This window comes from Streptomyces sp. NPDC037013 (assembly GCF_055607265.1).
In genome coordinates, this window is record NZ_JBVJRV010000001.1 from 330,214 (window position 1) to 445,054 (window position 114,841).

Below are 114,841 nucleotides of genomic sequence, written 5' to 3' on the forward strand. Positions count from 1 at the left end.
CCCGCGGGTTGGGGCCCGCCTGCCCGAACTGGTTGAGCATGTAGCCGAGGCCCCAGGGCCAGTCGTCGGCGAACGGGGTGCTCGTCCGCAGCACCAGGTCCGGCTCGCCGGCCCCGCCCTGCCGGGTGCGCAGCCGCTCGACGGCGGCGCGGGAGAGGAGCCGGCCGCAGGCAAGCTCCCCGTACACCGCGGCGAGTCCGCGTGCCGTGGCGTGGCCGTTGGCCGCGGGGATCTCCGCGCAGCGGAAGGCCGCGCCGTTCACGTCGCCGAGCGGCACGTAGTGCAGGGCCAGCGTGACCGGCGCCATCGGGTGGTCGGACATCCCGCCGACCGGAGGCTTCGGGGCGTCGCCGAACGTGCCGCGCGCCGACACCGGGTCCGCGGCGCGCAGCGGCGGCGCCAGGTCCGCGCACCGGCCGTGCTCGCTCTCCGGCGTGCCGATGTGCACGTCGGCGCCGAGCGGTCCGGTCACCTCGGCCCGCAGGAACTCCCCGAGCGAGACCCCACTGACGCGGCGCACCACCTCGCCGACGAGGAAGCCGAACGTCACCGCGTGGTAGCCCTGGGCGGTGCCGGGCCGCCACCACGGACGCGTCGCCGCCAGCGCCCCGGTCACCTTCTCCCAGTCGTAGGCCGCGCCCGGCGCCATGGGCTCGCCCGGCGCGATCAGCCCGGCGCGGTGGCTGAGCAGCCAGCGCACCGGCAGGTCCGCCTTGCCCTCCCGGGCGAATTCGGGCCAGTACCGCGCGACCGGCGCGTCCAGGTCCAACTCGCCCCGGTCCACGAGCAGATGGGCGCAGAGTGCGGTCATGCCCTTGGTCGTGGAGTAGACGTTGACCAGCGTGTCCCGTTCCCAGGGGCGGGTGCCGGAGCGGTCCGCCGCGCCGCCCCACAGGTCGACGACGGTCTCGCCGCCCACCATGACCGCGACCGCGGCCCCGAGCTCGTCCCGCTCGGCGAAGCCCCGCTCGAACTCCTCGCGCACGCCCTCGAATCCGGGGGCGCAGATGCCGTGGACACGTACGGTCATGACTCTCCTCGGTGGGCCGGGACGGGCGGACGCAGGGTGCCGCGGGCGCCATGCATCCGCATGGTTGCCCTCGGCACCTACCCCCTGGGCGCCGCGTTCATGAGAGGCCGTCACAGCCAGTCGTGGTACCGGCGGATGTACCGGACCTTCACCACCTGCATCAGCACGCAGTACGCGATGAGCGTCCCGGCGAGCCAGGGGAGGTAGCCCAGCGGCAGCGGCTCCATCGACAGCGCCGGGGCCAGCGGCGAGAACGGCAGCCAGAGCCCGAAGGCCATGACCGCGCCCGTCATCGCGAGGACCGGCCAGGAGGCGCGGGACCCGACGAACGGGACCTTCCGCGTGCGGATCATGTGGACGATGAGCGTCTGCGACAGCAGGCCCTCCACGAACCAGCCCGTCTGGAACAGGGTCTGCCGCTCCGGTGAGTCGGCGCGGAAGACGTACCAGAGGACCAGGAAGGTCGTGATGTCGAAGAGCGAGCTGACCGGGCCGACCCGGACCATGAACCGGCCGATGCCCCGCGCGTCCCAGGCCCGCGGTTTCCTCAGGTACTCCTCGTCCATGCGGTCCCAGGGGATCGCCAGCTGGCTGATGTCGTAGCAGAGGTTCTGCACCAGGAGGTGGATGGCGAGCATCGGCTGGAAGGGGATGAAGGCCGATGCGACCAGGACCGAGAAGACGTTGCCGAAGTTCGACGACGCCGTCATCTTGATGTACTTGATCGTGTTGCCGAAGGTCCGGCGCCCCATCAGCACACCCTGTTCGAGGACCATCAGGTCCTTCTTCAGCAGGATGATGTCCGCGGACTCCTTGGCGATGTCCACGGCCGTGTCGACGGAGACGCCGACGTCCGCCTCGCGCAGCGCGGCCGCGTCGTTGATGCCGTCCCCGAGGAAGCCGACCGTGTGCCCGCCGGCCTTGAGGGCCCGCACGATCCGCGCCTTCTGGACCGGGTTGACCTTTGCGAACACCGTGGTCGTACGCGCCAGTCGGGTGAGCTCGGCGTCGTCGACCAGGTCTATGGTGGCACCGGTGATCAGCTCACCGGTGTCCAGGCCGACGTCGGCGCAGACGCGCGCGGCGACGAGTTCGTTGTCGCCGGTGACGACCTTGACCGCGACGCCGTTCTCGGCGAGCGCCCGCAGGGCGTCGGCCGCGTCCTTCTTCGGCGGATCGAGGAAGGCGAGGAAGCCGACGAGCGTCAACTCGCTCTCGTCCGCCACGGAGTACGTCTCGCGCTCCGCCTCGCCGGGCGCCACGGGGAAGGTGCGGGTCGCCACCGCGAGGACCCGCAGCCCCTCCCTGTTGTGGCGCTCGGTGAGACGCGTGACGCGGTCGCGCAGCTCTTCGGTGAGCTCCACGCGCTCACCGCGGTCCATCAGGCGGGCGCACCGGTCGAGGACCTCCTCGACCGCTCCCTTGGTGACGAGCGTGTACTCGGGGGCGGGGCCGGTGAGTTCGTTGCGGCGCAGGACGACGGACATCCTGCGGCGGGCGAAGTCGAAGGGGATCTCGTCGACCAGCGTGAAGAGGTGATCGACGACAACCTCCTCGGCCTCGTCCACCCGGTCGATGACGGCCTGGTCCAGGAGGTTGCGCAGACCCGTCTGGAAGTGGGAGTTGAGGTACGCGTACTCCAGGACCTCGCGGTCCTCCTCGCCGCTCGTGCCGAGATAGCGGTCGAGCACGACACGGTCCTCGGTGAGCGTGCCCGTCTTGTCGGTGCACAGCACGTCCATCGCGCCGAGGTTCTGGATGGCGTTGAGCCGCTTGACGACGACCTGACGCCGCGACATGGCGACCGCGCCGCGCGCCAGGTTGGCGGAGACCACCATCGGCAGCATCTCGGGGGTCAGCCCGACCGCCACGGAGAGGGAGAAGAGCAGGGCCTGGTCCCAGTCCCCCTTGGTGAAGCCGTTGACCGCGAAGACGACCGGGACCATCACCAGCATGAAGCGGATCAGCAGGAAGCTGACCCGGCGCACCCCGAGGTCGAAGGCGGTCTGCGGGCGCTCACCGGTGAGGGCGCCCGACATCGAGCCGAAGTAGGTGTGCGAGCCGGTCGCCACGACCACGCCGGTCGCGGTGCCCGAGGTCACCGACGTGCCCATCAGGCAGAGGTTGTCGGCCTCGACGGGGTCCTTGGTGCCGGGCCCGCCCAGGTCGGGGGAGCGGGTGTCGGCCTTGGCGACCGGCAATGACTCGCCGGACAGCGCCGCCTGGGCGACCATCAGATCCTTGGCGGTGAGCAGCCGCAGGTCGGCCGGGACCAGGTCGCCGGCCGCGAGCTCGACCAGGTCGCCGGGGACGACCTGCTCCATCGGGATCTCCTCGGTGCCCGCGGTCTCGCTCCAGCGCCGCCGGACCGCGCAGGACGTGGTGACGAGGGCCTTGAGCGCCTCGGCGGACCTGGCCGAGCGGAACTCCTGCCAGAACCGGAGCACCGCGCTGATCAGCACCATCGAGGTGAGGATGCAGACGCCGGGATCGGCCGGGTCCTGCCAGTACATGACGGCGGCGAGCACGACGAGGACGCCGATGAAGGGGTTGCGGAACGACTTGGCGAGCTGCACGGTCCAGTGCGGCGCGCGCTCGTGGGCGACGGTGTTCTCGCCGTACCGCTCGACGCGTTCGAGGACCTGGTCCTGACGGAGTCCGCGGGTGGAGGTGTCGAGGTCGCGCAGGACGTCGCGGGCCGGCCGTGCGCTGAACCCGGCGAGCCGGGCGCCGACTTCACGGGTGCGGGCGTCCAGTTCGGCGGCGCCGCGGGTGCGCGGGGTGGGGCGGGGGGTGGGGTTCTCGCCTGGCGGGGCCAGGCGTACGCGGGGAATCAGCTTGTTCATGGCAGACCTCCCTCCGTGCGGGGCATGACGAAGCAGACCCGTGCACGAGGACGTAGATGTGAGGTGAAGGTGCTGTGAAATCAACCCCGGACCTGCCGACGGCAGAAACGCCGCGGCAGGGCAGGGGGCACCGCCGCGGCATCGGGGGTCACTGCCGGGATGCCGGTACGGCGGAGAAGGGGGAGAAGAGGGGAGAGGCGGCGGAGAGCGGCCTCAGAGAAGCGCACCGCTGACGCAAGGACTTCCTTCGGGACTCATCCCGAACACCTCCTTGCGATCGCGGGACATGAGGAACGCGCCACGGACCGGCGCACGGCCAAGTCAGGCACGTCCGTTGCGCTATGTCAAATATGGGACGTTGGTCCCGGAATATCCGGGCCTTGTGTCCTGCCCTCCAGGGGTTGGACTTCTCTTCACACGCCGGTCACCGGGCCTTCCCTATCGCTTGCTCCCCTTGGCACACTGCACCCGCTCGCGTCCCCCACACCTCACGAGGTCGGATCACACATGCCTGAACTCAATCGGCGCCGCTTCATGCAGCTGGCCGGCGGAACCGCGGCCTTCGCCGCGCTCAACCAGAGCATCGCCCGTGCCGCCTCGCTGCCCGCCAGGCGCGCCACCGGCACCATCAAGGACGTCGAGCACGTCGTCGTGCTGATGCAGGAGAACCGTTCCTTCGACCACTACTTCGGCACCCTGAAGGGCGTACGCGGCTTCGGCGACCCGCGCCCGGTGACGCTGCCGAACGGCAAGCCGGTCTGGCACCAGCCGAACGGCACCAAGGAGGTCCTGCCCTTCCACCCGGACGCCGAGAACCTCGGGATGCAGTTCATCGCGGGCCTCGACCACGACTGGGCGGGCGGCCACAAGGCGTTCAACAACGGCAGGTACGACCAGTGGATCCCCGCCAAGTCCGAGCGGACGATGGCCTATCTGGAACGGGACGACATCCCGTTCCACTACGCGCTCGCCGACGCCTTCACGGTCTGCGACGACTACCACTGCTCGTTCATGGGGGCCACCGACCCCAACCGCTACTACATGCTCACGGGCCACGTCGGCAACGACGGCAAGGGCGGCGGCCCGGTCCTCGGCAACCAGGAGGCGGGGTACGACTGGACGACGTACGCCGAGCGCCTGGAGCGGGCGGGCGTCTCCTGGAAGGTGTACCAGGACATCGGCGACGGCCTGGACGCGGCCGGGCACTGGGGCTGGATCAACGACGCCTACCGCGGCAACTACGGCGACAACTCGCTGCTCTACTTCAACAAGTACCGCAACGCCAAGCCGGGCGACCCGCTGTACGACAAGGCCCGCACCGGCACCAACGCCAAGGCGGGCGACGGCTACTTCGACCTCCTGCGGTCCGACGTGAAGGCCGGCCGGCTGCCGCAGGTCTCCTACATCGCCTGCCCGGAGGCGTTCACGGAGCACCCCAACTGGCCCGTGAATTACGGCGCCTGGTACATAGCGCAGGTCCTGGACGCCCTGACCTCCAACCCCGAGGTGTGGGCGAAGACAGCGTTGTTCATCACGTACGACGAGAACGACGGATACTTCGACCACGTCGTACCGCCGTACGTGCCCAAGGACGCCAACCAGGGCAAGTCTACCGTCGACACCACGCTGGACTACTTCCCGGGCAACGCCTCCTATGCGGCCGGGCACTACGGCCTCGGCCAGCGCGTCCCGATGATCGTCGTCTCGCCGTGGAGCACCGGCGGCTACGTCAACTCCGAGGTCTTCGACCACACGTCGATCATCCGGTTCATGGAGACGCGCTTCGGCGTCAGGGAGCCCAACATCTCCCCGTGGCGCCGCGCGATCTGCGGCGACCTCACCTCCGCCTTCGACTTCGGCGGCAAGGACACCGACCCGGCCGCACTCCCCGACACCGCCGCCTACGAGCCGCCGGACCGCGAGCGTCACCCCGACTACGTGCCCAAGGCGCCCGCCAATCCGGCGCTGCCCAAGCAGGAGCCGGGCTCCCGGCCCGCCCGCGCGCTGCCGTACGTGCCGCTGGTGGACGGTGCCGCGGACCCGGCCACCGGGAAGATCACGCTCACGTTCGGCGGCGGCCCCAAGGCGGGCGTCTGCTTCCACGTGCGGTCCGGCAACCGCACCGACGGCCCCTGGACGTATACGGCGGAGGCGGGCAAGACGGTCTCCGACACCTGGAACTCCGCGTACTCCAACGGCGCGCACGACCTCTCGGTGTTCGGCCCCAACGGCTTCCTGCGCACCTTCAAGGGGCCGGGCAAGAAGGCCGGCCCCGAGGTCGTCGCCCGCCACGACGGCACGACCGGCAACATCAGGCTGACCCTGAAGAACGCGGGCAGCACCGACGTGAACCTCACGGTGACCAACGCCTACGGCGGCGCGAGCCAGACGTTCAAGGTCAAGGCCGGTACGTCCGTGCAGCACACCGTCGACCTGCGGGGCACCAGGCGCTGGTACGACCTGACGGTGAAGTCCGACGCGGACGCCGGATTCCTGCGGCGCCTGGCGGGCCACGTGGAGACCGGCGCGGCGGGCGTCAGCGACCCGGCCCTCATCACCGGCTGACCCACGGGCCGACCCACCGGCCGACCTCAACGCGCCTCGCCCCGTGCCGCCTTGGGTACGGGGCGGGGCGCGTGGCCCGCCGGAAAAGCGGAGGCCCCCGACCGGGGCCGATGGATAGCATCCGGGTGCATGGCAGCCACCCATCGCCGCGCAGGCGTCCCCGAGAAGCCCGTCCTCGACGGGCTCGAAGAGAAATGGTCTCGGCGATGGGACGAGTCGGGCGTATACGCCTTCGACCGTTCGAGGACGCGCGAGGAAATCTTCTCCATCGACACCCCGCCGCCCACGGTCAGCGGCTCCCTCCACGTCGGCCACGTCTTCTCGTACACGCACACGGACGCCGTCGCCCGCTACCAGCGGATGCGCGGCAAGGAAGTCTTCTATCCCATGGGATGGGACGACAACGGCCTGCCGACCGAGCGGCGCGTCCAGAACCACTTCGGCGTCCGCTGCGACCCGAGCCTGCCCCACGACCCGGACTTCGTCCCGCCCGCGACACCGGGGAAGCGGCAGATCCCCGTCTCCCGGCGGAACTTCATCGAGCTGTGCGAGCGGCTCACCGCCGAGGACGAGAAGGCCTTCGAGGAGCTGTGGCGGCGGCTCGGCCTCTCCGTCGACTGGTCCCGCACCTACCGGACCATCGGCGCGGAGGCCCGGGCCGCCTCGCAGCTCGCGTTCCTCAACGACCTCGCGCGCGGGGAGGCGTACGTCGCCGAGGCGCCCACGCTCTGGGACGTCACGTTCCGCACGGCGGTCGCCCAGGCCGAACTCGAGGACCGGGAGCGGCCCGCGGCCCACCACCGGCTCGCCTTCCGCGGCACGGGCGGCCGGACCGTCCTGATCGAGACCACCCGCCCCGAGCTGCTGCCCGCCTGCGTCGCCCTCGTCGCCCACCCCGACGACGAGCGCTACCAGGAGCTGTTCGGCACGACGGTCCGCACACCGCTCTTCGACGTCGAGGTCCCCGTCCTCGCGCACCCGCTCGCGGCGCCCGACAAGGGCACCGGCATCGCGATGGTCTGCACGTTCGGCGACACCACCGACGTCACCTGGTGGCGCGAACTGCGGCTCGCCACCCGCCCGGTGATCGGCTGGGACGGCCGCTTCCTCGCCGAGCCGCCCCGCGGCGTGGAGACACCGGCCGCCGTCGCGGCCTACGCCGGGCTCGCCGGCGCCACCGCGCACACCGCGCGCGAACGCGTCGTCGGGATGCTGCGGGACAGCGGCGACCTCAAGGGCGAGCCGCGCGCCGTCACCCACGCCGTCAAGTTCTTCGAGAAGGGCGACAAGCCCCTGGAGATCGTCACGACCCGCCAGTGGTACGTCCGCAACGGCGGCCGGGACACCGCCCTGCGCGAGCGGCTCCTCGCCCGCGGCGCGGAACTGGCCTGGTACCCGCCGCACATGCGGGCCCGTTACGACAACTGGGTCGGCGGCCTCAACGGCGACTGGCTGATCAGCCGCCAGCGCTTCTTCGGGGTCCCCATCCCCGTCTGGTACCCGCTGGACGCCGCCGGCCGGCCCGACCACGACCACCCGATCGTCCCCGACCGCTCCGCCCTGCCCGTCGACCCGAGCGCGGAGACCCCGCCCGGCTACGACGCGGCGCAGCGCGGCGAGCCGCACGGCTTCGCCGGCGACCCCGACGTCATGGACACCTGGGCGACGTCCTCGCTCACCCCGCAGATCGCGGGCGGGTGGCTGACGGACCCGGACCTCTTCGCACGGGTCTTCCCGATGGACCTGCGCCCCCAGGCCCACGAGATCATCCGCACCTGGCTCTTCTCCACGGTCGCGCGTGCCCACGCCGAGCACGACGCGCTGCCCTGGCGGCACGCGGCGATCTCCGGCTGGATCCTCGACCCCGACCGCAAGAAGATGGCGAAGTCCAAGGGGAATGTGGTCACCCCCGACGACCTGCTGGTCCGGCACGGCTCGGACGCGGTCCGTTACTGGGCGGCGAGCGGCCGCCCCGGCACGGACACGGCGTTCGACGTCGCCCAGATGAAGATCGGCCGCCGCCTCGCGACGAAGCTCCTGAACGTCGGCAGATTCGTCCTGAGCCTCGGCGAGATCGACGCGGACGGCACGGGTGACGCGGGTGATACGGGTGACGGGTGCGGTGCGGGCCGCGAGGTCGCCCTCGTCACCGAGCCGCTCGACCGGGCGCTGTTCGCGGCCCTCGCCGCCACCGTGGACGAGGCGACCGCCGCCTTCGACGCCTTCGACTACGCCCGTGCCCTGGACCGCACGGAGCAGCTCTTCTGGCACTTCTGCGACGACTACGTCGAGCTGGTCAAGGCCCGCGCCTACGGAGACCACGGCGACCCGGCCGCGACCCGGTCGGCGCGTGCGGCGCTGCGCACGGCGCTCGACGTCCTGCTGCGGCTCTTCGCGCCGGTCCTGCCGTTCGTCACGGAGGAGGTCTGGTCGTGGTGGCGCGAGGGCTCCGTGCACCGCGCGGCGTGGCCGGAGCCGACGGCGCTGCGGGAACGGCAGGGCGACGCCGAGGTCCTCGCCGGAGCGTCGGAGGCCATAGCCGCGGTCCGCAGGGCCAAGTCGCGGGCGCGGCTCTCGATGCGGGCGGATGTCGCGAGGGCGACGGTCACCGCGCCCCGGGCGGTCCTCGACCGCTTCGCGGCGGCGGAGGGCGACGTGCGGGCGGCGGGCAGGATCGCCGCGGTCGAACTGCGGGAGGGCGGGGGCCCGTTGCGGGTGGAGGTCGCGCTGTAGGGGCGGGGCGCGCCCCTGAGGGGCCTCGGGGGCGCGCGGGGTCGGTGGTGCCGCGCCCGCGGAAGTGCCGGGTGAGTCGGACGTCACACCTGTGCACGGGGCTGGCGGACGGCCCGTGCGCCGGGGGTAGGGTCACCCGGGTGACAACGCATTCGAACACTCCTGCAGGCTGGTATCCGGACCCCCAGGGCACGCCCCAGCTCCTTCGCTGGTGGGACGGGTCCCAGTGGACCCAGCACACCAGCCCCGCCGGACAGGACCAGGCCGCGCAGGGCCAGGCCCAGCAGGTCCCGCAGCAGGCGCAGCCCGCGCAGCAGCACGCGCACGCCCCGGCCGCCCAGCAGCAGGGCCAGTTCGGCCAGCCGCAGGCCGCCCCGCAGGGCCAGTTCGGCCAGCCGCAGGCCCAGCAGGGCCAGTTCGGGCAGGCCCAGGCCCAGCAGGGTCAGTTCGGGCAGCCGCAGGCGCACCCGCAGGCCCCGACGGTCGATCCGGCCAAGGTGCAGCGTCAGGTGCAGAAGCAGGCCGGCGTCGCGCCGTCCGCCCAGGGCGGCGGCACGCTGTTCACCGAGCCGGTCCTGGTCGTGAACCAGAAGGCCAAGCTCATCGAGCTGACGAACGAGTACAGCGTGATGGACCAGGCGGGCAACACGCTCGGCTCGGTCGTCCAGGTCGGCCAGAGCACGCTGAAGAAGGTCGCGCGCTTCGTCGCCAGCGTCGACCAGTTCATGACGCACAAGCTGGAGATCCGTGACGCGTACGGCCAGCCGCAGCTGACGCTGACCCGCCCCCGCAAGATCATGAAGTCCCGGGTCATCGTCGAGCGCCCGGACGGCCAGCAGGTCGGCGAGATCGTCCAGCAGAACATGATCGGCAAGATCAACTTCGCGATGACGGCCAACGGCCAGCAGGTCGGCGCGATCAAGGCGGAGAACTGGCGCGCCTGGAACTTCTCCATCGTCGACCACGCCGACAACGAGGTCGCCCGGATCACGAAGACGTGGGAGGGCCTCGCCAAGACGATGTTCACCACGGCGGACAACTACGTCCTGCAGATCCACTACCAGCTGCCCGAGCCGCTCCTGAGCCTCGTCGTGGCGACGGCGCTGACCGTCGACACGGCCCTCAAGCAGGACGCCCGCGGCTTCGGGTGACCGAGGCCCCGTACGGCGACGGCGTCGGCCGCATCCCTGTGGGGGGTGCGGCCGACGCCGTCGTGCGGGTATGCGGAGCCGGTCCCGGCCCGTCCCGCTACTGAGGCGAGGCGGTCCTGACCCATTCGTCGACGGTGATGACATCCGCCCACTGCGGGAACAGCCGGTCGACGAGGACCCGGTGCACCTCGGGGTCGGGGTCCAGGCAGGCGTCCGAGAGCACGGTGAGGCCGAGGTCCAGGTCGTTCGCCTGGCACACGGTGGACAGCACCACGGCGCTGGTGGCGATGCCGGCGAGGACGAGGCGGTGGATGCCCCGCGCCCTGAGGACCACGTCGAGGTCGCTGCCGGAGAAGGCACTCGCCCGCCGCTTGGTGACCACCACGTCCCCGGGCCGAGGGGCGACCGCGGGGTGGATCTCGGTGCCGGGGGCGCCCTCGACGTAGAGCCCGGCACCGGCGATGGCGGCGAGCGGCCTGTTGTACGTGCCGACCTCGGGGAAGCCCGGCCGGAACGCGATGACCACGTAGATCACCGGGATCCCCGCCGCCCGGGCCCCGTCGATCGCGCCGCGCACGCGTGACAGGTAGGCGGCGTCGCCGTCGACGGCGTCCACGATGGCCTGCTGGACGTCCATCACGAGGAGGGCGGTGCTCATGTCGTCTCCAGGGGTGCGGTCGGGCCGGGGCGGGAACGGGGCGGCAACCCGCGTTCCGCACCGGCGAGTTCACGGTGATCGTGCACCCGCCCACTCTGCCCCGGCCGCGCGCTTTTGACGACGGAATTCAGGGCCGCGACAGATGCAGCGAGTGCGGTTCCACCGGCTGACCGGGGATCGACGCGAGGAACTCCGGCCCGGCCCCGCTCGCGGGAACGCGCGGCGAGCGGGTGAGCACCACGACGCCGTACGCCGCCACCGCCGCGCCCGCCACCGCCAGCAGGATCCCGCCGGCCCCGCCCTGGAGCCGCTCGCCGAGCAGCGCGACGCCGATCACCGAGGCCGCCACGGGGTTGGCGAGCGTCACCACGGCGAGGGGCGCGCCGAGCCCGCCGCGGTACGCGGTCTGCGAGAGCAGCAGGCCACCGGCGGCGAACGCCGCGACCAGCAGCGCCACGATCACCACCTGCGGGCTGAGCAGCGGCCCCGAGCGGTCGGTGACGGCCACCGTCACGGTCTGCGTGAGGGCCGAAGCCACCCCGGAGGCGAAGCCGGACGCGGTCGCGTGCCGCAGCCCGGGCCGGGTGCCGGGACGGGAGAGGACCCCGATGACCGCCATGGTCGCGGCCGCCACGGTCAGCGCCTCCGGCACCGTCAGGGTGTCGTCGGGGGCCGGCCCGGACGCGGTCAGGAGCAGCGCGCCGAGACCGATGAGCGTGAGCCCCGTGCCGCGCCACTCCAGGCGCGTCACGCGGCGCCCCGCGAGCCGGGCGCCGAGGGGCACGGCGGCGACCAGGGTGAGCGCGCCGAGCGGCTGGACGAGGGTGAGCGGGCCGTACTTCAGCGCCGCCACGTGCAGCAGGGCCGCGGAGGCGTTGAGTCCGACCGAGGACCACCAGGTGCCGCTGCCGAGCATCCGCAGGACGCCGCTCTCGCCCTCGGCGACGCGGGAGGCGAGCCGTTCCTGGGCGACCGCGGCGGCGGCGTACGCGGCGGCGGAGACGAGCGAGAGGGCGACGGCGAGCAGCGTGGCGTTCATCGGCCTGCCCCCGAGGCGATGAGTTCCGGAGCCGGCGCGGATTCCGGGGCAGGCGTCAGGACCGGGGCGGCCACCGGGGCCGAGCGGCGCACGACGAGAGAGCGGGCCGGGCGCGGCATCCTGATCACCGCGAGGGCGAGGCCGAGCAGCGCGGTCGCCACGATCGCGTCGAGCCAGTAGTGGTTGGCGGTGCCGACCACCACGAGCAGGGTCAGCAGCGGATGCAGCAGCCAGAGCCAGCGCCACCGCGTCGAGGTGGCGACGATCATCCCGACGGCGACCATCAGCGCCCACCCGAAGTGCAGCGAGGGCATCGCCGCGAACTGGTTCGCCATGGTGTCGGTCGCGGGCTTGGCGGCGTACACCGAGGGCCCGTACACCTGGGCGGTGTCCACGAGGTGCGCGGCGCCCAGCATCCGCGGCGGCGCCAGCGGGAAGCCGAGATGCAGCACGAGCGCGGCGGCGGTCAGCGCGGCGAGCACCCGTCGCGTCCAGACGTACTGCCGGGGCCTGCGCAGATAGAGCCAGACCAGGACGAGCAGCGTCGCCGGGAAGTGCACGGTCGCGTAGTAGGTGTTCGCGACATGGATCAGCGACTCGCTGCTGAGCAGGGCGTGCTGTACGGCGCCCTCGCCGGGCAGGTGAAGGGTGCGCTCGGTGTCCCACACGCGGTGGGCGTTGCGGAAGGCCTCGCCGGTGTGACCGTTGGCGAGCTGCCTGCCGAACTTGTAGACGAGAAAGAGTCCTGCGACGAGGAGGAGCTCGCGGACGAGGGGCGGTCGGGCAGACGTGTCCGGCTTCCGGACGGCGGTCGCGCCCGGCTCCCGGACCTCTATGTCCGGCTCCCGTTCGGCAGGCTCGGTTCGGGATTCCATCCCCCGGCCCCTTTACGTGACGACTGGGTGGTGCGGTGCTTGAGCGGGAACGCCCCACTCATCGATACGCCAGTGTACCGATACGGAGGCGTACCGGTACACTGGCGTATCGAAAGGTGCCGATCGGCCGCCGTACCGAGGAGAAGAGCCATGACGTCGACGTCGAACCGCTCGAAGATCACGCCCGAGCGTGAGCAGGAGTTCTACGACGCCGTCCTCGACCAGCTCCGCGAGTGCGGGTACGACGCCCTGACCATGGAGGGCGTGGCCGCGCGCACCCGGTGCAGCAAGTCCACGCTCTACCGGCAGTGGAAGACCAAGCCCCAGTTCGTGGCCGCCGCGCTGCGCGCCAACCGCTGTGTGCGGTTCGCCGGCATCGACACCGGCAGTCTCGCCGGGGACCTGCGGGAGGCGGCCCGGGCCGCCGGCGAGCAGTCGGGCCGGGACACGATGCTGGTCCAGGCGCTCAGCCACGCGGTCCTGCAGGACGAGGAGCTCCAGCGGGCGCTGCGCGAGACGCTGGTCGAGCCGGAGCTGCGGGCCATCGACGCGATCATCCGGCGCGGCGTGGAGCGCGGCGAGATCGCCGAGGGGCACCCCGCGGTGGAGTTCCTCTCGGTGCAGCTCTTCGGCGTGCTGCGGGCCCGGCCCATCCTGGAGGGGGCGTACGCCGACGAGGAGTATCTGTCCCGCTTCGTCGACGCCTGTGTGCTTCCCGCACTGGGCCTCACCTGATCGTGGGCCCGGGTCGCTGGATGACGGGACCCGGGCCTGCCCGCGCCGCACCGTGGGGACGGGGGCGGCGCGCACCCCCGGGCCGGACGGGGTTCCTCCTGAGCGGCGAGGAACCCCGCCCGGCCCGCTGCATCACCGGCTCACACCGGTGCCCCGGACGTTCTGGCCGGCCGCTAGACGTTCTTGCCGGCTCCGCCGCCGACGGGGCCTGCCTCGATCCCCTCGCCGATCTTGTCCATGACGGACTGCGGCGGGGCCGCGTCGTTGACGTCGATGCCCATGCGGACGACGACGATCTTCGACTTGTCGGCGGGCGAGGGGAAGGCCAGCGACTCGACGTAGCCGTCGTCGCTCTTCTTCGTGACGGCCTTCCAGCGGACGCGGTAGCCCTTCTGGCCCGCCACGGTGACGGCCTCGGAGGCCAGCACCTTGTGCGAGGTGATCTTCCCGTAGGTCTTGCCGCCATACCCCGACTTGGCGTTCCGCCCGATGTCCGCCTTGGCCGCCGCCTCGGGCGTCTTGGCGTCGATGTCCAGCTGCTCGGCCGACTGCGAGTACGCGCTGCCCCGGGTGCACTGTTCGTCGGCGTTCCCCGGGCAGGGGATCGGCTGGGTCTGCACGCCGGCGCCGTACCGCGTGGTGCCGCCCAGCCAGCCGTCCGGCACGGGGATCTTGATGCCGTTCACCCGGTCGCTCACGAATCCCGCGTCCTGCCCGGGTTCCCGCGGGCCGTCGGACGCGTCCGGGGACCGCGGCGCCTTGGGCGACCGGGGTGAACCCGGCTCCCGCGGGGCGCCGTCCGACGGCTCCTTGGCCGCGGTGCCGCCGCCGTCCCCGTCGTCGTCGGAGGTGAGGGCGTACACGCCCCCGGCTATGCCGGCGAGGACGACGACCACCACGCCGGTGGCTATCGCGATGCGCAGCCGCCGCCGCGGGGCGGGAGGCTGTCCGGGGTAGACCGGGAAGGCCGGCTGAGTCGGGTACGCGGCGGTGCCGGCGGCGGCCCGCACCTGGTCCGTCCACGCGTTCCCGTCCCACCAGCGCTCGGTGGGAGGACCGCCGGCCGTCTGGCCCGGGTCGGGGTACCAGCCTGGGGGAGTCATCTGGGTCATGGCGGTCAGCGTATGAGCCCCGCGTGAAAGCAGGATGAGAGGGGTCCTCCCCGCCCCGTCCCGGCCGCGCGGCTATGTGCCCCCGCGCCCATGGCCGTTGACGACGAGCCGCACCGGCCCCTCGTCCGCCGGCACCGGCCGCGGCCACGGAACTCCCCGGCGTCCGGGCGTGATCGACCCCAGCACGCTCGGGTGCCGCGCCCCCGTGCTCGCCGGGACCGTCCCGGGCAGGCCGTGCAGCGTCAGGAAGCCGAGCACGGCGAAGGCATACGCCTCCTTCGCCGCGGAGGGCAGCCCCAGCTCGCCGGAGCCGCGCACCGGGATCCCGCTGCCCAACTCCGCCCGCAGCGCGGCCATCAGCGCCGGATTGCGCGTGCCGCCGCCGGAGACGATGACCTCCGTGGCGCCCGCGGTGCGGACGGCGTCGGCGACGGTACGGGCGGTCAGGCAGGTGAGGGTGGCGACGACGTCCTCGGCCGGCAGCTCCTCGTACCCCTTCAACGCCGCCCGCAGGTAGGGCAGGTGGAAGAGTTCCTTGCCGGTCGTCTTCGGGGCCGGGAGCGCGTAGTACGGCTCGGCGAGGAGCCGGGCGAGCAGCCCCTCGTGGACCGTGCCGCGCGCGGCCAGCTCGCCGTCCAGGTCGTAGGCGAGGCGGCCGCCCGTCGCCTCGCGCACCGCGGCGTCGACGAGGGCGTTGGCGGGGCCGGTGTCGTAGGCGGTGCCGTCGGCGGCGGTGATGTTGGCGATGCCGCCGAGGTTGAGCGCCGCGGGGGCGCCCGGCCGGCCGCGCAGCCACATCCGGTCCACCAGGCTGACCAGGGGCGCGCCCTGTCCGCCCGCCGCGATGTCACGGGGGCGGAAGTCGGCGACCACCGGCAGCCCCGTCGCCTCGGCGATCCAGGCGGGCTGGCCGATCTGCAGGGTGCCGTGCACCTGCCCGTCCGCCACCCAGTGGTAGACCGTCTGCCCGTGCGAGGCGACCAGCTCGGCCTGCCCGTCGCACAGCTCGCGGTCGGCCTCGACCGCGGCGGCGGCGAAGGCCCGGCCGATCCGGGTGTCAAGACGGCAGACGTCGCCGAGGGTCGTGGTGGCGGGCGGCAGCGCGGCGGTGAGATCGGCGCGCAGCCCCTCGTCGTACCCGCGGCTGATCAGTCCGAGCGGGGTGAGCGTCAGACGGTCGCCGTCCAGCGTCAGATCGGCCGCCGCCGCGTCGATCGCGTCGTATGAGGTCCCTGACATGAGCCCGATCACGCGCACGTGTGGCCCCCTTCCCGGTCGGCTCGCCAACGCGCTTGATCATTGCATCCCGCGGGCCGCGGGCGACTCCTCTTCCCCGAAAGCGGCACGGGGTGCAGTCGTCTTTCGGCGGGCCGGGTCCGCCAAACCGTCAGAGGTCAGTCGTACGCGGCAAGCGCGCGGGCCCGCCACAGCCCCGGGTCCCCCCACGCGCTCCGCAGCGCCCGCGCCTTGGTCAGCCACAGCGACAGGTCGAACTCGGCCGTGTACCCGATCGCGCCGTGCAGCTGGAGCGCGGCACGCGCGGCGCCGTAGGCGGCCTCGCCAGCCGTGACCTTGGCCGCGGCGACATCGCCCGGCGCCAGCGTCGTCGCCGCGCCGAAGACCAGCGGACGCGCGAACTCCAGCCGCACCAGGACATCGGCGAGCCGGTGCTTGACGGCCTGGAACGACCCGATCGGCACCCCGAACTGGGTGCGCTGCCTGGCGTACGCGACCGTCCTGTCGAGCAGCGCGAGGCCCACGCCGAGCGTCTGCGCCGCCGTGGCGAGCGCCGCCCAGCCGGCCGCGTGCCGGGCGGCCGCGCCCACCGCCGGCCCCGAGGCCAGCAACTCGCCGCCGGGCAGCGGCGCGGCGAGGCGCCGCGCCGGGTCCAGGGAACGGCGCACGCGCGCGTGCCCGGGAGCGAGGCGCAGCTCGTCGTCGCCCACGGCGAGGATCAGATCCGCCGCGTCCGCGTCCAGGGCGAGCGGTCCCGAGTCGGGCAGCGTGAGGGTGGCGCTCGCGGCGCCCGAGGCGAGCGAGGGCAGCAGACGTTTGGCCGGTTCCCGCTCGCCGTCGTCCGCCAGGTGGGTCAGGAGCGCGGCCGCCGCCACCGTCTCGACGAGCGGACCCGGCACGGCGTGCCGCCCCAACTCCACGAAGGCCACGGCCGTTTCGACGGAGAGCGGGCCCACGCCCTCGTACTCCTCGGGGACCGGCAGCGCGAAGACCCCGGCGTCGGCGAGCCGGGACCACACCGCGCGCCCCGGCGTGTGGTCCCCGGTGCCCCACGCGCGCGTGGCCGCCACCGTGCCGGTGGCCGACAGCATCGCGTCCAGGGAGCGCGCGAACTCCCGCTGCCCGTCGTCGAGGAGGAACCTCATCAGCGGCGTCCCTTCGGCAGGCCGAGCAGCCGCTCGGCGATGATGTCGCGCTGGATCTCGTTGGTGCCCGCGTAGATGGGCCCGGCCAGCGAGAAGACGTACCCCTCGGCCCAGTCGGTGCCGCCCGGCGGCGGCTCTTCGGTCAGCTCGCCGTCCGGGCCGAGCAGATCCAGCGCCGTCTCGTGCAGCGCGATGTCGTACTCGGACCAGAAGACCTTGTTGAGGCTGGACTCGGCGCCGATCGTCTCCCCGGCCAGGAATCGCGAGGCGTTGGCCCACGTGAACAGCGCGTAGGCGCGCGCCCCGATGACGGCGTCGGCGACCCGGTCGCGCAGCGCCGTGTCGGCCGGGTCCGCGTGGGCGCGCCACTGCCGGGTCAGGCGGTCGGCGGAGGCGAGGAAGCGGCCGGGGGAGCGCAGCGTCAGGCCGCGTTCGTTGCCCGTGGTGGACATGGCGATCCGCCAGCCCTGGCCAGGCTCGCCGATCACGTCGGCGTCCGGTACGAAGACGTCGTCCAGGAAGAGTTCGGCGAAGGCGGGCTTGCCGTCCAGACGTCCGACCGGGCGGACCGTCACACCGTCCGCGTCGAGCGGGAACATGAGATAGGTGAGGTCCCGGTGCGGTGCCCTCCTGGTGGCGTGCCCGCCGCCCGTCCCGTCCCCGCCCCCCGCCCCGTCCCCGCCGGTCTCGTCCGGCCCGCTGCGGAACAGGCCGAACGCGCGGTCGGCGAAGGCGGCCCGCGACGACCACGTCTTCTGCCCGCTGAGCAGCCAACCCCCTTCCGTACGGCGGGCGGTGGAGCGCAGGGAAGCCAGGTCCGAGCCCGCCTCCGGCTCCGACCAGGCCTGCGCCCAGATCACCTCGCCGGTCGCCATGGAGGGCAGCACCCGCGCGCGCTGTTCCTCGGTGCCGTGATCGAACAGGGTGGGGGCGAGGAGGTTGATGCCGTTCTGCGAGACGCGGGCCGGCGCCCCCGCCGCGTAGTACTCCTCCTCGAACAGCAGCCAGGTGACGAGGTCGACGCCCTGCCCGCCGTACTCCTCGGGCCAGGAGACCACCGACCAGCGGTCGGCCGCGAGCGTGCGCTCCCACGCGCGGTGGGCGGCGAAGCCCTCCTCGGTCTCCAGCGAGGGGAGCGGCCTTGCCGGCACGTGCGCGGCGAGCCAGTCGCGCGCCCGCAGTCTGAACTCCTCTGCCTCGGCGGTGAAGTCGAGGTCCATGAGCGGCCCACCTCTTCGGCTCTCGATGCTCGCGATGAACTCTTCCCTAACAAGTGTTTGGTAGATTAGCCTGAAGGGAGCCCGGGAGTCGAGTGCCGGGAACCAGAACCGGAGGCCGCCCATGGACGCACCCGCATATGTGCCGGGCCACGACCTGCTCGCGGGCCGCACCGCCGTGATCACGGCGGCCGCCGGGGCGGGCATCGGCGGCGCCACCGCGCGCCGCTTCCTGGAGGAAGGGGCGCGCGTCGTCATCGGCGACGCCCACGCGCGCCGCACCAAGGAGTCGGTGACCGCGCTCGCCGGGGAGTTCGGCGCCGACCGCGTCGACGGCATCCCGTGCGACGTCACCGACACGGCGCAGATCGAGGCGATGTTCGACCTGGCGGAGCGGTCCCACGGCCGCCTCGACATCGTCGTGAACAACGCGGGCCTCGGTGGCACCGCCGAGCTGACCGAGATGTCCGACGAACAGTGGGACAGGGTCGTCGACGTCACGTTGAACGGCACGTTCCGCTCCACCCGTGCCGCGCTGCGCCGCATGCGGGCCGCGGCCCGGGGCGGTGAGCGGGGCGGCGCCCGGGAAGGTGCGCGGGGCGGTGGGCCGTCCGGCGTGATCGTGAACAACGCCTCGGTGCTCGGCTGGCGCGCCCAGGCCGGCCAGGCGCACTACGCCGCGGCGAAAGCGGGCGTCATGGCCCTCACCCGCTGCGCCGCGATCGAAGCGGCCCCCCACGGCATCCGGGTCAACGCCGTCTCGCCGAGCCTCGCCCTCCACCCCCACCTCGCCAAGGTCACCTCGCCCGAGCTCCTCGAAGAGCTCACCGCGCGCGAGGCGTTCGGCCGGCACGCCGAGCCCTGGGAGATAGCCAACGTCATCGTCTTCCTGGCCAGCGCCTACTCCTCGTACATGACGGGGGAGACGGTCTCGGTCAGCAGCCAGCACGCCTAGCGGAGAATGTCCGTGTGTCGAAACCGAACCAGCGCACCGGCAAGCCGACCGGCGCACCGAAGAAGCCCCACGCACCGAAGAAGCCCCAGATGAGCCCGTCGCCCGAGCGCCGCAGCGAACTGCTCGCCATTGCCGCCGACGTCTTCGCCGAGCAGGGGTACAACGCCACCACCGTCCGCAAGATCGCCGACGCCGCGGGCATGCTCGCCGGCAGCCTCTACTACCACTTCGACTCCAAGGAGTCGATGCTCGAAGAGATCCTCCGCACCTTCCTCACCGAGCTGTGGGACGGGTACGACACCGTGCTCCAGGCCCAGCTCGACCCCCGCGGCACGCTCGAAGCCCTCGTCACCGAGTCCTTCCGGGAGATCGACCGGCACCGCGCCGCCGTCGCGATCTACCAGAAGGAGTCCAAGCACCTGGTCGCACAGCAGCGCTTCCAGTACCTGTCGGACTCGCAGCAGCGGTTCGAGAAGGCCTGGCTGACGACGCTGGAGCGAGGCGTCGCGGAAGGGGTCTTCCGCGAGGACCTGGACATCCGGCTCGCCTACCGCTTCGTGCGCGACACCGTCTGGGTCGCCGCGTCCTGGTACCGCCCCGGCGGAGGTCACAGCCCCGAGGAGATCGCCCGCCAGTACCTGTCGATGGTCCTGGACGGCATCTCCGTACGTACGTGAGCGGCACGTCACAGCGCGGCGCCGCACGACCGAGGAGTACGCACTCATGGCCGAGGCCTACATCGTCGAAGCGGTCCGCACCCCCGTCGGCAGGCGCAGGGGAGGGCTCGGCGGGGTCCACCCCGCCGACCTGGGAGCCCACGTCCTGAAGGCGCTCGTCGAGCGCGCCGCCATCGACCCCGGCGCCGTCGAGGACGTCGTCTTCGGCTGCCTGGACACCGTCGGGCCGCAGGCCGGCGACATCGCCCGCACCAGCTGGCTCGCGGCCGGGCTGCCCGAAGAGGTCCCCGGCGTCACCATCGACCGGCAGTGCGGATCCTCCCAGCAGGCCGTGCACTTCGCCGCGCAGGGCGTCCTCTCCGGCACCCAGGACCTCGTCATCGCCGGCGGCACCCAGAACATGTCGATGGTCCCCATCGCCTTCGCCTCCCGGCAGGCCGCCGAGCCCCTCGGCCTCACCCAGGGCCCCTACGCCGGCAGCGAGGGCTGGCGCGCCCGCTACGGCGACCTGCCCGTGAACCAGTTCCACGGCGCTCAGCTGATCGCGGAGAAGTGGGGGATATCCCGCGACGACATGGAGGAGTTCGCGCTGCGCTCGCACCGGCGGGCCGTCCGCGCCATCGACGAGGGCCGCTTCGACCGCGAACTCGTCGCCCACGGCGCCGTCACCGCCGACGAGGGCCCGCGCCGCGACACGACGGCGGAGAAGATGGCCGCCCTCAAGCCCGTCGTCGACGGCGGCACCATCACCGCGGCCTGCTCCTCGCAGGTCTCCGACGGCGCCGCGGCGCTGCTCGTCGCGAGCGAACGGGCCCTCCGCGACCACGGGTTGACGCCCCGCGCCCGCGTCCACCATCTCTCCGTGCGCGGCGAAGACCCCATCCGGATGCTCTCAGCGCCGATCCCGGCCACCGCCCACGCCCTGAAGAAGACCGGCATGAGCATCGGCGACATCGACCTCGTCGAGATCAACGAAGCCTTCGCGCCGGTCGTCCTCGCCTGGCTGAAAGAGACCGGCGCCGACCCGGAGAAGGTCAACGTCAACGGCGGCGCCATCGCGCTCGGCCACCCCCTCGGCGCCACCGGCGTCCGCCTGATGACCACCCTCCTGCACGAACTGGAGCGCACCGGCGGCCGGTTCGGGCTCCAGACCATGTGCGAAGGCGGCGGCCAGGCCAACGTGACGATCATCGAACGCCTCTGACGGCCGCACCGAAGGGCCCCGGCCGTCCGGGATATGGACTCCTCCTCACCCCTTGCGGCAGTACCTGCGCCGACCGCGCTCCATCGCGGCCCGGACCCGGCTAGTCTCGACTTCTGTACGTCGATTGAGCGACCCCGGGAGGTAGCGCGATGACGCAGGTACGGCCCGGAGGAGCCGCCCCGGCCCCGCTGTGGGAGCGCGACGACGAACTCGCGGCGGCGACCAGGGCCGTCGAGGCTCTCTGCGCCGACGCGTCGGCCACCGGCGGTCTCATCGCCTTCAGCGGGGAAGCGGGCATCGGCAAGACGGCGCTCCTGGCCGAAGTGCGCCGCATCGCCGAGGACCGCGCCACGGTCTGGTCCGCGCGCGGCGGCGAGACCGTCACCTCCGTCCCGTTCAACGTCGTGCGCCAGCTCCTGCAGCCCGCCCTCGTCCACTTCACGCCCGACGAGGCCCGCGAGTACTTCGGCGACTGCTACGACATCGCCGGCCCCGCCCTCGGCATAGCCGAGCCCAGCGGCGGCCAGGCGGACCCGCAGGGGGTCTGCGACGGCCTCGTCGAAGCGGTCTCCCGCCTCGCCCGGCAGTACTGGCCGCTCGTCCTCCTCATCGACGACGCGCACTGGGCCGACCAGGAGACACTGCACTGGCTGGCCACCTTCGCCGAGCGCCTGGAGGAACTGCCCGTACTCGTCGTGGTCGCCCGCAGGCCCGGCGAGGCCACCGGCGACAGCGCCCGTCACCTGGCGACGGTCGGCGCCCACGCCCGGTCGTTCACCACCCTGCGCGCCCTCACCCCGGACGCCGCCGCGGGCCTGACCCGCGCCACCCTCGGCGAGCACGCCGACGCCCCGTTCTGCCGCGAGGTCTGGGCAGTCACCGGCGGCAATCCGTACGAATCCGTCGAACTCCTCGCCAAGGTGCAGGACAGCGAACTGGAGCCGGTGGAGAGCTCCGCCGAAGAGCTGCGCGCCCTCAACCGCACCGCCCGCGGCCGCGGCCTCGTCGCCCGCCTCGAAGGACTCGGCACCGACGCCACCCGCTTCGCCTGGGCCGCCGCCATCCTCGGCAGCGCCATCTCCGTCGAACTGGCCGCCCAGCTCGCCGGGATGACCCCCGACAGCGCCGAGCGCTGCGCGGAGCGGCTCTGCACGGCGCGCATCCTGGTCGTGGGCGACGAAGGGCTCGAGTTCGTCCACCCGCTGATCGCAAGCACCGTCTACCGCTCCATCCCCGCCGCCACCCGCACCGCGATGCACGGCCAGGCCGCCTCCGTCGTCACCCTGTCGGGCCGGGGCGCCGCGGCCGCCTCCCGGCACCTCCTCGAAGTCCACCCGGACGACGACCCCGAGCTGGTGGAGCAGTTGCGCGAGGCCGCCGCCGAACACCTCGCCGTCGGCGCGCCCGACGCGGCCCGCCGGTGCCTGGAGCGGGCCCTGCGGGAACCCCCGCTGCCCGAGATCCACGCCCGCGTCCTCTATGAACTGGGCTGTGCCACCCTCCTCACCTCACCCGTCACCACCATCGGCCACCTGCGCGAGGCCCTCTCCATGCCCGGCCTCGACCAGGAGCTGCGCGTCGACGCCGTCTGCCGCCTCTCGCAGGCCCTCGTCCACAACGACCAGCTGGACAAGGGGCTGCGCGTCATCGCCGACGAGGCGGCCCGGCTCGACCAGGGGCCCGCGCGGCTGCGCCTGCAGGCCGTGCACTACATGTGGGAGGGCATCCACGCGGGCGAGGAGGACTCGCCCCGGCGCTCGCGGCGCCTCGCCGAGCTCGCCGGACCCCTCACCGGCAGCGACAACTCCGAGCGCGCCCTGCTGATCCTGCGCGCCTTCGACGCCATGACCCGCGGCGAGAGCGCCGAACTCGTCGTCGAACTCTGCGACCGGGCCCTCGTCAACGGCCGCCTGGCGCCCGGGCTCGGCTGGACCGACCCCGAATGGACCTTCGAGCTCCGCCTCATGCTCGGCGGCTCGTACGCCTTCTCGGACCGGCTCGACCGCGCCGAGAGCCTCTTCACCGAGGCCGTGCGCGCCTACGAGACGGCGGGCTGGAGCGGCGGACACCTCGCCCTGTCGCACGCCTTCCTCGGCTATGTGTACCGCAGGCGCGGCCGGCTGACCGACGCCGAGCGCTCCCTGCGCGAGAGCCTGCGCCTCGCCGACCGCGTCGGCGAGGGCCTGCCGATGCACTGGGAGGCGGCCAGCATGCTCATCGACACGCTCTTGGCGCGCGGCCACGTCGAGGAGGCGGGCGACATCGCCGACCGGTACGGCTTCGCGCCGCCCTCCGCCTCCACGATCTACGTGCCCGACGCCCCGTCCGTCCGCGGCAGACTCCTGCTCGCCCTCGGCCGCACGGAGGAAGGCCTGAACGAACTGGAGGCCACCGCGAAGGCGTTGACGGCACGCGGCCAGTACAACACCGTCCTCGCGCCGTGGGCGTACGACCTCGCCCGCGCCCTGGCCCACGAGGACCCCAAGCGGGCGGCGGACCTGGTCGCGGACGCCCGCATGCAGGCCGAGCGGTTCGGCACGGACACCGCGATCGGCGAGGCCCTGCGGTGCGCGGCGGCCCTGGAGAGCGGAGCGCGCTCCATCGCCCTCCACCGCCAGGCCGTCACCTACCTGGAGGCGTCGCCCTGCGCGTACGAACACGCGGTGGCCCGCGTCGAGTACGGCATCGCCGCCGGTTCCCCGACGGACCTGGAGCGCGGTCTGACGCTCGCGCGTTCCTGCGGCGCGGACGGCCTGGTGGAGCGGGCGCTGGATCACCTGACTCCGGTACGCCGCTGACACCCGCCGGGCCGCAAGGGGTCCTGCCGGATCAGACCGCCTTCAGCCGGCCCAGGACCTCCCCGGCCTCGGCCATCACCCGCTCCACCAGCTCCACGCACGACGGCAGGTCCTCGATCACCCCCGCCACCTGCCCGGACGCCATCACCCCCAGCTCCGGACGCCCGTCCACCATCGCCGACTTGAGCATCATCGGGGTGTTCGCCGCCAGCAGGACCTGGCTCCAGGTCAGCTCCTTGCCCTGCCGCATCGCCAGGCCGTCGCGGACCAGCCGGCCCCAGCTCATCGCGGAGACCTTCCGGAACGCCGCCGCGTGCCGCACCGCGCGCGCCAGCGACGTGATCCGGCCCGACCTCTCCAGGCCCGCCACGAGCTCCGTCCGCAGCATCCGGTGCGGAAGGCCGTCCACCCGCGTGGTGACCGTGACGTCCTTGACGGAGGCGGCCAGATAGCGGGCCTTGACCGCGTCCGGCACCGTCGAGTCCGAGGTGAGCAGGAACCGGGTGCCCATGGCCACGCCCGCCGCGCCATAGGCGAGGGCGGCGACCAGACCGCGCCCGTCGCAGAAGCCGCCGGCCGCGACCACCGGAATGTCCACGGCGTCCACGACCTGCGGGAGCAGCACGGTCGTGGCGACCTCGCCGGTGTGGCCGCCGCCCTCGCCGCCCTGCACGATCACCGCGTCCGCGCCCCACGCGGCGACCTTCTCGGCATGCCGCCGCGCGCCGATGGAGGGGATGACCACCACGCCGGCGTCCTTCAGCTCGGCGATGAGCTCCCTGGAGGGCGCGAGGGCGAAGGAGGCGACCCGCACACCCTCGTCGACGATGATCCGGACCCGCTCCCGCGCGTCGCCCGCGTCGGCCCGCAGATTGACCCCGAACGGCTTGTCCGTACGGGACTTCACCTCACGGACGGCCGAGCGGAGCTGGCCGACGGTCATCGTGGCCGAGGCGAGGATGCCGAGCGCCCCGGCCTCGGCGCTGGCGGTGACCAGCCGGGGGCCCGCCACCCACCCCATCCCGGGCTGGACGATCGGATGCCGGACCCCGACCAGCCGGGTCAGCGGCGTCTCCACGGTGGGCGGTGGGATCACGGGCGCACCTCGCGCTCGCGCAGGCCGCGCGGGTCCACCACGTCGCGGATCAGCCGCAGTTCCTCCGGGGTCGGCTCGCGTGTGGGCGGGACGTCGTCCGGCACGGTGAGCGCGAAGCCGGTGGCCTCGCGCACCCGGTCGGGCGTCACGCCGGGGTGCAGGGAGACCGGGCGCATCGCGCGGTCGGGTGTCCGGAAGTCGAAGACGCCGAGGTCGGAGACGACCCGCCGCAGATCGTGGAAGCGGGTGGCGGACGGGCCCGCGGCGGCCGCGCTGTCGTACCCGACGCCGCTGATCATGTCGACCTTCTCGACGAACACGCGCGTCGAGTGCCGCGGGATCCAGTAACTCACCGGGTTGTTCAGGGTGTTCACCGGGGCGCCGCGCACGCCCAGGAGCTGTCGGGCGGGGCGCGCCCAGTCGCCGATGCAGGAGATGTTCTGGTTGCCGAAGCGGTCGATCTGGCTCGCGCCCATCATCACGTGCCGTCTGCCGCCCATGACCATCGTCAGATGTCTGCGGTACGGCAGCCATCCCTCGGTCACCGCCGACGCCGCGCCGACGGCCGGCACGTCGCCGATGAGCAGCGCCTCGCCGTCGGTGAGCAGCAGGTCGGGGGAGAAGGTCAGCTTGGCGAGACGGGCCGCGACCAGGGGAACCGCGCCCATCGGCGAGGCGAGGATCTCGCCCGCGCCGCGCCATGCCTCGGCGCAGGCGATCACGCAGTACTCGGCGCGGGTGACGGCCCGGTCGGTGGTCGACGTCATCGCTGCTCCTTGTGCAAGGCTTGCACGGCCAGGTGGTAGTCGGGCTCGTCGCCGGCGAGGAAGCGGGCGCGGAAGGCGTCCCAGGCCGCCGGGTCCGCCGCCGCGGTGGCGTACTCCTTCTGGAAGGGCTCGTCGCGGCCGTAGTCGGGCGCGCAGGAGGTGAAGTGGGCTCCCTTGGGCGTCTCGGTGACGCCCGTCACCGCGTGCCGGGAGACGAGCATCGTCTGCGGCGCGGCGTGCGCGGTGAGCTCGCCGGGGTCGACGATGCGCTCGCAGGAGACGTACGCGGTGTCGGCCGCCTCGCAGAAGAGGTCGTCGAAGTACGGATCGGGGCCCAGGTACTGGCCGTTGCCGAAGGGGTCGGCGCGGTTCAGGTGGACGAGGGCCGCGTCCATCCGCAGCGCGGGTACGGCGACGAGCTCCTCACCGTCCTCGTACGGCGAAGTGACCGTGCGCAGATGGGGGTTGACCCGGAGGACGTCGGAGCCGAGCCCCGCGCGGATCGGCAGGAACGGCAGCCGCTGGGCGCCCGCGGTCAGGCCCTGCATGAACATCGCCTCGTCCAGCTCGACGAGTTCGAACGCGCCGCGCTCGCGTGCCGCGCGGTAGTGCGGCTCCAGGGGGATCGAGTCGAGCGTCACGAAGGCCGTGACCAGCTTGCGGATGCGGCCGGCCGCGGCGAGCAGACCGACGTCCGGGCCGCCGTACGAGACGACGGTGAGGTCCGTGACGTCGGATCTCAGCAGGGCGCGCACCAGCGCCATCGGCTTGCGGCGCGAGCCCCAGCCGCCGATGCCGAGCGTCATCCCGCTCCTCAGACGGCCCACGATCTCCTCGGGCGTCATCCTCTTGTCGATCCTGCCGCTCATGCCCTGCCCTCCCCTTCCGTCCCGGCCTCCGCTCGCGTGCCGAAGTCCTCGCGGATGCGGTCGGCCAGGCCGCTGAGGTTCGCCTCGAAGGTGAAGCCCTGCTCGAAGCGGTAGCTGCGGTGCACGTCGACCGGGTCGATGCCGTTGATCGCGGCCTTCGCGAAACGCAGCAGTGTGCCGTCCTTGCGGGCGATCTCCCGGGCCAGCTCCAGGGCGGTGCCGGCCAGTTCCGAGCGCGGGACGACGCGCCACACGGAGCCGTGCGCGTGCAGCTCGGCGGCGGTCACCGTCCGCGAGGTGTAGTACAGGGCGCGCATCAGGTGCTGCGGCACGAGACGGGCCAGGTGGGTGGCGGCACCGAGCGCCCCCCGGTCCAGCTCGGGCAGGCCGAAGGTGGCGTCCTCGCTGGCCACGATCGCGTCCGCGTTCCCCACGAGGCCTATCCCGCCGCCCAGGCAGAAGCCGTGCACCGCGGCGACGACGGGGACCTCGCAGGTGTACACCGCCGAGAACGCCTCGTAGCAACCGCGGTTGGCGCCGATCAGCGCGGTGTGGCCGGGGTCGCGCCGCATCTCCTTGATGTCCACGCCCGCGTTGAACCCGCGGCCCGCCGCGCTCAGCACGACGCAGCGGATCCCGGGGTCGCGCCCGGCGGCGCGCACCGCCTCCGCCAGGTCGTACCAGCCCTGGACGGGAAGGGCGTTGACGGGCGGGTGGTCGACGGTGACGACGGCCACGCCCTTGTCCGGGGTGGAGGTGGAGACAGACATCAGAGGATCCGCTACCTTTCGACCACACGCCTCAACCAAACATTTGTTAGTCGGAAAGGTAGCAGCGATGACTGACAGACGACAGGTGGTCGTCGTGACCGGCGGCACCCGCGGCGTCGGCGCCGGGATCGCCCGGAGCTTCCTTGCCATCGGGGCCCGGGTCGTCATCTGCGCCCGCAGGCCACCCGAGGGGCCGGTCGAGAACGCCGGCGCGACCGCAGAGTTCAGGCCCCTCGACCTCCGCGACGCCGAGGCGGCCCGCGCCTTCTTCGCCGAAGTGGCCGCCGACCATGGCGCGGTGGACGCCCTGGTGAACAACGCGGGCGGCACCCCGTTCGGGCTGCTCGCCGACTCCGCCCCCACCCGCCAGGCCAAGATCGTCGAACTGAACCTGCTCGCCCCGCTGTACGCCTCGCTCGCCGCCCACGCCGTGATGTGCCGTCAGGAGACGGGCGGCAGCATCACGATGATCGGCAGCGTCAGCGGAACCAGGCCTTCGCCCGGCAGCGGCGTGTACGGCGCCGCGAAGGCGGGCCTGGAGAACCTGGCCGGCACGATGGCGGTCGAATGGGCCCCGGACGTGCGCGTCAACACCGTCGTCCTCGGCCTCGCCCGCACCGAGAGCGCCGCCCTCCACTACGGCGACGAGGAGGGCATCGCCCGGGTCGCCCGCACCGTCCCGCTCGGCCGCCTCGCCGACCCCGCCGACGTCGGCGACGCCTGCGTCTTCCTCGCCTCCGACCGCGCCCGCTACATCAGCGGCGCCGCCCTGCGGCTGCACGGCGGCGGCGAGCGCCCCGCCTTCCTTGCCGCGGCCTCCGTCAACCACTGATCGCACCCGAGGAGTTCTGCCATGACGTCAGCTGCCGATTCCGGGCTCTGCGAGGGCCGCGTCGTGATCGTCACCGGCGCGGGGCGCGGTCTCGGCCGGGCCCACGCGCGCGCGTACGCGGCCGAAGGCGCCCGCGTCGTCGTCAACGACCTCGGCGTCGGGCCCGACGGCTCCGGCGGATCCCGCGGACCCGCCCACGACGTCGTCGGGGAGATCCGCGCGGCGGGCGGCGAAGCCGTCGCCCATGGCGGCGACATCGCCACGTCCGAGGGCGCCGCCTCACTGGTGCGGACCGCGATCGACACGTACGGACGCCTCGACATCCTCGTCAACAACGCGGGCTTCCTGCGCGACCGGATGCTGGTCAACCTCGACGAGGACGACTGGGACGCCGTGCTGCGCGTTCACCTCAAGGGCCACTTCCTGCCCCTCAAGCATGCGGGGGCGTACTGGCGCGCCGAGGCGAAGGCCGGCCGCGCCACGCACGCGTGCGTGGTCAACACCAGCTCGGGAGCGGGGCTCCTCGGCAGCGTCGGGCAGGGCAACTACAGCGCGGCCAAGGCGGGCATCCTCGGCCTGACGCTGGTCGCCGCCGCCGAACTGGGCGCCTACGGAGTGCGGGTGAACGCCATCGCGCCCGCCGCCCGCACCCGCATGACCGAGCGGACCTTCGCCGACACCATGGCCGCACCCCAGGACGGCGGCTTCGACGCGATGGCCCCGGAGAACGTCTCTCCGCTGGTGGTCTGGCTCGGCTCCACCGCCTCCGCCGGCGTCACGGGCCGCGTCTTCGAGGCGGAGGCGGGCCGCATCACGGTCATGGAGGGCTGGCGGCCCGGCCCGACCGCGGACAAGGGCGCGCGCTGGACCCCGGCACAGGCCGGCGAGGCCGCGCTCGGACTGCTCGCCGACGCCGAGCCGCCCCAGCCGGTGTACGGGGCGCGCTGAGCGCGGGACCGCGACGGAGCGGCAGGGAAAGCGTTCTCGCCACGCAGCCGTGCTCCAGGTGCGCCCCGAGCCCCGCCGCACCCCCGGCCCGAGGCCCCCCGCACCACTCTGACCAGGCACGTTAGGCTGGAGGCCTTCCCCAGTTCCCGGTCGAGGAGACCTCCCATGCCCGCGCGCACCGTCCTGATCCTCCAGCACGTCGAGGTGGAGAGGCCGGGCCTCATCCTGGACGCGCTGGACGGCAGCGGACTCGACGTCGACGTCCGCAATCTGCTCGACGTGCCGGGGGCCGGCGCGGACGACCTGCCGTCCGTGTCCGAGCTGGCGGGCCTCGTCGTGATGGGCGGCCCCATGAACGCCGACGACCTGTCGGGCCACCCCGCGCTCAAGCTGGAGCGGGACCTCTTGGTCGACGCGGTGCGCGTCGGGCTCCCGACGCTGGGCGTGTGTCTGGGCGCCCAACTCCTCGCCCGCGCCCAAGGGCTGACCGTCCGCGCGGGCGCCGAGCTGGGGCGCGCGGGCGAGATCGGCTGGGCGCCGCTGCGCGACGTGGACCGGGACGACCCCGTCGTCGGCCCGCTGGCCGATGCCCCCGGAGTCCTCCACTGGCACGACGACCGCATCGTGCCCACCGCCGGGACCCGTGTCCTCGCCCGCACCGCCACCACCGAGTGCCAGGCGTTCCGGGCCGGCCCGGCGGCCTGGGGGCTCCAGTTCCACCTGGAGGTGACGCCGGGCCTCCTGGACGAGTGGCTCGCCGAGCCCTCCTTCGCCGAGGAGGCGGCCGGAGCGCTCGGCCCCGGCGCGACCGACCGGCTGCGGGCCGAGGCGCGCGCCGTCGCGCCGGCCCTGCGCCCCCTGGCCGAGCGGAGCCTCGGCCACCTGAGGTCTCTCTGGGGGGCGCGCGCCGGGCTCTAGGCTCCCCCGGTCCCGTCGGCGGCCGCGTCCTCCGCCAGTACGCGCTGGGCCACCGCGAACGCCGCGTTGGCGGCGGGCACCCCGCAGTAGACCGCGGACTGCAGGAGGACCGCGCCGATCTCCTCGGGCGTGAGCCCGATCCGGCGGGCGGCGCGGACGTGCAGGGCCAGCTCGTCGAGGTGGCCGTGGGCGACCAGCGCCGTCATCGTGATCATGCTGCGCTCGCGGCGGGCCAGCGTCGTGTCGGTCCAGATCTCGCCCCACGCGTAGCGGGAGATGAAGTCCTGGAAGCGTGCCGTGAACGGTGTCGTGTTCGCCTGCGCGCGGTCCACGTGCGCGTCCCCGAGCACGGCGCGCCGCACGGCCGTACCGCCGCCCGCGGTGTCGCCACCGAAGTGGGCGCGCAGCGCCGCCGTGACGGCGCCTGGCCGCTCGGCGGGCGCCAGGTGCGCGGCGCCCGCGACTTCCAGGAGCGTGGCGCCCGGCACGGTGTCGGCGATCTCGCGCGCGTGGGCGGGCGGAGTCGCCGGGTCCGCGCGTCCGGCGACGACCAGTGTCGGCGCCTCGACCGACGCCAGTGCCTCCCGTATGTCGTACGCGGCCAGGGCGTCGCAGCACGCGGCGTACGCCTCCGGATCGGCCGCCCGCAGGTCCGCCACCAGGGCGGGCACCGTGAATCCGGGGGTGAACCACCGCCCCGGCGCCGCCTCTGCGACACCGGCCAGGCCCTCGCGGCGCACCAGCGCGGCCCGCTCCCGCCAGGGCCGCGCCCCGTCGAAGTGCGCGGACGTGCAGAGCGCCGCGAGGCTCGCCACCCGGTCGCCGTGGTGGGCCGCGAGGTGCAGGCCCACGGCCCCGCCGAGCGAGACGCCGGCGTACGCGAAGCGGTCGACGCCGAGCGAGTCGGCGAGGGCCAGGACGAGTCCGGCGAGTTCGGCGACGGTCGCGCCGGGGCCGATCAGGTCGGCGGGGGAGCCGCCGTGGCCGGGCAGGTCCCAGCGCACGACCCGGTGCGTGGTGGCGAGTTCGGGCGCGACGGCGTCCCACAGGGCGGTGGAGGTGCCCAGGGACGGGCCGAGGAGGAGTGGGGGAGCGGTGGCCGCCCCCTCCGTGGTGTGGTGCGGCAGCCTGCCGCTCGGTACGGGGGTCAACGTCGCTCCAGGGCACGGTCGGTGAGGGCACCGGCCGAACCGGTGTAGTGGGTGGGGTCGGTGAGCTCGCCGAGGTCGACGTCCTTCAGGGCGGGCTCCTCGGCCAGGACCTCGGCGAGGGTCCGCTGCTCGGCGTGGGCCCGCCGGGCGGCGCCGGTCAGCAGCTCCTTCGCGCGGGCCCGGCCAAGGAGCGGGGTCAGCTCGACCGACAGGCGCTCGGCGACGATCGCCCCGCGGGTGAGGCCGAGGTTCTCGCGCATCCGCTCCGGGTGCACGCGCAGCCCCTCGGCGAGCTCGGCCGCGTCCCGGGCCGCGCCGCCGGCCAGCCGCAGCAGGGCGCGCAGCGGCTCCCACTCGGCATGCCAGGCGCCGGCGGGCCGTTCGTCCTCGGCGGGCAGCGAGCCGTAGAGGGTCGCGGCGAGCGCGGGTGCGCGGCGGGCGGCCGCGGCGATCAACGTCGCGCGCACGGGGTTGGCCTTGTGCGGCATGGCGGACGAGCCGCCACCGGTGCCCTCGGAGACTTCGGCGATCTCGGTGCGGGAGAGGGTGAGCACGTCGGCCGCCGTCTTGCCGAGGGCGCCCGCGGTGAGGGCGAGGACGGCGGCGAGGTCGGCGACCGGTGTACGGAGGGTGTGCCAGGGCAACATCGGCTCGCGCAGCGCGAGTTCGCGGGCGAAGGCCGCGACCAGGGACTCCCGGGACGGATGCGGGGCCGCGCCGGGGCCGGGAGCCGTGCCGGGGCCGGGCTCCCCGTCCACCGACACTCCCGCACGCCGCGCGTCCGCCCCGAACGACGCCAACGTGCCCGCCGCGCCGCCCAGTTGGACCGGCAGTCCGCCGCGTACGTGCGCGATCCTGTCCCGCGCGTCGAGGACCAGCGACCGCCAGCCCGCCGCCTTGAGGCCGAATGTCGTCGGCACCGCGTGCTGCGTGAGCGTACGGCCCGGCATCACCGTCTCCCGGTGCGCCGAGGCGAGCCGTGCCAGTGCCCGTTCCGTGCGGGCCAGGTCGCCGAGGACCAGGTCGAGTGCCCGCGCGGACAGGAGCATCAGCGCCGTGTCCAGGACGTCCTGGCTGGTCGCGCCCCGGTGGACGTAGGGCGCGGCGTCGGCGGGTACGGCCGCCGTCACCTCCGCCACCAGCGGGATCACCGGGTTGCCGCCGTCCCGCGCGCGGAGCGCGATGTCCGCCACGTCGAAGCGGCCGGGGTCGGCGGCCACCCGCGTCACCGCGTCCGCCGCGTCCGGGGGCGCAAGACCCACGGCGGCCTGGGCGCGGGTCAGTGCTGCCTCTACGGCCAGCAGCGCTTCGAGGAAGGCGGTGTCGGAGGTCGCGTCGGCGACGGCGGAGCCCACCTCTCCCGGGGCGAACAGGCCGCTCATCGGGGATCCGGCCCAAAGTCGAGGAAGACCGTCTCACCCTCGCCCTGGAGGCGGATGTCGAACCGGTACGTGCGTGGCCCCTCGCCGAGGGCGACGAGGGTGGCACGCCGCTCGGCGTCGAGCCCGGCGAGCAGCGCGTCTCCGGGCTCGTCCACCAAGTACGCGCGCGTGTACAGATGGTGGAGCAGCCCGCGCGCGAAGACGGCCACGGAGATGTATGAGACGCCTCCCGGAGGCAGCGTCCGCACGGCCCAGTGGCCGTCCGCGTCGGTCGGGACCCGGCCGAATCCCGTGAACGCGACGCCGTCCCGCCCCACGACGTCGCCCGTGACGGGGTCGTGCCGCAGCGACCCGGGGGCGCCCGTGCGCGAACCGTCCGGCGCGGGCTGCCAGGTCTCGATCAGGGCGTCGGGCACGGGCCGTCCGGCGCCGTCGAACACGTACCCGTGCAGGGTGATGGTGTCGGGGTGGCCGACGGGCGCGACCTCGCCGCCGCGCGGGAAGGGCAGCGCGTAACCGTAGAAGGGGCCGACGGTCTGGGAGGGCGTGGGGGCGTGCGCGGGCGCGGACGGCGCCGAGCGCGGCCGCGGGGGAGTGGGTGCGGACGTCATCGGATCTGGTCGCCCTCCTCGAAGAGCGTCGCGGACGGGCCGTCGAGGACGATGTCCCAGCGGTGGCCGAGCGACCACTCGGGGACGGACAGGGCGTGGTCGTAGGCGCAGACGAGGCGCTGCCTGGCCGACTCGTCGGTCACCGAGCGCAGCACCGGGTCGTACGGGAAGAGGGGGTCCTGGGGGAAGTACATCTGGGTCACCAGGCGCTGGCTGAACGCCGTGCCGAAGAGCGAGAAGTGCAGGTGCGCCGGGCGCCAGGCGTTGACGTGGTTGCGCCACGGGTAGGCGCCCGGCTTGACGGTGGTGAAGGAGTAGGCGCCGTCGTCGTCGGTCAGGCAGCGCCCGAAGCCCGTGAAGTTCGGGTCGAGGGGCGCCGGATGCCGGTCCAGCTGGTGGGCGTACCGGCCGGACGCGTTGGCCTGCCACAGCTCGACCAGCTGGCCGCGGACCGGACGTCCCCTGCGGTCGAGCACCCGGCCGCTCACCGTGATGCGCTCGCCGAGCGGCTCGCCCGGGTGCTGCCGCGTCAGGTCGCTGTCCAGGTCGGTCACGTCGGTGACGCCGAACGCGGGCCCGCTCAGCTCCACCGCCTCCGGGTCGCGGAGCGGCACGAGCGGCTGCTTGGGGTGGCGCAGGTGGCTGCTGCGGTAGGGCGGGTAGTCGCGCGCCGGATGGGGGCCACCGGCCGCCGCGGCCTGCGCCTTCTCGATCTCGGCGTCCATCGCCTCCTGGCTGAGTCCGTCGGGCAGGGGTTCGGTGGTGAGGGACATCGCTTCGGGCTCCGTTCTTCGGGCTCCGTACGGAGAAGTGGTGGGCGGCGCGGGTCAGCCCGCGAGCTCCGCCGGCACATGGACCTCGGCCGCGGTCCGCGAGACGAGCTGCGCGACGGTGACGCCGGGCGCCGTCTCGACCAGCTCCAAGCCGTGGTCCGTGACCTCCAGTACGCCGAGGTCGGTGATGATCCGGTCGACGCAAGCCCGGCCGGTCAGGGGCAGCGTGCACTCGTCGAGGATCTTCGCGGTGCCGTCCTTGGCGGTGTGCGTCATGACGACGACGACCGTCCGCGCGCCGTGCACGAGGTCCATCGCCCCGCCGATCCCGGTGATCATCTTGCCGGGGACCGCCCAGTTGGCGAGATCCCCGCGCGCGGAGACCTGCATCGCGCCGAGCACGGCGACGTCGATGTGACCGCCGCGGATCATCCCGAAGGAGAGCGCCGAGTCGAAGAAGGAGGCGCCGGGCAGGACGGTCACGGTCTCCTTGCCCGCGTTGATGAGGTCGGGGTCGACCTCCGCCTCGGTGGGGTAGGGGCCCACGCCGAGGATGCCGTTCTCGGACTCGAGGACCACTTCCACGCCCGGCGGCAGGTGGTTGGGGATCAGCGTGGGCAGGCCGATGCCCAGGTTCACGTACTGCCCGTCGCGCAGTTCGCGCGCGGCGCGGGCGGCCATCTCCTCCCGGGTCCAGGCCATCAGACGCCCACCGTTCCCCGCGTCGCGGGCCCGGAGACCGTGCGCCGCTCGATGCCCTTGTCGGCGGCCTGTTCGCGGGTGAGCGCCACCACCCGCTGGACGAAGATGCCCGGCAGGTGCACGGCGTCCGGGTCGATCATGCCGGGCTCCACCAGCTCCTCCACCTCCGCGACGGTCACCCGCCCGGCCATCGCCGCGAGCGGGTTGAAGTTGCGGGCGGAGCGGGCGAAGACGAGGTTGCCGTGCCGGTCGCCGCGGGCCGCGCGCACCAGGGCGTAGTCGGTGCGGATGCCGCGCTCCAGGACGTACGGGGTGCCGTCGAACTCCCGCACCTCCTTGGGTGGTGAGGCGAGCGCGACCCCGCCCTCGCCGTCGTGGCGCCAGGGCAGCCCGCCCTCGGCGACCTGTGTGCCCACGCCCGCGGGGGTGTAGAAGGCGGGGATGCCGGCGCCGCCCGCCCGCAGCCGCTCGGCGAGCGTGCCCTGCGGGATCATCTCGACCTCCAGTTCGCCGCTCAGATACTGCCGTGCGAACTCCTTGTTGGCGCCGATGTAGGAGCCGGTCACGCGGGCGATGCGGCCCGCCGCGAGAAGCACCGCGAGCCCCGAATCCATCGCCCCGCAGTTGTTGGAGACGATCCGCAGGTCCGCGACCCCGGACCGGTGCAGCGCGCGGATCAGTTCGTTCGGCACGCCGCTCAGACCGAAGCCGCCGACCGCGACCGACGCCCCTTCCCGGACGTCGGCCACCGCCTCGGCGGCCGTGGCCACCACCTTGTCCATCCGTACGCCCCCCTCTCATCCCGACGTGTCCCGCACATTGATCAGGGCACTGACTATTTCGGCGAGGATAGGAGTTCACCAACTGCCTGACAAGACCTGACCTCTCCGCGACGGAGAACGAGTATTGTTCTGTGCACCAACGAAAGTCCTCGGCGAACACGCCACAACGAGATCCGCGCCGACGGCCCGCGTCGGTGAGCCGGAGGAGCGGAGAACCCCATGGTCGCGGCGGACCTGGCCACCCACCCCGGGCACCTGGCCCGGCGCCTCCAGCAGGCACACCACCTGCTGTGGAACGCGATGGTCTCCGAGGAGATCACCTCGCCGCAGTACGCCGTCCTCAACGCCCTCGTCGCCGAACCCGGCCTCGACCAGCGCACCGTGGGCGAGCGGGTCGGCCTCGACCGGTCCACGATCGCCGAGGTCGTCGCCCGGCTGATCCGCCGCGGCCTGCTCCACAAGATCCGCGATCCGCGGGACGGCCGCCGCTTCCTGCTGCGCCTGACCGACGAGGGCCACGGCACCCACCGCCGGCTCACCCTGCGGACCGCCCGGATGAACCAGGTCCTGCTCGCCCCGCTCTCCGCCGAGGAGCGCTCCGTCTTCCTCGACCTGATCCAGCGGGTCGCGGACGCCGCGGAGGACCTGCGCAACCCCGCGGCACCCGCCGCCGCGGCCCTCACCGACTGACGGGGCTCAGGCCTTCGCGTACACGACCCACACCTGCCCCTTGGCGAACGGCAGCGGACTGCCGTCCACCGTCGTGAACGTGGTGCCGTCCGACGCCGAGGGGCGCTTCCACCGTGCCTGGTAGGCGCGCCCGTCCCGCAGCACGCTCGCGGAGCCGGCGCCGACGGTCTCGGTGAACGGCGAGACGCTGCCCGCCCGGTCGTGGAAACGGGACGGCCGCACCTTCACGTACTGCACGACGACCGTCGGGGGCCCCAGCTCCTTGCCGTCGGACGTGCGGGCCCGCTCGCCGTCCATCGTGACGCGCCAGCGCCCCTCGTACTCCACCCAGTCGAAGGTGAAACGGGCCGCGGGGAAGCGGACCGTCCGCCGGGTCTGCGGTGTGCCGCCCTCCGGGCGCGGCCCGAACCGGAAACCGGTGCTCTGCAGGGCGCTCGCGCGCGGGTCCGTCTTCAGTGCATGAGGCCGTACGAAGAGGTTGTGCGGCGCCGCCCTCCCGGCGGCCCGGTAGTAGGCGGCGCCGGGAGCCTTGCCGGGCGGCAGCGCCCGCACGGGGGCGCCGGCGATCAACGGGAGCAGCTTCGACTGCGCCCCGGAGAACGCGAGCGTGGGCCGGTCGAACTGCCGCAGCAGTTCGAGATCCGTCTCGCGGGCGCTGCGCACCGGGCCGACGGCGGCCGGCAGCCGCGACGCGTACACCGCCATCAGACGGCTGAGCCCGGCCTCCACCTGCTCGACGTAGACGACGTCCGCCGCGTCGAGGCCGGTCTGCGGCCGCGCCGGGCCGACATTGTCGATCTTCACCGCGAACACGGCGCCCCGCCCCGGGTCCGACCGCCCGTTCCCGTCGGCCCCGGAGGGTTCGATGGTGCAGCCGGACGCCAGGGCGGCGAGTGCGATCGCCACCACCGCCCCGGCCCGTGCCCGCGTCCGTGTCCGCCGTCTCATAGGGGAGTCCTACCCCGAAGACCCGGTCGCAGCCCGTCAGCCCAGATCGAGCGCGTTCCGCAGGCCCAGCCGGTAGCGGGTGCGGTCGTGGCGCTTGAGGGCCTCGATCGCCGGGACGCGGTACAGCGGCTGCACCGTGCACGGCTTCTGGTCCGAACCCGACCGTTCCAGAAGGGCGTTGACCGCCTGGCGGGCCGCGGCGTTGGCACCCTCCATGGTCGCCAGATCGATGTCCACGGAGACGTAGTCGCCGGCGAGGAAGAGGTTCGGGATCTTCGTGGCGGCCGACGGACGGTTGTGGAACGTGCCCACCGGGTGAATGAGCAGCTGGTCCTCGTTGGTCGGGTTCGGCGTGCCCAGTCCGTCGACTCCTGGGTCGAGGAACCACGAATGGAGCTTGCCGTCGCTCAGGACCGTCCTGCCGGTGTCGTTGAGAGCGGCCTTGAGCTGCGCCCACACCTCCTTGGCGACCTCGTCGCGGGTGCACTGCTTGGCCGTCTTGCCGTACAGGATGCCCGGCTTGTCCCACTCGGAGATGTCGACCGACAGGCAGTCGACCGCGACGCCGTCGCCGTAGTCGGCCGGGAAGTCCCGCTCGGGCCAGTGCGCGGCCTGCGCGATGCCGGTCAGCGACCAGGGCGAGTCGATCAGGTTGAAGTGGCCCTTCACCAGCGGCGGGCGTTCCGTCAGATAGAACTGGATGCCCGTCATCCAGTCCGTCTCCAGCTTGTCGCAGCGCGCCAGCTGGGGGTCGGCCGCCTTGAGCGCGGCGCTCCACGTCCTGCGCGCGTGCTCCACCGGCATGGCCTGCACATAGTGGTCGGCGGTGACCTCACGCCGTACGCCGTCGGCGTCCTCGACGACGGTCCCGGTGATGCGGGCGCCGTCGAACGCCAGCTCGCGCACGGTCCAGCCGATGCGGAACTCCACGCCGAGCGACCTCAGATGGGCCACCCACGGGTCGATCCACGCCTCGTTCGTGGGCGCGTTCAGGATCCGGTCGGGCGGGCCGTCCGCGCCCTGGCCCAGCGCGTTGAGGACGAAGGCCTCGCCGAGCGTGCCGACGGTGCGGGTGCTCGCCTCCTCGGCCTTGGTCGCCACGATGTTGCGGGTGACGCCGATGACGAGGATGCGCTGGTAGTCCTTGGACATCCGCTCGGCGCGGGTGAACTCCCACCAGGGCGTCGACTCCCAGTCGTCCGCGCGGCGTTCGTCGCAGCTCGTCAGGAAGACCAGCGCGCGGTTCACGAAGTACGCGGCCTCGTGGGCGGGCAGGTTGAAGGCGGTGTCGAGCAGCGCGCCGAGCGCCCGGCGGATGTCGTCGAGGGTGAGCCTCTCCGGCTGGTTGCCCGGCCACGGGATCGGCATCCGCAGGTCCTCGCGCCCGGTGCGCGCGAACGACATCTCGCGGGGCGCGACCAGGTTGTCCCACACGCCGTGCGGGTTCCCCGGGAAGGGGATGCGGCGCATCGTGTCCGGGAGGTTGTGGTAGATGCCCGGGATGAAACGGAACCCGTGCTCGCCGGGGAGCGGCTTGCGGTTGCCCTTCGCGCTGCCCGGCACGTCCATGCTGCGGGCCTTGCCGCCGAGCGCCCGGCGCTCGTAGACGGTGACGGCGAACCCCCGCTCGGCCAGTTCGTGGGCGGCGGTCAGTCCGGCCACGCCGCCACCGAGCACGGCCACGGACGGCTTCGCCCGCGACGCCTCCGGTGCGGCCGCGGCGGGCAGCGCCCCGGCCCCCACTCCCAGCGCGGCCGCCCCGCCGACCGCCGCGGCCCCCGCGACGAAACCGCGCCGCGTACTTCCCTCGCCACCGCCGTGCTCCGTGTCCCGCCCCATGTCCCGCCCCATGCCCGGCCCCCATTACCGTCGGTAACTGAAGTGTCAGGCGCAGGAGCATACGGTCGCGGCCGATGGGGCGGAAGGTGCGCGGGGGCCTGATCGCACAATGGCGCGATTCCGGTGCCCGCGGGTGCCGGGGGCGCGTGGGGCGGGCCCGTCGCGCGTGTGCGCGTCCGGTCAGCCCGGGGTGCCGAGCGCGTCCGTCACGGCGTGCCGTACCGGTTCCTCCAGCTGTGCGTACGTGCAGCTCGCCGGGGTCCGGTCGTCGCGCCACCGGCGGAAGGCGGCCGTGTGGCGGAAGCGCCGGCCGCCCTCCATGTGGTCGTACGCCACCTCGCAGACCCGCTCCGGGCGCAGCGGCATCCAGGAGAGGTCCTTCTTGCCCGACCAGCGGCTCGGGGCGCCGGGCATCCGCGAGCTTTCGTGGGCGCTCTCGTCCGTCCAGGCCGCCCACGGGTGTCCGGCCGCCGACTCCATCCGCAGCGGCTCCAGCTCCTCGACGAGCTCGGCCCTGCGCTTCATCGAGAACGCCGCGCACACGCCCACGTGCTGCAGGGCGCCCTCCTCGTCGTAGAGGCCGAGGAGCAGCGAGCCGACCACCGGCCCGCTCTTGTGGAAGCGGTACCCCGCGACCACGCAGTCCGCGGTGCGCTCGTGCTTGATCTTGAACATCAGGCGCTCGTTCTGGCGGTACGCGAGGTCGAGCGGCTTGGCGATGACCCCGTCGAGCCCCGCCCCCTCGAACTGCTCGAACCACACCTGGGCCGTCGCGGGGTCCGTGGTCGCCGGCGCCAGGTGCACGGGCGGGGTGACCCCGGCCAGCGCCTTCACCAAGAGGGCGCGCCGGTCGGCGAGGCCCACGTCGAGCAGGGCCTCGTCGGCGAGCGCGAGCAGGTCGAACGCCACGAACGAGGCGGGCGTCCGCTCCGCCAGCAGGGTCACGCGGGAGGCGGCGGGGTGGATGCGCTCCGTGAGCGCGTCGAAGTCGAGCCGCCCGTCCCTGACGATCACGATCTCGCCGTCCATCACGCAACGCTCCGGCAGCCGCTCCCGCAGGGCGGTCACGAGCTCGGGGAAGTAGCGGGTCAGCGGCTTCCCCGTACGGCTGCCGATCTCGACCTCGGCACCGTCCCGGAAGACGATCGCGCGGAACCCGTCCCACTTCGCCTCGTACTGCATGCCCGCCGGAATCTTCGCCACGGGCTTGGCGAGCATGGGCTTCACGGGCGGCATCACCGGCAGATCCATGATTCAAATCTAGGGTCGGCCCGGGCGGCCCGCCTGTTCGCGCGTACGAGGGGGCGCGTGCCCCGACGGGCGAGGCGGACGTCTTCGCGACCGGCACCGGACGGCGGCGACGGCGGCGACGGCGCGTCAGACTGGCCGCATGAGCGAATGGGGAGTCGCACTCATCGCCGCGGGGTCGGCCGTCGCGGGCAGCATCGTCACCGGGTGGTTCACCCGGGCGACCGGCGTCAGGCAGGCGCAGGCCGCCGAGCGCGCGGGACAGGACCAGGCCGCGGCCGCCCGGCACGCCGGCGAGCGGCAGGCCGACGCCGTACTGGAGACGGTGCGCGCCACCCTGGAGGACCAGCAGAGGGTGCGCGAGCAGGACAATCGGCGCCGCGTCTTCGTCACCTTCCTGCAGGCGGCCGACGTCTGCGAGGAGGACAACGCCCCCGAGAACTACCTGGCGGTCAAACGCGCCTTGGCCGCCGTCATGCTCGAAGCGCCGCAGGCCGTCTGGGCTCCGGCCGCGTCATGGGTGGACAGCCTGGGTCCGGCGATGGCGCAGGGGCGCGGTACGCGGCTCGACCGGCAGAGGGACAGGGCGGAGTTCCTGGCGGCCGCCTCCCGCTCACTGCACGCTTCCGGCTGAGCGGGCGCCCGGAGCCAGGGGCGGGCCAAGGCCAGCGTCCGCCCGGTATGCGGTGAATGTCTGCTGCGCTTAGCGTGGCTCGCATGGGTGCAGCCAACGGCAAGAGCGCGGCCGTGCAGATCGACGCGGGGGAGCGCCAGGTACGGCTCTCCAGCCCCGACCGGGTCGTCTTTCCCGAGCGGGGGTTCACCAAGCTGGACCTGGCCGAGTACTTCGTGGCCGTCGGGCCCGGCATCCTGCGCGCGCTCCGGAACCGCCCCACCACACTGCAGCGGTACCCCGACGGGGCGGCGGGCGAGTTCTTCTACCAGAAGCGCGTGCCGAAGAACCACCCCGACTGGATCCCCACCGCCACCATCTCCTTCCCCAGCGGCCGCACCGCCGACGAGATGTGCCCCACCGAGCTGGCCGCCGTCATCTGGGCCGCCCAGTACAACACCCTCACCTTCCACCCCTGGCCGGTGCGGCGCGACGACCTCGACCACCCCGACGAGCTCCGCATCGACCTCGACCCGCAGCCGGGCACGGACTACGCCGACGCCGTCCGGGCCGCCCACGAACTGCGGGTGGTCCTCGACGAGTTCGGCGGCCTGGTGGGCTGGCCGAAGACGTCCGGCGGGCGCGGCCTGCACGTCTTCGTGCCGATCGAGCCGCGGTGGACCTTCACGCAGGTGCGGCGGGCCGCCATCGCCTGCGGACGGGAGCTGGAGCGGCGCATGCCGGACGCGGTCACCACCGCGTGGTGGAAGGAGGAGCGCGGCGAGCGCATCTTCGTGGACTACAACCAGACCGCGCGGGACCGCACCATCGCCTCCGCCTACTCGGTGCGGGCCCGCCCGCACGCCCCGGTCTCGGCACCGCTGCGCTGGGAGGAGGTCGACGACGCCGTACCGGAGGACTTCGACCTCGCCACCATGCCGGCCCGCTTCGCCGAGGTCGGCGACGTCCACGCCGGGATGGAGGACCGGGCGTACGCGCTGGACGCCCTGCTCGACCTGGCCAACCGCGACGAGAGGGAGCACGGCCTCGGCGACCTGCCCTACCCGCCGGAGTACCCGAAGATGCCGGGCGAGCCGAAGCGGGTCCAGCCGAGCCGGGCGAAGCACGAGGACTGACGGAGGCGGCGCCCCCATCCCGTACGGGTGAGGGCGCCGCGGTGGAGCGGGCGGGGGCCTGGCCTACAGCTCCTTGATCCGGATGTCGCGGTACGACACCACATCCGTCACGCCGTGGACCTGGAGCCCGAGGTAGCCGGAGGCGTACCGGCGCCCGTCCGTGCCCGGGTCGTCACCGCGCGGCGGCACGAACTCCTGGCCGCCGACGTTGTCGAACTCGTTGATCAGGACGCCGTTGCGGTAGACCGAGTAGTGCTGGTCCACCACGCGGATCTCGTAATCGTTCCACGTGCCCTTGGGGGTGACCCCGGCACCGGCGAGGCCCACCCGGTCGAAGCCGTAGACGGACCCGGTCTTGTACATGTCGCCGTCGGGGCGGTCGTTCACCTGGATCTCATGCCCGTACTTGATGGCGACCCACTCCGGACGTGACTCCTCCGGGTGGTCGTGGACCTGCGGGAAGCGCACGAAGACACCGGCGTTGGTGTTGCCGTTGCCCGGCGCGTCGTCCCGCCACTGCAGCTTCAGCGAGAAGTCGCCGTACTTCCGCTGCGGGAACCACAGCATGCCCATGCCCTCGACCGACGTGGAACTGGTGATCGAGCCGTCGCCGTTGAGACCGAACCGGCCGCCCCCCACCTGCTCCCACCGGTCGAGGGAGCCCTTCGTGCCGTCGAAGAGCTTGGTGTAGCCCTCCGTCTGGCCGGGCTTGCCGATGCCGGACTGCTTGGCGGCGCGATTGATCTTGTTGTACTCGCGCCGGTCGATCTCGCCCGCCTTGAGGAGCTTGTCCGTGACGCCCTTGACGTGCTTGAGGAAGAGCGCCTGCGACGTCCACTCCTTCTCGTCCTCGATCAACTCGCCTATGCGGCAACGGTTGTCGGTGACCCGGTTCGGGATGCCCGTGTCGACGGTCCCCACGAAGACCGTCTTCCGCTCGTCGTACTCGGGGCAGTTGGGCGCGGGCACGCCGCCGCCCTCGGAGAGGGTGAAGGAGACCGTCTTGGCCTCGCTGGAGTTGCCGGCCTTGTCGCTCGCCCGGTAGGCCACGCTGTGGCGCCCCACGCGGTCGACGACGACGGGCGCCCCGTACGCGAGGTAGGGGCCGCCGTCGAGCGAGTACTCCACCTTGTCCAGGCCCGAGCCGGCGTCCGTCGCGGTGACCGTCACCTTCGCCCGGCCGAGGTAGGCGCCGTCCGAATCCTTGTCGCCCTCGACCTTCGCCGAGGTCACGGGCGGCGTCCTGTCCTCCACGGGCGGCGCGACCACGGTGAACTCGGCGGACTTCTCGGCCGCCTGGTTGCCCGTCTTGTCGGACGCGCGGTAGCGGACCTTGTGGGCGCCCGCCTCATGGACCATGACCGGAGCGGTGTAGGCGGTCCAGGGGCCGTCACCGAGCGCGTACTCGATCTTGTTCACGCCGGAACCGGTGTCGGACGCCGTCACCGTGACCGTCGCCATCCCGACGTACTGCCCTTGGTCGTTCTTGTCGCCGGTCACCGTGGCGGAGGTCTCCGGCGGCGTCCTGTCGTCGGTCGGCGGCGCGACGACCGTGAAGTCGACGGCCTTCTCCGCCGACGCGTTGCCCGCCTTGTCGGTGGCCCGGTAGCGGATCTTGTGCGTGCCTGCCCGGTCGACGACGACCGGCGCGGTGTACGGCTGCCAGGCGCCGTCCACGCCGACCGCGTACTCGATCCTGTCGACGCCCGAGCCCTCGTCCGTCGCGGTCACCGCCACGGTCGCCGAACCGACGTACGCGCCATCGGAGTTGGTGGTCCCCTCGACCTTCGCCGAGGCGACGGGCGCCGTGGTGTCCTCGCCGCCGCCCTCGGTCACCACCAGGATGCCCTGCATCGCCCCGTGGCCCGGGATGGTGCAGTGGTAGCGGTAGCGGCCCGGGGTGAGCGTGACCTCTGCGGTGTGCCTGCCGCCCTGGTCGTCGTTGGGGTTGGCCAGGATGTTCAGCGCGACGTCGTTGTTGTACTCCGGGTCGGAGGTGTCGAACGTCAGCGTGTGCGGCATGCCCGTCGTGTTGCCGGTCGCCTCGCTGTTCTCGAAGACGATCGTCGTCGCGCCCGCCACCGCCGTGGTGGGGGCGGACCTGTACTTGGCGATGTCGTTGTCGGCGGTCCAGGTCAGGGTCTGGGCCGCCGCGACACCGGTGTTGTCGGGGCGCGCCGTGGCGGCCGTCGAGGTCAGCCCGAGCACCATCAGGAGCGCCGCGCAGAGCGCCGCGTACAGTCTTCGCCCTCCGGCGGCGGTACGCGAGGTACCGCCGCGCGCGTTCCAGGATGCGCGCATCATCCCGCCTTCCTCGCCAGGTCGTCGGCGGCCGGGGTCGCCCCGCCGCCGTTGTACGTCACGCGCCACAGGGCCGACTTGGAGTCCGAGGTGAAGAAGCCCCTGCCGTAGTCGAGGACGTACAGCGAGCCGTCCGGGGCGAACTTCCAGTCCATGAGGTTCTTGATGCCGTCGTTGCCGACCGGAATGATCTTCTTCAGGGATTCGGCGTGGACGGGCAGCCCGCCGGCGCCGACCGTCTTCGGGTCCATGAGCACCGCGTGCCGCGGCTGGTCACCGTCGTAGAAGTCGCCGACGAACCACTTGCCGTCCCAGTAGGACGGCCACTTTCCGGCGCTCGCGTTCGCCGCGTCGTAGCGGTACACCGGGCCGTTCATGGTCGCCTGGCCGCCGCCCTTGAGCCACGGCAGGAGCTGCTTCTGCTCCTGGGTCCGGTAGCTCGGCACGCCGTTGGCGTCGCGCGGGTAGTCGATGCCGCCGCCCTGCGGCGAGTACCAGATGTTGTTGGGCTCGGCGGGCGGGATGTTCACCAGGCCGTCGTTGTTGGGCGACTCGTTCTTGAGGTGCTTGCAGTCGTACCAGCCGAGTGGCTTCGTCGGGTCCGGCAGATTGCGGTCGCGGTAGGGCTGATTGTTGCCCATGCAGTACGGCCAGCCGCGGTTGGAGGCGTGCGTGATCGCGGCGAACGTGTCGTACTTCGCCGGGCCCCACGTCGTCGACGGCGCGCCGGCGTCCGGACCGACCCAGCCCGCGTACAGGGTGTCGGTCTTCTTGTCGATCGAGATGCGCGCGGGGTTCCTGACGCCCATCACGTAGATCTCACCGCGCGTCTTGCCGCCGCCCTCGTCCTGCTCCTTGCCGGTGAAGAGGTTGCCCTCGGGGAGCGTGTACGTCCCGTCCGGCTCCGGGTGGATGCGCAGGATCTTGCCGTTGAGGTTGTTGGTGTTGCCGGCGGTGCGGCGCGCGTCGGCGACCGAGACGCCCTTGAAGTTCGGCTGCGGGTTGTTTCCGGAGTAACCGCCGCTGAACCCGGAGGAGTTGTTGTCGCCGGTCGCGATGTAGAGGTTGCCCTTGGAGTCCCAGGCCATCCCGCCGCCCGCGTGGCAGCAACTGTGGACCTGCACCGGCCACTTGAGGAGGACCTTCTCGCTGCCCATGTCCAGCTTGTCCGTGGTGGGGTCCAGCGTGAAGCGGGAGACGTACCGCTCGCCCATGTGGGTCTCGCGGTTGATCCGGGAGTGGGGCGTGTAGTGCAGGTACACCCAGCCGTTCCGCTCGAACCGCGGGTCGAGTTCGATGCCGAGGAGCCCCTCCTCGACCTTGGTCAGCTCATCGCCGCCGCCCTTGTTGCCGAAGACGGTCAGGGCGCCCGCGAGCGTCACCTTCTTGGTCTTCGGGTCGTACACATGGATCTCACCGGTGCCCTTGCCGACGTCCGGGTCGTTCCAGTCGGTGACGACCGGCCGCGAGGAGTCGGCGCCGCCGCGGCCGATGTAAAAGACCTTGCCGTCGGGGGCGGTGACCAGGCCGTGCGGCTCACCGATCTGGTCGTTCTTCCCCGGCTGGTTGGGCTGGGTGAGGCGCTCCGCCTTGTAGTTGGCGTTGATCGTGGCCTTGCAGTCGGCGCGCGCCAGGCGGGTGGTCCACAGCAGGGCGCCGCGCAGATGGGCGCGGAAGTCGGCTTCGTCGTACGAGGCCGCCGTGCCGCCCATGCCGGTGTAGAAGGAGCGGCCGCCGTCGTAGTCGCGGCACCACGACACCGGGTGGTCCGCGCCGTTCGCGCCGGCACCCGGCTGGTACGTCGACTCCCGGACGCGGGCGACCGTGTGCACGTCGCCGGAGGGGTTCTTCGTCCAGTTCAGCCACCGGTCGGGGCGCTTCCACTGGAGCGGGAGCTCCTTGGTGGCCGGATTCTCCCGGTCGCCGACCTCGACGGTCGCCCGCTGGACGCCGCTCGGGCCCGACTCGGCGGGGCGGGCGCCGACGAGTCCGGTGAACCAGTTCGAGTACGGTTCGGCGCGGGCCGCGTCGTGGATGCCGAGGAAGCCGCCGCCGGCCTCCATGTAGGCCTCCAGGCCCGCCTCCTGCTCGGGGTCGAGGATGTCCCCGCCGCCGGTCAGGAACGTCACGGCGTTGAACGTGCCGAGCCTCCGCTCGTCGGTGAAGACGGCCGGATCGTCGGTCGCCTCGATCGTGAACCGCTGGTCGGCCGGGCCGGATCGCCCGATCTTCTCGATGGCCTCGATGCCGGCGTCGACGACGGGGGACTCGTCGCCGCCCGCCGCCGAACCGTGGAAGACGAGGACCTTGACCTTGGCCCCGCCGGGTGGCGAAGGAAGAGACATCGTTGTCAACGGCGGTTCCGGGTACGGCCGCGCGGACGCGGCCTGCGCCGAGAGCGCCCCGGTGACCAGCGCGCCGGACAGCAGCGCGGCCGCCCAGGCCCGTCGTGAGCCGGTCGATCTGAGTCGTGCTCTGCTCAACCCTCGTAACTGCAAGGGCCTTTGACGCGGTGTGCGCCGCATGACTACACCAACCCCTCGTCGGTCACAGCAACAGCGCCGACGAAGCTAGACCTCTTTTCGCAACTCGCCAATAGGTATCACCGCGATAGCACGAACTTTGTCCTGCGTGTGGATAAACAAAGATCCGGCCGATACCGTATGGCCGTCTCGGGGCCGTCCGATGCCCCGTCAGTCTCCGTACCACGATGGGGGATTCCTCATGGCCCGACGGAACTTGGACAGGCGGAGCTTCAACCGGCGGATGCTCGTGGGCGGCGCGGCGGCGGCAGCCGGGGTGACATCGTTGTCGGTGGCCGGTGCGCCGGGTGCGAGCACGGCCGAGGCGGCGCCGAGGACGGCGCCCGCCGGCGGTGAGGTCAAGCGGATCACGATGTATGCGGAGAAGCTGCCGGACGGGCAGCTGGGGTACGGCCTGGAGAAGGGCAAGGCGTCCATTCCCGGCCCGCTCATCGAGCTGAACGAGGGCGACACCCTGCACATCGAGTTCGAGAACACCACGGACGTCGACGCCAGCCTGCACGTCCACGGCATGGATTACGAGATCTCCAGCGACGGCACCCGGCACACCCACAGCCACGTCGAGCCGGGCGGCAGGCGCACCTACACCTGGCGCACCCACGCGCCGGGCCGCCGCAAGGACGGCACCTGGCGTCCCGGCACCGCGGGCTACTGGCATTACCACGATCATGTGGTCGGCACCGATCACGGCACTGGCGGCGTGCGCAAGGGGCTCTACGGGCCGCTGATCGTGCGGCGCAAGGGCGATCTGCTGCCGGACAAGACCTTCACGATCGTCTTCAACGACATGACGGTCAACAACAGGGCGGGCCACGACACCCCCACCTTCGAGGCCACGGTGGGCGACCGCGTCGAGTTCGTCTCGATCACCCACGGCGAGTACTACCACACCTTCCACGTGCACGGTCATCGCTGGGCGGACAACCGTACGGGCCTGCTGACCGGCCCCGACGACCCGAGCCAGATCCTCGACGACAAGATCACGGGACCGGGCGACTCCTTCGGCTTCCAGGTCATCGCGGGCGAGGGCGTGGGGGCCGGGGCCTGGATGTACCACTGCCACGTTCAGAGCCACTCGGACATGGGCATGGCCGGTCTCTTCCTGGTGAAGAAGCCGGACGGGACGATCCCGGATTACGAGCCGCACCACGCCGTTTCACGCAAGTCCGGTCCGCGGAAGTCCAGTTCTCGGAGGTCCGGGGCGACCTCGAAGGACACGGCAGGCGCGCACGACCACCACTAGGGGCGAGCCGGGCGGACCCGGACCTCAGGCGCGGGCCCGCACCCGGTCGATGAGTTCGGAGAGCATCTCCGCGCGGTCGTCCGCGTCCGGGTAGCCGTCCGGGTCCGCGCCGCGGTCGGCCCAGCCGTTCGCGGCCAGCCGCTCCAGGCGCTCGGTGAGGCGCGGCCTGATGTCGTCCGGGACGCTGAATCCCCGGTCCATGCAGGCCAGTTCGACCGCGGACAGGAAGGTCCAGTCGACGTCCGGCGAGTCCAGCTCGGCGAGCAGCCGGTCGTACGCGTCCGTGGCGCCGTGTTCCAGGGCGTGTTGAAGGGAGGCGGCGCGCACGGGCGGACAGCGGGAGTCGGCGTGGCGTGCCATGGCCGCGGCCACGGTCCCGGAGTTCGGCTCCGCGCCGTGGTCCGTGTTGACCAGGCAGCCGGCGGCGGAGCCCCGTACCTCGTCCTCCGCGTCGTGGTCGAGCAGCGCCACCAGGGCCTCCACCACCCGCGTCTCGTCCGGGGTGCCGAGCGCCAGCAGCCCGACGCCCGTCGCGGCGGTGGAGCGCACCGACGCGTCGGTGTGGCGCATCGCGGCGAGGAACAGCTTGACCGGCGGGTCCTCGAGCGGTGCGGCGGTGTGCAGTTGTACGTAACCGTCGAGGATCTGGGCGAGGACGAAGGGCGGCCGCTCACGCGCCACCAAGTGGTCGAGGGCCTCACGGGTCCGCCGGCGCCTTAGCACGTCGTCGCGTCCGAGCTGGTGGTCGAGCGTCTCGACGCCGAGGGCCGCCCGGTCGTCCTCCGCGCTCATGCACAGGGTCAGCGTCTCGTCGACCTGGATGCCGTGGCGGGCGCGGTCCGTCCACGACTCGTCCTCGGGGGTCTCGCCCAGCGGGGCGATCAGTTCGAGACGCGCGTCACTGTCGGGAGGGACCATCAGGGCCCGCTCCAGGACCGCGCGCGTCTCGGCCCGCACCCGCTCGGCCTCTTCGGCGGGCAGCGGCTCGTTCCGGCGCACCACGAGCGACGCCAGCATGACCGCGAGGTCGAAGGCGAGGTCGCGCGCGAAGGTGCCGGGCGCCCCGAGCCCGTCGAGCCCCTCGGCGGTCCAGCCCTCGCCGCGGAGCGAGGTGAGGCGGGCCCGCATGTCGTCGCAGAGGTCGTCGCCGACCTCCGCCGGGGCCGGCGGACCGCCGAGCTCCGCGACGAGGGCGGTCCACTCCCGCACGAAACCCTCGGGGTCGTCCAGATGCCCGGCGACGACCCGCTCCACGCGCCGCCGCAGCCCGGCCTCGCGGCGCAGCGCCGTCGCGAAGCCGTCCACCACCGAGGCGTGGAAGTCGTCCGAGCACGGCTCGCGCCCCACGGCGAGGGCGAGTTCCCGCAACGCCCACTCCAGGTCGGCCGTCTCGGCCGCCTGCGACGCGGCCCGGGCGCGGACGGCCGCGTCCGGGTCCCGCAGGGCGGCAGCCAGGCTCGCGTGCAGTTCGGCCTGCCGGTGCTCTCTCCGCTTCTTGAACATGAGGGCAGCGTATGCGCAGCCCGGCACGTCCCCTGGCGTGTCGCCCCGCGGTACCGCCGGGTGTACGGGCGGTCGCCTCCGGGGGACCGCCCGCCCTCCCTGACGTGGTGTCCGGGCCGATACGGGAGGATGCCTCCTGAACACCGTCAGGGAGGAGTGACCGAAGGTGACCGAGGAACCGCGTCCCACACTGGAGGCCGTGGCCGCTCGCGCCGGGGTCTCCAGGGCCACCGTGTCCCGTGTCGTCAACGGCGACCCGGGGGTGCGGGAGGTGCTCGCCGAGAAGGTGCGGCACGCGGTCGACGAGCTCGGCTACGTACCCAACCGCGCCGCCCGCAGCCTCGTCACCCGGCGCCATGACGCCGTCGCCGTGGTGATCGCCGAGCCCGAGACGCGCGTCTTCGCCGACCCGTTCTTCGCACTGCAACTGCGCGGCATCAGCAAGGAGTTGACCGCCCACGACGTGCAGCTCGTGCTGCTGCTCACCGAGGGACGGGACGACCACGAGCGGGTCGGCCGCTACCTCGCGGGCGGCCATGTCGACGGCGCGCTGGTCTTCTCGCTGCACCTCGACGACCCGCTGCCGGGCATCATCCGGCGCGCGGGCGTGCCCACGGTCTTCGGCGGGCGCCCCGGCTGGCCGCAGCAGGACCCAAAGGAGCCGAGCGCGCCGTACGTCGACTGCGACAACCGCGGTGGCGCCCGCGAGGCGGTGCGCCATCTGGCAGGCCTCGGCCGTCGGCGCATCGCGCACATCACGGGCGCACTCGACCAGACCTCCGCGGTCGATCGGCTCGACGGATTCCGGGACGTACTGGGCGACGTGGATCCGCGGCTGATCGCCGAGGGCGACTTCACCCATGCGGGCGGGGAGCAGGCGATGCGGGAACTGCTCGACCGCGTCCCCGACCTGGACGCGGTCTTCGCCGCCAACGACCTGACCGCGTCCGGCGCCCTGCGGGTGCTGCGCGAGCGGGGCCTGCGGGTGCCGGACGACGTGGCCGTGGTCGGCTTCGACGACATGCTCGCGGTGGCCGAGCAGACCGACCCGCCACTGACGTCGGTCCGTCAGGACATCGAGGAGATGGGCCGGTTGATGGCCCGGATGCTCCTGCGGGGCAGGGAGCGGGGCGGTGACGGGGCGGGCGCCGCCGCGGAGCCGGCCGCCGTGGTCCTGCCGACGTCCTTGGTGCGCCGGGCTTCGGCGTGACGTGATCCGCACGCTGGGGCGTGGCCCGCGCGCGGTCCGCGCCCGCTACGACGGGCGGCCGCGCGACGACCCGTGGCCCCCGCCTGCGGCGCGTCGGCGCCAGGGCCGGGCGTGTCCGCGAAGTCGCGTCGTTCGCCCGAAGGGCGTGGTCCGCGGCGTCTGGTGCGTGCGATCGCAAGGCGGAGGGTCGCCCTTGTACCGGGCGTACTCGGGCGGGCCCGACAACGCGGCGAGCGCGCGTGCCAGGCGTCGCGGACCAGACGCGACCTTGCGGACACGCCCTAGGACCCCACGCTCACGGTGAAGCGGCGCGGGTTCCCGTCGTGTGCCGCGCCCGACACGTCGGGCTGCCCGTCGGGACGCACGTCGTCGTACGGAAAGGCGTACCCGATGGGGGAGTTGGCGTGGACCACCCGTGACCAGTGGTTGGTCACGGGGTCCCGGTAGTAGTCGGCGGTGGTCGTGCCGTTCGGCTGCGCGGGGTGGGTGAGCATGATGCTGCGGTTGAAGCCGGCCGCGAGCCGGGCGAGCAGGGCCTTCTTGTCGTCGGGGTCGCCCGGATTGTTGGCGAACGGCCCGTGGTTGCAGGTGAAGACGTCCTTCGAGGTGGGCTTGGCGAAGGAGTGGCCGCCGGTGAAGGTCAGGACGTCGCCGCTGACGCGCCCGGTGAACACGCCCCGGCCGCCCTGGAGATCGATCCGGAGGTCCGTGGAGCGGTACTTGTCCCACACCCGGTCGATGTAGCCGTTCCACAGGTCGCGGAACGGCATCTGGTCCGGCCTGTCGAAATACGGCGCCATGAGGTTCTGCGGCGAGATGACCCGCAGCACGCCGCCGTCGTCACCGCGGATGACCAGCTTGTCCCACGGCTGCCCGTCCCTGGCCGCCTGTGCCGTGAGGTCCGCGGCGATCCTGCCGACGGCTCCGTCGGGCAGCGGGGCGACGGTGTGCGTGGCGTCGCCCTCCAGGGTCAGGCCGATGGGGAGCGCGGTGACGAGGTCGACGTAGCTGATGTTGGCGTACAGCTGCTGCGGATTGAAGGTGAACTCGCAGAACGACCACGTACGGCCGTAGTTGGGGTCGGCGCGGGTGGCGAAGGCGGGCTCGACCAAGGCGGGCCCCGGGTTGAGGAAGAAGTCCAGCTTGTCGTCGCGCACGAAGTAGACCCGGGCGCCGTACATCTGAGGGAGCGTCAGCACCTTGGGCGGGGCTCCGGCGGCGCCGAGCGGGATGGCGCAGTCGACGGGCAGTGGGGTCTGGGGCGCGGAGGGGGAGTCGGGCCGGTAGACGCCGCCGTCCGGCCTGAGCAGGACCCAGCGGTCGGTGCCCTGCTCGTGGCCGGTGACGTAGGCGCGCACCTGGCCGGGGAGCGATTTGTTGGCGAGGGCCAGCTCGCAGGTGGCGGGCGCGGCTGCGGTGCCGGCTCGGGCGCCGGGGCTGAGGGCGCTGCCCCAGAGGGGGTAGGTGAGGGCGCCCGCGGCGCCGGCCGTGGAGGTCAGGAACGTTCGACGCGATATCACGGAAGGTCTCCTGCGCGGTTGCGTGGGGGGAGCGTGCTAGTGACACGGGGAGGGGGTGATACGGGGAGCGTGGGGGTGGTGCACCACTGTCCCGACGGCCGAATGCGGCGTCAAGAGTTGTGACTGAGAGCGCTCTCAGAAATCTTCTTCCTTCATCATCTGACGGCGTGGCGCGGGCCCCGTCCCCGCCTCCCGCCGGCCCCGGGGGCGGGTGGAGGCGACCGGAGGCGGATTGTCAGTGGCGGGTGCCAGACTCAGAAGGACGGAAGAGACATGCGACAAAGGAGTCGATCATGCTCAATGACCGTTTCGCCGCTGGTGCGCCGGTTTGGGTGGACATGTGTGCACCCGATCTCGGCGACGTCAGCGATTTCTACCGCACGCTGTTCGGCTGGGAGCTCCAGCGCGGCGGCGAGGAGGTGGGCGGGTACAGCCAGTATCAGCTCTCCGGCAGGACCGCCGCGGGCGCGATGGCCGTCCCGGCCGACCAGGCATCCCCGTCGTGGACGCTCTATTTCCGCGCGCCCGACGTGGACGCCACCGCCAAGGCGGTCGAGCAGGCCGGCGGCCGTACCCACTTCGAGGCCGTGGACGTGCTGGACCTCGGCCGCATGGCGGGTCTCGCCGACTCCGCGGGCGTCTCGTTCGCCGTCTGGCAGCAGGGCCGCCTGAAGGGCCTCGATGTGCTGAACGAACCGGGCGGCCTCGTCTGGACCGAGCTGTACACCCCGGACGTCGAGGCGGCGGTCGCGTTCTACGGCTCGGTCTTCGGCTGGCAGACCACCGAAGCCCCGTTCCCCGGGGGGAGCTACACGATGGTCCACCCCGCCGACGGCACACCGGACGACATGTTCGGCGGCGTGGTGCCGCTCGCCACCGACCCCACCGAGGCGGACGCGGGGGCGTACTGGCTGCCGTACTTCCAGGTGGACGACTGCGACGACACCGTGGCCAAGGCCGGCCGGGCGGGTGGCACCGTTCGGATGGAGCCCGTGTCGATGGAGGGCGTGGGCCGCTTCGCGAAGCTCGCGGACCCGGCGGGAGCGCGGTTCGCGGTGCTGCAGCCGGCGCCGTCCGGCGAGCAGGGCGGGGCGTGACTCTGGTCCTGCCGTTCCGCGCGCGGGCCCGGCGGACCGCTCCGAGCGCGGAAATGTCAGGGAAGTGTCAGGTGTCGGGGCGTCACGGTGTGGCGCCCTGGCTTCGCGGCACCGACTTGCCGCATCATCTCGTTTCACGGCCTCGTGCCACGGGCAGTCCTCAGCGGGCGCACGGGCCTGCGGACGGCTACCAGGCTGTGGACGGTTACGGGGGCCTGAGGGCGGCTGAGGGAGACCGACCAATCGTTCGTTGATCAATCGTTGATCGGTTGTTTCGCGCGGTGGGACACCATCGGTGGCATGCAGATCGACATCACAGCCGAGCGGGAACTCGCCTGGCAGGAGCAGGCGCTGTGCGCCCAGACAGGAGCCGACTTCTTCTTCCCCGAGCCCGGTAGCTCGGTGCGCGAGGCGAAGGACATCTGCCGGATGTGCGAGATGCGCTCGGCCTGCCTGGAGTACGCGCTCAACAACGACGAGCGGTTCGGCGTCTGGGGCGGCCTCTCCGAGAAGGAGCGGTATGCCCTCAGACGTGCACCTCGGGCTTGATCCCTGAGCCCCGAGCACCGGCCCCGAGGAGGGGCGCTGAGCACCGAGCACCAGCCCTGAGCCCTTGAGTGTCCGAGTGTGTCGCGACAGCGGCACCGGAACTCAAGGGCTCAGTCGCTCCGTTCCCCTTTCCCCTTTCCTGTCCCTCCGCCGACACCGACCGCCCAGCCGCGCCACATGACCTCGTAGAACATCCACTCGTGGGTGTGCGCCTTGAGTTCACCCCTAGCCCACCGTCGCCGGCGCGGGCCGGTCGTAAATCGATGCGACACAGGCGCGCGGCCATGGTTACGATCCGGGGGTCGCACGCGGAGCGTGCGGCGGGGGTCCTGTAGAGCAGAGGCAGACTCGCCGCCTTTTCAGGGCGGATACGCCGGTTCGAATCCGGCCGGGACCACGAGCACGGCACACGCGGGGCGGGAACGTATGGGTGAGAGCGGCGGGATCAGCGAGGCGGACCTCGCGGCCTTCCACGACGTGGTCGGCAGACTCCGGGAGCTCCCCGTCGACGACCCGGTGCGGCTGCGCGCCGAGCAGGTCGCCGCCTCCTTCGCCCGCGACGGCCGGCTGCGCCGACGCAAGGCGCGCGGCGCCGAACTCTCCGCCGCCGACGCCGCCGTCATGGCCGCCACCGCGACCGGCGCGGGCGACCGCCGCGAGGACGCGCCCCTGGTCGCGGAGGGGAAAGGCGGCGTGTTTCTGCGCCCCCGCCATTGCTACGTCTGCAAGGCGTCGTATCGACAGGTCGACTCCTTCTACCACCGGCTCTGCCCGGAGTGCGCGGCCGACAACCGCGCCCGGCGCGCGCTCACCACGGATCTGCGCGGGCGCCGCGCCCTGCTCACCGGAGGCCGCGTGAAGATCGGCTTCCAGCTGGCCCTGATGCTGCTGCGCGACGGCGCCGAACTCCTCGTCACCAGCCGCTTCCCGCACGACACCGAGCGCCGCTTCCGCGCGGTGCCGGGCAGCGAAAAGTGGCTCGACCGCCTCACCGTGCTCGCCGTCGACCTGCGCGACCCGCGCCAAGTGCTCGGTCTCTGCGAGGAGTTGCGCCGGACGGGCGAGCCGTTCGACATCCTGGTCAACAACGCCGCCCAGACGGTCCGGCGGCCCCCCGCCTCGTACGCGGCGCTCGCGGCCGGCGAGTCGGCGCGGCTGCCCGCACTCGCCCGGAGCGCCCCGGGATTCCGGCCGATGCGGACGACGGCGGACCCCGCCGGGCAGGCCGCGCTCGACCTGGTCCTCCGCGACGCCGGCGGGCCGGGCCTGCCGAGCGGGGCCGACGAGGCGGGCCTGCTCCCCGACCCGTCCCCGGAGAACTCCTGGTCCGCCCGGCTCGGCGCCCTCGACCCCGCCGAGCTCCTGGAGACCCAGCTCGTCAACGCGCTCGCCCCGGCGCTGCTCTGCGACCGGCTGCTGCCCCTGCTCCTCGCATCGCCCCGCCCGCGCAGGTACATCGTGAACGTCACGGCGGTCGAGGGCCGCTTCGCCGTGCGCAACAAGACCGGCGGCCACCCCCACACCAACATGGCCAAGGCCGCCCTGAACATGCTCACCCGCACCAGCGCCGCCGAACTCGCCGAGCAGGGCGTGCACATGTGCGCCGTCGACACGGGCTGGATCACGGACGAGAACCCCGCGCCCAAGAAGGACCGCATCGCCGGCGCCGGTTTCCGGACGCCGCTCGACATCGTGGACGGCGCCGCCCGGATCTACGACCCCATCGTGCGGGGCGAGGCCGGGTCACCGCTCTCCGGCGTCTTCCTCAAGGACTACCGGGAGGCGCAGTGGTGAGCGAGGCGCCGTCGGCCGGGGTACCCCACGTCGTCCCCCGGCCCGTCGCCGAACTGGCGCCGCTGCTCGACTGGTTGCGGGGCGGCGTCCCGGCCGGCGAGCGTCTCGACTTCGCGGCGGGCACGGTGCTGCCCGACGGACGGCTCGACCTGTGCAAGCAGGCGCTGGGCGCGCGCGGTGCGGCCCTCGTCGCCGGGGCGCTCCGCGAGGCCCGCGACGCCACGCCCGTACGCCACCTGCTGCTCGGCACCGACGGCCTCGGTGACACCGGGGCGGCCCAGGTGGCGGGCGTGACGGGCGAGGCGCCCATCGCCACCCTCTACCTCGGCTGCAACGGCATCACCGCGGGCGGCGCCTGCCGCATCGCGGACCAGTTGCGTGCCTCGCCGCAGGTCGTGTCCGGCGTCTGGCTGAAGCGCAATCCGCTGGGGCCGCCGGGCGGCCGAGCGGCGGCCGAACTGATCGACGCCGCAAGGGAGTTGCGCACCCTGGACCTCGTCCAGACCGGGCTCGACGCGGGCGGGCTCACCGTCCTCGCCGACGCGCTGCTCGCCGCGGCCGGGACCGGCCGCCGGGTCGAGCGGGTCTTCCTCGGCGGCAATCCGCTGGGGCGGGAGGGCGCGGTACCGCTCGCGGAGCTGATCGCCGGGGGCGGAGTGCGGGAACTCTACGTTTCGGCGGCGCGGCTGGGGGACGCGGGGGCCCTGCTGCTCGCCGACGCCCTGGAGCGCACCCCGTACGGCGGGCTCGAGCGGCTGTCCCTCGCCAGTAACGGCATCGGGCCGCGCGCCGCCGCCCGGGTCGTCGCCGCGTCGGTGGCCGCCGGGGTGGAGCTGCTCGACCTCGGCCGGGTGCGGGCCGCCGGGGCCCTCGGCGCGGCGGACAACCGCATCGACGACGCGGCGGCCGCGGCGGTGGCGGCCTCGCTCGCGGCGGGCGAACACCGCCTGGCCCACCTGGTCCTGACCCACACCGGGATGCGCAGCCGCGAGGCGCACCGGCTGCTCGACACCGCCGGGGCGGCGCGTACGCCCACGCGTTTCGTGCTCGGCCGGGGCATCGCGGCGAGCGTCAAGCGGCGCCTCGCCGCGCTCGGCGCGGCCGTCCCGGCGCCCGCGGTCCCGCCGGACGTGGCCGCGGTGCGCAGCGTGCACCGCTGATCCGGCTCCGGCGCAACGGCGTACGGCCCCCGGGCAGTTGTCCGAGGGCCGTACGATGAGCGTCAAGGCGGGGTCGTAGCGCAGAGGCAGTCGCGCCGGTCTCCAAAACCGGAACACGTCGGTTCGATCCCGGCCGCCCCGCCCCCTCGGACCCCGCCGCCGACGCGGCCGGGCCCGGTGCCGCCGGGCGTCAGGCGCCGCGCGCCGCCATCCGCGCCTTGCGGGCGGCCAGCCTCTCGTCGAACTTCGACGCCTCGGCGTCGAGACCGCTCATGAAGAAGCCCAGCTCCTCCTGTGCCTTCAGGCCCTCGGGGCCGAGGCCGTCGATCTCCAGGACCTTCAGGAAGCGCAGCACGGGCTGGAGCACGTCGTCGTGGTGGATGCGCATGTTGTAGACCTCGCCGATGGCCATCTGCGCGGCGGCCCGCTCGAAGCCCGGCATGCCGTGACCGGGCATGCGGAAGTTGACCACGACGTCCCGCACGGCCTGCATCGTCAGGTCGGGGGCGAGCTCGAAGGCGGCCTTCAGGAGGTTGCGGTAGAAGACCATGTGGAGGTTCTCGTCGGTGGCGATGCGCGCCAGCATGCGGTCGCAGACCGGGTCGCCGGACTGGTGTCCGGTGTTGCGGTGCGAGATGCGGGTCGCCAGCTCCTGGAAGGCGACGTACGCGACCGAGTGCAGCATCGAGTGGCGGTTGTCCGACTCGAAGCCCTCGCTCATGTGCGCCATCCGGAACTGCTCCAGCTGGTCCGGGTCGACGGCGCGCGAGGCGAGGAGGTAGTCGCGCATCACGATGCCGTGGCGGCCCTCCTCGGCGGTCCAGCGGTGCACCCAGGTGCCCCAGGCGCCGTCGCGGCCGAAGAGGGAGGCGATCTCGTGGTGGTAGCTGGGGAGGTTGTCCTCGGTGAGCAGGTTCACGACCAGGGCGATGCGCCCGATGTCGGTGACGGGGGACTGGCCCTTCTCCCACGCCTCGCCGTCCTCGAAGAAGCCGGGGAAGTTGCGGGCGTCGGAGAACGGGACGTACTCGTGGGGCATCCAGTCCTTGGCCACCTTCAGGTGGCGATTGAGTTCCTGCTCGACCACTTCCTCCAGGGCGTACAGCAGCCGGGCATCGGTCCAGCTGTCCGTGCTGCCGAGGTGGGGAGAGGTGATCGTCACGTGGGCTCCAGAAGGGGGACGGGGGTACTTACGGGCAGCGCGAGCGGTGCACTACCTACGGTCTCGTAGGTTACGTTGCCGTAGGTTAAGCCCCCCGTAAAGAGCTTCCGGAACCGACCCCTCCCTCCACCTGGGAGCGAACGGCGTTGTTGCAGGTCAGACGTACAGTTCGCGCAGCCGGACTGAGAGGCACGTCACACAGCCCTCCCTCTTCTCGAACTCACTGATGTCCACCGGAACGGGATCGAATCCGAGATCGGCGAAGAGTGCGGCACTCTTCGGCGCACTCGCCGCCATCAGCAGTTTCGAGCCCCCCAGAAGCACCACGTGCGCCCCCGCCTCCTCCGGTACGGGCAGGAAGCGGGGAAAGAGCGAGGCGCTGTCGACCAGCGGCCCGTACCCGATGACCGTCCCGTCGGGCAGCGCCGTCACCGCGGACTTCAGGTGCAGGACGCGGGAGACGGGGACGGCGACGACGCGCGCCCCGAGCGGTTCGAAGACGGCCCGCAGCTGCCGCACCCCGTCCGCGTTGGTCCGGCCGCCCCGCCCCACGTACAGCGTGTCGCCGACCTTCAGGACGTCACCGCCGTCGAGCGTGCCGGGCTCCCACACCCAGTTCACCGAGCAGCCGAGCCTCGCCACCGCCTCCTCGACGCCCGGTGTCTCCTCCCGCCGGGATTCGGCGCCCGGCCGGGCGATCAGCGCCACGTTGCGGAAGACGACCACCGCGTCCTCCACGAAGACCCCGTCGGGGCAGTCGTCGGCGGGCTCCACCTCGAAGGTCTCCCAGCCGTGCCCGCCCAGCGCCTCCACGTACGCCTCCCACTGCCGCATGGCGAGCCGCGGGTCGACCGGCCGGCGTTCCAGGTGGGTGACGAGGCCCTCGGCGAAGCGCGGGCTCGGCCTGCGGACCAGGGCCTTCTTGCTGGGCACGGCTGGCTCTCCTCACGGACGCGGGGTGCCGCCGCCCTCGCGGGTCGGGGCCGTGCCGCACATCATGCAGCGCGGTCAGGCCCCAGGCCCAGAGCCCGGCGCAGATGATCCGCCGTGAACGACCCCTCGGCCCGCAGGAGCGCGGCGGGCGTCCCCTCGAACACGATCCGCCCGCCGTGCTTGCCGCCCTCCGGGCCCAGGTCGATCACCCAGTCCGCGTGCTTGACGACATCGAGGTTGTGCTCGACGACGAGCACCGTGTTCCCCGCGTCGACGAGCCGGTCGAGCAGGGCCAGCAGCCCGTCGATGTCCGCCATGTGCAGTCCGGTGGTCGGCTCGTCCAGGACGTACGTGGTGCCCGTGCGGTGCAGCTGGGTGGCGAGTTTGATGCGCTGGCGCTCGCCGCCGGAGAGCGTGCTCAGCGGCTGCCCGAGCGTGAGGTAGGTGAGCCCGACGTCCCGCAGGGCCCGCAGCCGGCGGCGTACCGGCGCGTCGTCGAAGCGCTCGAAGAAGTCCAGGGCTTGCCCGGCCGTCATCTCCAGGACGTCCACGACGGACCGGCCGTCGACGGTGAGCCGCAGCACCTCCTCCTTGAAGCGCCGCCCCTCGCACGCCTCGCACGTCGTGGTCACCGGATCCATGAACGCGAGGTCGCTGTAGATGATCCCGCGTCCCTTGCAACGCTCGCACGCGCCGTGCGAGTTGAAGCTGAACAGGCTCGCCTTCGCGCCCGTCTCCCGCGCGAAGAGCCCCCGCACCGTGTCCATGATCCCCAGGTACGTCGCCGGGGTGGAGCGGCCCGAGATGCCGATCGACGACTGGTCGACGACCACGGCGTCCGGGTGTGCCGCGGTGAACGCCCGCGACACCAGCGTGCTCTTGCCGGACCCCGCGACGCCGGTGACCGCGGTGAGCACGCCGGTCGGCACCCGGACGCTCACGTCCTTGAGGTTGTGCAGACCGGCGTCCTTGATCCAGTGGCCGCCCGTCGCCTCACGCGGGTGCTCCTTGAGGCCGGTGGTGCGCCGCAGGTGGCGGCCGGTGAGGGTGTCCGCGCGGCGCAGCTCCTCGGGGGTGCCCTCGAAGACGACGAGGCCGCCGCCGGCGCCCGCCGCAGGGCCCATGTCGACGACGTGGTCGGCGATCGCGATCACGTCCGGGTCGTGCTCGACGACCAGGACGGTGTTGCCCTTGTCGCGCAGGCGCAGCAACAGGTCGTTGAGGCGCCCCACGTCCCGGGGGTGCAGTCCGACGCTGGGCTCGTCGAAGATGTACGTCATGCCGGTGAGGCTGGAGCCGAGGTGGCGCACCATCTTCAGGCGCTGGCCCTCGCCGCCGGAGAGCGTGGACGTCTCGCGGTCCAGGCTCAGATAGCCGAGGCCGATCGCCTCGATCCGCTCCAGTGCCACGACGGCCGCCCGCGCGATGGGTCCCGCCACCGGATCGTCGATGCGGCCCAACTCCGCGATGAGGTCGGTGACTTCCATCCGGGTGCACTCGGCGATGCCCAGGCCGTTGATGCGGGTGGCGAGCGCCGCCGGGTTGAGCCGCGCCCCGTGGCAGGCCGGGCAGGCGCCCTCTTCCAGGAACGCCCCCACCATGTCGCGGGTCTTCTGGGAGAGCGTCGACAGATCGCGATTGAGGTAGAGCCGCTCGAAGCGGTCGGCGAGCCCCTCGTAGTCGATGTCCCGCGCGCCGCCGGTGTTGTCGACGCTGACCTTGCGCGACCGGCCGCCGCCGCGCAGCAGGAACTGCCGCTCGGCGGCGGTGAATTCACCGACCGGCTTGTGCGGGTCCAGGTCGGGGGTGTTGGTGTACGTCTGGCCCTGCCAGGTCCCCGCGGCGAACGGCGGGAAGAGGATCGCGCCGTCCGCCAGGGACCTGGTGGGGTCGATGATGCGGTCGTAGTCGGGGCGCACGGTACGGCCGAGCCCGTCGCACGCGGGGCACATGCCCGACGGGTCGTTGAACGAGTACGCCGTCGCCGGACCCGCGCTCGGCGTGCCGTGCCGGGAGAACAGCACGCGGATCACGGAGTAGATGTCCGTCATCGTGCCCACGGTGGAGCGGGAGTGGCCGCCGACCGGTTTCTGGTCGACGACGATCGCGGGGGAGAGCTCCTCGATGGCGTCCGCGTGTGGCCGCTCGTACTTCGGCAGCCGGTTGCGGACGTACCAGGTGAAGGTCTCGTTCAGCTGGCGCTGCGACTCCACCGCGATCGTGTCGAAGACGACCGACGACTTCCCGGAGCCCGAGACCCCGGTGAAGACCGTCAGCCGGCCCTTCGGTATGCGCAGATTCACGCCCCTGAGGTTGTTCTCCCGGGCTCCGGCGATGGTGATGCAGTCGTGTGTGTCCTGGTGCATGCCTTCGACGCTAGGCAAAATACCCGACAGCTTCTGTCTTCTTTTCCTGGGTGATCTCCGTGAGTTCCCCGTCCAGGAGCAGCCACCGCGTGATGCCGATGGACTCCAGGAACGGCAGGTCGTGGCCGGCCACGATCAGCGCGCCCTCGTACGACTCCAGGGCCGTCGAGAGCTGCTTCACGCTCGCCATGTCGAGGTTGTTCGTCGGCTCGTCGAGCATCAGGAGCTGCGGCGCCGGCTCCGCGAGCAGCAGGGCCGCCAGCGTCGCACGGAACCGCTCGCCGCCCGACAGGGTCGCCGCGGGCTGGTCCGCCTTGGCCCCCTTGAACAGGAAGCGGGCAAGGCGCGCCCGGACGCGGTTGTTGGTCGCGTCGGGAGCGTACGCCGCCACGTTCTCGGCGACGCTCAGGTCGCCGTCGAGCACGTCGAGGCGCTGCGGCAGGAAACGCATCGGGACATGCGCCCGCGCCTCCCCGGAGACCGCCGCCAGCTCGCCGGCGATGGTGCGCAGCAGCGTGGTCTTGCCCGCGCCGTTGCGCCCGATCAACGCCACCCGCTCCGGCCCGCGCAGCTCGAACTCCTTCATCACGCGGGCCCCGTGGCGCAGCCGGAGGCCGCTCAGGGTGAGGACGGTGCGCCCCGGATGGACCCGGGTGTGCGGCAGGTCGACGCGGATCTCGTCGTCGTCCCGCACCGCCTCGACGGCGTCGTCAAGACGCTCCTTGGCCTCGGCGAGCCGCTCCTCGTGCAGGATGCGGTGTTTGCCCGCCGACTCCTGGGCGGCCCGCTTGCGCGCCCCGATGAGGATCTTGGGCTGGCTCCTGCTGTCCTGGACCTTCTGGCCGTACCGCTTGCGGCGGGCCAGTCTCACCTGGGCGTCGACCAGGTCCCTTTGCTGCTTCTTCAGATCGGATTCGGCGACGCGCACCATGCGCTCCGCCGCCTCCTGCTCGGTGGCGAGGGCCTCTTCGTACCGGGTGAAGTTGCCGCCGTACCAGCGGATCCCGCCCTCGCGCAGATCGGCGATCTGGTCGACGCGGTCGAGGAGTTCGCGGTCGTGGCTGACCACGACCAGGACCCCGGACCACGCCTCGACGGCCGCGTACAGGCGCCGACGGGCGTACAGGTCGAGGTTGTTGGTCGGTTCGTCGAGCAGCAGCACGTCGGGGCGGCGCAGCAGCAGCGCGGCCAGCCGCAGCAGCACCGACTCGCCGCCGGAGACCTCGCCGGTGGTGCGGTCGAGGCCGATGTGACCGAGCCCGAGCTGGTCGAGGGTGGCCAGCGCGCGCTCCTCGACGTCCCAGTCGTCGCCGACGACGGTGAAGTGCTCCTCGCGCACGTCGCCCGCCTCGATGGCGTGCAGCGCGGTGCGGACGGCGGCGATGCCGAGCACCTCGTCGACGCGCAGGCGGGTGTCGAGGGTGACGTTCTGCGGCAGGTGGCCGACCTCGCCGACGACGCGGACGGTGCCTTCGGAGGGCGTCAGCTCACCGGCGATCAGCTTCAACAGCGTCGACTTTCCTGAGCCGTTGGCGCCGATGAGCCCGGTCCTGCCGGGGCCGAAGGTCACCTGGAGTCCGTCGAGGACGTCGGTGCCGTCGGCCCAGGCGAAGGAGAGCGAGGTGCAGGTGATGGAGGTGGGTGCGGTAGACATACGGGCCTCGCGGTTGCGTGTTGTGAAGCGCGGTCAGGGGCAACGCGTTCGAGACACCGCGGCGGTGGGGAGGCCGGAGAAAGAGAGAAGGCCTGTGTGCCGGGGGACGGGACGGCTCATGCGCCGAGGTCGCACGCGACGTGCACGGCAGCCGGGGGCTGCGTGACGCGGTGTCTCATGACCTCAGACGAGCAACGTCCTTCTCCTGTTCGACGGCAACAGATCCGTCGTAGACCGTAGGAGGCCCGGCGGACGGAGTCAACGCCTTTTAATCGTGGTCATCCCTGGAGGCCCGCCGGCCCCGTGTCACCGCGAGGACACTTCCCGCGACGGCGATCACGGCGATGGCCAGCGCCACACTGATCCCGCCCTCGGTGTCCCAGTACACGTCCTCCAGGCTGATCAGCAGCGCCGCCTCGTCGACGACCAGGGCGAGCCCCACCCCGTAGGCGAGCCCCATCCAGGCGCGCGCCCGCGCCGACCGCTCCGCCAGCCCGGCCGCGCCCACCCCGGCCAGCAGCAGGATGCCCCACACGTAGTGGTGGATGTGCACCCCGCCGGCCTGCATGTCACCCACTCCGGCCACGTCGATGTGGATGAGCCAGGTGAGCAGCCGCATCCCGCCGAAGGTGACGGCGAAACCCCACCAGGCCAGCACGAAGCCGCGCCGCTTGGGGGAGATGCCGGGCAGCAGCCGCAGCCAGGGAGAGGGCCGTGTCACGAGAGGTCTCCCGCCATGAATCGCTTGATGAGTGCCGCCATCGCGTCCGGCGCGCCATAGTGCGCCGCGTGGGCCGCGCCGGGGAGCTCCGCCGTCCGTCCGTCGCCGACCGTCCGCGCCGCGTGCCGGATCCAGCGGCCGGAGGCGATGGTGTCGCCCGCCCCCCGGACGACCAGCGTCGGCGCCCGGACACGGGCCAGGTCCGCCTCGAACGACTCCGCCGCGTCACGCAGGGCGTTGCGGAAGGACGCGGCGCAGCGTACGAGGCCGGTGCGCAGGTAGTCCGCGGCGGCCAGCGGGAGCAGGGAGAGGGGCTCCCGGGGCGCGTCCGCGAGGAGCCGGCCGAACTGCCGGCCGCCGGACGTCCCCGGTTCGAGCGCCGGGCCGACCAGCACCAGCCGGCTCACCAGGTGGGGGTGGCGGGCGGCGAGGGCCGCGGTGACCTGGCAGCCGACCGAGTTGGCCACCAGACAGCTCGGTCCGAGCGAGAGCCGCCGGTGCCAGCGTGCCAGGGCCTCGGCGAGCTGCCCCATGCCGGGGGCGCGGCGCGCGGCCGCCCGGGACCCGGCGTTGCCGGGCAGATCGGGTACGAGGACGGTCGTGCCGTCCGCGGCGAGCCGCCGCGCGAGGGGCACGAAGTACCTCCCCGAGAGCCCGAGCCCGTGTACGAGCACGAGATTCGGGGCGCCGGGGCGCGGCGGTGCCCCGAACCGGCGGGTGAAGATCCCGGCGTCTGTCGTCTGGTCCACCGGCCCACCTTGCAAGATTTCGTCCGCGCGGGGTGCCGACCACGCCGACGCGCCCCCCGGCGCGGTGCGGGCCGAAGCGTCGTGCGGGTGGCGGCCGTGCCTCAGCGGGGAGCGTCCTGGCTCAGCAGGCGTCCCGCATCAGCTCGGCCAGATCGTGGTCCAGGTCGACGTGGCGGTGCTCCTGGCCGACCGGCACCAGGGCCGTCGTGCGGTGCAGGAAGCCGCGGAGGTCGCCGGTGCGGATGTGGACGATCGCGGTGCCCTCGGGGGCGTGAAACTCCACGACGGTGCGGTCGAAGCCGTAGGGCCGCACGCGGACGTCGCCGTCGCCCACCGCCCGCTCCACGCCCTGCGTGAGCAGTTCGCGGGCGAAGGTCCAGTAGACCTCGACGCCCTCCAGGGTCGCGGGCGCGGGGAAGCTCATCCGCACGGCGAAGGGGTCCCGCCGGTCGTAGTGGAGCGTGGCGGGAATGGTCGGCATCCGCGGCGCGGTGGCGACGAGGCGGGCCTCTACGGCTTGCTCGATGACGGTGGACAACGCCTGCTCCCTCACTGACTGCTGGACGACTGGGGTCGGCACTTGACTAGACGACGGAATGACGAGAAGCGTGCACACGGAGGGTGGGTCGGAAGGAGTGACCTCTGTCACCGCGACACCGTGGCGGCGCCGGCGGTTCCCGGCGACCGCCTCACGGGGGATGCCTTCAGGCCATCTGGACGAGGCCCCGCGCGTCGGCTAGCTTCGCCCGCCATGAGGGGCATGGGGAAGACGAAGTCGACGAGGCGGACGGTACTCACGGGACTGTGTGGGGCGGCGCTCGCCGGAGCCGTCCTCGCGGCGCCGGCGAGCGCCCGCGCGGACGGGCCCGCACACCATCCGCGACCGGTTCCGCGCTGGCAGCAGGGGGAGAGCGGCACCGACGCCCGCTTCCGCGGCCTCGCCGCGGTCAGCCGCGACACCGCCTGGGTGGCCGGCACCAAGGGAACCGTGCTGCGCACGGCCGACGGCGGCAGGACCTGGCGCGAAGTCTCCCCGCCGGGCGCCGCGGATCTGGAGTTCCGTGACATCGAGGCCTTCGACGGGCGCCGCGCGGTGGTGCTCGCCATCGGCGAGGGCGAGGCGTCGCGGGTGCTGCGCACGCAGGACGGCGGGAAGACCTGGACGGAGTCCTTCCGCAATACCGACGCCAAGGCCTTCTACGACTGCATGACCTTCTTCGACCGCCGGCACGGGCTCGCCATGAGCGATCCGGTCGACGGCAGGTTCCGCCTCCTCTCCACCGCCGACGGCGGCCGCTCCTGGCAGGTGCTGCCGGACGCGGGCATGCCCCCGGCGCAGGAGGGCGAGGCGGGCTTCGCGGCGAGCGGCCAGTGCCTGGTGAGCTCGGGGCCGCGCGACGTCTGGCTGGCCACCGGCGGGGCGCGGCAGGCGCGGATCCTGCACTCCGCCGACCGGGGCCGCACCTGGACGGCCTCCGAGGCGCCGATTCCGGCGGGCGACGCGGCCCGGGGCGTCTTCGGGCTCGCCTTTCGCGACCGTTCGCACGGCCTCGCGGTCGGCGGCGACTACCGGGCCGACCAGCCCTCCCCGCGGGCGGCCGCGGTCACCCGGGACGGCGGCCGCCACTGGGACGCGGCGGGAGCGCCACCGCCCGCCTACCGCTCGGGCGTGACGTGGTTCCCGCACAGCCGCACCGCGGCCCTCGCGGTCGGCCCGACGGGTACGGACCTCACCACGGACGGCGGACGGAGCTGGCGGACGGTCGACCCGGGTTCGTACGACACCGTCGACTGCGCCCGCGACCGGGGCTGCTGGGCCGCGGGGGAGAAGGGACGCATCGCGCGCCTGGAGTGGCGCTAGGGGATCATCCGCACGCCTGGCACGCCTGGCACGCCTGGTGTGCCTGGTGTGCCGCAAAAGCGCATGGCCTACGGTTGCCGGCTGTGGGGCACGGCCTATGCCCTGCCCCACAGCCCCACAGCCTCACCGGAGAGCGGGCCGGGAGTCCCCGATCAGGGACGCCGGGTCAGGTCCCACGACTGGTTCTTCCTCTGGTTGCAGGTCCACTGGACCACGGAGGCGTTGTCCGCCTTGCCGGCCCCCTGGACATCCACGCACTTCCCCCCGCTGAGCGGCTGGGTGAACAGCGCGGTCTGCCGCATGAACGCCGGAGTGAACGAGAACGTCTGGTTCCTGGCGCCCGTGCACGTGTACTGATCGAGCTTGGCGCCCTTGGCGGTGCTCGCGCCGTGCACGGTCAGGCACTTGCCGCTGTTGACGTTCCGCAGGACGGTGCTGGCGATGCTCAGATCGCCCCCGAGCATTTCCAGCCGCCACTGCTGGTTCTTGGCGCCGACACACCGGTACTGGTTGACGACCGCGTTGTCGGCGCGGCTGGCCCCGCGCACGGTCAGGCACTTGCCGCTGTGGCGGGCCACCACGTACCGGATGTTCTGGGCGGCGGCCTTCGCCGAGACAGCCGTACGCTCGCCCGACCTGGGCGCATCGGCGGCACTGCTCGGCGTACCCGCGGCCAGCGTGCCCAGCGTCGCCGTCGCCGCCAGTGAGATCAGTACGGTCCTCGCGCCCTTGTCCGTGATGCTCATCCCACGCCCTTCCACTTCTGATTGCTCCTGCTGTTGCAGTCCCACAAGATCACCCGCGCGTTGTCCGCCTTGCTGGTCCCTTGCACGTCCAGACACTGTTTTCCGCTGGCGCGGAAGGGGGTCATCGCTCCCTCGGCGTAAGGCGGCATGGAGTACCAGATCTGGTCGAGCCCGTTGTCGCAGTCGCGCTGGACCGCGGGGGTTCCCTTCGCCGTACGGCCGCCCTTGAGGGACAGGCACTTCTGGCTCTCGAAGTTGGTGAAGCGGCGGGCGAGGCCGCCCCCGTCGTAGACGATCCACCACTGGTTCCTGGCGCCGCTGACGCATCGGTACTGGTTGACGACCGCGTTGTTGGCGTGGCTGGCCCCGCGCACGGTCAGGCACTTACCGCTGTGCTTCGCCTTGATGTAGTAGATGTTGTCCCGCCCGGCGACGGGTCGCAGGCTGGCGCCGGCGAAATCCGCGGGCGTTGCAGACATGTCTGACGTCCGGTTGTCTGACGTTTGCTTGTCTGACGACTGCTTGTCTGACGAGTGCCGCCCGTCAGATGCCCGGTTGTCTGACGACTGCTTGTCAGATGCCCGGTTGTCTGACGACTGCTTGTCTGATGCCTGCTTGTCTGACGTCTGCCTGTCTGATGCCTGGTTGTCTGATGACTGCGTGGCCCAAGCCACGCCACCCGTGCCGGCCGGTGAGCCACTCCCCGTATCGGAGAGGGCCACCGCCGAGCCCGGAAGGGCCACCGCGGCGGTCGTCCCCACCACTGCCAGGACGGTGCGCAACGTGCGCATAGGTTCTGTCCCTTTCCTTGTTCGACATGCGCCGACCTCCCCCGTTCGAGCAGTCACAGCACCGCGGACGGCCCGCTGCGGCCCTGTTCGAGGTCGGCGCACTACCGGAGCCGCCCCCCCCCCGTTGATGTGGGCGACTGCGGCCTTGCACCACTGAGTTCAGCGGGTGACGAGTTGTTCAGCACCCCTCTGACGTGGTACTCAACAAAAAATCGCGGGGGAGGCTGTGGTGGGACGTCGCGAGAAACCGGTGGACCCGAACCAGGGACCGGTGGAGCGCTTCGCGTACGCGCTGCGCAAGCTGCGCCAGGAGGCGGGCACTCCGCCGTACCGGACGATGGCGAAGCAGGCCGGCTACTCGGTCACGGCACTGTCGACGGCCGCCGCCGGGGAGAAGCTGCCTTCCCTGGCCGTCGCCCTGGCGTACGTGGAGGCCTGTGGCGGAGACCTCGCGACATGGGAAGAGCAGTGGAGGCAGACCCAGGAGGAAGTGGAAGCTTGCGCTCCTGTCCCGGAGGAGGAGACGGCCCTCGCGCCGTACCGCGGGCTGGTGCGCTTCGAGGCCGGTGACCGTGATCTGTTCTTCGGCCGCGGCCGCCTTACCGAGGACCTCGTCGGACTGACCCGTTCCCACCGCGTGACGACCGTGTTCGGCCCTTCCGGCAGCGGAAAGTCCTCCCTGCTGCGTGCCGGGCTGATCCCCTCCCTGCGGGAGACCGAGGACGCCGCGCGGCGCCCGGCGGCGATCCGGATCTTCACCCCGGGTCCTCGGCCGGCGCGCGATCACGCGAAGTTGTTCCTGCCGGCAGCGGCGGCGGGGGAAACCTGGCTCGTCGTGGACCAGTTCGAGGAAACGTTCACGCTCTGTCACGACCCGGCGGAACAGCAGGAGTTCATCGATCTGATCCTGTCCGCCCGAGAATCCGCCCGAGACCCCGACAGCCGACTGCGAGTGGTCCTGGGCGTGCGGGCCGACTTCTACGCCAGATGTCTGGAACACGAGGGACTGGCCGCCGTCATCCGTGCGGCGAGCCTGCCCGTCGGCCCGATGACGGCGGCCGAACTGCGGGAAGCGATCGTCAAACCCGCCGCCAAGGCCGGACTGATCGTGGAACGCGCCCTCACCGACCGCCTCATCGAGGAAGTGCGCGAAGAGCCCGGCGGACTGCCTCTCTTGTCGCACGCCCTGCTGGAGACCTGGCGCCGCCGCCGGGGACGCACGCTGACCCTTCAGGCGTACGAAGCGGTCGGCGGCATCCACGGCGCCATCGCCCAGACCGCCGAGACCCTGTACACACGGCTCACCGAGCCGCAGGCCGTCACCGCCCGCCGCATCCTGCTGCGCCTGATCACGCCCGGCGACGGCGGCCCGGACACCCGCCGCCCCGTCGACCGCACGGAACTGGACACCACGGGCCCCGCGGGCGACGACACGTCCGCACCGCTCCACCTGCTGGCCCGCGCCCGGCTCATCACCTTGGACGAGACCACCGTCGACCTCGCCCACGAGGCCCTGATCACCGCGTGGCCCCGGCTGCACGGATGGATCAACGAGGCCCGTGAGCGTCTGCGGCGCCACCGGCGTCTGACGCACGCCGCCCGCCACTGGCAGGAACGCGGCCGCGACAGCGGGGCCCTGCTGCGCGGCGCCGAGCTCACCGAAACCGAAGAGGCCTTCCGTGCCGCGGAGCACCAAGGCGATCTGACGTCACTGGAGCGGGACTTCCTCCACGCCTGCACCGCGGCTCGGGCCCGCACCCGGCGGGTCCGGCACACCGTGACCGGTGCGGTCGCGCTGCTGGCGTCCCTCGCGCTGGTCGCGGGCGCCATCGCCTGGCAGCAGAGCCGGACCAGTGACCAGCGGCGCCAGGAGGCGGTGGCCCGACGGCTCGCGGCGGTGGCCGACAGCATGCGCGCATCCGACCCCGTCACGGCGATGCGGCTGAGCGCGGCCGCGTCGAGCCTGAGTGACACGACCGAGACCCGTGCGGCACTCCTGGGTGCTCTGTCCCAACGGGAGCAGGACGTCTACCCCGTTCCCGGCGTGGAGTCGATGGCGATGACGCGGCTGAGCCGTGACGGCCGCATCGTCGTGGTGGCGGGGGACCGTTACGTACGGGCATGGAGTGTCACCGAACACCGGCCGGCGGGCCCGCCCCTGCCGCTCCACGACGAGTCCGCTCTGGCCGTCAGCCCCGACGGGTACCGGCTGCTCGCGACCGCGGGCGACCGCGTACGGCTGTGGGACCTGCGCACCGGCACCCCGATGGGCGCCCCCTTCGGCGACGCCGAAGCGGTCTACGCCTTCGGGCCCGGCGGGGGCCTGCTGCTCGGTGAGGGGGACACGGGCCGCGTCACGCTCTGGGACACGGCGCGACGGCGGATGGCCTTCCAACGGCGCGGGCCCGCCCCGACCCAGTGGGCCATCAGCCCGGACGACCGGTTGCTCGCCCTGTGCCCGGGCCCCCGCGGCCCCTTGCTGGTCAGGGATGTTGCCGAGCGACGGAACGTGGCACGCCCGTGGTCCGGCTCGAAGGCGGACATACAAGACATATGTGACGAGGACTCGACGCTCCAGTTCTCCCCGGACGGTCACGCGCTGATGGCGGTGACGGCCAACGAGGTACGGGTGTGGGACATGGACGAGCGACGCGAGAGGTCCCGTATCCGGCACAAGGGAGTTCAGGAGGCGTCCCTCAGCCCTGACGGCGCATTCCTCGTGGCCACCGACGGCAAGGAGATCCTGCTGTGGCGCACCCGGGCTCCCGAGGCACCGGTCTTCCGCGCCCCGCTCGCCGACGAGACGGCCACCCAACCGCGGTTCGACGTAAGAAGGGGAGTGATCCGCTACCTGAGCGAGCGTTCCACCACCGACACCACGGTACGCACGCTGTCCTACGGGGCTGCCATGGCCGCCGGATGGAACGCCACCCCTGCCGCCCAGGGAAGATTCAGCGGCGACGGCCGAGTCCTCGCGCTCGAACGACGCGGCACGGACACCGCGCGACTCGAAGCGCTGCGCATACCCGGCGGCAAGCAGCTCTCCCGCACCCCGGCCCTGCGCTGCAAGTCGTCGAACTCCCCCTTCCGCGGCGGCACATGCCACACCGCCTTCACCCTCAGCCCCGACGGCAGCACCCTCGCGTACGCGAGAGTCATGTTCGACGCCGACGGGGGATCCGCCGCACAAGACCCCATCACGCTGTGGAACGTGCGCAAGGGTTCGCGGTCCCGCTCTCTCCCCGCCCCGCATGCCTCCCGGGATGACGAAGGGACGGCCGGCCTCGCGTTCACCCCGGACGGGCGCTCGCTGCTGATACGGCGATGGGGCAAGGAGCCCACTCTCACCCGGGACCTGCCCGACGCCACGAAGAAGACCGGGAACACCCAGGCGCTCGGGGGAGCGTCGGACCGCACCCCGGTGGCCGTGCGCCCCGACGGGCGGCTGCTCACCGCCCCGGGCCAGACCGTCGCCCTCCCGTCGGGCCGGGCCACCGCCAACAAGATCCCCGCGGAAGAGACGGGTGCGCTCGCCTTCAGCCCGGACGGCACACACCTGGCGGCGGGCACGGACACCGGACGGGTCGTGCTCTGGGACGGGGAGGCGAAGCAGATCCTCGGGACCTATGACACCGCCCCCACCCGGCCCGGCTCCCCGGGCTCGGAGACGGTCACGGCACTGGCCTACTCCCCGGACGGCACGGTCCTGGCGGTCGGCGGCGAGCACGGCACCCTGCAACTCTGGGACGCCGCCTCCCGCCGGCGCCTGGGAGCACCCCTGCCGACACCGGGCGACGCGGTGCTCGCCCTCGCCTTCTCGGCGGACGGCCGCACGCTCCACACCGTGGGCAGGCACAGCGCTCCGCGCTCGCTCGCGGTGGACACCGGGCGCGCGACCGCAACGGTCTGCGCACGTACGGACGGCGGCCTGTCCCGGTCCGACTGGGAGAAATACCTTCCGGAGGTGCCTTACCGGGACATCTGCGCGGGCCGTTGAAGCGTGTCCCGGCGCATCCGGTCGACCGGCCGGCCCCTCAAAGAGCCGCGCGCTAGGCGGGCAGCGTCTCGCGGTACTCGGCGAGGGCGGGCGCCGTCTTCGTCGCGTAGAACTCGGTGATGCGGTACTCACACACCCCGGCCACCGTGAACGGGTCCGTCGCGACGAGCTCCTCGATCCGCGCGCGGTCCTCCGCGACGGCGATGATCAGGCCGCCGTCGCGCGGGTTCTTGCGGCCCGAGGCGATGAAGACACCGGTCTCGTACAGCTTGTCGAGCCACTCGACGTGGGCGGCCAGCTGCTCGTCGACGGCGGAGAGCGGAGCGGTGTAGGTCAATTCGAGGATGAACATGATCGCGAGGCTACCGGGCGCCGCCGGTCGCCCGGCAGCCGCACCATGAACACGTCGACGGGGTCCTCGGCCTCGACGGTGAAGCCGTGCCGTTCGTAGAGCCGGCGCGCGGCGCTGCCCCGCAGCACGTTCAGGCGGACGGGCACGCCCGCCGCGTCGGTCCGCTCCAGGAGCGCGGTCAGGACGGCCGAGCCGAGCCCTTGGCCCTGGGCGTGGGGAGCCAGGTAGAAGTGCTCGAGCCACCGCTCGTCCGCGGCCGGCCGGAGCGTGACGCACCCCGTGAAGACGCCGTCGGTCTCGATCACCGACGTGTGCGCGGCGGAGAACGAGTCCCGCAGCCGCTGCCGCACCCGGTGCGGATCGAAGCGGCCGAGCCGCTCCAGGTCCGGCCGCAGCACGGTGGCGCGCAGCTCGGCGATGGTCTCGATGTCCGCCGTCCGCGCGGGACGCAGTCTCCAGTCCGCCATGATCGGAGTATCGCCGCCCTTGCGGCGCGACCGACCACCGGGTGCTACCGCGCCAGCTCGGCCCGGACCGTCTTGCCCGCCGGGTCGAGCGTGACCGCCACGGCCCTGGCCAGGTGCTGCACCATGGGCCAGCCGAAGCCGCCCGTACCGCCCCGGAGGTCGGGTGCCCTCTCCCGGGGCGGGCGGGGATCGGCGTCCGAGACGGCGACCGTGATGGTGTCGGGCCGTGCGTGCAGGCGCAGCGAGCACAGGGCGCCGCGGGCGTGCCGCACCACGTTGGTGATCAACTCGGACACGACGAGTTCGACGCTCGCCGCGTGCTGCTCGTCCACGGCGGGTGTGAGTCCGTCGACGAAACCGCGGGCGAGCTCCCGCGCGTTCGAGACCGCCTCCGGACTCTTGTCGAAGGTGGCGGTTGCCGGCGGTCCGGTGTCAAGCGGTATGGGCTGTGTCCGCATGAGCCCCCTCCTTCATCGGGTTGGCCATACCAGATGGTGGCCGTACGAGAGGAACTCTTGCCCGAAAAGTGGCGGGTTCAACGCACTTGTTGCCGAAGAGAATCGCCGGGCCCGCCGAGTGCCACCTCCGCGCGCGGGAGACGGGCCTCAGGGGCGCCCCCGCCAGTCGAGGCACACGATCATGGCGTCGTCGTCGGCGTCGATGGGCCCGCGGTACCCGGAGAGCTCCTTGAGCACAGCGCGCGGCACCTGCGAGGGCGGCAGGAGCCGGGTGTTGGTCATCGCCCGGCTGAGCGCCCGCTCGCTGTAGCGCTCGCCCGTGGGCGACGCGGTGTTGTAGACGCCGTCGCTGACGAACATGAGCCGGTCTCCGGGCCGCACCTGGACGTGCTCCGTCGTGTACGGAGTGTCCTCGGCCATGCCGAGCGGGAGCTGGGCGTCCAGCTCGATGGACTCGGGCCTGCCGTCGCGCAGGCGCCACATCTTCGGCGAACCCGCGTCGATGATCTCCGTCTCGCCGGTGCGCAGGTCGAAGCTGAGGAGCAGTACGGAGAGGTGCGCCGTGCCCTGGAAGTGGCCGTAGACCGCCTGGTCGGCCAGGCACGCCTGGTCGGTGAGGGAGAGCCCGGCGCGGCGGGCGTTGCGCAGCGCGGTCACCGCAAGGTTGGTGAGGAGGGCGGCCTGGATCCCGTTGCCCATGCCGTTGGTGACGGTGAGGGTGAGATGGTCCGCGGAGGCCGACCAGTCGAAGTTGTCGCCGTAGATGGCGTACGCGGGTTCGAGCTGGGCCCCGATGTCGTACTCGGGGCGGGAGCAGGAGCGTCCCGGCAGGAGCTGCCACTGCATCTCGGCGGCGAGGGTGAGCCGGTCGGCCCGGCGCGCCTGGAGGAAGAGGTCGGTCTCGCGTTCGGACACGACGATCTCGTGGCCGAGCACCTCGGCCACCTCGGCGAGTTCGCGCACGGTGGCGGGGTCGCCGGCGTGGGCGGGAAGGCGCACGGTGAGGATGCCGATGCGGTCACCGCGCACGCTCACGGGGAGATGGAGGGTGAGCGACTCCTCGGGCCCGCCGGGTTCGGCGTACGGTTCCTGGGATCCGAACGCGCGACCGGGTGCGCTGGTGTGGACCGGTACGGGCGTCGCGGTGTACGGGAGGGCGTTGACCGGTTGGAGTATGGTCATCGCGTAGTCGGCCATGAGCAGTTCGACGGAGTCGGCCGCGTAGTGAACAGTGAGCGCCTCCCGCACTGCTCCCAGAAGAGCGTGCGGTGCGGATCTGCGCAGAGCACGTTCCACGGCCGTGAATCTGTCCACTTGTCCGGTACCACCTGTTCCTGTTCGGAATGTGAGCTTGTGAAGGAGTCGTCGGCCTGCCATGCCTCAGCGACTGACAGGGCCGTTGCGAAGTGTCACAGTTGAGGGCATGGATTTTGAAACTTCCCTCGAGGGCGGCCGGGATGCGTCCGCGCATGCCGCCCGGGAAGTCATCGAACTGCTCGAGGTGCTGTGGAGCCGCGGCAGGGACCTCACGCCCACGGCACCGGTGTCGTCCTCACAGCTGCGTGTGCTGTACGTCCTGGACGGCGCCCGGGGAATCAACCTGCGGACCCTCGGTGAGCACTTGGGGTCGGCGCCGTCTTCGGTGAGTCGTATGTGTGACCGCCTTCACGCCCTGGGCTTCATCGAGCGGTCCCTCAGTTCAGCCAGCCGCCGAGAGCTCGAGCTGCGCTTGTCGAGCCGGGGTGAAAATTACCTCAACGAACTGCGCGCCCGCCGGGAAAGTGCCCTGCTCGAAGCCATTTCGGCGATGCGGCCCGCGGAACGCGCGGCCCTGGTCGAGGGGTTGAGCGGCTTCCACCGGGCGGTGGAGGAGACCGCGCCCGGCCCGGTCCCGGCGGCCGACCGCCCGGCGGAGTCCGCCTGACCTCGCCGCGACCCCGCGCCCCGGCTCCGTACGAGACGGTTCGCCTGATCGCGTGGGTTTACTTCACACGAACCCAGGTACATGAATACGTCCGTGAAGAACGTGGTGCAGTGAGGCTCGGGTGAGTGAGGGGTCGTGGCCCGGAGTGCGGCGGCAACCGTGCCGCCGCGACGCCGAGTTGACGCGACGTGGCCTCCGCCTTCGAAGATCGTCGACCTCGGTTAACATTTGCCGTGCGACAATAATTGCTAAGGTGGATGGAATGAACACCAGTGAGCCCGAGGCCCGGTTGCGCGTCATTGCCGCCCTGCGCGAGCAGGGGGAGAAGGTGGCCGATCGCTGGGTGCAGCTTCAGTCGGAACAATCGGTCCTGCAGACAGGCATCAGCGAGGACGAGCTGAACGAGGAAGCCGATTCCCTCGTCGGCGCGCTGCTCGACGGCCTGGAGGCGGACCGCCCCGTCCAGGACGTGGTCGTCTCGCACGTCGGTCTGCGGCAGGCCATCACGGACCTGTCGATGCGCCGCGCCAGAGGGGGTGCAACACCCACGGCGACCTACCGGGCGGTCCTCGCGCTCAAGGAAGCGCTGCTCGAGGCGGTGCAGCAGGAGACGCGTGACGTCACCGCGCTCTATGAGGCCGCCCTGTTCATCAACCGCCTCCTCGACATCGCGGGCGCCATGTCCTTCGAGACCTACGTCGAGGGCCGCGAGGAGATCATCCGGCGCCAGAGCCGCCAGCTCCTGGAGGTCTCCACCCCGGTGGTGCGCATCTGGGACCGGGTCCTCGCCGTCCCGCTGATCGGCACCCTCGACACCACCCGTACGCAGGTGGTGATGGAGAACCTCCTGGAGGCCATCGAGCGGGACGAGGCGCAGGTGGCCATCATCGACATCACCGGGGTGCCCACGGTCGACACCGCGGTGGCGCACCACCTGATGCAGACGGTCAACGCCGTACGGCTGATGGGCGCCGACTGTGTGATCAGCGGCATCCGGCCGCCGATCGCCCAGATCATCGCGCAGCTCGGCATCGACCTGTCGGCGATCCTGACGCGCGCGACGCTGGCCGACGCCCTCGCCGCCGCCATTCCGCTCCTCACGGGCCAGCCGGAGCAGCGGGCCTCTCTCGCGGATGCGCGGTGAGCGGCGACTTGAACGGCGGCGTACCGATCCTGCGACTCGGCGACGTACTGGTCACCGGTCTCCTCAACGAACTCGACGACAAGACGGCGGTCGCCTTCACCGAGGAGCTGACCGAACGCATCGTCGCCGACCGGGCGCGCGCGATCCTGATCGACATCTCACGGCTCGAGATCATCGACTCGTTCGTCGCCCGCACCCTGATGGAACTGACGACCACGGCGCGGCTGTTGGGAGCACGCGTGATAGTGGCGGGCATGCGGCCGGCGGTCGCGATCACCCTCGTGGAGCTGGGGCTGCAGCTCTCCGGGGTGGAGACCACTCTCAACGCGGAGCAGGGAATGATCGCGCTGGGCTGGCAGCCGGCCTCCCGATCACCCAAGGGGAGCCAAGTTGTCCCTCTACGGTGACCTCGAGAAGACGCACTCCTTCCCCGCCCCCACCCGCTCCGACAGCTCGTCGGCGGCTCCTTCGGGAGGCCCCGACGAGAGCGAGCGCCCCCTGCGCAGCGAGCACACCATCCGCGCGGAGGAGGACCTGCTCGCCGTCCGGCACGCGGTGCGGGACGCGACGCTGCGGGCCGGCTTCGGACTCGTCGACCAGACCCGCATCGTCACGGCCGCCAGCGAACTGGCCCGCAACGCCTACGTACACGGCGGCGGTGGTTCCGTGACCCTGGAGATCATCGGGCAGGGCGGCCGTCGCGGCCTGCGCCTGTCGGTGAGCGACCAGGGGCCCGGCATCGCCGACCTCGACCAGGCGTTCACCGACGGGTACACCACCGGTGCCGGGCTGGGGCACGGCCTGGGCGGCGCGCGGCGCCTCATGGACGAGTTCACGGTGGAGTCCGCTCCGGGCAAGGGCACGACGGTCACCGCCGTGCGCTGGAACGGACGCCGGTGAACGCCGTCGCGGCGGCCCGTACTCTGCACATCGCCATAGACCACCCGAGCGCTGTGCAGAGCGCGGCCCACCGGGCCCGTGAGGTCGCGAGCGGGATGCCGGGAGCGCTGCCGGACCAAGCGGCCGTACTCGCCAGTGAGTTGGCGAGCAACATCGTCAAGCACGCCACGAACGGCGCGCTGTTCGTCCAGCGTGCCCCGCTCGGCGGCGGCCTGGACGTCATCGCCGTCGACAGCGGCCCCGGCATGCCCGACATCGCCCTGAGCCTCACGGACGGGTACAGCACCACCAAGACGATGGGCGCGGGCCTGGGCGCCGCGCGCCGCATCGCCACCGACTTCACCATCCGCTCGGAGGCGGGGCTCGGCACGCTCGCCCACGGCCGTCTCGCCGCGCGGGACGAGCCCCGTACCCCGCCGGGCCCCGGAGCGCTCTGCCTGGCCGCCGACGGGGAACAGATGTGCGGCGACGGATACGCGGTCGCCGAACGCGACGGGGTCCGGACCACACTGGTCATCGACGGACTCGGGCACGGCCCCGAGGCCGCCACCGCCGCCCAGCGCGCCGAACGCACCTTCCTCGCGGACCCCGACGCCCCGCTGGTGGACATACTCACCGCCCTGCACAAGGCGCTGCGGCACACCCGCGGTGCCGCCGTCGCAGCACTCCGCATCACCGGCCGCCGGGCGGAATTCTGCGGCGTCGGCAACGTCCGCGCCGCCGCGCTGGCCCCCGGGGGCATCCACCACCAGCTCAACGGTCAGGCGGGCATCGTCGGCTACACCCTCCCCACCCCCAGGAGCCGATTCGTGGAGCTCACCGACCACACCACCGTGGTCCTGTACACCGACGGAATCGACCACCGGTGGACCCACGCACCCTCCGACGCGCGCCTCACCCTGCCCCCGGTGCTGCTGGCCGCCTCCCTGGCCCACACCCACCGCCGCCGTCGTGACGACGCCACCGTCCTGGCCCTCGGCCCGCACCTGGGAATGAGATGACCCGCGAAACCTTCCGAACGCTCACGGCGCTGCGGCACACCGTACGCAGCATCGCCCTGGGACACCGGCTGCCCGCCGACGAACGGGCACGCCTCGTCCTGTCACTGAGCGAAGTGGCCGCCGCCGCCCTCGGCGGCGGCCGCGCCGTCACCCTGCTGAGCGGCCGCGAGACGGGCGAGGACGGCGCCCACCGGCTGACCCTCGCCCTGCGCCTGCCGCGCCAGAGCACAGGACCGCAGGTGGCGACCGAACGGCTGCCGCTGCGGGCGCTGACCCAGCCGGACGGCACCGTCGTATGGCACCTGCCCCTGCCGCCCGCCGGGGCACAGGGCCACGGCGGCTCCTTCACCGCCGGGCAGCCGAGCCGCCCCACGGCCACCCCGGCGCAGCACGCCGAGAGCGACGTCGCGCTGCTGGAGGAGGAGCTCCGGGCGGCGCTGGCCCGCGCCGACTCCCTCGCCGACGAACACCAGCGGCTCAAGCACGAACTGGCCGAGACCAACAGCGGGGTCCTCGCCCTGTACGTACAGCTCGAAGAGCGCGACGAGCAGCTGCGCACCGCGCACGGCCGTACGCTGCGCGCCCTGGAGGACGCGCTGCGGCCACGGCCCCTGCACGTCGACGGCCTGGAACTCGCCGTGCACTACGCCCCGGCCAGCGACGAGGCGCCCACCGGCGGAGACCTGTACGACTGGTTCACCCTCCCGGACGGCACCGTCCACATCACCGTCGTCGACGCGATCGGCCACGGGATCACCAGCACCCGCACCGCGCTGACCGTCACCCACGCCGTGCGGACCCTCGCCCTCGAAGGCCATCCGCTGGAGAGCATCGTGGCGCGGACCGACACCATCCTCGCGCCCTTCGACCAGAACGTGATGGCCACCCTGCTGCTGGCCCGGCTGAACCCCGCCGACGGGACGCTCTCCCTGGCCAACGGCAGCCACCCGCCGGCCCTGCTCGCCCACGGCGACGGCACCGCGACCTATCTGGAGGTGCGCGGGCGCGGCATCGGCTTCCCGCTGCCCGGCAGCGACCGCGTCCTCACCACCACCATGGCCCACGACGACGTGCTGCTCCTGTACACCGACGGCCTCACGGAGAGCCGCAGGGACCCCATCGCGGGCGAGGCCCGGCTCAAGGAGGCCGTCTGCCGCCACCGGGCACGACCGACGGAGCAGATCCCCGGCCTGCTGGCCGAGGACCTGCTCAGTGACGTGCTGCACCAGGACGACACCCTGGCGATCGCGCTGCGGCGTACGGGCGGCTAGGGCGCGGGGGTCAGTCGGTCACCTCGATCCGGCCGTTGGCGGCGGCCGGGGCCGGGACGGCGTCCTGCGCGGGCGCCGGAGCGCTGCCGCCGGTGATGCCCTTGAGGAGCTCCGCGAGGTCGACCCCGGTGGTGGAGTTGAGGAGTTCCATGCCCTGCGCGACATTGTCGGCGACCGTACGGGAGAGCCGGCTCGCCCCGTCCGTCGAGATCACCGTCATCTTGTCGACCGCGCTCAGCGGCTCGGACGCCTTGGCGACCACGCTCGGCAGGACCTCGACGAGCATCTGCAGCACGGCGGCGTCGCCGTACCGGGAGAACGCGTCCGCCTTCTTGTGCATCGCCGCCGCCTCCGCGGAGCCCTTCGCGCCGATCGCGGCGGCCTCGGCCTCACCCTCCAGGCGTACGGCGTCGGCGAGCGCGGCGCGGTGCGCCTTCTCGCCCTCACCGGTCAGGCGGGCCCGCTCCGCGTCGGCCTCGGCCTGCTTGACCAGGCCGATCCTGCGGGCCTCCGCCTCCTGCTCGGCCTGGTAGCGGGCGGCGTCGGCGGGCTTGCGGACCTTGGTGTCCAACTCGCGGTCGGTCAGGGCGGCCTGGCGCTGGGCGACCTTTTCCTGCTCGGAGAGGACGTCCTGCCGCCTGGCCGCCTCGGCGAGCGGCCCCGCGGCCGCGGCGCGCGCCGCGGCCTCGTCCGTCTCGGCCTTGATCTCGGCCTGCTTGAGCGCGAACGTCCGCTGGGCGATCGCGATCTCCTCCTCGGCCTTCAGCCGCGCCTGTTCGGCGGCGCGGCGCGCCACGGCCTCGGCGATGTCCGCCTCCTGCTTGGCGCGGGCGGCCTCCGGACGCCCGAGGTCCTCCAGGTAGGAGCCCTCGGTGGTGATGTCCTGGATCTGGAAGGCGTCGAGGACCAGGCCCTGCCCGGAGAGGCTGGCCTCGGCCTCCTCGGCGACCTGTCCGGCGAAGGCCGCGCGGTCGCGGATGATGTCCTCGACCGACATGCGGCCCACGATGGAGCGAAGCGCGCCGGAGAGCACCTCCTGGGTGAAGCCGACGATGCCGTCCTGCTGTACCAGGAACCGCTGGGCCGCGGCCCGTATCGAGTCCTCGGTGCCGCCGACCTTCACGATGGCGACGCCTTCGAGGTTCGCCTTCACGCCGCGCAGCGTGACCGCGCCGCGCACGGCGATCGGAATGTGCCGCGAGGACAGGTCGAGGGTGAACTTCTGCTGCACGAACGGCACGACGAAGACGCCGCCGCCGACCACGACCTTCTGGCCGCTGTTGTCGGTCATGACCCGGCCGGTGTCCGGGTCGGTGGACTTCTTGCCGCGCCGCCCGGTGACGATGAACGCCTCGCTGGGCCCGGCGACCTTGTAGCGCGTGATGACGACGAGCGCCAGCAGGACGAGGAGTACGACGACTCCGATGACGGAGGTGAGGACAGGACTCATGGTGCATTCCCCCCTGCCACCCGGGGACGGCAGATCGGTTACGTGATGGTGTTCGGTCAGGTGATGGTGTTCGGAGAGGTGGTGTCGGTGAGGGCGCGGTCAGCGCTCGACGGGCCGTACCGCGACCGAGGTCGGTGACAGCGCCGCGTCGACCCAGATCTCGGTGCCCCGCGCCACGGCGGCGGAGCTGCGGGCCGCGAACTTCACGGGCTGGCCCGCGAGGCGGAGCAGCACTTCGCCGTAGCCGTCGGCGGGGATCGCGGTGACGACGGAGCCCGCGGTGCCCACCAGGTCGTCGCCGCGCGGGGTGCGCGCGGTCTGGTCGCGCATGAGGGCCCGGGTGAACTTCCAGGTCACCCAGCCGGCTCCGGTTCCCGCGCAGGCCCCCGCGACGGCGGCCGGCCCCGCCCCGAGCCCGGTCGTCCCGAGGACGAGCGCTCCGCCGAAGCCGAGCATCGAGACGAAGCCCGCGACGACCGGCAGGGAGAGGAGCCCGTCGAAGAACCCGTCGAGCGCACCGGCCCCTTCGAGGACCCCGTCGAGCGCCAGCGAGAGGAGCAGCAGCACGATTCCCGCGATGCCGAGACCCAGAAAGACCGTCATCGGATCACTCTCCCGTCCATGCTGCCCACCTCGGTACGGGGCGATGGTGGCATGACACATGGGGCCGGAACATTGCCAGGTTCCGGCAATCTTTACGCTCCTTTGATGCCGGTCGGCCGTGGCCGCGACGTCACGGCGGCGGGGGAGGGGCGGTTTCCCCGCGACTAGGCTGCCGACCACTATGACCAGCTACGCGATGCCCTCCGACTGGCCCACCGACGAGCGGACGGCACGCGCCGTCCAGGACGAGCTGCGCGCCCGCGTCGTCCTCGACGAGGCGGGTCCGCCGCCCGGCACGGGACACGTGACCGGTGTGGACGTCGCGTACGACGACGAGCGGGACATCGTCGCCGCGGCCGTCGTCGTCCTCGACGCCGCCACCCTCGATGTGGTCGAGGAGTCGACGGCGGTCGGCACGGTGACGTTCCCCTATGTGCCGGGTCTGCTGGCGTTCCGCGAGATCCCGACCGTCCTCGCCGCGCTCGCCGGGCTGCGCGCCGACCCCGGCCCGGTCGTCTGCGACGGCTACGGCATCGCCCACCCGCGCCGCTTCGGTCTCGCCAGCCACCTCGGGGTGCTGACCGGGCTGGCCACGATCGGGGTCGCGAAGAACCCGTTCACCTTCTCGTACGAGGACCCGGCCGCGGCACGCGGGAGCGCGGCCCCGCTCCTGGACGGCGCGGAGGAGGTGGGCCGTGCGCTGCGCACCCGCGAGAGCGTCAAGCCGGTCTTCGTCTCGGTGGGCCACCGCGTGAGCCTCGACAACGCCTGCGAGCACGTCCTGCGGCTGACCCCCCGCTACCGCCTCCCGGAGTCCACGCGCCGCGCGGACTCCCTCTGCCGTGTGGCGCTGCGCGCGGCGGTCGGGGGGTAGGGCACCGGGTTGAACGATCAAATGAGGGGCGGGTTAGCATATGAGCGCCGCCTAGCTCGAAAGATACTTCTGTGACTGTCAATGACGACTCGTTCACCAATTGGAAGCACCGCGAGGAGATCGCGGAGTCGATGATCCCGATCATCGGGAAGCTGCACCGCGAGCGGGACGTGACGGTCCTGCTGCACAGCCGCTCCTTGGTGAACAAGTCGGTGGTCAGCATCCTGAAGACCCACCGATTCGCCCGGCAGATCGCCGGCGAGGAGCTCTCGGTCACCGAGACGCTGCCGTTCCTGCAGGCTCTCACCACCCTCGACCTCGGCCCCGCGCAGATCGACATCGGCATGCTCGCCGCGATGTACAAGAGCGACGACCGCGGCCTCACGGTCGAGGCGTTCACCGCGGAGGCCGTCGCCGGCGCCACGGGTGCCAACAAGATCGAGTGCCGCCAGGGCCGCGACGTCGTCCTCTACGGCTTCGGCCGCATCGGCCGCCTCGTCGCCCGCCTGCTCATCGAGAAGGCGGGCTCCGGCAACGGCCTGCGACTGCGTGCCGTCGTCGTCCGCCGGGGCGGGGAGCAGGACATCGTCAAGCGCGCCTCGCTGCTGCGCCGCGACTCCATCCACGGCCAGTTCCAGGGCACGATCACCGTCGACGAGGCGAACAGCACCATCGTCGCCAACGGCAACGAGATCAAGGTGATCTACGCCAACGACCCCTCCGAGGTCGATTACACGGCGTACGGCATCAAGGACGCCATCCTCATCGACAACACCGGCAAGTGGCGTGACCGCGAGGGCCTCTCGCAGCACCTGCGCCCCGGTATCGACAAGGTCGTCCTCACCGCCCCCGGCAAGGGCGACGTCCCGAACATCGTGCACGGCGTCAACCACGACACGATCAAGCCGGACGAGCAGATCCTGTCCTGTGCCTCCTGCACCACCAACGCCATCGTGCCGCCGCTGAAGGCGATGGCGGACGAGTACGGCGTCGTGCGCGGCCACGTGGAGACCGTCCACTCGTTCACCAACGACCAGAACCTCCTGGACAACTACCACAAGGCCGACCGCCGCGGCCGCTCCGCGCCGCTCAACATGGTCATCACCGAGACCGGTGCCGCCTCCGCCGTCGCCAAGGCGCTGCCCGACCTGAAGGCGCCGATCACCGGCAGCTCCATCCGCGTGCCGGTGCCGGACGTCTCGATCGCGATCCTCAGCCTGCGCCTCGGCCGCGAGACCGACCGCGAAGAGGTCCTGGACTACCTCCGCAACGTGTCGCTGACCTCGCCGCTCAAGCGTCAGATCGACTTCACCAGCGCCCCCGACGCGGTCTCGAACGACTTCATCGGCTCGCGCCACGCCTCGATCGTGGACGCCGGTGCGACCAAGGTCGACGGGGACAACGCGATCCTCTACCTCTGGTACGACAACGAGTTCGGCTACTCGTGCCAGGTCATCCGGGTCGTCCAGCACGTCTCCGGGGTGGAGTACCCGACCTACCCGGTGCCGGTGATCTGATCCACCGCCGAAGGGCCCCGCACAGTGCCGTGCGGGGCCCTTCGCGTACGGGTGGACCGCTTCGCGTACTAGCGGACGGACGCCACCCGGAACGAGATGCCCGCGCCGCGCAGCCGCTCGATCAGGGCGTCGCCCATCGCCGTCGCCGTGGTGACCTGCCCGGCCGTCTGGGGCAGTTCGTCGAGCGCGAGGCACAGGGCCGACTCGCCCAGCATCCGCGCCGTCTCGTCGTAACCGGGGTCGCCGCCCGAGACCTCGGTGAACACCCGCTTCCCGCCGCCCTCGCCGACGAACCGCACGGTGAACCACGACGTGGCCCGGCGCGCCTCGCTCGGCCCGTCGCCGGGCTTGAGCCGGCCCGACAACCAGCGCCGCACGGGCGGCAGTTGCGCGGCCGCCAGCAGACCGCCGACGGCCACAGGACCGCCCAGGGCGACCGGCAGCGACTTGACGGCCGCGTAATGCCGGTAGCGGAAGTCAGGACCGTACCGTTCCAGGGCGCGCGCCGAGCGCTGCACCACCTGCGGGTCGATCGTCGGCAGCGGCAGCGCCCACGCGCCGACCTCGGCGGCGTAACGGGGCGCGCCGGGCGGCGCGTACGCCTTGCGTCCCACCAGGCGCGGTTCGTGCTGCCTGCGCTCCTTCGCGGCGGCCAGCATCTGCGGCCCGCGCGCGAACTGGTTGAGCGCGGAGGCGAAGGTGCCGCCGGAGAACTGCGCACCGACCCGCACGAACCCGTCGACGCGCAGCGGCACCCCCTCGGGCAGCTGCCGCACGGTGAAGTACGCCCCCAGGTCGTGCGGGACCGAGTCGAAGCCGCAGGAGTGCACGAGCCGGGCGCCGGTCTCCCGCGCACGGGCGTCGTGCCGCACGTACATCAGATCGACGAACTCGGGCTCACCCGTCAGGTCCACGTAGTCCGTGCCCGCCTCGGCGCAGGCCGCGACCAGCTCCTGGCCGTACGTCAGGTACGGGCCGACGGTCGAGGCGACCACGCGCGCGTGGGCGGCCATCTCCCGCAGGGAGCCGGGGTCCTCCACATCGGCGCGGACCAGGGGGAGTTCCGCGCAGGCCGGGTCGATGGCGGCGAGCCGCTCGCGCAGCGCCTCGAGTTTGGCTGTGTCGCGCCCGGCGATGGCCCACCGCACCCCCTCGGGGGCGTGGGCGGCCAGATGCTCCGCGGTCAGCATCCCCACGAAACCCGTCGCTCCGAAGAGCACGATGTCGTGCTCGCGCCCGCTGTTCCTGCTGTTACGTCCGGTCCTGGCAGTCATGGCACCTCTCCGCCGTACGCCCCGCGCGATTGTCGGTGGCCGAGGCTAGCGTGAGGACGGCCGACCGTGACCACGAGGCCCTGCTCACACCCCCGGAGCCATCCGGACCGCGATCCCGTGCCGCGCCAGGAGCGCCGCGGTGACCCCGTCGCCCGCCACCAGCTCACCGCCGAACGACCCGTCGTACACCTCGCCCCGTCCGCAGGAAGGGCTGCGCGGCATCAGGAGCGCCTCCGTGCAGCCGCCGTGCCGGGCGGCCGCCAGCGCGCGGCGCGCCCCCGCCACGAAGTGCGCCGTCACATCGCGCCCGGTGTCCTCGACCACCCGCGCGGTGCCGTCCAGGACGTCGTGCCCGTCGCCCCCGACGAGCTCGGCGGGCCGGCGCGGCGTCGGCAGGCCCCCGGCGGCCTCGGGGCAGAACGACACGACCTCGCGGCCGGCGATGGCCTCGTCCAGCTCGGGGGACGCCTTGTCCCGGCCGTCGTAGCGGCACGGGACGCCTCGCAGACACGCGCTGACCAGTACGGAATCCATGGCCTCAGGTTAGGTGCCGCACGGCCGGTGCCGGGCCGCGGGCCAGAATTGGCTAAGCGCTTGCTCTTCAGGGGCTTGTGCGCGGTGGAACACGTTCTTAGCATCACTGGTGTTACATCAGTTGTGTCATAGCCGTGTCCTAGCGCTGGGGGCTCAATGGCAGTACCGGGCAAGGGCGTTCACGGGCCGCTGGCCGGGGTGCGCGTGGTGGAGCTCGCGGGGATCGGCCCCGGCCCGTTCGCGGCCATGCTCCTCGCCGACCTCGGCGCCGACGTCGTACGCGTCGACCGCCCGCGCGGCGGCGGCCTCGCGATCGATCCGGCGTACGACGTGACCAACCGCAACAAGCGCTCCGTCGTCGTCGACCTGAAGGCCGCCGACGGCGCGGCCCGCGTCCTCGACCTCGTCGAACGCGCCGACGTCCTGATCGAGGGATACCGCCCCGGCGTCGCCGAACGCCTCGGCGTCGGCCCCGAGGAGTGCCACGCCCGCAATCCGCTCCTCGTCTACGGCCGGATGACCGGCTGGGGCCAGGAGGGGCCGCTCGCCCCGCGCGCCGGACACGACATCGCGTACATCGCCGTCACCGGCACCCTCGGCATGATCGGCAACCCCGGCGAACCCCCCGCGATCCCCGCCAACCTCGTGGGCGACTACGCGGGCGGCTCGCTCTACCTCGTCGTCGGCATCCTCGCGGCGCTGCACCACGCGCGCGTGCACGGCGCCGGGCAGGTCGTGGACGCCGCGATCGTCGACGGCGCGGCACACCTCTCCGCGATGATCCACGGCATGCTGGCGGCCGGCGGCTGGCAGGACCGCCGGGGCGCCAACCTCCTCGACGGCGGCTGCCCCTTCTACGGCAACTACGAGACCGCCGACGGCGGTCACATGGCCGTCGGCGCCCTGGAGCAGCAGTTCTACGACGAGTTCATCCGGCTGCTCGGCCTCGCCGACGTCGTGCCCGCCCGCAAGGACCTGGCCCGCTGGGGCGAGCTGCGCGAGGCCGTCGCCGCCCGCTTCAAGGAACGTACGCGCGACGAGTGGACGGCCGTCTTCGAGGACTCCGACGCCTGCGTGGCGCCCGTCCTGTCCCTGCGCGAGGCCCCCGGCCACCCGCACCTCGCCGCGCGCGGCACCTTCGTCGACCACGGCGGCATCACCCAGCCCGCCCCCGCCCCCCGGTTCTCCGCGACCCCCACGCGGGTGCGCACCGGACCCGCGCAGCCCGGCGCCGACACCGCGGAGGTGGCCCGCGACTGGGACGTGCCTGCCCTCGCGGAGCCCGCCGAAGGGCCCGCCGCGCCCCCGAAGGAAGAGGAAGCCCACTGATGGAGATCTCGGTACCGCTCGCCTACGCGGGCGACCCGCGCGAGGCGGCCGACGACGTCGCCGTGCTGGAGTCCGCGGGGCTGGACGCCGTCTGGGTCGCCGAGGCGTACGGCTTCGACTCGCCCACGATCATGGGCTATCTGGCGGCGCGCACGGAGCGCATGACGATCGGCGCCGCCATCCTCAACGTCTACTCCCGCACCCCCGCCCTGATCGCCCAGACCGCCGCCGGGCTCGACGCGATCTCCGGCGGGCGCGCGATCATCGGGCTCGGCGCCTCGGGCCCGCAGGTAGTCGAGGGCTGGCACGGCAAGACGTACGACAAGCCGCTCGGCCGCACCCGCGAAGCCATCGAGCTGACCCGCCGCATCCTGCGCCGCGAGGTCATCGACCACCACGGCATCACGGACATGCCGTTGCCCGCGGAGAAGGGCGGCAGGCTCGGCAAGCCCCTGAAGATCCTGACCAGGCCGGTGCGTCCCGAAGTGCCGCTGTACGTCGCCTCGCTGGGGCCCGCCAACGTGGCGATGACGGCCGAGATCGCCGACGGCTGGCTGCCCACCCTCTTCATCCCGGAGAAGGCGCGGCAGGTGTGGGGCGACGCGCTCGCCGAGGGCGGGGCGAAACGGGATCCGGCCCTCGGGCCGCTGCGGACCGTCGCCGGGGGACTGCTGGCCATCGGCGACGACGCGGCGGCCGTACGGGACTTCGCCCGCCCGCAGATCGCCCTCTACGTGGGGGGCATGGGCGCGAAGGGGAAGAACTTCTACAACGACCTCGCGGTGGCCTACGGCTACGGGGCACAGGCCGCCCGCATCCAGGAGCTCTACCTCGCCGGGAAGAAGAAGGAGGCCGAGGCCGCCGTCCCCGACGAGTTCTGCGAGCTCATGTCGCTCTGCGGACCCGAGGGCTACGTACGCGAGCGTGTCGAGGCCTTCCGCGAGGCCGGCGTCACCATGCTCAACGTCATCCCGGTCGGCCCCGAGCCGGCCAGGCTGATCGAAACCGTCAAGAGCTGGCTCTGAAAGGGCTCGCTGGTCCACCGGGCTCCAGGAGGCCACGTACAGATGAAACGGCAGATCTTCGCCGCCGAGCACGACGCGTTCCGCGAGACCGTCCGCACCTTCCTCGCCAAGGAGGTGCTGCCCCACTACGAGCAGTGGGAGAAGGACGGCATCGTCAGCCGTGAGGCCTGGCTCGCCGCCGGCAGGCAGGGGCTGCTCGGTCTCGCCGTCCCGGAGGAGTACGGCGGCGGCGGGAACGACGACTTCCGCTACTCCGCGGTCCTCGCAGAGGAGTTCACGCGCGCGGGCGCGGCCGGACTCGCGGTCGGCCTGCACAACGACATCATCGGCCCCTATCTGACCTCGCTCGCCACCGAGGAGCAGAAGCGGCGCTGGCTGCCCGGCTTCTGCACCGGCGAGACCATCACGGCCATCGCGATGACCGAACCCGGCGCGGGCTCCGACCTCCAGGGCATCCGCACCGCCGCCGAGGACCGCGGCGACCACTGGGTGCTCAACGGCTCCAAGACGTTCATCTCCAACGGCATCCTCGCCGACCTCGTCATCGTCGTCGCCAAGACCTCGCCCGAGGGCGGCGCCCACGGCCTCTCCCTCCTCGTCGTGGAACGCGGCATGGAGGGCTTCGAGCGCGGCCGCAACCTCGACAAGATCGGCCAGAAGGCCCAGGACACGGCGGAGCTGTTCTTCAACGACGTCCGCGTCCCCAAGGAGAACCTGCTCGGCGAGCTCAACGGCGCCTTCGTCCACCTGATGACCAACCTCGCGCAGGAGCGCATGGGCATCGCCGTCGCCGGGATCGCCGCCGCCGAACACCTCCTGGACATCACCACGACGTACGTCAAGGAACGCGAGGCCTTCGGCAGGCCGCTCGCCAAGCTCCAGCACATCCGCTTCGAGATGGCGGAGATGGCCACCGAGTGCGCCGTCACCCGCACCTTCCTCGACCGGTGCATCGTCGACCACTCGAACGGGGAACTCGACGCCGTGCACGCGTCGATGGCGAAGTGGTGGGCCACCGAGCTGCAGAAGCGCGTCGCCGACCGCTGTCTGCAACTGCACGGCGGCTACGGCTACATGAGCGAGTACCGCGTCGCCAAGGCCTTCACCGACGGACGCATCCAGACCATCTACGGCGGCACGACCGAGATCATGAAGGAGATCATCGGACGCTCCCTCCTCGGCTGACCCGCCCCCTCCGCGGGCCCGGGCCTGACCCTCCCGCACCTCCCCGAAAGCCTCACCCTCCCGGACACCCCGAAAGGCTCACGCGTGACCACCGAAGCGTACGTATACGACGCGATCCGCACCCCGCGCGGACGCGGCAAGGCCAACGGCGCCCTGCACGGCACCAAGCCGATCGACCTCGTCGTCGGCCTGATCCACGAGATCCAGGCCCGCTTCCCCGACCTGGACCCGGCCGCCATCGACGACATCGTCCTCGGCGTGGTGGGGCCGGTCGGCGACCAGGGCTCCGACATCGCCCGCATCGCCGCCATCGCCGCGGGACTGCCCGACACGGTGGCCGGCGTCCAGGAGAACCGCTTCTGCGCCTCGGGCCTCGAGGCCGTCAACCTCGCCGCGATGAAGGTCCGTTCGGGCTGGGAGGACCTGGTCCTCGCGGGCGGCGTCGAGTCGATGTCGCGGGTGCCGATGGCCTCGGACGGCGGCGCCTGGTTCGCCGACCCGATGACCAACTTCGAGACCAACTTCGCGCCGCAGGGCATCGGCGCCGACCTCATCGCCACCATCGAGGGCTTCTCGCGGCGCGACGTCGACGAGTACGCGGCCCTCTCGCAGGAGCGCGCCGCCGCGGCCTGGAAGGACGGCCGCTTCGGGCGGTCCGTCGTACCGGTCAAGGACCGCAACGGCCTCGTCGTCCTCGACCACGACGAGCACCTGCGCCCCGGCACCACCGCCGACTCCCTCGCGAAGCTCAAGCCGTCGTTCAAGGACATCGGCGACATGGGCGGCTTCGACGCGGTCGCGCTGCAGAAGTACCACTGGATCGAGGAGATCGACCACGTCCACCACGCGGGCAACTCCTCGGGCATCGTCGACGGCGCCGCGCTGGTCGCCGTCGGCACCAAGGAGGTGGGGGAGCGGTACGGGCTCATCCCGCGCGCGCGGATCGTCTCCGCCGCGGTCTCCGGCTCCGAGCCGCTGATCATGCTGACCGGGCCCGCGCCCGCGACCCGCAAGGCGCTCGCCAAGGCCGGCCTCACCATCGACGACATCGACCTCGTCGAGATCAATGAGGCGTTCGCGGCGGTCGTGCTGCGCTTCGTGAAGGACATGGGTCTCTCGCTGGACAAGGTGAACGTCAACGGCGGCGCGATCGCGTTGGGCCACCCCCTGGGCGCCACCGGGGCGATGATCCTGGGCACGCTCGTCGACGAGCTGGAGCGCAGGGACCTCCGGTACGGGTTGGCCACGTTGTGCGTGGGCGGCGGGATGGGCATCGCCACGATCGTCGAGCGGCTGTAGGGGCCGCGCCTTCCCCGGACGCGTCCCTGAGACGGCGCACGAAGTGCGCCTCTCAGGGACGCGGGGAACTGCGCGACCAGCCCCCACCCACCGCCAGACGGCCACGAGCCTCGGCGATCCCCCCCCAGATTCCGCCTGCCACAGACTTCACGGAGACACGAACATGACCGAAAGCACCACGATCCGCTGGGAGCAGGACGACACCGGTGTCGTCACCCTCGTCCTCGACGACCCCAACCAGTCCGCGAACACCATGAACCAGGCGTTCAAGGACTCCATCGCGGCCATCGCCGACCGTGCCGAGGCCGCCGTCGCGGCCGACAAGGACGCCATCCGCGGATTCATCTACACCTCCGCCAAGAAGACCTTCTTCGCGGGCGGCGACCTCAAGGACATGATCAAGGTCGGCCCGGAGAACGCCCGGCAGGCGTTCGAGACGGGCACCGCGATCAAGAACTCGCTGCGCCGCATCGAGACCCTGGGCAAGCCCGTCGTCGCCGCCATCAACGGCGCGGCGCTCGGCGGCGGTTACGAGATCGCCCTCGCCTCCCACCACCGCATCGCCCTGGACGCCCCCGGCTCCAAGATCGGCCTGCCCGAGGTCACCCTCGGCCTGCTGCCCGCCGGTGGCGGCGTCACCCGCACCGTACGCCTCATGGGCATCACGGACGCGCTCCTGAAGGTGCTCCTCCAGGGCACCCAGTACAACCCGAAGCGCGCCCTGGAGAACGGCCTCGTCCACGAAGTGGCCGCCACCCGCGAGGAGATGATCGAGAAGGCCCGCGCCTTCATCGACGCCAACCCCGAGTCGCAGCAGCCCTGGGACAAGCCGGGCTACCGCATCCCGGGCGGCACCCCCGCCCACCCGAAGTTCGCGGCGAACCTGCCCGCCTTCCCCGCCAACCTCAAGAAGCAGACGGCGGGCGCCAACTACCCCGCGCCGCGCAACATCCTCGCGGCGGCCGTCGAGGGCTCCCAGGTCGACTTCGAGACCGCGCTGACCATCGAGGCCCGGTACTTCACCGAGCTGGTCACCGGCCAGGTCGCGAAGAACATGATCCAGGCCTTCTTCTTCGACCTCCAGGCCGTCAACTCCGGCGCCAACCGCCCCAAGGACGTCGAGCCGCGCCAGGTCCGCAAGGTCGCCGTGCTCGGCGCCGGGATGATGGGCGCGGGCATCGCGTACTCGTGTGCCCGCGCGGGCATCGAGGTCGTCCTCAAGGACGTCTCCGCCGAGGCCGCCCAGAAGGGCAAGGGCTACTCCGAGAAGCTCTGCGCCAAGGCCGTCCAGCGGGGCCGCACCACCCAGGAGAAGGCGGACGTGCTGCTCGCCCGCATCACGCCGACCGCCGACCCGCAGGCACTCGCCGGATGCGACGCCGTGATCGAGGCGGTCTTCGAGGACACCGCCCTCAAGCACAAGGTGTTCCAGGAGATCCAGGACATCGTCGAGCCGGACGCGCTGCTCTGCTCCAACACCTCCACGCTGCCCATCACCACGCTGGCGGAGGGCGTCTCGCGCCCCGTCGACTTCATCGGGCTGCACTTCTTCTCGCCCGTCGACAAGATGCCGCTCGTGGAGATCATCAAGGGCGAGCGGACCGGTGACGAGGCGCTGGCCCGCGCCTTCGACCTGGTGCGCCAGATCAACAAGACGCCGATCGTCGTCAACGACTCGCGCGGCTTCTTCACCTCGCGCGTCATCGGCCACTTCATCAACGAGGGCGTCGCGATGGTCGGCGAGGGCATCGAGCCCGCCTCCGTCGAACAGGCCGCGGCCCAGGCCGGCTACCCGGCGAAGGTCCTCTCCCTGATGGACGAGCTGACCCTCACCCTGCCCCGCAAGATCCGCAACGAGACGAAGAAGGCCGTCGAGGAGGCGGGCGGCACCTGGGCGGGCCACCCCTCGGACACCGTCATCGACCGCATGGTCGACGAGTTCGGGCGCCCCGGCCGGAGCGGCGGAGCGGGCTTCTACGACTACGTGGACGGCAAGCGCGGCAAGCTCTGGCCGGGCCTGCGCGAGCACTTCACCAAGCCGGGGCACGAGATCCCGTTCGAGGACATGCAGGAGCGCATGCTCTTCTCCGAGGCGCTCGACACCGTGCGCCTCCTTGAGGAGGGCGTCCTGACGTCGGTCGCCGACGCCAACATCGGCTCCATCCTCGGCATCGGCTTCCCGGGCTGGACGGGCGGCGTGCTCCAGTACATCAACGGCTACGAGGGCGGCCTGCCCGGCTTCGTGGCACGCGCGCGTGAGCTCACCGAGCGCTACGGAGAGCGGTTCACGCCGCCCGCGCTGCTCGTCGAGAAGGCGGAGAAGGGCGAGAAGTTCAGCGACGGCTGAGGGCGGGGGAGTGGCTCAGTCCTCCTTGAGCCACTCCTTCAGCTCCTCCTTGAGGGAGCGCTGGAAGGCCGTCACGAGCGCCTGCACCACCAACGGCTGCATGTGCGCCGAGAGCGACCGCATCGCCGCGACGTGACCGGGGTCCGACTCGCGCTCGCGGTAGGGCCCCCACACCTCGTCGCGGAAGAGCCGGGACAGCTCGCGCGCGGCCGAACGCGTGTGCTCCATCAGGACCGTGCGCGCCGCGAGGATCGTCTCGTGCGCGATGGGCACGTCCAGGAGCTGCACGCCCAGCCGCAGCAGCCCCAGGTCCACGCGGTACGTCCCCGGGGTCCCGGTCCGCGCGATCACGCCCATCGCGGTGAGCCGCTCCAGGTCCGCCTCGTCGAGCGTGCGGCCGGCCCTGCGCTCCAGCTCGGCGTGCGGGGCGTCCTCGGCCGCGTCGGGTGCCCATGACGCCACCACGGCGCGGTGGATGGCCAGATCGTGCGCGCTCAGATCGGCGGGCAGCTGCTCCAGGTACCGCTCGATCGCGGCGAGCGTCATGCCCTGGTGCTGGAGCTCCTCGATGAGGGCGAGCCGGGAGAGGTGCTCCCGGCCGTAGTGGCCGACGCGGCGCGGGCCGATCACCGGCGGCGGCAGCAGGCCCTTGGTGCTGTAGAAGCGGATCGTGCGGACCGTGACGCCCGCGCGCGCGGCCAGTTCGTCGACCGTGAGCGTCGGCTCACCGGCCTCCGTCGCCTCCGTGCCTGCGGTGTCCGTCGTCATGGCGGTGCCCTCCCTCCCGGCCGGCTCTCCGGACGTCTCCCCGTGGTGCAGTGGTCCGGCGCCCGCCGGGACGTGCGGCAAACCAGTGCAACAGTATTGCTGGCACACCAGTGTTGTGAAACCCTCCGGGCCAGTCACATGCGCGTCCACGCTCGGCCACTCGCTCCTCACGCACCCGTCCGCTCACGCACAGCCGATGGCGCCAGGAGGCGGTCATGACCACGACCCTGCGACTCCCCGGGGACCCCGCCGACATCACGCTCCCCGCCCTGCTGCTCCGCAACGCCGAGGACCACGGCGACCTCCCCGCGCTCTCCTGGCGCGAGGGCGGCGGGTGGTCGACGCTCACCTGGCGCGAGGCGCGCCGGAAGATCGCCGTCCTCGCCGCCGGCTACGAAGCGCTCGGGGTGCGGCGCGGCGAGCACGTCCTGATGATGATGGGCAACCGCCCCGAGCACTGGCTGAGCGACCTCGCCCTGGTGCACCTGGGTGCCGTCCCGGTCACCGTGTACGGCACCGCGGCGCCCGAACAGGTCGCCCACATCGCGCGGCACAGCCGGGCCCGCCTCGCCGTCGTCGAGGGAGCCGGCGAACTCCCGCGCTGGGAGCCCCTGCTGGGCGACGGGACGACGCCGCTGGAGCGGCTGGTCGTCGTGGAGGGGGCGGACGCCGGAGAACACCGCGCGTACGGCTGGCTGCACGCGACGGGCGCCCGCCTCTTCGACGCCGCGGCCTTCGAGAAGTCCTGGCGCGCGATCCGCCCCACCGACCCGCTCACCGTCGTCTACACCTCGGGCACCACCGGCGACCCCAAGGGTGTCCGTCTCACCCACCGCAACATCCTCATCGGCGGCACCGCCCTGGACGCCGTCGTCGACCTCCCCGAACACGTCGGACACCTCTGCTATCTGCCCTTCGCGCACATCGCGGAGCGGCTGCTCGGCATCTACCTGACGGTGCTGCGCGCCGCCCACGTCCACCTGTGCGCGGACCCCGCGCAGGTGGCCGCCACCGCGCGCGAGCTGCACCCCCTCCAGTTCTTCGGCGTCCCGCGCGTGTGGGAGAAGCTCGCCGCCTCCGTGCGCGCCGCGCTCGCCGGGCTGCCCGAGGAGCGGCGCCGCGTGATCGAGGCGGCGAACGCGACGGCGCGCGCGTATGTCGCCTGCCGGGAGCGCGGTGAGGAGCCCGCCGCCGAGCTGAGCGCCGCGTACGAGAAGGCCAAGCGGGAGGTGCTCGACCCGCTGCTCGCGCTCGCCGGGTTCGACCGGCTGGTGTGGACCGCGAGCGCGTCGGCGCCGATGCCGCCCGAGGTGGCCGGGTTCTGGGCCGGCTTCGGCCTGGTGATCATGGACGCGTGGGGGCTCACGGAGACCTCCGGCGTGGTCACGACGAACAGCCCCGGGGCGTTCAGGATCGGCTCGGTCGGCCGCCCCCTCGAAGGCCTCGACGTACGCGTCGCCGACGACGGCGAGATCCTGGTGCGCGGCGCGACGGTCTTCGACGGCTACCTGCGGCCCGACGGCGGTGTCGACAGCGCCTGCGACGCGGACGGCTGGTTCGCCACCGGCGACATCGGCCGGTTCGACGAGGACGGATACCTCTGGCTCACCGACCGCAAGAAGGAGATGATCGTGACCTCGACGGGCAAGAACGTCTCGCCCGCCCTGGTCGAGAACGCCCTCAAGGAGCATCCGCTGATCGGGCAGGCCCTCGTCCACGGGGACGGCCGCTCCTATCTGGTGGCGCTGCTCGTCCTGGACCCGGAGGCGGCGCCCGCCTGGGCCGCCGCGCACGGGATCGAGGGGGACCTCGTCACCCACGAGGCCGTGCTCGCGGAGGTGGACCGCGCCGTCCGGGCCGCCAACGCCCGCCTGAACCGCACCGAACAGGTCAAGCGCTACCGCGTCCTCGGCGAGGAGTGGGGCCCCGGGACCGGAGAGCTGACGCCGTCCCTGAAACTGCGCCGCCGCGTGATCCGGGACAAGTACGAGCAGGTCATCGAGGCCCTGTACACCCCCTGACCAGCATGTGAGAAGTTCCGCTATGTGACGTGCGCCACCGCGTGGGGCGGGTGGTGTAAGGGAAGGTGTCCCGTCGGTTCGCGCGCGTCAGGGGTGTCGCGGGCCGGAGCACATCCGGACCCCGGAGCTCCTCCGGGCACCAGAGAGTAGATCGACCACGTGAGCAAGGAAGCCGTAGACACGGCCGCCGTGGACGCGTCCCGCAACGACGCCTCCCAGGCCCCCGCGGACGCCGGCGACGCCGGTTACAGCAAGGACCTCAAGGCCCGCCACGTCAACATGATCGCCATCGGTGGCGCGATCGGCACCGGCCTCTTCCTGGGGGCGGGTGGCCGCCTCCACTCGGCGGGCCCCGCGCTCGCCCTCGCGTACCTCGTGTGCGGAATCTTCGCGTTCTTCGTGGTGAGGGCGCTCGGTGAGATGGTCCTCTACCGGCCGTCGTCCGGTTCGTTCGTGAGTTACGCGCGTGAGTTCCTCGGCGAGAAGGGCGCGTACTTCGCCGGTTGGATGTACTTCCTCAACTGGTCGACCACCTGCATCGCCGACATCACGGCGATCGCGCTGTACACCCACTACTGGAGCTTCTTCACCGACATACCCCAGTGGGTCCTCGCGCTCATCGCCCTCGCGGTCGTGCTCACGGTGAACCTCGTCTCGGTGAAGTACTTCGGCGAGATGGAGTTCTGGTTCTCGATCATCAAGGTGGCCGCGCTGAGCGCCTTCATGATCATCGGTATCTGGCTGCTGGCCAGCCAGCACAAGGTCGGCGGCGAGGCGCCCGGCCTCAACATGATCACCGACCACGGCGGCCTCATGCCGAACGGCGTGATGCCGGTCGTGATCGTCATGCAGGGCGTCGTCTTCGCGTACGCCTCGCTGGAGCTGGTCGGCGTCGCGGCGGGCGAGACCGCCGAGCCCCAGAAGATCGTCCCGCGCGCGGTGAACTCGATCATGTGGCGCGTGGGCCTGTTCTACGTCGGCTCCGTGATCCTGCTCGCGCTGCTGCTGCCGGGCACGATGTACACGGCCGACCAGAGCCCGTTCGTGACGGTCCTTTCCAAGATCGGCGTCCCGGCCGCCGGTGACGTGATGAACTTCGTGGTCCTCACCGCGGCCATGTCCTCGCTCAACTCCGGCCTGTACTCCACCGGCCGCATCCTGCGCTCGATGGCGATGGCGGGCTCCGCCCCGAAGTTCACGGCGAAGATGAACCGCAACCAGGTGCCCTACGGCGGCATCCTGCTCACCGCCTCCATCGGCGTCCTGGGCGTCGGCCTGAACCGGATCGTCCCCGACCAGGCCTTCGAGATCGTCCTGAACGTCGCCTCGCTCGGCATCATCGGCACCTGGATCACGATCATGGTCTGCCACCTGGCCTTCGTGCGCAGCGCGAAGCGGGGCGAGATCACCCGGCCGAAGTTCCGGCTCCCCGGCAGCGGTGTCACCGAGTACGTGACCATCGCGTTCCTGCTCACCGTCCTCTGCCTGATGTGGAAGGACGCCGAGGTGGGCCGCAAGACGCTCTTCCTCATCCCGATCGTGGGCGCGGCCCTCGTCGCCGGCTGGTTCGGCGTGCGCCGCCGCGTGGAGCGCGAGGCCCAGAGCCTCACGGAGACGCAGGACAGGTGACCGGCCGTCCGTAACGGCTGAGGGCCGCCGCCGACGGCGGCCCGTACGGTGGCGCCCTCTCGGATCACGTAGCTCCGAGAGGGCGCCACCGCGTCTTCGGGACAACTGCTGTGCAGCTGTGCGTTGTCGCGCACGGATGAGCGGGTAAGGCACCGGCATGCAGCTCACCCCCACGGAACTCGGGCCGTTCGGCCCGCAGCCCCAGGCACTGGCGCTCGCCGCCCTGCTGTGCGGCGCTCTCTGCCTCCTCGCCGGACGCGCCCTGACCCGTCCCGGCCGCCGCGCCACCGACTCCGCCCGCACGGGCGCCGAGACCGGGAGCCCGGCCGGTGGCAGGCTGCTCTCCGAGGCCCGGCCCGGGACCCCGCCGGCGCACGGCACCGCAGGTGAGGAGTGGGACGGCACGGCCGTGCCCGCCACCGGCCAGGCCGGAGTGGAGGCGGCGCGCGCCGCTGCGGAGGCCGAGCTGCGCGGCCAGGTCTCCGAGTGGGCCTCCGAGCTGGCGAGCCGCATCGCCGCCGAGCCGCTCACCGGACCCCCTGTGGTCCCGCTCGCCGAACCGGCCGCCCGGCCCGACGCCGGGCCGACGGGTTCAGGTCGCTGGGCCGACGCATTCGCGCCCTCCTCCGCCGACACCACTGGCGGCCCGGCCCGCCCCCGCGGAGACTCGGGGCATGGACGTCATGGTCTCGGTCAAGGACGGCGAAGTATGGGCCCACGACTCGGGTGAGCCCAGCGGCACGGGCGGCGCGGGCCTCCCCCTGATCCTCCTCCACCCCGGCGTCGGCGACTCCCGCATCTGGGACGGCATCCGCCCGCGGCTCGAGGAACGGCACCGGGTGATCCACTACGACGTACGGGGGTACGGCAGGTCGCCGGCCCCGACCGCCGCGTACTCGATGGTCGAGGACCTGATCGCCGTCCTCGACCACTTCGGGGTGGCCCGCGCGGTCCTCGCCGGGTCGAGCATGGGCGGTGCGACGTCCCTCGGTCTGGCGCTGCGCGATCCCGCGCGGGTGGCGAGCCTGGCTCTGCTGGTGCCGGGCGTCACCGGCGCCGACGAGCTCGTGTCGGCGGAGTTCCAGGCGGAGATGGGCCGGCTCGCCGAGGCGAACGACCTGGACGGGCTCGTCGCCCTGCTGCGCCGCACCTCGGGCGCCGCGGTCACCGGGGACGACCCGGAGGTGGAGGCGCACATCAGGGCGGTCATCCCCGCGTGGTTCGCCAACTACCCCCACAACGTGCCCGACCCGCCCACCTACGGCCGGCTCGGCGAGCTCGACGTGCCGTGCGTGCTGGCCCTCGGCGAGTACGACCGGCCCGAGGTGATCCAGGTGAACGAGACGATGGCGCGGCGCATCCCCGGCTGCCGCTTGGTACGCCTCGCGCACAGCGACCACTTCCCGACGGTCCGGGAACCGGACGCCGTCGTCGACGTCATCGAGGAGGCGTACGCCGCGGCACGGTGACGCCCCCGCGGTCCTCCGTGCCGTGCCCGGTCGCATACTGGAAGGCGCACGAACCGGGCACGGCGAAGGAGCACGTCGCATGAACCCTGCCGCCCACCGCACGGACCGCCCCACGCAGCGCCGCTCCGGCCCCGACCCCGCCCCGCCGCCGCCCGGCGGCATCCTGTGGAGCATCGCGGGCGACATCCGCATGGTCCTCATGCTGCCGCCCGCGCTCACCCTGCAGGTGGCCCACCCGGCGGTCGGCGCCGGCGTCGACGAGCACTCGGTGTTCCGCACCGACCCGTGGGGGCGGGGCGAACGCTCGGTGCGCTCGCTCCTGCTGTGGGTGTACGGCGGGGAGGAAGCCGCCGCCGAGGGCCGCAGACTGCGCGCACTGCACCGCACCATCCAGGGCACCGACGCGCACGGGCGCCGCTACCACGCGCTGACGCCCGCCAACTACGCCTGGGTCCACGCCACCGGCTTCCCCGTCTACCGGCACGCGCAGAAGTACCTGGGCCGCCGCCCGTTCACCGCGGCACAGGAACGGCAGCTGTACGCCGAGTGGCTCCAGGTCGGGCGGATCCTCGGCATCCACGACCGGGACATGCCGCAGACCGTCGAGGAGTTCTGGCCCTACTACCGCAAGGTCCTCGCCGAGGAGATCGAACTCACCGCGGTCGCCGAGGAGCTGACCGCCGTCGGCAGGCTGCCGCCGCCGGACCGCGGCCCGCGGCTGCCGCGTCTCGTGCTGCGCCTCCTGTGGCCGCTGCTCCTGCCGCCGCTGGCCCGCTTCCGCCGCTTCGTCACCATCGGCCTGATGCCGCCGGACGCCCGCGAGGCGATCGGCCTGCCGTGGACGGCCGGGCAGGAGCGCCGGCTGCGCAGGCTCGGCCGGGTGGTGCGCACGGTCGTGCCGCTGCTGCCGGAGCGGCTGCGCTATCTGCCGCAGGCCCGCAGGGCCCGGGCGCGGTACCGCGCCGCCCGGCGGTGGGACCGGACGGCGCGGTGAACGGTGAACGCGGTCGTCAGTGACCGTGCCCGTGCCGGGCGCCGTGCTCGTGCACCCCGTTCGTCGCCGCGATCTGCTTCCACGACTTCGGCTTGGCCGGGGCGGCCGCCGAGCGGGCGATGCCGGCCTCGCGCACGGCGGGCGCGTCGGGCCGCGACGGCTGGTAGAGCCACGTGTCGAAGAGCTCCGCGAGCGGCTTGCCGGAGATCTTCTCGGCGAACTTCACGAAGTCGCCCACCTTGGCGTTGCCGTACGCGTGCTTCTGCGGCCACTCCTTGAGGATCCTGAAGAACGTGTCGTCGCCGACCTCGTTGCGCAGCGCCTGCAGCGCGAGCGCGCCCCGGTCGTAGACCGCGCCGTGGAACTGGTTGTCCGGTCCCGGGTCGCCCGGCTTGACCTGCCAGAACGGGTCGTCCGCGGGGTGCTGGGCGTACACGTAGTCGGCCAGTTCCTGCGCCGTGCCCTCGCCCTCCTTCTCCGACCACAGCCACTGGCTGTAGCGGGCGAAGCCCTCGTTGACCCAGATGTCCTTCCAGCCGTCGACGGAGACGCTGTCGCCGTACCACTGGTGGGCCAGTTCGTGGACGACGATCGAGGCGTTGGAGCCGTTTGCGAACGCGGCAGGGCTGTAGAAGGGCCGCGTCTGGGTCTCCAGGGCGTAGCTGCTCTTCACGTTCGGCACGTATCCGCCGAGCGCGTTGAACGGGTACTTGCCGAAGACCGTCTCCAGCCACTCGGCGACCTCGGTGGTCCGCTCGATGCTGGCCCGCGCCGCGCCCGCGTTGTCGCCGAGGTCCTTGCTGTAGGCGTTGAGGACCGGCAGGCCGCTCTCCGTCTTGTCGGTCGTGATGTCGAACTTGCCGACGGCGAGGGTGGCCAGATAGCTCGCCTGCGGCTTGTTGGAGCGCCAGTTGTAGCGCGTCCAGCCCAGCTTCGAACTCTGCGACTGCAGCACGCCGTTGGAGATCGCCTGGGTGCCGTCCGGCACGGAGACCGACACGTCGTACGTCGCCTTGTCCAGCGGGTGGTCGTTGGAGGGGAACCACCACACGGCCGACTCCGGCTCCTGCGCCGCGATGCCGCCGTCCGGCGTCCGGTGCCAGGCCGTGTACCCGTTTATCTTCAGCTCGGAGGGCTTGCCCGCGTAGCGCACGACGACCGTGACGGGCGTGCCCTTGGGCAGCCCGGCCGGCGGCGTGATCTCCAGCTCCTGGTCGCCGGTCCTCGCGAACTTCGCCTTCTTGCCGTTGACCCGCACCTCGGAGACCTTCAGCCCGAAGTCGAGGTTGAACCGCGAAAGGTTCTGGGTGGTACGGGCGTTGATCGTCGCCGTGCCCTCAAGGAGGTCGGTCACGGGCTGGTACTTCAGCCGCAGGTCGTAGTGCGAGACGTCGTATCCGCCGTTGCCGCTGGCCGGGTAGTAGGGGTCGCCGATGCCCGGGGCCCCGGGGGTGAAGTCCGCGGCCGACGCCGGGATCGCCAGCAGGAGGGAGGCCGCGAGCGCGCCCGGGGCGATGAGTCTGCGGTGCACGTCAAGCTCCAAGTCGTAGGGGCTCAAGATCTGTTCGTCTTGGTCGACGAGCCTATTCAGCCCCTCCGGCACCCGTCATGTCCATGGTCCCGAACGTCACACGATCGCCATTCGGCCGACATGTGCCTCAATGTCCCACGCACCTGACGCAACCGTGTGCGGCCCTCTGTCGCGCCGCAGTTCACCGGTGTACCTTCCGCGCCATGCCGATACGTGCGCGACGCACCCGCCTCCTGTGGAGAACGCTGCTTGCGGCGGCCCTTGCCGCCCTGATGGCCACCCTCATGTCCCCGGGCGCAGCGCAGGGGGCCGCACCGGCCCCGCGCGCGCCCGGCCAGGCCCCTCGCACCCCGGGCGAGAGCAGGCCCGTGTACTCGTACGAGGACGCGATACGCGAGTCCGTCTGGGTCGACACGAGGATCGACGGCGACGCGGACGGCAGGACCGACCGCGTCGCCGTCGACATCGTCCGCCCCCACGAACTCGACCGCCCGGGCCGCCGGATACCCGTGATCATGGACGCCAGCCCCTACTACGCCTGCTGCGGGCGGGGCAACGAGAGCCAGAAGAAGACGTACGACGCGGACGGGAGCCCGGTGCGGTTCCCGCTCTACTACGACAACTACTTCGTGCCCCGCGGCTACGGCTATGTCGCCGTCGACCTCGCGGGCACCAACCGCTCCGACGGCTGCGTCGACGTCGGCGGCCGCTCCGACGTCCGGTCCGCCAAGGCCGTCGTCGACTGGCTGAACGGGCGCGCCCGCGGCTACCGCAGCCGCACCGGAGACGAACGGGCCAGGGCGACCTGGACCAACGGCGCCACCGGCATGATCGGCAAGAGCTACGACGGGACCATCGCGCAGGGCGTGGCCGCCACCGGCGCCCGGGGCCTCAAGACCATCGTGCCGATCGGCGCGATCTCGTCCTGGTACGACTACTACTTCGCCAAGGGCGCCCCGCTCTACGACAGCGGCCCCGAATGGCTGTCGGACGCCGTGGAGAGCCCCCAGGCGCGCGCCCGCTGCGGCGCCGTGCAGCAGCGCCTGATCGACGGGGCGCCGCGCTCCGGCGACTGGACCCCCCTGTGGAGCGAACGGAACCACGTCCCGGACGCCGGCAAGGTGCGCGCCAGCGTCTTCGTCGTCCATGGCATGCAGGATCTCAACGTCCGCACCAAGCACTTCGGCCAGTGGTGGAACGCCCTCGCGAAGAACGGCGTCGAGCGGAAGATCTGGCTCAGCCAGGCCGGTCACGTCGACCCCTTCGACCTGCGCCGCGGCGACTGGGTGCGCACGCTGCACCGGTGGTTCGACCACGAACTCCTCGGCTACGACAACGGCGTCGACCGCGAGCCGATGGCCGACATCGAGCGCTCGCCGGACCACTGGACCACCGACCGGGTCTGGCCGCCGCGCTCCACCCACACCGTCAAGCTCCGTCCCGCCAAGGGCACTTCGCCCGGCGTCGGCACCCTCGGCCTGCGACGCGGCAAGGGCACCGAGACCTTCACCGACGACCCCCGGCTGAGCGAGACGGACTGGGCCGAACACATCGACACCCCAACCCCGGCCAAAGCGGGCTTCGTCACCGGACCCCTCGGACGCGACCTGCGCCTGTCCGGCTCCTCCACGGTGACCGTCACCGCCACGCCGACCACCCGCACCGCGCACCTCTCCGCGGTCCTCGTCGACCTCGGCCCCGACACCATCCGCGACTACGCCGCCGCGGGCGAGGGCATCACCACCCTCGCGGAGCGCACCTGTTGGGGTTCGAGCACCGCGGGTGACAGCGCCTGCTTCAAGGAGACGCGCGCCAGGACCGCCGACGTCGACCACACCGTCTTCAGCCGCGGCTGGGCCGACCTCGGCAACTGGGCGGACCCCGGACACGGCCGCCCGCTCACCCCGGGCAAGCCCTACACCATCACGCTCGACCTGGCCGCGAGCGACCACGTCGTCCCCGCGGGCCACCGGCTGGCCCTGATCGTCGCGGGCACCGACAAGAACCTCATCGAGCCCCCAGCCGACACCCCGACGCTCACCCTCGACCTGGCCCGCACCTCGGCGAACCTGCCGTTGTCCGGCGGACCCGGCGCCTTCACCACCACCGCACCCGGCACGCCCGGCCCGTCCCGTCCCGCCGGCGTGGCCCCGCCGCGACCGCTCGACCCCCGCCCGGGAGGCAGCACTTCATGAGACCCGCCATCCGCACCCTGGTGCTCGCCTGCGCCACCACCGCGCTCGCCGCACCGCTCCTGACGGCGCCCGCGCAGGCGACGACGACCCCGCCCCGTACCGGATTCGAGGAGACCGACGGGGCCCGCTGGACCAGCCAGGCGGAGGAGCAGCGCCTCCTCGCCGCCGTCGACAAGGCGACCGCGCGGGTCTCGGTCACCCGCGTCGGCACCACGAAGCAGGACCGCCCCCTCCAGCTGGTCCGCATCGGCGAACGCCCCGCCAAGAACACGGTGCTGCTGGTCTGCAGCCAGCACGGCGACGAGCCGTCGGGCCGCGAGGCCTGCCTGTCCACCATCCGCGACCTCGCGTACGCGAAGGACAAGAAGACCGCGCGCTTCCTCTCCCGCACCACGCTCCTCGTCGTACCCACCGCCAACCCGGACGGCCGCGCCGCCGACACCCGCGGCAACTCCGACGGCGTCGACATCAACCGCGACCACCTCGCCCTGAAGACCGCGGAGGCCCGCGCCATGGCCGCCGTGATCCGTGACCGGAAGCCCGACGTCATCTACGACCTGCACGAGTACGGCGCCACCCCCAAGTACTACGACAAGGACCTGTTCGACCTCTGGCCGCGCAACCTCAACACCGACGAGGCCGTGCACCAGGAGGCGCAGACCCTGTCGAAGGCGTACGTGCGGCCGGCCGCCGGGCACGACGGGTACACCACCGGCACGTACGGCATCTGGACCGACCCGGTCACCGGCGACCCGATCAAGCAGACCGCGGGCGACGGCCAGGAGCGCATCCTGCGGAACATGTCCGGCATCAAGCACGCCGCGGGCCTGCTGATCGAGAGCCGCGTCGACCCGATGACCGAGGCGGAGAAGAAGGACGAGGCGCTCAACAACCGGCGCCGCGTCGCCTCCCAACGCTCCGCGCTCGGCGGCCTCTTCGACTACACGGACGAGCGCCGCGACCGGCTCGAGGCCGCCACCGGCGCGGCCCGCGCCGCGGGCCACCGCGACCGCGGCCCCGTCTACGTCGGCGGCGCCGACAATGACCCGGCCGAGCCGTCCGAGGTGATCCAGGACCCGCCCTGCGGCTACCGCCTGACCGCCGCCCAGTACGACGACATCAAGGACGAACTGGCCCTGCACGGCGTCACCGTGCGGCACCGGCGGTCCGGCGCGTACGTGCCGCTGCGGCAGTCCGCGCGCGCCCTCGTCCCGCTCCTGCTCGACGAGCGCGCGCCGTACCACATGGTCACAGCTCGGCCCGACATGGCCTGTTGAGGAAGTGAGAGGTGCGTCACATGTGGTAGGGGGTAGCGGAGGATGAAGTCCGGAATCAAACGACCCCTCGAAAGGTGTCACTTGTGACGCAGGATCAGCATCAAGCGGACGACGGGGGAGGGTCGCAGGAGATCATGGCACCCGCCCCCGGCGGCCGGTCCCCCCAGACCGACCGCGTGGTCTTCGGCGTGACCGCCGTGCTCACTCTCGCGTTCGTGGTCTGGGGCGCGGTGTCGACGGACTCGCTCGAGAGCGTCTCCACGGACATGCTCGAAGGTCTGATGCACAACGGCGGTTGGTTCTTCATGCTGACCGCCACCGGCTTCGTGGTCTTCGCGCTCTGGCTGGCCGTCAGCCGGTACGGAAAGATCACCCTCGGCCGGGAGGGCGAGGAGCCGGAGTTCCGCACCGTCTCCTGGGTCGCCATGATGTTCAGCGCCGGCATGGGCATCGGGCTGATGTTCTACGGAGTGAGCGAGCCGCTCGCCCACTTCACCTCGCCGCCGCCGGGCACCGACCCGTCCGACGCGCCCGCGGCGATGGAGACCGCGATGGCCACCACGCTCTTCCACTGGACGCTCCACCCGTGGGCGATCTACGCGGTCGTGGGCCTCGCCATCGCGTACAGCACCTTCCGGCGCAACCGGCGCCAGACCATCAGCGCCGTCTTCGAACCCCTCATCGGCGAGAAGCACGCCCACGGCGCCTGGGGCCGGGTCATCGACATCCTGGCCATCTTCGCCACCCTCTTCGGCTCGGCCGCCTCCCTCGGCCTCGGCGCCCTGCAGATCGGCAGCGGCATCGAGGTGCTCGACTGGATGAAGGACGCAGGCACCGGCCTGCTCGTCGTCATCATCGCCGTGCTGACCCTGGCCTTCGTGGCGTCCGCCATCTCCGGCGTCGAGAAGGGCGTCCAGTGGCTGTCGAACATCAACATGGTGCTTGCCGCGCTGCTCGTGGTGTTCGTCTTCATCGCCGGGCCGACGGTCATCATCCTCGACATGGTGCCCACCTCCCTCGGCGCCTACCTCGACGACCTGCCGCAGCTCATCGGCCGCACCGAGGCGTCCAGCGGCAAGGGCGTCGCGGACTGGCTGAGCAGCTGGACGGTCTTCTACTGGGCGTGGTGGATCTCCTGGACGCCCTTCGTCGGCATGTTCATCGCGCGGATCAGCCGCGGCCGTACGATCCGCCAGTTCGTCGGCGGCGTCATCCTGGTGCCGAGCACCGTCAGCCTCATCTGGTTCGCCGTGTTCGGCGGCAGCGCGATGACCGTCGCCGACCGGGGCGGACTCAAGGGCGAGACGACGCCGGAGGCGCAGCTCTTCGGCCTGCTCCACGAGTATCCGATCGCCACCGTCACCAGCCTGCTCGTGATGATCCTCGTAGGCATCTTCTTCGTCTCGGGTGCCGACGCGGCCTCCATCGTCATGGGCACGCTCTCCCAGAAGGGCGCCCTCGAACCCGGCCGGTTCGTCGTGATCTTCTGGGGCATCGTGACCGGCGCGGTCGGCGCGATCATGCTGCTGATCGGCGACGGCTCCGACGACGCGCTCACCGGCCTGCGCAACCTCACGATCCTGGTCGCCGCGCCGTTCACCCTCGTGATGATCGGCATGTGCGTGTCCCTGATGCGGGACCTGCGCCACGACCCGCTGATCGTGCGCGGCGAGCACGGCACGGAAGCCGTCGAGAAGGCGGTGATCGCCGGTCACGAGCAGTACGACGGTGACTTCGAGATCCGCATCGGCCCCGCCCAGGACGAGGACGACGCCGAGCCGGAATCGGGGAGTACCGCGGCCGGGAAGCGCTGACCGGCCGGCTCAGGAGGCGGTGTCCGCAAGGCGCGCCGCCTCCCGGGCGCACCCCCAGGCGACGTGACCCCGGCGCCGCCGTGCCCGTAGTTGTGCACGAGGACCCCGCCCTCCGCGGTCCGCTCGCGTTCCAGCCGCACCCGGCGGCGGGCCGGCCGCAGCCCCACGCGATGGCCGAGCACCCGCGCCCCGGCGATCTCCGGCCGCACGGCCGCGCACCGCGCGACGATGGCCTCGGCCACGGCGGGGTCCGGCTCCATGGACCAGGCGCCGGCCTCGGCGGTCCCGCCGAGCAGCAGCCGCCCGCCCGGCTGCGGGAAGAAGTACGTGGTCGTCCCCGCGGCGGGATCGGCCGCCGTGAACCAGGTGTCGATCCCCGGGTTCTCCACGACGACGATCTGCCCCCGCAGCGGGTGCACCGCCTCGTCCGGCACCAGCTCGCGTGCCCCGATGCCGGAGCAGTTGACCACGGTGGGCGCCTCGGCCAGGGGCTCCGCGAGCCGCCCGACCGTCCGCTCCTCCACGACCGTCCCGGCGGCGCGCAACCGCCCCCGCAGCCAGGCGAGATGGACCGGCATGTCGATGAGCGGCAGCCGGGCGCACAGCCCCTGCCCCGCGTACTCCCCGGCTTCCGCCGCCCGCAGCCCCGCCACCCCCGCCGCCCAGGGCCCCAACGCGTCCAGCCGCTCCCCGGCGAGTACGCCCTCGACCATGCGTACGCCGCCGACACCACCGCGGGCCGCCAACTCCTCGTAAACGGCGAGGGAACCCAGCGCCCAGTCACCGGCCGCCGCCACCGGCTCGATGCGGTACGGCCACCACAGCGCACCCGCAACGGCCGAGGTCGTCCGCTCGGCGGGCTCCCTGCTCCACACCCGCACGGGCCGCCCCGCCTCCGCGAGCACGACGGCCGTGGTGAGCCCCACGACACCGCTGCCCACCACGATCACCGCGTCATCCTTCATCCCGGGAACGTAGCGGAAGTCGCGATGCCGTGCTCACATCACATCTCAGGTGGGGATACTCACACCATGTCTGCCGAGTACGCGACCTTCGGTCTGGCACCGGCCATGCGCGCCGGTGGGGTTCTCGCCGACGGTGGCTTCCAAGCGCACCGTGATTTCGTCGACTTCATCGTGGACGGCCGCCCCCTGCTCTTCCAGCTCTCCGACCTCGACGCGGTGTCGCCGCTGGCCGCCGACATCCCGCCGGCGATCTTCACGGCACATGTCCGCCGGCTGCTCCTGGAGGCGCGGGCACCGCTGCGCGACGGCCGGTACGTCATATACGGCTGCCCCGAGTGCGAGGGCCTGGAGTGCGGCGCGGTGACCGCGGTCATCGAGAAGAGCGCCGACGGCAGCGACGACTTCATCTGGCGCGACTTCGCCTGGCAGACGGCCGAACCGGCCGACCTGGAGCTCAACGGCTACCACGGCATAGGGCCGTTCCGCTTCCGCGGCGACGAATACCGCGCGGCGCTCGGCCAGTTGCTCACCGACGGCGAGTCGCAGGCCCGCCGCCGGGTCCTGCTCATCGGCGCCCGCGTGGCGCTCCTCGCCAAGCTGGCGGCGGCGCTGCGCACGATCGGCATCGGCGCGGAGATCGCGGCGGATGCGGCGGGCGTCCCGCCCGAGGAGCTGCGCACCTACGGAGCGGTCGCCTTCGGCCGCGCGGTCCCCGACGAGACCCGCCGCTCCGTACGCTCCGCCTTCGACCGCGCCGACGTCGAGGTGGCCTACGTCGACGGGCTCGCCCCGATCATCCCGCTCCTGGTCGCGCAGATCGAGTACGCGCTGGACCGCAGCCCCCGGGAACAGCGCCGCCTGACCAGGCTGGAGGCGTCACCCTCCTCGGCCGAGCTGGAGGTCACGTCGGCGTGCCGGGTCCGCCTGACGACGTACCGCCTGGACCGGCTGGCGCGCACACATGCCCACGAGGTCCTGGACGAGGTCCTGCAACCGGGCGAGCACAGGATCACCCTGCCGACCAAGGCCACAAAGGGCGAGGCCTACGTGGTGGCACGCACATCCACGAACGTCCTGGCAACACCCACCCGCTGACTCCCCCCGGCCCGCACCCGCCCCCGAGACGGGAGGGGACGTGGGGGTATGTGCGAACGGAGCACCGAGCCCCCTGTGCCGTCTTTGTCCGCACGGCGTGGCGCAGGGATGGCGAGTACGCACATACCCCCGCGGCCCCGCACCCACCACCGCCCCAAGGCGAGACCAGCCCAGGCACGCCCGCACTCGCCCCCCGACGCCGCACCACCCACCGAACCCAAGGCGCCCCACCCCGGCCCAGCGGAGCGGCGACGCGTCCCCGGCCTACAATCGCCCTCTGATGACCGCAACCCTCGTCGCCAAAGATCTCGCCGCCGGCCACGGCGACCGCACTCTCTTCTCCGGTCTTGAACTGGTCGTCGCCCCGGGCGACGTCATCGGTCTCGTCGGGGCCAACGGAGCCGGCAAGTCCACGCTCCTGAGGCTGCTCGCGGGGCTGGACACCCCCGAAGGGGGAGAGCTGAGGCTCTCGCCGCCCACCGCGTCCGTCGGGCACCTGCCCCAGGAGCCGGAGCGCCGCCCGGACGAGTCCATCCGCGCCTTCCTCGCCCGCCGCACCGGCGTCGCCGAGGCCCAGCGCGTCATGGACGAGGCCACCCAGGCCCTCGTCGACGGCGCCCCGGGCGCGGACGACGCCTACGCCACCAGCCTGGAGCGCTGGCTGGCGCTCGGCGGCGCGGACCTGGACGAGCGCGCCGAGGACGTCGCCGACTCGCTCGGCCTCGCCGTCAACCTCGACCAGGCGATGACCTCGCTCTCGGGAGGCCAGGCGGCCCGCGCCGGACTCGCCTCCCTCCTCCTCTCCCGGTACGACGTGTTCCTCCTGGACGAGCCGACCAACGACCTCGACCTCGCGGGCCTGGAACGTCTGGAGAGCTTCGTACGGGGCCTGCGCGCCGGCACCGTCGTGGTCAGCCACGACCGCGAGTTCCTCACCCGCACGGTCACCAAGGTCCTCGAACTCGACCTGGCGCAGCAGGAGATCAACCTCTACGGCGGCGGTTACGACGCCTACCTTGAGGAGCGGGAGACGGCCCGGCGGCACGCCCGCGACGAGTACGACGAGTACGCGGGCAAGAAGGCGGCGCTCCAGGGCCGCGCCCAGATGCAGCGCTCCTGGATGGACAAGGGCGTCAAGAACGCCCGGCGCAAGGCGGGCGACAACGACAAGATCGGCCGGAACTTCCGCAGCGAGGCGAGCGAGAAGCAGGCCGCCAAGGCCCGCCAGACGCAGCGCATGATCGAGCGCCTCGACGTCGTCGACGAACCCCGCAAGGAGTGGGAGCTGCGCATGGAGATCGCTGCCGCCCCGCGCTCCGGCACGGTCGTCGCGAGCCTGCGCGACGCCCGGGTGTCCCGGGGCGCGTTCACGCTCGGCCCGGTGACCCTGCAGATCGACTGGGCGGACCGCGTGGCGATCACCGGGGCCAACGGCTCGGGCAAGTCGACGCTGCTCGCCGCCCTCCTGGAACGCGTCCCGCTCGACGCGGGCCACGCCGCTCTCGGCTCGGGGGTCCTGGTGGGCGAGGTCGACCAGGCCCGCGCGCTGTTCCACGGCGAGGAGTCTCTGCTCGACGCGTTCTGCGCGGCGGTCCCCGAGACGGAACCGGCCGAAGTCCGCACGCTGCTCGCCAAGTTCGGCCTCAAGGCGGAGCACGTGCTGCGCTCGGCGGCCACGCTCTCGCCCGGCGAGCGGACGCGCGCGGCCCTCGCCCTGCTCCAGGGCCGCGGCGTCAACCTCCTCGTCCTCGACGAGCCGACGAACCATCTCGACCTGCCCGCGATCGAGCAGCTGGAGTCGGCCCTGGAGTCCTACGAGGGCACGCTGCTGCTGGTCACGCACGACCGCAGGATGCTCGACGCGGTCCGTGTGACGCGCCGTCTGGAGGTGGCGGAGGGCAGAGTGACCGAGCTGTCGCTCTGACCACTCCGACCCCCGCCGCGCGTCGAGCGCCTCAGCCCCGCTTCGGGTCCACCAGACCGGCCCGCCGCAGCGCCTCGGCCATCGCGTCGTTGGCGGGCGGCGGCCCCTGCCGCTGTTGCCGCTGCCCGCCACCACGCTGACCTTGGCCGCCGCGCTGGCCCTGCCCACCGCGCTGGCCCTGCCCACCGCGCTGGCCCTGGCCGGAGCGCTGCTGCCCCTGCCCCTGGCCGCCCTGCTGCCGCTGCCGGGGCGGGCGCCCGCCCCGCTTCTGCTGCTCCCCGCCGGAGGCGGACGCGTCCGTCTCGTCGTCGAGCCGCAGCGTCAGCGAGACCCGCTTGCGCGGGATGTCGACGTCCATGACCTTCACCTTGACGATGTCGCCGGGCTTGACGACGTCGCGCGGATCCTTGACGAACGTCTTCGACATGGCGGATACGTGCACCAGGCCGTCTTGGTGCACGCCCACGTCGACGAAGGCGCCGAACGCGGCCACGTTCGTGACCACGCCTTCGAGCACCATCCCGGCAGCGAGGTCGGAGAGCTTCTCGACGCCCTCCTTGAAGGTCGCCGTCTTGAAGGCGGGACGCGGGTCGCGCCCGGGCTTCTCCAGCTCCTTCAGGATGTCCGTGACCGTGGGAAGCCCGAAGACCTCGTCCACGAAGTCGTCCGGCCGCAGCGAGCGCAGCGTCGCCGTGTTGCCGATCAGCGAACCGACCTCGCCCCCGGCCGACTTCACCATCTTGCGCACCACGGGGTACGCCTCCGGGTGCACGCTGGAGGCGTCCAGCGGGTCGTCGCCGCCGCGGATGCGGAGGAAGCCCGCGCACTGCTCGTACGCCTTCGGGCCGAGCCGGGCGACGTCCTTGAGCCCCTTGCGGCTCTTGAAGGGACCGTTCGCGTCGCGGTGGGCCACGATGTTCTCCGCGAGGCCCGCGCCGATGCCGGAGACCCGGGCGAGGAGCGGGGCGGACGCGGTGTTCACGTCGACGCCGACGCCGTTCACACAGTCCTCGACGACGGCGTCGAGCGAGCGCGACAGCTTCGTCTCGGAGAGGTCGTGCTGGTACTGGCCGACCCCGATCGACTTCGGGTCGATCTTCACGAGTTCGGCCAGCGGGTCCTGCAGACGGCGGGCGATGGAGACCGCGCCGCGGATCGAGACGTCCAGGTCGGGCAGTTCCTGTGAGGCGAAGGCCGACGCCGAGTACACGGACGCGCCCGCCTCGGAGACCATCACCTTCGTCAGGTTCAACTCGGGGTGCCTGGCGATGAGTTCGGCGGCGAGCCTGTCGGTCTCGCGGGACGCCGTGCCGTTGCCGATGGCGATCAGTTCGACCGCGTGCTCCGCGGCGAGCCGGGCCAGCGTGGCCAGGGACTGGTCCCACTTGTTGGCCGGGACGTGCGGGTGGATCGTGTCGGTGGCGACGACCTTGCCGGTGGCGTCGACGACGGCGACCTTCACGCCGGTGCGGAAGCCCGGGTCCAGGCCCAGTGTCGCGCGGGTGCCCGCGGGCGCCGCGAGCAGCAGGTCGCGCAGGTTCGACGCGAAGACGCGCACCGCCTCGTCCTCGGCGGCCGTCCGCAGCCGCAGCCGCAGGTCGATGCCGAGGTGGACGAGGATCCGGGTCCGCCAGGACCAGCGCACCGTGTCCTGCAGCCACTTGTCGCCGGGCCTGCCGCGGTCGGCGATGCCGAAGCGCTGGGCGACGATCCCCTCGTACGAGGACGGGGTGCCCGGCGTGGCGGGCGGCTCCTCGGGTTCGAGGACCAGGTCGAGGACGTCCTCCTTCTCGCCGCGCAGCATGGCCAGGACACGGTGCGAGGGGAGCTCCGTGAAGGGCTCGGCGAAGTCGAAGTAGTCGGCGAACTTGGCGCCCGCCTCTTCCTTGCCCTCACGGACCTTCGCGGCGAGCCGGCCGCGCACCCACATGCGCTCGCGCAACTCGCCGATCAGGTCGGCGTCCTCCGAGAACCGCTCGGCGAGGATGGCCCGGGCGCCGTCGAGGGCGGCCTGCGGGTCCGCGACGCCCTTGCCGGCGTCCACGAACGCGGCGGCCGCCTCCTGCGGTTCCACGGACGGGTCGGCGAGCAGCCCGTCGGCCAGCGGTTCGAGCCCCGCCTCGCGGGCGATCTGCGCCTTGGTGCGGCGCTTGGGCTTGAACGGGAGGTAGATGTCCTCGAGCCGGGCCTTGGTGTCCGCCTCGCGGATCCGCGCCTCGAGCTCGTCGGTGAGCTTGCCCTGTTCGCGGACCGATTCGAGGATCGCGGCGCGGCGGTCCTCCAGCTCGCGCAGGTAGCGCAGCCGCTCCTCGAGCGTGCGCAGCTGCGCGTCGTCGAGCATCTCGGTCGCTTCCTTGCGGTAGCGCGCGATGAAGGGCACCGTGGACCCGCCGTCGAGCAGGTCGACGGCGGCCTTCACCTGCCGCTCCCGTACGCCGAGCTCCTCGGCGATCCTGCCTTCGATGGACGCAGGGGTGGACGTCTTCACAGCTGCCACGTTCCGGTACCGCCTTCTCGCTGAGGTTGCCGGGCAATTGTGGCAGGTGGCGGCGGCAAAGGGTGATCAGACCCGTCGGGTCCGGCCCGTCCGGCCAGGTCGCCTGCCGGTGCTCCGCCCGCCCCGCCCGGTGGAACGGGAGGCTCCGCCGAAGAGCCGCGCCACCGCCCGGAACGGCAGGGTGACGACGGTGGCGATGGCGCCCGCGATCTGACGCAGTACGTCCGCTATGGCACGGAACATGGCTTCCCCTCTCGTCTCCCGGCGCCGCCTGGGTGGCGGCCGGGGGACGTCCGGGTACCTCGGAGCGGGCAAGCCATGCCGCGCGGGCCCTCAGCGCTTGCCGAGGAGGTCCGCCGGGTACGCCCCGGCCTGCAGCGCCTTCCCGATGAAGAGGGTGCCGAGCTCCGTCAGGCGTTCGACGCCCTCGGCGCCCAGGTGCTCGTAAGGTGCCCGGTCGAGGCGGTCCGTCTCGGCCTCGATGTCCCGGCGCAGCGCCACGCCCGCCTCCGTCAACTCGCCCTCGTCGTCGAGCAGTCCGCGCCCGCGCAGTCGCTGGACGGCGGCGTCCCAGTCCTCCTGGTTCCAGCCCCGGGTGGCGAAGACCCACTTCGGGGTCATGCCCTTGCCGGTGGCGGTGTGGGTCACCATGGCCTCAAGACCGTCGAGTTCGACGCCGAGCAGGACGGTCAGGTGCCCGTCGCCGCGGTGTTCGCGCAGCAGCGTCGCCGCGTGCCAGTACGCGAGGTGCGGCTCGTCGGGGACGGGCAGGTCGGCGTGCGCGGCGTACAGCGGACGGGCGCCGCGGCCGCACGCCTCGGTGGCGCGCAGCGCGAGCCCGGCGGCCTCGGCCATCTCGGGCGAGGTGATGAGCTCCTCGCCGAGGAGCCGGCGCAGCGTGGAGTCGACGGCCCGCATGCGCGCGCCCTGGACCTGCTCAGGGGCGGCGGTCTTCCACACCTCGGGCACGTGCGCGGCGACGAGCTCGTACTTGTAGTTGTAGAAGGTGGCGGCCACGGTTCCGGCACCGACGGCGCCCATCGCCGCCGCCCGCAGGGCGAAGTTGACGGCGGCGGGGTGACTCACCCCGAGGGCGGCCATCTCCCGCGCGGAGTCGGGCGCGAAGTAGTGCGTCGAGTGCAGGGAGTTGAGGACGTTGTGACAGCGGCGGCCGGCGCGCGGCGGCAGTGCGGCGGCCGCGTCGGAGGGCGGGGTGGAAGGCGTGGTGGACGTCGTCGAAGAGGTCATGGGAGCACGGTACCTACTGGTTGGTATGTCGTCCGTGGCGCAGGCCACCCCAATTCCGCGTGCACGCGCACGCACCGGATGCCGGATGGCAGGAAAGGTGGGTGCCCGTCATTGCGGACATCACTGGGCGGGCCAAGAATCGGGGCATGGAGCAGCGAACCGTCCTGGTCGTCCTCTTCGACGATGTCCAGAGCCTCGACGTCACGGGCCCCGTGGAGGTGTTCGCGGGCGCCGCGCCCTGCCTCGGGACCGGGGACGGCTACCGGGTCCGCACCGCGTCCATGGACGGCCGGCCCGTGCGCACGTCGAGCGGGCTCACCCTGGTCCCGGACTTCGCGCTGGCCGACGCGCCCACGCCGCACACCCTGCTCGTCCCGGGCGGCGCGGGCACCAGGCCCGAGGACGCGGACCTCGTCGACTGGCTGCGCGAGCACGGGCCGCGGGCCGAGCGCCTCGTCTCGGTCTGCACCGGCGCCATCCGGCTCGCCGAGGCGGGCCTCCTGGAGGGG

At 72.4% G+C, this 114,841-nt stretch carries 92 protein-coding genes, 2 tRNA genes and 3 pseudogenes (2 of these 97 running past the window's edge); 48 read left to right on the top strand and 49 right to left on the bottom strand.

Annotation, left to right across the window (positions count from 1 at the left end):
• Together ACZ7DY_RS01450 and mgtA are read right to left on the bottom strand one after the other, a co-directional pair.
• Positions 1–1,030 carry the 5' portion of a serine hydrolase domain-containing protein gene (locus ACZ7DY_RS01450; protein ID WP_471128525.1) on the bottom strand. 194 nt of this gene lie to the left of the window's left edge, so 1,030 of the gene's 1,224 nt are visible here — the first part of the coding sequence; its start codon is at positions 1,028–1,030; its stop codon lies off the left edge, out of view.
• Between the two features lie 110 nt (positions 1,031–1,140).
• A complete protein-coding gene (mgtA, locus tag ACZ7DY_RS01455) occupies positions 1,141–3,876 on the bottom strand; it encodes a magnesium-translocating P-type ATPase (protein WP_471128527.1) in 2,736 nt (911 codons plus the stop codon).
• A gap of 507 nt (positions 3,877–4,383) precedes the next feature.
• Here mgtA and ACZ7DY_RS01460 point away from each other — a divergent pair.
• The 3 genes from ACZ7DY_RS01460 (at position 4,384) to ACZ7DY_RS01470 (ending at position 10,325) form a co-directional block, all read left to right on the top strand.
• Positions 4,384–6,441 carry a phosphocholine-specific phospholipase C gene (locus tag ACZ7DY_RS01460; protein ID WP_471128529.1) on the top strand — a complete coding sequence of 686 codons (2,058 nt, stop codon included), beginning with the start codon at positions 4,384–4,386 and terminating at the stop codon, positions 6,439–6,441.
• A gap of 129 nt (positions 6,442–6,570) precedes the next feature.
• Positions 6,571–9,174, top strand: coding sequence for a valine--tRNA ligase (gene valS, locus ACZ7DY_RS01465; RefSeq protein ID WP_471128531.1), 2,604 nt, complete (start codon positions 6,571–6,573; stop codon positions 9,172–9,174).
• A 140-nt stretch (positions 9,175–9,314) separates the two neighbouring features.
• A complete protein-coding gene (locus ACZ7DY_RS01470; protein WP_471128533.1) occupies positions 9,315–10,325 on the top strand; it encodes an LURP-one-related family protein in 1,011 nt (336 codons plus the stop codon).
• A gap of 97 nt (positions 10,326–10,422) precedes the next feature.
• Here ACZ7DY_RS01470 and ACZ7DY_RS01475 read toward each other — a convergent pair whose 3' ends face one another.
• The 3 genes from ACZ7DY_RS01475 to ACZ7DY_RS01485 form a co-directional block, all read right to left on the bottom strand.
• Complete coding sequence (locus tag ACZ7DY_RS01475; RefSeq protein WP_471128535.1) at positions 10,423–10,983, bottom strand: cysteine hydrolase family protein; 561 nt, start codon at positions 10,981–10,983, stop codon at positions 10,423–10,425.
• A 127-nt stretch (positions 10,984–11,110) separates the two neighbouring features.
• A complete protein-coding gene (locus tag ACZ7DY_RS01480; RefSeq protein ID WP_471128537.1) occupies positions 11,111–12,022 on the bottom strand; it encodes a DMT family transporter in 912 nt (303 codons plus the stop codon).
• On the bottom strand, positions 12,019–12,897 hold the full coding sequence (locus ACZ7DY_RS01485) for a phosphatase PAP2 family protein (protein ID WP_471128539.1): 879 nt from the start codon (positions 12,895–12,897) through the stop codon (positions 12,019–12,021). Before ACZ7DY_RS01485 ends, ACZ7DY_RS01480 begins: the two co-directional genes overlap by 4 nt.
• Before the next feature lie 150 nt (positions 12,898–13,047).
• Here ACZ7DY_RS01485 and ACZ7DY_RS01490 point away from each other — a divergent pair, with 150 nt between their 5' ends.
• Complete coding sequence (locus tag ACZ7DY_RS01490) at positions 13,048–13,632, top strand: TetR/AcrR family transcriptional regulator (RefSeq protein WP_471128542.1); 585 nt, start codon at positions 13,048–13,050, stop codon at positions 13,630–13,632.
• Positions 13,633–13,805: 173 nt separating this feature from the next.
• Here ACZ7DY_RS01490 and ACZ7DY_RS01495 read toward each other — a convergent pair whose 3' ends face one another.
• The 4 genes from ACZ7DY_RS01495 to ACZ7DY_RS01510 all read right to left on the bottom strand — a co-directional run bounded on the left by ACZ7DY_RS01495 (position 13,806) and on the right by ACZ7DY_RS01510 (position 18,345).
• Positions 13,806–14,744, bottom strand: coding sequence for a DUF2510 domain-containing protein (locus tag ACZ7DY_RS01495; RefSeq protein WP_471128544.1), 939 nt, complete (start codon positions 14,742–14,744; stop codon positions 13,806–13,808).
• A gap of 72 nt (positions 14,745–14,816) precedes the next feature.
• Positions 14,817–16,001 carry an anhydro-N-acetylmuramic acid kinase gene (locus ACZ7DY_RS01500; protein WP_471128547.1) on the bottom strand — a complete coding sequence of 395 codons (1,185 nt, stop codon included), beginning with the start codon at positions 15,999–16,001 and terminating at the stop codon, positions 14,817–14,819.
• Positions 16,002–16,138: 137 nt separating this feature from the next.
• The gene (locus tag ACZ7DY_RS01505) at positions 16,139–17,125 is read right to left on the bottom strand and encodes an acyl-CoA dehydrogenase family protein (RefSeq protein ID WP_471128548.1); all 987 of its coding nucleotides are present in this window, start codon (positions 17,123–17,125) and stop codon (positions 16,139–16,141) included.
• A complete protein-coding gene (locus tag ACZ7DY_RS01510) occupies positions 17,125–18,345 on the bottom strand; it encodes an acyl-CoA dehydrogenase family protein (protein ID WP_471128551.1) in 1,221 nt (406 codons plus the stop codon). Before ACZ7DY_RS01510 ends, ACZ7DY_RS01505 begins: the two co-directional genes overlap by 1 nt.
• A 121-nt stretch (positions 18,346–18,466) precedes the next feature.
• Between ACZ7DY_RS01510 and ACZ7DY_RS01515 the strand changes: the two genes are divergently transcribed.
• The 4 genes from ACZ7DY_RS01515 (at position 18,467) to ACZ7DY_RS01530 (ending at position 23,976) form a co-directional block, all read left to right on the top strand.
• Positions 18,467–19,297 (top strand): SDR family oxidoreductase, encoded by an 831-nt coding sequence (locus ACZ7DY_RS01515; protein WP_471128553.1) that lies wholly within the window; start codon positions 18,467–18,469, stop codon positions 19,295–19,297.
• An 89-nt stretch (positions 19,298–19,386) separates the two neighbouring features.
• Complete coding sequence (locus tag ACZ7DY_RS01520) at positions 19,387–19,974, top strand: TetR/AcrR family transcriptional regulator (RefSeq protein ID WP_471130166.1); 588 nt, start codon at positions 19,387–19,389, stop codon at positions 19,972–19,974.
• Between the two features lie 46 nt (positions 19,975–20,020).
• Positions 20,021–21,178: an acetyl-CoA C-acetyltransferase gene (locus ACZ7DY_RS01525; RefSeq protein WP_471128556.1), complete on the top strand. Its 1,158-nt coding sequence runs from the start codon at positions 20,021–20,023 to the stop codon at positions 21,176–21,178.
• A 149-nt stretch (positions 21,179–21,327) separates the two neighbouring features.
• Positions 21,328–23,976, top strand: coding sequence for an ATP-binding protein (locus ACZ7DY_RS01530; RefSeq protein WP_471128559.1), 2,649 nt, complete (start codon positions 21,328–21,330; stop codon positions 23,974–23,976).
• A 31-nt stretch (positions 23,977–24,007) separates the two neighbouring features.
• Here the strand turns inward: ACZ7DY_RS01530 and ACZ7DY_RS01535 are convergent, their stop codons facing one another.
• Genes ACZ7DY_RS01535 through ACZ7DY_RS01550 form a run of 4 tightly spaced genes read right to left on the bottom strand, consistent with a single transcriptional unit; the run spans position 24,008 to position 27,478 of the window.
• On the bottom strand, positions 24,008–25,054 hold the full coding sequence (locus ACZ7DY_RS01535; protein ID WP_471130169.1) for an NAD(P)H-dependent flavin oxidoreductase: 1,047 nt from the start codon (positions 25,052–25,054) through the stop codon (positions 24,008–24,010).
• Between the two features lie 14 nt (positions 25,055–25,068).
• Positions 25,069–25,839 (bottom strand): CoA-transferase subunit beta, encoded by a 771-nt coding sequence (locus ACZ7DY_RS01540; RefSeq protein ID WP_471128561.1) that lies wholly within the window; start codon positions 25,837–25,839, stop codon positions 25,069–25,071.
• Positions 25,836–26,708, bottom strand: a complete 873-nt coding sequence (locus tag ACZ7DY_RS01545; RefSeq protein WP_471128564.1) for a CoA transferase subunit A — start codon at positions 26,706–26,708, stop codon at positions 25,836–25,838. Before ACZ7DY_RS01545 ends, ACZ7DY_RS01540 begins: the two co-directional genes overlap by 4 nt.
• Complete coding sequence (locus tag ACZ7DY_RS01550; protein ID WP_471128567.1) at positions 26,705–27,478, bottom strand: enoyl-CoA hydratase family protein; 774 nt, start codon at positions 27,476–27,478, stop codon at positions 26,705–26,707. Before ACZ7DY_RS01550 ends, ACZ7DY_RS01545 begins: the two co-directional genes overlap by 4 nt.
• Positions 27,479–27,545: 67 nt before the next feature.
• Between ACZ7DY_RS01550 and ACZ7DY_RS01555 the strand changes: the two genes are divergently transcribed.
• The 3 genes from ACZ7DY_RS01555 (at position 27,546) to ACZ7DY_RS01565 (ending at position 30,176) form a co-directional block, all read left to right on the top strand.
• Entirely contained in the window at positions 27,546–28,310 is a 765-nt protein-coding gene (locus ACZ7DY_RS01555) for an SDR family oxidoreductase (protein ID WP_471128569.1), read from the top strand.
• Positions 28,311–28,331: 21 nt separating this feature from the next.
• Complete coding sequence (locus ACZ7DY_RS01560) at positions 28,332–29,258, top strand: SDR family oxidoreductase (protein WP_471128572.1); 927 nt, start codon at positions 28,332–28,334, stop codon at positions 29,256–29,258.
• 165 nt (positions 29,259–29,423) lie between these two features.
• Positions 29,424–30,176 carry a type 1 glutamine amidotransferase gene (locus ACZ7DY_RS01565; protein ID WP_471128575.1) on the top strand — a complete coding sequence of 251 codons (753 nt, stop codon included), beginning with the start codon at positions 29,424–29,426 and terminating at the stop codon, positions 30,174–30,176.
• On the opposite strand, the gene pcaDC is transcribed toward ACZ7DY_RS01565, so the two are convergent.
• The 6 genes from pcaDC to ACZ7DY_RS01595 form a co-directional block, all read right to left on the bottom strand.
• On the bottom strand, positions 30,173–31,327 hold the full coding sequence (gene pcaDC, locus ACZ7DY_RS01570; RefSeq protein ID WP_471128578.1) for a bifunctional 3-oxoadipate enol-lactonase/4-carboxymuconolactone decarboxylase PcaDC: 1,155 nt from the start codon (positions 31,325–31,327) through the stop codon (positions 30,173–30,175). The genes ACZ7DY_RS01565 and pcaDC overlap by 4 nt on opposite strands.
• Positions 31,324–32,709 carry a 3-carboxy-cis,cis-muconate cycloisomerase gene (gene pcaB / locus ACZ7DY_RS01575; protein ID WP_471128581.1) on the bottom strand — a complete coding sequence of 462 codons (1,386 nt, stop codon included), beginning with the start codon at positions 32,707–32,709 and terminating at the stop codon, positions 31,324–31,326. The genes pcaDC and pcaB overlap by 4 nt, the downstream gene beginning before the upstream one ends.
• Positions 32,706–33,320, bottom strand: coding sequence for a protocatechuate 3,4-dioxygenase subunit alpha (gene pcaG, locus ACZ7DY_RS01580; RefSeq protein WP_471128584.1), 615 nt, complete (start codon positions 33,318–33,320; stop codon positions 32,706–32,708). The genes pcaB and pcaG overlap by 4 nt, the downstream gene beginning before the upstream one ends.
• On the bottom strand, positions 33,317–34,045 hold the full coding sequence (gene pcaH / locus ACZ7DY_RS01585) for a protocatechuate 3,4-dioxygenase subunit beta (RefSeq protein ID WP_471130172.1): 729 nt from the start codon (positions 34,043–34,045) through the stop codon (positions 33,317–33,319). Before pcaH ends, pcaG begins: the two co-directional genes overlap by 4 nt.
• Before the next feature lie 102 nt (positions 34,046–34,147).
• Positions 34,148–34,795 carry a CoA transferase subunit B gene (locus ACZ7DY_RS01590; protein ID WP_471128587.1) on the bottom strand — a complete coding sequence of 216 codons (648 nt, stop codon included), beginning with the start codon at positions 34,793–34,795 and terminating at the stop codon, positions 34,148–34,150.
• Positions 34,795–35,577 (bottom strand): CoA transferase subunit A, encoded by a 783-nt coding sequence (locus tag ACZ7DY_RS01595; RefSeq protein WP_471128590.1) that lies wholly within the window; start codon positions 35,575–35,577, stop codon positions 34,795–34,797. Before ACZ7DY_RS01595 ends, ACZ7DY_RS01590 begins: the two co-directional genes overlap by 1 nt.
• A 219-nt stretch (positions 35,578–35,796) precedes the next feature.
• Between ACZ7DY_RS01595 and ACZ7DY_RS01600 the strand changes: the two genes are divergently transcribed.
• Positions 35,797–36,267: a MarR family winged helix-turn-helix transcriptional regulator gene (locus ACZ7DY_RS01600; protein WP_471128593.1), complete on the top strand. Its 471-nt coding sequence runs from the start codon at positions 35,797–35,799 to the stop codon at positions 36,265–36,267.
• Positions 36,268–36,273: 6 nt separating this feature from the next.
• Here the strand turns inward: ACZ7DY_RS01600 and ACZ7DY_RS01605 are convergent, their stop codons facing one another.
• From ACZ7DY_RS01605 to ACZ7DY_RS01615, 3 genes are all read right to left on the bottom strand, one after another.
• Positions 36,274–37,215 carry a DUF3048 domain-containing protein gene (locus ACZ7DY_RS01605; RefSeq protein ID WP_471128596.1) on the bottom strand — a complete coding sequence of 314 codons (942 nt, stop codon included), beginning with the start codon at positions 37,213–37,215 and terminating at the stop codon, positions 36,274–36,276.
• Positions 37,216–37,251: 36 nt separating this feature from the next.
• The gene (locus ACZ7DY_RS01610) at positions 37,252–39,054 is read right to left on the bottom strand and encodes a hydroxysqualene dehydroxylase (RefSeq protein ID WP_471128599.1); all 1,803 of its coding nucleotides are present in this window, start codon (positions 39,052–39,054) and stop codon (positions 37,252–37,254) included.
• 180 nt (positions 39,055–39,234) lie between these two features.
• Complete coding sequence (locus tag ACZ7DY_RS01615; protein ID WP_471128602.1) at positions 39,235–40,305, bottom strand: ATP-dependent DNA ligase; 1,071 nt, start codon at positions 40,303–40,305, stop codon at positions 39,235–39,237.
• Positions 40,306–40,444: 139 nt separating this feature from the next.
• Between ACZ7DY_RS01615 and ACZ7DY_RS01620 the strand changes: the two genes are divergently transcribed.
• Both ACZ7DY_RS01620 and ligD read left to right on the top strand, forming a co-directional pair.
• Positions 40,445–40,936 (top strand): hypothetical protein, encoded by a 492-nt coding sequence (locus ACZ7DY_RS01620; protein ID WP_471128605.1) that lies wholly within the window; start codon positions 40,445–40,447, stop codon positions 40,934–40,936.
• Between the two features lie 83 nt (positions 40,937–41,019).
• Positions 41,020–42,051: a non-homologous end-joining DNA ligase gene (ligD, locus tag ACZ7DY_RS01625; RefSeq protein WP_471128608.1), complete on the top strand. Its 1,032-nt coding sequence runs from the start codon at positions 41,020–41,022 to the stop codon at positions 42,049–42,051.
• Between the two features lie 63 nt (positions 42,052–42,114).
• Here the strand turns inward: ligD and ACZ7DY_RS01630 are convergent, their stop codons facing one another.
• The gene (locus ACZ7DY_RS01630) at positions 42,115–44,262 is read right to left on the bottom strand and encodes an OmpL47-type beta-barrel domain-containing protein (protein WP_471130175.1); all 2,148 of its coding nucleotides are present in this window, start codon (positions 44,260–44,262) and stop codon (positions 42,115–42,117) included.
• A gap of 89 nt (positions 44,263–44,351) precedes the next feature.
• Positions 44,352–46,877: a ThuA domain-containing protein gene (locus tag ACZ7DY_RS01635; RefSeq protein ID WP_471128611.1), complete on the bottom strand. Its 2,526-nt coding sequence runs from the start codon at positions 46,875–46,877 to the stop codon at positions 44,352–44,354.
• A gap of 214 nt (positions 46,878–47,091) precedes the next feature.
• On the opposite strand from ACZ7DY_RS01635, the gene ACZ7DY_RS01640 reads away from it, so the two are divergent.
• Positions 47,092–48,138 carry a multicopper oxidase domain-containing protein gene (locus tag ACZ7DY_RS01640; RefSeq protein WP_471130178.1) on the top strand — a complete coding sequence of 349 codons (1,047 nt, stop codon included), beginning with the start codon at positions 47,092–47,094 and terminating at the stop codon, positions 48,136–48,138.
• Positions 48,139–48,162: 24 nt separating this feature from the next.
• On the opposite strand, the gene ACZ7DY_RS01645 is transcribed toward ACZ7DY_RS01640, so the two are convergent.
• Positions 48,163–49,641: a hypothetical protein gene (locus ACZ7DY_RS01645; protein WP_471128614.1), complete on the bottom strand. Its 1,479-nt coding sequence runs from the start codon at positions 49,639–49,641 to the stop codon at positions 48,163–48,165.
• A gap of 166 nt (positions 49,642–49,807) precedes the next feature.
• Here ACZ7DY_RS01645 and ACZ7DY_RS01650 point away from each other — a divergent pair, with 166 nt between their 5' ends.
• Entirely contained in the window at positions 49,808–50,851 is a 1,044-nt protein-coding gene (locus ACZ7DY_RS01650; RefSeq protein WP_471128617.1) for a LacI family DNA-binding transcriptional regulator, read from the top strand.
• A gap of 281 nt (positions 50,852–51,132) precedes the next feature.
• On the opposite strand, the gene ACZ7DY_RS01655 is transcribed toward ACZ7DY_RS01650, so the two are convergent.
• Positions 51,133–52,371, bottom strand: coding sequence for a glycoside hydrolase family 64 protein (locus ACZ7DY_RS01655; RefSeq protein ID WP_471128620.1), 1,239 nt, complete (start codon positions 52,369–52,371; stop codon positions 51,133–51,135).
• A gap of 293 nt (positions 52,372–52,664) precedes the next feature.
• Here ACZ7DY_RS01655 and ACZ7DY_RS01660 point away from each other — a divergent pair, with 293 nt between their 5' ends.
• The 6 genes from ACZ7DY_RS01660 (at position 52,665) to ACZ7DY_RS01685 (ending at position 57,114) form a co-directional block, all read left to right on the top strand.
• Positions 52,665–53,468 (top strand): VOC family protein, encoded by an 804-nt coding sequence (locus tag ACZ7DY_RS01660; RefSeq protein ID WP_471128622.1) that lies wholly within the window; start codon positions 52,665–52,667, stop codon positions 53,466–53,468.
• Positions 53,469–53,768: 300 nt separating this feature from the next.
• The gene (locus tag ACZ7DY_RS01665; RefSeq protein ID WP_469250915.1) at positions 53,769–54,017 is read left to right on the top strand and encodes a WhiB family transcriptional regulator; all 249 of its coding nucleotides are present in this window, start codon (positions 53,769–53,771) and stop codon (positions 54,015–54,017) included.
• A 325-nt stretch (positions 54,018–54,342) separates the two neighbouring features.
• A tRNA-Glu gene (locus ACZ7DY_RS01670) sits at positions 54,343–54,414 on the top strand.
• 29 nt (positions 54,415–54,443) lie between these two features.
• A complete protein-coding gene (locus tag ACZ7DY_RS01675) occupies positions 54,444–55,811 on the top strand; it encodes an SDR family oxidoreductase (RefSeq protein WP_471128625.1) in 1,368 nt (455 codons plus the stop codon).
• Positions 55,808–56,971, top strand: a complete 1,164-nt coding sequence (locus ACZ7DY_RS01680; RefSeq protein ID WP_471128628.1) for a leucine-rich repeat domain-containing protein — start codon at positions 55,808–55,810, stop codon at positions 56,969–56,971. The genes ACZ7DY_RS01675 and ACZ7DY_RS01680 overlap by 4 nt, the downstream gene beginning before the upstream one ends.
• Positions 56,972–57,038: 67 nt before the next feature.
• A tRNA-Trp gene (locus ACZ7DY_RS01685) sits at positions 57,039–57,114 on the top strand.
• 47 nt (positions 57,115–57,161) lie between these two features.
• Here ACZ7DY_RS01685 and ACZ7DY_RS01690 read toward each other — a convergent pair.
• The 7 genes from ACZ7DY_RS01690 to ssgD form a co-directional block, all read right to left on the bottom strand.
• The gene (locus tag ACZ7DY_RS01690) at positions 57,162–58,133 is read right to left on the bottom strand and encodes an acyl-ACP desaturase (RefSeq protein ID WP_471128631.1); all 972 of its coding nucleotides are present in this window, start codon (positions 58,131–58,133) and stop codon (positions 57,162–57,164) included.
• A gap of 156 nt (positions 58,134–58,289) precedes the next feature.
• Positions 58,290–59,066 carry a dimethylargininase gene (gene ddaH, locus ACZ7DY_RS01695; protein WP_471128634.1) on the bottom strand — a complete coding sequence of 259 codons (777 nt, stop codon included), beginning with the start codon at positions 59,064–59,066 and terminating at the stop codon, positions 58,290–58,292.
• 62 nt (positions 59,067–59,128) lie between these two features.
• Entirely contained in the window at positions 59,129–61,432 is a 2,304-nt protein-coding gene (locus tag ACZ7DY_RS01700; protein ID WP_471128637.1) for an ATP-binding cassette domain-containing protein, read from the bottom strand.
• Between the two features lie 10 nt (positions 61,433–61,442).
• Positions 61,443–63,086: an ABC-F family ATP-binding cassette domain-containing protein gene (locus tag ACZ7DY_RS01705; RefSeq protein WP_471128640.1), complete on the bottom strand. Its 1,644-nt coding sequence runs from the start codon at positions 63,084–63,086 to the stop codon at positions 61,443–61,445.
• A 268-nt stretch (positions 63,087–63,354) separates the two neighbouring features.
• On the bottom strand, positions 63,355–63,807 hold the full coding sequence (locus ACZ7DY_RS01710) for a hypothetical protein (protein ID WP_471128643.1): 453 nt from the start codon (positions 63,805–63,807) through the stop codon (positions 63,355–63,357).
• Positions 63,804–64,556: an alpha/beta fold hydrolase gene (locus ACZ7DY_RS01715; protein WP_471128646.1), complete on the bottom strand. Its 753-nt coding sequence runs from the start codon at positions 64,554–64,556 to the stop codon at positions 63,804–63,806. The genes ACZ7DY_RS01710 and ACZ7DY_RS01715 overlap by 4 nt, the downstream gene beginning before the upstream one ends.
• A 121-nt stretch (positions 64,557–64,677) precedes the next feature.
• A complete protein-coding gene (ssgD, locus tag ACZ7DY_RS01720) occupies positions 64,678–65,094 on the bottom strand; it encodes a spore wall synthesis regulator SsgD (RefSeq protein WP_471128648.1) in 417 nt (138 codons plus the stop codon).
• A 222-nt stretch (positions 65,095–65,316) separates the two neighbouring features.
• On the opposite strand from ssgD, the gene ACZ7DY_RS01725 reads away from it, so the two are divergent.
• Positions 65,317–66,417 carry a WD40/YVTN/BNR-like repeat-containing protein gene (locus ACZ7DY_RS01725; protein ID WP_471128651.1) on the top strand — a complete coding sequence of 367 codons (1,101 nt, stop codon included), beginning with the start codon at positions 65,317–65,319 and terminating at the stop codon, positions 66,415–66,417.
• 152 nt (positions 66,418–66,569) lie between these two features.
• On the opposite strand, the gene ACZ7DY_RS01730 is transcribed toward ACZ7DY_RS01725, so the two are convergent.
• Positions 66,570–67,163 (bottom strand): RICIN domain-containing protein, encoded by a 594-nt coding sequence (locus ACZ7DY_RS01730; RefSeq protein WP_471128653.1) that lies wholly within the window; start codon positions 67,161–67,163, stop codon positions 66,570–66,572.
• A complete protein-coding gene (locus tag ACZ7DY_RS01735) occupies positions 67,160–67,642 on the bottom strand; it encodes an RICIN domain-containing protein (protein ID WP_471128656.1) in 483 nt (160 codons plus the stop codon). Before ACZ7DY_RS01735 ends, ACZ7DY_RS01730 begins: the two co-directional genes overlap by 4 nt.
• Before the next feature lie 541 nt (positions 67,643–68,183).
• Between ACZ7DY_RS01735 and ACZ7DY_RS01740 the strand changes: the two genes are divergently transcribed.
• Entirely contained in the window at positions 68,184–71,951 is a 3,768-nt protein-coding gene (locus ACZ7DY_RS01740; RefSeq protein WP_471128659.1) for a WD40 repeat domain-containing protein, read from the top strand.
• 52 nt (positions 71,952–72,003) lie between these two features.
• On the opposite strand, the gene ACZ7DY_RS01745 is transcribed toward ACZ7DY_RS01740, so the two are convergent.
• The 4 genes from ACZ7DY_RS01745 to ACZ7DY_RS01760 form a co-directional block, all read right to left on the bottom strand.
• Entirely contained in the window at positions 72,004–72,303 is a 300-nt protein-coding gene (locus ACZ7DY_RS01745) for a YciI family protein (protein WP_471128662.1), read from the bottom strand.
• On the bottom strand, positions 72,285–72,770 hold the full coding sequence (locus tag ACZ7DY_RS01750) for a GNAT family N-acetyltransferase (protein WP_471128664.1): 486 nt from the start codon (positions 72,768–72,770) through the stop codon (positions 72,285–72,287). The genes ACZ7DY_RS01745 and ACZ7DY_RS01750 overlap by 19 nt, the downstream gene beginning before the upstream one ends.
• Before the next feature lie 44 nt (positions 72,771–72,814).
• The gene (locus tag ACZ7DY_RS01755) at positions 72,815–73,228 is read right to left on the bottom strand and encodes an ATP-binding protein (RefSeq protein WP_471128667.1); all 414 of its coding nucleotides are present in this window, start codon (positions 73,226–73,228) and stop codon (positions 72,815–72,817) included.
• Between the two features lie 147 nt (positions 73,229–73,375).
• The gene (locus tag ACZ7DY_RS01760; RefSeq protein ID WP_471128670.1) at positions 73,376–74,542 is read right to left on the bottom strand and encodes a PP2C family protein-serine/threonine phosphatase; all 1,167 of its coding nucleotides are present in this window, start codon (positions 74,540–74,542) and stop codon (positions 73,376–73,378) included.
• Between the two features lie 109 nt (positions 74,543–74,651).
• Here ACZ7DY_RS01760 and ACZ7DY_RS01765 point away from each other — a divergent pair, with 109 nt between their 5' ends.
• The 6 genes from ACZ7DY_RS01765 to ACZ7DY_RS01790 all read left to right on the top strand — a co-directional run bounded on the left by ACZ7DY_RS01765 (position 74,652) and on the right by ACZ7DY_RS01790 (position 79,468).
• Positions 74,652–75,152, top strand: coding sequence for a MarR family winged helix-turn-helix transcriptional regulator (locus ACZ7DY_RS01765; RefSeq protein ID WP_471128673.1), 501 nt, complete (start codon positions 74,652–74,654; stop codon positions 75,150–75,152).
• Between the two features lie 262 nt (positions 75,153–75,414).
• Positions 75,415–76,296 carry an STAS domain-containing protein gene (locus ACZ7DY_RS01770; RefSeq protein WP_471128675.1) on the top strand — a complete coding sequence of 294 codons (882 nt, stop codon included), beginning with the start codon at positions 75,415–75,417 and terminating at the stop codon, positions 76,294–76,296.
• Complete coding sequence (locus ACZ7DY_RS01775; RefSeq protein ID WP_471128678.1) at positions 76,293–76,703, top strand: STAS domain-containing protein; 411 nt, start codon at positions 76,293–76,295, stop codon at positions 76,701–76,703. The genes ACZ7DY_RS01770 and ACZ7DY_RS01775 overlap by 4 nt, the downstream gene beginning before the upstream one ends.
• A 91-nt stretch (positions 76,704–76,794) precedes the next feature.
• On the top strand, positions 76,795–77,196 hold the full coding sequence (locus ACZ7DY_RS01780; RefSeq protein WP_471130180.1) for an anti-sigma regulatory factor: 402 nt from the start codon (positions 76,795–76,797) through the stop codon (positions 77,194–77,196).
• Positions 77,193–78,197, top strand: coding sequence for a SpoIIE family protein phosphatase (locus ACZ7DY_RS01785; RefSeq protein WP_471128680.1), 1,005 nt, complete (start codon positions 77,193–77,195; stop codon positions 78,195–78,197). The genes ACZ7DY_RS01780 and ACZ7DY_RS01785 overlap by 4 nt, the downstream gene beginning before the upstream one ends.
• Positions 78,194–79,468 carry a PP2C family protein-serine/threonine phosphatase gene (locus tag ACZ7DY_RS01790; RefSeq protein ID WP_471128682.1) on the top strand — a complete coding sequence of 425 codons (1,275 nt, stop codon included), beginning with the start codon at positions 78,194–78,196 and terminating at the stop codon, positions 79,466–79,468. Before ACZ7DY_RS01785 ends, ACZ7DY_RS01790 begins: the two co-directional genes overlap by 4 nt.
• Before the next feature lie 10 nt (positions 79,469–79,478).
• On the opposite strand, the gene ACZ7DY_RS01795 is transcribed toward ACZ7DY_RS01790, so the two are convergent.
• On the bottom strand, positions 79,479–80,918 hold the full coding sequence (locus ACZ7DY_RS01795) for a flotillin family protein (RefSeq protein ID WP_471128685.1): 1,440 nt from the start codon (positions 80,916–80,918) through the stop codon (positions 79,479–79,481).
• A gap of 99 nt (positions 80,919–81,017) precedes the next feature.
• Positions 81,018–81,521, bottom strand: coding sequence for a hypothetical protein (locus tag ACZ7DY_RS01800; protein WP_471128688.1), 504 nt, complete (start codon positions 81,519–81,521; stop codon positions 81,018–81,020).
• Between the two features lie 181 nt (positions 81,522–81,702).
• On the opposite strand from ACZ7DY_RS01800, the gene ACZ7DY_RS01805 reads away from it, so the two are divergent.
• Both ACZ7DY_RS01805 and ACZ7DY_RS01810 read left to right on the top strand, forming a co-directional pair.
• Positions 81,703–82,395 carry an endonuclease V gene (locus tag ACZ7DY_RS01805; protein ID WP_471128690.1) on the top strand — a complete coding sequence of 231 codons (693 nt, stop codon included), beginning with the start codon at positions 81,703–81,705 and terminating at the stop codon, positions 82,393–82,395.
• Positions 82,396–82,466: 71 nt separating this feature from the next.
• Complete coding sequence (locus ACZ7DY_RS01810) at positions 82,467–83,912, top strand: glyceraldehyde-3-phosphate dehydrogenase (RefSeq protein ID WP_471128693.1); 1,446 nt, start codon at positions 82,467–82,469, stop codon at positions 83,910–83,912.
• 68 nt (positions 83,913–83,980) lie between these two features.
• Here the strand turns inward: ACZ7DY_RS01810 and ACZ7DY_RS01815 are convergent, their stop codons facing one another.
• Both ACZ7DY_RS01815 and ACZ7DY_RS01820 read right to left on the bottom strand, forming a co-directional pair.
• Positions 83,981–85,186 carry a saccharopine dehydrogenase family protein gene (locus ACZ7DY_RS01815; RefSeq protein ID WP_471128694.1) on the bottom strand — a complete coding sequence of 402 codons (1,206 nt, stop codon included), beginning with the start codon at positions 85,184–85,186 and terminating at the stop codon, positions 83,981–83,983.
• Positions 85,187–85,270: 84 nt separating this feature from the next.
• Positions 85,271–85,720 carry a 2-thiouracil desulfurase family protein gene (locus ACZ7DY_RS01820; protein ID WP_471128697.1) on the bottom strand — a complete coding sequence of 150 codons (450 nt, stop codon included), beginning with the start codon at positions 85,718–85,720 and terminating at the stop codon, positions 85,271–85,273.
• 156 nt (positions 85,721–85,876) lie between these two features.
• Between ACZ7DY_RS01820 and ACZ7DY_RS01825 the strand changes: the two genes are divergently transcribed.
• From ACZ7DY_RS01825 to ACZ7DY_RS01845, 5 genes are all read left to right on the top strand, one after another.
• A complete protein-coding gene (locus ACZ7DY_RS01825; protein ID WP_471128699.1) occupies positions 85,877–87,049 on the top strand; it encodes a CaiB/BaiF CoA transferase family protein in 1,173 nt (390 codons plus the stop codon).
• Positions 87,049–88,074, top strand: a complete 1,026-nt coding sequence (locus ACZ7DY_RS01830) for an LLM class F420-dependent oxidoreductase (RefSeq protein ID WP_471128702.1) — start codon at positions 87,049–87,051, stop codon at positions 88,072–88,074. Before ACZ7DY_RS01825 ends, ACZ7DY_RS01830 begins: the two co-directional genes overlap by 1 nt.
• Before the next feature lie 42 nt (positions 88,075–88,116).
• Complete coding sequence (locus tag ACZ7DY_RS01835) at positions 88,117–89,259, top strand: acyl-CoA dehydrogenase family protein (RefSeq protein WP_471128705.1); 1,143 nt, start codon at positions 88,117–88,119, stop codon at positions 89,257–89,259.
• Positions 89,260–89,343: 84 nt separating this feature from the next.
• Positions 89,344–90,558 (top strand): acetyl-CoA C-acetyltransferase, encoded by a 1,215-nt coding sequence (locus ACZ7DY_RS01840; RefSeq protein WP_471128707.1) that lies wholly within the window; start codon positions 89,344–89,346, stop codon positions 90,556–90,558.
• Positions 90,559–90,721: 163 nt separating this feature from the next.
• A complete protein-coding gene (locus tag ACZ7DY_RS01845) occupies positions 90,722–92,905 on the top strand; it encodes a 3-hydroxyacyl-CoA dehydrogenase NAD-binding domain-containing protein (RefSeq protein WP_471128709.1) in 2,184 nt (727 codons plus the stop codon).
• A gap of 15 nt (positions 92,906–92,920) precedes the next feature.
• Here the strand turns inward: ACZ7DY_RS01845 and ACZ7DY_RS01850 are convergent, their stop codons facing one another.
• Positions 92,921–93,673 carry a MerR family transcriptional regulator gene (locus tag ACZ7DY_RS01850; protein ID WP_471128711.1) on the bottom strand — a complete coding sequence of 251 codons (753 nt, stop codon included), beginning with the start codon at positions 93,671–93,673 and terminating at the stop codon, positions 92,921–92,923.
• Between the two features lie 215 nt (positions 93,674–93,888).
• On the opposite strand from ACZ7DY_RS01850, the gene ACZ7DY_RS01855 reads away from it, so the two are divergent.
• The 5 genes from ACZ7DY_RS01855 to ACZ7DY_RS01875 all read left to right on the top strand — a co-directional run bounded on the left by ACZ7DY_RS01855 (position 93,889) and on the right by ACZ7DY_RS01875 (position 99,786).
• A complete protein-coding gene (locus ACZ7DY_RS01855) occupies positions 93,889–95,694 on the top strand; it encodes an AMP-dependent synthetase/ligase (RefSeq protein ID WP_471128713.1) in 1,806 nt (601 codons plus the stop codon).
• A gap of 159 nt (positions 95,695–95,853) precedes the next feature.
• Positions 95,854–97,323 (top strand): amino acid permease, encoded by a 1,470-nt coding sequence (locus tag ACZ7DY_RS01860; protein ID WP_471128715.1) that lies wholly within the window; start codon positions 95,854–95,856, stop codon positions 97,321–97,323.
• Between the two features lie 157 nt (positions 97,324–97,480).
• Positions 97,481–98,053: a hypothetical protein gene (locus tag ACZ7DY_RS01865; protein WP_471128718.1), complete on the top strand. Its 573-nt coding sequence runs from the start codon at positions 97,481–97,483 to the stop codon at positions 98,051–98,053.
• Complete coding sequence (locus ACZ7DY_RS01870; protein WP_471128721.1) at positions 97,998–98,792, top strand: alpha/beta fold hydrolase; 795 nt, start codon at positions 97,998–98,000, stop codon at positions 98,790–98,792. Before ACZ7DY_RS01865 ends, ACZ7DY_RS01870 begins: the two co-directional genes overlap by 56 nt.
• Before the next feature lie 79 nt (positions 98,793–98,871).
• Positions 98,872–99,786 carry an oxygenase MpaB family protein gene (locus ACZ7DY_RS01875; protein WP_471128724.1) on the top strand — a complete coding sequence of 305 codons (915 nt, stop codon included), beginning with the start codon at positions 98,872–98,874 and terminating at the stop codon, positions 99,784–99,786.
• A gap of 16 nt (positions 99,787–99,802) precedes the next feature.
• On the opposite strand, the gene ACZ7DY_RS01880 is transcribed toward ACZ7DY_RS01875, so the two are convergent.
• Positions 99,803–101,317 carry a M1 family metallopeptidase gene (locus ACZ7DY_RS01880; RefSeq protein WP_471128726.1) on the bottom strand — a complete coding sequence of 505 codons (1,515 nt, stop codon included), beginning with the start codon at positions 101,315–101,317 and terminating at the stop codon, positions 99,803–99,805.
• Positions 101,318–101,520: 203 nt separating this feature from the next.
• On the opposite strand from ACZ7DY_RS01880, the gene ACZ7DY_RS01885 reads away from it, so the two are divergent.
• The 3 genes from ACZ7DY_RS01885 (at position 101,521) to ACZ7DY_RS01895 (ending at position 106,603) form a co-directional block, all read left to right on the top strand.
• Positions 101,521–103,512 (top strand): Xaa-Pro dipeptidyl-peptidase, encoded by a 1,992-nt coding sequence (locus tag ACZ7DY_RS01885; protein ID WP_471128728.1) that lies wholly within the window; start codon positions 101,521–101,523, stop codon positions 103,510–103,512.
• Positions 103,509–104,789, top strand: coding sequence for a M14 family metallopeptidase (locus tag ACZ7DY_RS01890; RefSeq protein ID WP_471128731.1), 1,281 nt, complete (start codon positions 103,509–103,511; stop codon positions 104,787–104,789). Before ACZ7DY_RS01885 ends, ACZ7DY_RS01890 begins: the two co-directional genes overlap by 4 nt.
• A 134-nt stretch (positions 104,790–104,923) precedes the next feature.
• Positions 104,924–106,603, top strand: a complete 1,680-nt coding sequence (locus tag ACZ7DY_RS01895; protein WP_471128734.1) for a BCCT family transporter — start codon at positions 104,924–104,926, stop codon at positions 106,601–106,603.
• 9 nt (positions 106,604–106,612) lie between these two features.
• Here ACZ7DY_RS01895 and ACZ7DY_RS01900 read toward each other — a convergent pair.
• A pseudogene (locus ACZ7DY_RS01900) lies at positions 106,613–107,568 on the bottom strand (NAD(P)/FAD-dependent oxidoreductase).
• Positions 107,569–107,634: 66 nt separating this feature from the next.
• On the opposite strand from ACZ7DY_RS01900, the gene ACZ7DY_RS01905 reads away from it, so the two are divergent.
• On the top strand, positions 107,635–108,663 hold the full coding sequence (locus ACZ7DY_RS01905; protein WP_471128737.1) for an oxidoreductase: 1,029 nt from the start codon (positions 107,635–107,637) through the stop codon (positions 108,661–108,663).
• 280 nt (positions 108,664–108,943) lie between these two features.
• A complete protein-coding gene (locus ACZ7DY_RS01910) occupies positions 108,944–110,587 on the top strand; it encodes an ABC-F family ATP-binding cassette domain-containing protein (RefSeq protein WP_471128739.1) in 1,644 nt (547 codons plus the stop codon).
• 31 nt (positions 110,588–110,618) lie between these two features.
• Here the strand turns inward: ACZ7DY_RS01910 and ACZ7DY_RS01915 are convergent, their stop codons facing one another.
• The 3 genes and pseudogenes from ACZ7DY_RS01915 to ACZ7DY_RS01925 form a co-directional block, all read right to left on the bottom strand.
• On the bottom strand, positions 110,619–113,084 hold the full coding sequence (locus ACZ7DY_RS01915; protein ID WP_471128742.1) for a Tex family protein: 2,466 nt from the start codon (positions 113,082–113,084) through the stop codon (positions 110,619–110,621).
• A gap of 111 nt (positions 113,085–113,195) precedes the next feature.
• Positions 113,196–113,327: pseudogene (locus tag ACZ7DY_RS01920) on the bottom strand (LPFR motif small protein); the annotation flags it as partial.
• Positions 113,328–113,417: 90 nt separating this feature from the next.
• Positions 113,418–114,332 (bottom strand): SCO6745 family protein, encoded by a 915-nt coding sequence (locus ACZ7DY_RS01925; RefSeq protein WP_471128744.1) that lies wholly within the window; start codon positions 114,330–114,332, stop codon positions 113,418–113,420.
• Positions 114,333–114,478: 146 nt separating this feature from the next.
• Between ACZ7DY_RS01925 and ACZ7DY_RS01930 the strand changes: the two are divergent.
• Positions 114,479–114,841 (top strand): annotated as a pseudogene (locus tag ACZ7DY_RS01930) (GlxA family transcriptional regulator); its annotated part runs 597 nt beyond the window's last position; the annotation flags it as partial.

Coding starts and splice junctions, on each gene's coding strand:
- ACZ7DY_RS01815 (WP_471128694.1), bottom strand. CDS start 85,186: ATGACTGCCAGGACCGGACGTAACAGCAGGAACAGCGGGCGCGAGCAC.
- ACZ7DY_RS01600 (WP_471128593.1), top strand. CDS start 35,797: ATGGTCGCGGCGGACCTGGCCACCCACCCCGGGCACCTGGCCCGGCGC.
- ACZ7DY_RS01700 (WP_471128637.1), bottom strand. CDS start 61,432: ATGCACCAGGACACACACGACTGCATCACCATCGCCGGAGCCCGGGAG.
- ACZ7DY_RS01855 (WP_471128713.1), top strand. CDS start 93,889: ATGACCACGACCCTGCGACTCCCCGGGGACCCCGCCGACATCACGCTC.
- pcaG (WP_471128584.1), bottom strand. CDS start 33,320: ATGACGTCCGCACCCACTCCCCCGCGGCCGCGCTCGGCGCCGTCCGCG.
- ACZ7DY_RS01545 (WP_471128564.1), bottom strand. CDS start 26,708: ATGAGCGGCAGGATCGACAAGAGGATGACGCCCGAGGAGATCGTGGGC.
- ACZ7DY_RS01485 (WP_471128539.1), bottom strand. CDS start 12,897: ATGGAATCCCGAACCGAGCCTGCCGAACGGGAGCCGGACATAGAGGTC.
- ACZ7DY_RS01460 (WP_471128529.1), top strand. CDS start 4,384: ATGCCTGAACTCAATCGGCGCCGCTTCATGCAGCTGGCCGGCGGAACC.
- ACZ7DY_RS01905 (WP_471128737.1), top strand. CDS start 107,635: ATGTCTGCCGAGTACGCGACCTTCGGTCTGGCACCGGCCATGCGCGCC.
- ACZ7DY_RS01565 (WP_471128575.1), top strand. CDS start 29,424: ATGCCCGCGCGCACCGTCCTGATCCTCCAGCACGTCGAGGTGGAGAGG.
- ACZ7DY_RS01510 (WP_471128551.1), bottom strand. CDS start 18,345: ATGGACCTCGACTTCACCGCCGAGGCAGAGGAGTTCAGACTGCGGGCG.
- ACZ7DY_RS01755 (WP_471128667.1), bottom strand. CDS start 73,228: ATGCGGACACAGCCCATACCGCTTGACACCGGACCGCCGGCAACCGCC.
- ACZ7DY_RS01870 (WP_471128721.1), top strand. CDS start 97,998: ATGGACGTCATGGTCTCGGTCAAGGACGGCGAAGTATGGGCCCACGAC.
- ACZ7DY_RS01705 (WP_471128640.1), bottom strand. CDS start 63,086: ATGTCTACCGCACCCACCTCCATCACCTGCACCTCGCTCTCCTTCGCC.
- mgtA (WP_471128527.1), bottom strand. CDS start 3,876: ATGAACAAGCTGATTCCCCGCGTACGCCTGGCCCCGCCAGGCGAGAAC.
- ACZ7DY_RS01540 (WP_471128561.1), bottom strand. CDS start 25,839: ATGACGTCGACCACCGACCGGGCCGTCACCCGCGCCGAGTACTGCGTG.
- ACZ7DY_RS01770 (WP_471128675.1), top strand. CDS start 75,415: ATGAACACCAGTGAGCCCGAGGCCCGGTTGCGCGTCATTGCCGCCCTG.
- ligD (WP_471128608.1), top strand. CDS start 41,020: ATGGGTGCAGCCAACGGCAAGAGCGCGGCCGTGCAGATCGACGCGGGG.
- ACZ7DY_RS01925 (WP_471128744.1), bottom strand. CDS start 114,332: ATGACCTCTTCGACGACGTCCACCACGCCTTCCACCCCGCCCTCCGAC.
- ACZ7DY_RS01665 (WP_469250915.1), top strand. CDS start 53,769: ATGCAGATCGACATCACAGCCGAGCGGGAACTCGCCTGGCAGGAGCAG.
- ACZ7DY_RS01490 (WP_471128542.1), top strand. CDS start 13,048: ATGACGTCGACGTCGAACCGCTCGAAGATCACGCCCGAGCGTGAGCAG.
- valS (WP_471128531.1), top strand. CDS start 6,571: ATGGCAGCCACCCATCGCCGCGCAGGCGTCCCCGAGAAGCCCGTCCTC.
- ACZ7DY_RS01615 (WP_471128602.1), bottom strand. CDS start 40,305: ATGGATCTGCCGGTGATGCCGCCCGTGAAGCCCATGCTCGCCAAGCCC.
- ACZ7DY_RS01910 (WP_471128739.1), top strand. CDS start 108,944: ATGACCGCAACCCTCGTCGCCAAAGATCTCGCCGCCGGCCACGGCGAC.
- ACZ7DY_RS01730 (WP_471128653.1), bottom strand. CDS start 67,163: ATGAGCATCACGGACAAGGGCGCGAGGACCGTACTGATCTCACTGGCG.
- ACZ7DY_RS01620 (WP_471128605.1), top strand. CDS start 40,445: ATGAGCGAATGGGGAGTCGCACTCATCGCCGCGGGGTCGGCCGTCGCG.
- ACZ7DY_RS01605 (WP_471128596.1), bottom strand. CDS start 37,215: ATGAGACGGCGGACACGGACGCGGGCACGGGCCGGGGCGGTGGTGGCG.
- ACZ7DY_RS01875 (WP_471128724.1), top strand. CDS start 98,872: ATGAACCCTGCCGCCCACCGCACGGACCGCCCCACGCAGCGCCGCTCC.
- ACZ7DY_RS01890 (WP_471128731.1), top strand. CDS start 103,509: ATGAGACCCGCCATCCGCACCCTGGTGCTCGCCTGCGCCACCACCGCG.
- ACZ7DY_RS01735 (WP_471128656.1), bottom strand. CDS start 67,642: ATGTCTGCAACGCCCGCGGATTTCGCCGGCGCCAGCCTGCGACCCGTC.
- ACZ7DY_RS01895 (WP_471128734.1), top strand. CDS start 104,924: ATGGCACCCGCCCCCGGCGGCCGGTCCCCCCAGACCGACCGCGTGGTC.
- ACZ7DY_RS01560 (WP_471128572.1), top strand. CDS start 28,332: ATGACGTCAGCTGCCGATTCCGGGCTCTGCGAGGGCCGCGTCGTGATC.
- ACZ7DY_RS01830 (WP_471128702.1), top strand. CDS start 87,049: ATGGAGATCTCGGTACCGCTCGCCTACGCGGGCGACCCGCGCGAGGCG.
- ACZ7DY_RS01495 (WP_471128544.1), bottom strand. CDS start 14,744: ATGACCCAGATGACTCCCCCAGGCTGGTACCCCGACCCGGGCCAGACG.
- ACZ7DY_RS01790 (WP_471128682.1), top strand. CDS start 78,194: ATGACCCGCGAAACCTTCCGAACGCTCACGGCGCTGCGGCACACCGTA.
- ACZ7DY_RS01800 (WP_471128688.1), bottom strand. CDS start 81,521: ATGACGGTCTTTCTGGGTCTCGGCATCGCGGGAATCGTGCTGCTGCTC.
- ACZ7DY_RS01635 (WP_471128611.1), bottom strand. CDS start 46,877: ATGCGGCGCACACCGCGTCAAAGGCCCTTGCAGTTACGAGGGTTGAGC.
- ACZ7DY_RS01765 (WP_471128673.1), top strand. CDS start 74,652: ATGGATTTTGAAACTTCCCTCGAGGGCGGCCGGGATGCGTCCGCGCAT.
- ACZ7DY_RS01805 (WP_471128690.1), top strand. CDS start 81,703: ATGACCAGCTACGCGATGCCCTCCGACTGGCCCACCGACGAGCGGACG.
- ACZ7DY_RS01825 (WP_471128699.1), top strand. CDS start 85,877: ATGGCAGTACCGGGCAAGGGCGTTCACGGGCCGCTGGCCGGGGTGCGC.
- ACZ7DY_RS01885 (WP_471128728.1), top strand. CDS start 101,521: ATGCCGATACGTGCGCGACGCACCCGCCTCCTGTGGAGAACGCTGCTT.
- ACZ7DY_RS01865 (WP_471128718.1), top strand. CDS start 97,481: ATGCAGCTCACCCCCACGGAACTCGGGCCGTTCGGCCCGCAGCCCCAG.
- ACZ7DY_RS01795 (WP_471128685.1), bottom strand. CDS start 80,918: ATGAGTCCTGTCCTCACCTCCGTCATCGGAGTCGTCGTACTCCTCGTC.
- ACZ7DY_RS01725 (WP_471128651.1), top strand. CDS start 65,317: ATGGGGAAGACGAAGTCGACGAGGCGGACGGTACTCACGGGACTGTGT.
- ACZ7DY_RS01750 (WP_471128664.1), bottom strand. CDS start 72,770: ATGGCGGACTGGAGACTGCGTCCCGCGCGGACGGCGGACATCGAGACC.
- ACZ7DY_RS01515 (WP_471128553.1), top strand. CDS start 18,467: ATGGACGCACCCGCATATGTGCCGGGCCACGACCTGCTCGCGGGCCGC.
- ACZ7DY_RS01555 (WP_471128569.1), top strand. CDS start 27,546: ATGACTGACAGACGACAGGTGGTCGTCGTGACCGGCGGCACCCGCGGC.
- ACZ7DY_RS01475 (WP_471128535.1), bottom strand. CDS start 10,983: ATGAGCACCGCCCTCCTCGTGATGGACGTCCAGCAGGCCATCGTGGAC.
- pcaB (WP_471128581.1), bottom strand. CDS start 32,709: ATGAGCGGCCTGTTCGCCCCGGGAGAGGTGGGCTCCGCCGTCGCCGAC.
- ACZ7DY_RS01525 (WP_471128556.1), top strand. CDS start 20,021: ATGGCCGAGGCCTACATCGTCGAAGCGGTCCGCACCCCCGTCGGCAGG.
- ACZ7DY_RS01530 (WP_471128559.1), top strand. CDS start 21,328: ATGACGCAGGTACGGCCCGGAGGAGCCGCCCCGGCCCCGCTGTGGGAG.
- ACZ7DY_RS01645 (WP_471128614.1), bottom strand. CDS start 49,641: ATGTTCAAGAAGCGGAGAGAGCACCGGCAGGCCGAACTGCACGCGAGC.
- ACZ7DY_RS01610 (WP_471128599.1), bottom strand. CDS start 39,054: ATGGGGCGGGACACGGAGCACGGCGGTGGCGAGGGAAGTACGCGGCGC.
- ACZ7DY_RS01675 (WP_471128625.1), top strand. CDS start 54,444: ATGGGTGAGAGCGGCGGGATCAGCGAGGCGGACCTCGCGGCCTTCCAC.
- ACZ7DY_RS01480 (WP_471128537.1), bottom strand. CDS start 12,022: ATGAACGCCACGCTGCTCGCCGTCGCCCTCTCGCTCGTCTCCGCCGCC.
- ACZ7DY_RS01550 (WP_471128567.1), bottom strand. CDS start 27,478: ATGTCTGTCTCCACCTCCACCCCGGACAAGGGCGTGGCCGTCGTCACC.
- ACZ7DY_RS01820 (WP_471128697.1), bottom strand. CDS start 85,720: ATGGATTCCGTACTGGTCAGCGCGTGTCTGCGAGGCGTCCCGTGCCGC.
- ACZ7DY_RS01520 (WP_471130166.1), top strand. CDS start 19,387: ATGAGCCCGTCGCCCGAGCGCCGCAGCGAACTGCTCGCCATTGCCGCC.
- ACZ7DY_RS01505 (WP_471128548.1), bottom strand. CDS start 17,125: ATGAGGTTCCTCCTCGACGACGGGCAGCGGGAGTTCGCGCGCTCCCTG.
- ACZ7DY_RS01845 (WP_471128709.1), top strand. CDS start 90,722: ATGACCGAAAGCACCACGATCCGCTGGGAGCAGGACGACACCGGTGTC.
- ACZ7DY_RS01590 (WP_471128587.1), bottom strand. CDS start 34,795: ATGGCCTGGACCCGGGAGGAGATGGCCGCCCGCGCCGCGCGCGAACTG.
- ACZ7DY_RS01595 (WP_471128590.1), bottom strand. CDS start 35,577: ATGGACAAGGTGGTGGCCACGGCCGCCGAGGCGGTGGCCGACGTCCGG.
- ACZ7DY_RS01660 (WP_471128622.1), top strand. CDS start 52,665: ATGCTCAATGACCGTTTCGCCGCTGGTGCGCCGGTTTGGGTGGACATG.
- ACZ7DY_RS01850 (WP_471128711.1), bottom strand. CDS start 93,673: ATGACGACGGACACCGCAGGCACGGAGGCGACGGAGGCCGGTGAGCCG.
- pcaH (WP_471130172.1), bottom strand. CDS start 34,045: ATGGACGCCGAGATCGAGAAGGCGCAGGCCGCGGCGGCCGGTGGCCCC.
- ACZ7DY_RS01835 (WP_471128705.1), top strand. CDS start 88,117: ATGAAACGGCAGATCTTCGCCGCCGAGCACGACGCGTTCCGCGAGACC.
- ACZ7DY_RS01630 (WP_471130175.1), bottom strand. CDS start 44,262: ATGGTGCTCGGGCTGACCTCGACGGCCGCCACGGCGCGCCCCGACAAC.
- ACZ7DY_RS01745 (WP_471128662.1), bottom strand. CDS start 72,303: ATGTTCATCCTCGAATTGACCTACACCGCTCCGCTCTCCGCCGTCGAC.